Below are 115343 nucleotides of genomic sequence, written 5' to 3' on the forward strand. Positions count from 1 at the left end.
GCGTGGTGTCCGCCGACCGCGCCGCGTACGCCGTCATCACATCGCGCACCATCGGCGCCATCGACCAGCCGTCGCCGGAGATGTGGTGGACCACCAGGGCGAGAACGTGCTCCGTCGGGGACATGCGGAAGATCCGCACCCGCACCGGAACCTGCGTGGTGACGTCGAATCCGGTGGTCACCAGGCCGGCGATCAGCGCGGGCAGCGCGGCCTCGTCCGTCGCGTCGACGGACAGTTCGCCCCCCACCCGGTCGATGGGCAGGATCACCTGGTGCGGACCGTCCGCGGAGTCCGGGTAGACCGTCCGCAGCGACTCGTGCCTGCGGACGACGTCGGCGACCGCGTGCTGCAGCGCGTCGACGTCCAGCGCGCCCGACAGCCGGACCGCCACGGGAATGTTGTGCACCGCCGAGTTCGGGTCGAACCTGTTGAGGAACCACATCCGGTGTTGCGCCGACGACAGCGGAATCCGTTCGGGACGCACGGCCGGCGTCAGCGCCGGGCGGGCGGGCGCGGTCGCGTCGATCGAATCCAGCAGTGCCGCAAGGGCGGCGACCGTGGGCGCCTCGAACAGGGTTCGAATCTCCACGCGGCGCCCGAGTCGTTCGGACAGCCGGGCGATCACCCGGGTGGCGACGAGGGAGTTGCCGCCGAGGTCGAAGAAGTTCGCGGCGGTACCGACCTGTTCGACGCCGAGCACGTCGGCGAACACGGCGGCCACCGATTTCTCCGTGGGTGTCGCGGGGGCTCGGTACTCGACTGTCGCCGAAACGAAGTCGGGCGCAGGAAGGGCCTTGCGGTCGAGTTTGCCGTTCGAGGTCAGGGGCAATTGCGCGAGCACCACGAGGGCGGCGGGCACCATGTAGCTCGGCACCACGGCGCCGACCTCGGCCAGAACCGCGGCGGAGTCGACGGTGGCGCCGTCCTCGGGGACCACGTACGCGACCAGGGCGGTCCCGGTGTGCGGGTGCTGGTGGGCGACGACGACGGCCTGCCCCACCCCTGTGCTCGACATCAGTGCGGACTCGATCTCGCCGAGTTCGATGCGGAACCCGCGGACCTTCACCTGGAAGTCGGAGCGCTCGAGGTACTCGAGGATCCCCCTCGCGTCCCGGACGCGCCAGCGCACCACGTCACCGGTGCGGTAGAGCCGTGAACCGGGTGCGCCGAACGGGTTGGCCACGAAGCGCTCGGCGGTCAGATCGGCGCGGGCGACGTAACCGCGGGCCAGCTGGTCGCCGGCCAGGTACAGCTCACCCGCCACCCCGACGGGGACCGGGTTCAGGCGGGCATCCAGCACGAACACATGTGTGTTCCACTCGGGTCCGCCGATGGGAACGGTGTCGACGTCGGTGGCGGTGTGTGTCCAGGCGGTCACGGACACGGCGGCCTCGGTGGGCCCGTACAGGTTGTGCAGCGCGACGGTCCCGAACCGGCGGCGGAAGCGGACCGCGGTGTCGACGGGCAACACCTCGCCGATGCACAGCACCCGCCGCAGGGCCGGCTGCTGCCCCGCACCCGGGGTCGCCAGGAAGGCCTCCAGCAGGGACGGCACGAAATGTGCTGTCGTGACGCGCTGCTGACGCATCAGGTCCGCCAGGTAGTCCGGATCGCGGTGACCGTCCGGGCGGGCGATGACGAGTCGGGCGCCCGAGATCAGCGGCCAGAACAGTTCCCACACCGACAGGTCGAACGTGACGGGGGTCTTCTGCACGACGGCGTCGGTGGTGTCGAGCGGGTATTCGTGCTGTTTCCAGCGGAGTTGGTTCGCGATGGCGGCGTGCGTCACGGCGACACCCTTGGGTCGGCCGGTGGACCCGGACGTGAAGATCAGGTACGCCGTGTTCTCCGGCCGCAGCGGGGCGAGGCGATGCGCATCGGTCACCGGTTCGGGTGGTGAGGCGGTGAGGTCGAGGGTGTCGATCTCGATGACCGGGACGTTCTCGGCGGCGAACCCGTCCGCGGACGTGGTGAGGATGCACACCGGGCGGGCGGTCTCGAGCACGTAGGCGAGCCGGTCGGCCGGATGGGTGAGATCGATCGGCAGGTACGCGCCGCCGGCCCGCAGCACCGCGTACATCCCGACCAGCAGTTCGATCGACCGGTTCATCGCCAGTCCCACCACGGATTCCGGCCCCACTCCGCGATCGATCAGCCGGTGGGCGAGGGCGTCGACACGGCGGTCGAACTCTGCGTACGTCAGTTCGGTGCCCTCGAAGAACACGGCGGCCTCATCGGGTGTGCGCGCCGCCTGGGCGGAGAACAGTTCGGCGAGCGTCGTCGGCGGCAGATCGACGCCGGTGTCGTTGAATTCGGCGAGGACCGAGCGCCGTTCGGGGCCGTCGAGCAGATCGATGGCCCCGACGGCCACGTCCGGATCCTGTACGACCGACGCGAGGACGCGGGTGAAACGTTCCGCGAATGCCCGCACGGTCGATTCGTCGAAGAGGTCGGTGGCGTAGGTGAACTGGGCCTCGATCACGTCCGGGGATCCGTCGGCGTCGTGCTTCTCCGACAGTGTCAGGTGCAGATCGAAGTTGGAGATCGTGTTCGGCACGTCGAGTCCCTCGACGTGCAGCCCGGGAAGTTCGAGTGTGGTGGTGGCGAGGTTCTGGAACGAGAACGCGACCTGGAACAGCGGGTGGTGCGCGCGGGACCGGGCCGGGTTCAGCACGTCGACGAGGCGTTCGAACGGAATGTCGGAGTGCGCGAACGCACTCAGATCGGCAGATCGTGCGTCGGCGAGGCTGTCCGCAAACGAACTCGCGAGGTCCACGTGGGTGCGCAGTACCAGGGTGTTCACGAACATGCCGACGAGTTCGTCGAGGGATTCCTCACCGCGGCCGGCGATGGGTGCGCCGACGGTGATATCGGACTCGTTGCTCAGTCGGGCGAGCAGTACCGCGAGCGCGGTGTGCATCACCATGAACAGGGAGGTGTTCCGGCGGCGTGCGAACGCCAGCAGGGCGCGGTGGGTGCCGGCGTCGATGGTGAACGGCACGTGCGCGCCCCGGTGCGACGCGACCGCGGGGCGGGGACGGTCGGTCGGCAGGGACAGCCGGTCCGGCAGACCCTCCAGCGTGCGGGTCCAGTAGGCGATCTGAGCGGCGGCGACCGATTCGGGATCGGCCTCGTCGCCGAGGAGTTCCCGCTGCCACAGGCTGTAGTCGGCGTACTGCACCGGCAGCGGGGTCCAGCGGGGAACGTGTCCCTCGACGCGGGCGGTGTAGGCGAGCATGACGTCGCGGGCCAGTGGGGCGAGCGACCAGCCGTCACCAGAGATGTGGTGGGCGACCATCACGAGCACGTAGTCCTCGGGTCCGACGCGGTACATCCGCGCCCGCAGGGGCACATCCGCGGTCACGTCGAAGCCCGTCGTCACGAGTGCGAGCACCCGCTCGAGGACGTCGTCGGGGTGCGCCGCCACCGGTGTCAGGTCGGGCACCGCGTCCCCGGCGGGCACGATCACCTGGTGCGGGCCGTCGGCGGAGTCGGGATAGACGGTGCGCAGTGCCTCGTGCCGCCCGACGAGATCGGCGATCGCGATCTGCATGGCACGCAGGTCCACCTCGCCCGACAGCCGGAGCGCGACCGGCAGGTTGTAGGCGGGCGATGCGGTGTCGAACTGGTTGATGAACCACATCCGCTGCTGGGCGAGCGACAGCGGAATGTGTTCGGGCCGAGGCCTGGCCGTCAGCGCGGGGCGCCGCACACCGTGGGTGGTGGTCTCGGTGATGCGTGCCGCGAGCGCGGCGACGGTCGGCGACTCGAACACTTCACGGACACCGACGTGGACGTCGAGTGCCGCGTTGATCCGCGACACCACCTGCGTGGCGAGCAGCGAGTTGCCGCCGAGGTCGAAGAAGCTGTCGTGGATGCCGATCTCCGGCAACGCGAGGATGTCCGCGAAGATGCCGGCGACGATCACCTCCATCGGATTCCGCGGCGCCTCGAATGTCGTGGCCGCGGCGGCGAAGATCGGCTCGGGGAGCGCAGCCCGGTCGAGCTTGCCCGCCGGGGTGAGCGGCAGGGCGTCGAGGAGGGTGACGGAGGCCGGAACCATGTAGGCGGGCAGGGCGCGCCCGACGAAATTCGCGACCTCGACCCGGTCCACGTCCTCACCGGTGAACGGCAGCACGTACGCGACGAGGGAGGTCTCCCCGTTGGGGTGTTCGTACCCGATCGTGGTGGCGTACTCGATCTGCGGGTGTGCGGTGAGCGCGGCGTCGATCTCGCCGAGTTCGATCCGGAATCCGCGGATCTTCACCTGGTGGTCGGTGCGGCCGACGAAATCGAGGACGCGGTTCTCCCGCCACCGGACGAGATCGCCGGTGCGGTACATCAGGTCGCCGGGCGCGCCGTACGGGTCCGCGACGAACCGTTCGGCGGTCAGTCCCGGCCGTCCGAGGTAGCCGCGGGCGAGGCTCGGGCCTCCGACGTACAGTTCGCCCGGCACACCCACCGGCACGGGACGCAGCCGGCCGTCCAGCACGAGTGCCCGCACTCCACGGCTCGGGCCGCCGATGGTGACCGGTTCCCCGGCGCGGAGGGGTTCGGTGATGGACGACATGATCGTCGCCTCGCTGGGACCGTACGCGTTGACCATGCGACGCCCGGGCGCCCAGCGGGCGACCAGTTCCGGCGGGCACACGTCACCGGCGACCACGACGACGGCGAGGTCGTCGAGCCCGTGATGGTCCACCGACGCCAGCGCCGCCGGAGTGGAGAACGCATGGGTGACGTGCTCGGTAGCGAGCAGTTCGGCGAGTTCCGATCCGCCGTAGATCGTGGGCGGGGCGATGACCATCGTGGCTCCCGCGCCGAGTGCCATCAGCATCTCGAACACCGAGGCGTCGAAGCTCGGGGACGCGAAATGCAGTGTCCGCGAACGGGAGGTGACCCCGAGGAGCTCACGCTCGTCGGTCACCAGGTTCATCAGACCGCGATGTGTGACCGCGACCCCCTTGGGCCGGCCGGTGGACCCCGACGTGTAGATGACGTACGCCACCTGGTCGGACAGGATCGGCCGCATGCGGTCGCGGTTGGTGAGCGGCAACCGGGATTCGTGGGTGCAGCGCACCTCGAGTGCCGGGTCGTCGAGGAGCATCCACCGGATCCAGTCCGGGAGGAGATCCTGTTTCGCGGACACGGTGATCCCGACCATCGCCCCGGAGTCCTGCACCATGTGCAGAATGCGGTCCGCGGGATAGCCGGGGTCGACGGGCACGAAGGCTGCACCGGTCTTGGCCACCGCCCACACGGCCACCACGGATTCGAAGGACCGCGGCAACGCCAGCGCGACCCGGGTTTCGGGTCCCACGCCCCTGTCGACGAGCAACCGGGCCAGTTGATTCGACCGTTCGTCGAGGTCCCGGTACGTGAGGCTCTCCCCCTCGAAGACGACGGCGGCTCCGTCGGGTGCCGCGGCGACGGCGTCGGCGAGGATCTCGGGCAGCATCTGCACCGGTCGCGCGTCGGCGCCGCGAACCGAGGTGAGCGCCGCATATTCCTCGTCGCCGAGGACCGGGATGTCACCGATCGGCCGCTGCGGGTCGGCGACGACCGCCTCGAAGATCCGCCGCAGCCGGGTCGCGTACCCGGCGGCGGTGCTCTCGTCGAAAATATCTGTCGCGTAAACCAGTTCGGCGTCGATGCCGGCAGCCTCGGACACGTCGTCGAGGCGCTCGGTGAGCGTGAAGTGCAGGTCGAACTTCGCGATGCTCGCGTCGAGGGTGAGCGGTTCCACCGACAGCCCGTCCAGTTCGAGCCGGTCGGCAGAGACCGCCTGCACGCCGAGCGCCACCTGGAACAGCGGGTGGTGCGAGGTGGAGCGGACCGGGCTCAATACCTCCACCAGTCGCTCGAACGGCAGGTCCGCCTGGGCGAACGCCTCGAGGTCGACGTCCCGGGCCTGTTCGAGCAGCGACACGAACGACGCCCCCGGGTCCAGCGTCGTGCGCAACACGAGGGTGTTGACGAACATGCCGATGATGTCGTCGAGTTCCACCCGGCCGCGGCCGGCGATCGCCGTGCCGACGGTGATGTCGGAGCTGGTGCTGAGCCGGCCCAGCAGGACGCTGAGCGCGGCGTGGGCGACCATGAAGATGCTGGCGCCGTGCGCGCGTGCCAGTTCGGTCAGGGCCCGGTGCGTGTCGGCATCCAGGGTGAAACGCGTTGCCGCACCCCGATGCGACGGAACGGCCGGCCTGCCCCGGTCGCCCGGCAGGTACAGCTGGTCCGGGACACCGGCGAGTGTCCGGGTCCAATACTCGAGCTGGGCGGCGGCGAGGCTGTCCGGGTCGGACTCGGCACCGAGCACCTCCCGCTGCCACAGCGCGTAGTCGGCGTACTGCACCGGCAGCGGCGCCCAGGTGGGCGCCTGGCCTGCCGCGCGGCTCGCGTACGCGATCATCACGTCCCGGATCAGCGGTTCCATGGACACGCCGTCGGCGGAGATGTGATGGACGACGAGAGCGAGCACATGCTCGGTGTCGCCGAGCGAGTACACCTTCACCCGCAGCGGCACGGCCTGGGAGACGTCGAAGCCGGTCAGCAGGAACTGCTCGAGATCCGCGCGCAGCCCGGTCTCGTTCACGCGGACCGGTGCGACGTCGAGGGTGAACTCCCCTGGTTCGAGGATCACCTGGTGGGGTCCACCCCGGGAATCAGGAAAGACGGTCCGCAGCGATTCGTGCCGGCTGATCAGATCGTCGATCGCCGCGGCCAGCGCCGCAGTATCCAGCGGTCCGGTGAGCCGGACCGCGGCGGGCAGGTTGTATGCGGGCGAGGACGTCTCGAACTGGTTGAGGAACCACATCCGCTGCTGCGCGAGTGACAGCGGGATCCGGTCGGGGCGGACCGCCGCCGTCAGGGGTGCGATCGCCGTGGACGGACCGTGCCCGTCGAGTCGCCGGGCCAGGGCCGCGACGGTGGGCGCGTCGAACACGTCGCGGATGGCGACGCGTGTCTCCGTCGCGACCCCGATGCGGGTGCTGAGTTTGGTGGCGGACAGGGAGTTCCCGCCGAGTTCGAAGAAGTTGTCGTCGACACCGACCCGGGGGACGCCGAGGAGTTCGGCGAAGATTCCGGCGACGATGCGCTCCGACTCGGTGCGCGGCGCCGTGTACTCCGCCTTCACGGTGAACACCGGTGCTGGCAACGCCTTCTGGTCGATCTTGCCGTTCGGTGTCAGCGGCAGTTTCGCCAGCGTGATCAGCAGCGACGGAATCATGTAGGAGGGCAGGCTGCCCGCGGCTTCGGCGAGAACGGCGTCCCGGTCCAGTGTGATTCCGCGGCGCGGCACGACGTACCCGACGAGGTGGTCGCCGGTGTGCGGGTCCGCATGCGGGACGACGATCGCCTGGTCCACGTCTTCGTGCCGAAGCAGTGCCGACACGATTTCGCCGAGTTCGATGCGGAATCCGCGGATCTTCACCTGGAAGTCGGTGCGCCCGAGGTATTCGAGCCGGCCGTCCGCGTTCCACCGGACGAGGTCGCCGGTGCGGTACAGCCGGGCGCCCGACGTGGAGAAGGGGTCGGCGACGAAACGTTCGGCGGTGAGGTCGGGGCGACCCAGGTATCCGCGGGCGAGCTGGAGTCCACCGAGGTACAGCTCTCCCGCGACACCGACCGGTACCGGACGCAGGCGGCCGTCGAGGACGAGGGCGCTGGTGTTCCAGACGGGCAGGCCGATCGGGACGGTGTCGGAGTTGTCGGACCGCGCCGCGAAGAAGGTGGTGGTCACCGCCGCCTCGGTGGGTCCGTACGTGTTGTCGATCTCCGCGGGATGGGACGCCCGGAAGTCGTCGATCGTCTCCGGCGACACGGCTTCGCCGCCGACCAGCACGTGCCGCAGCGCCGGCAGATCGTCGAGTCCGGGTCCGGACGTCAGGGCCGCCAGCATCGCCGGAACGAAGTGCACGACGGTGACGCCGTGTGCGCGGAGGACGCCCGAGAGGTACTCGGGGTCGCGGTGCCCGTCGGGTTCGGCGACGACGAGCCGAGCGCCGGAGACGAGCGGCGCGAGGCATTCCCACACCGACACGTCGAACGTCACCGGGGTCTTGAACAGCATCGTGTCGGCGGTGCCGAGCGTGTACTGCGCACGCAGCCACTCGAGCTGCGCCCCGATCGCCGTGTGGGTGACGGCGACCCCCTTGGGTCGTCCCGTGGAACCGGACGTGAAGAGGACGTACGCCGCGTTGTCCGGGCGCAGCGGTGCGATCCGTTCTTCGGCGCGGATCGGCTCCCCGCCGAACTCTGCCGGGTCCGGGTCTGCGGGCACGACCGCCCGCACCCCGTAGCGTGTCGTCACGGTCTGTGGGAGCAGGTCGCTGCTCGTGAGCACCAGGGATGCGCCGGACTGTTCGACGATGTCGCTGTTGCGTTGTTCGGGTTGACCGGGATCGAGTGGGGTGTAGGCGCCGCCAGCCCTCACCACGGCGTGGACGGCGACGAGCAGGTCCAGCGACCGCGGGATCTCCACCGCCACGACGACGTCGGGGCCGACACCGTCGCCGATGAGCCTGCGCGCGAGACGGTTCGCCCGGGCATCGAACTCGGCGTACGTCAGCGCCTCGTCGCGCCAGAGAACCGCGGGGGCGTCCGGTGTCGTCCGTGCCTGTTCGTCGAGGAGACCGGCGAGGGTGGGCTGTCCCGTGTCCCGTGTCGCGCCGTGTGACAGGGCGAGCAGACGCAGCCGGGCATCGTCGCCGAGCAGGTCGAGGTCGCCGACCGTGGTTCGCGGATCGCGGGTCAGTCCGGTCAGGACCCGGAGGAAGGACTCGCCGATCCGCAGTGCGGTGTCCTCGTCGAAGAGGTCCTTGGCGTAGCCGAGTTCGAGATCGAGACCGGTCGGGTTCCCCTCCTCGTCGTGGCGTTCACCGAGTACGAAGTTGAGGTCGAACTTGGCGATCGGCGACTCGATCTCGAGTGCGGACACCTCCAGTCCCGGCAGTTCGAGTGTCGGGGTCTGCAGGTTCTGCAGTGCGAGCGCCACCTGGAACAGCGGGTGGAACGCGGTGGAGCGGGTCGGGTTGATCGCGTCGACCAGCTGCTCGAACGGTACGTCGACGTGGGAGAACGCCTCGAGGTCGACGCGCCGGACCTGCTCGAGCAGTTCGGTTCCTGTCGATTCCGGTTGCACGTCGGTGCGCAGCACCAGGGTGTTGACGAACATGCCGACGAGTCCGTCGAGGGACTGCTCCCCGCGACCTGCGACGGATGTTCCGATGGCGACGTCCCCGCCGGCCCCGATCCGCGACAGGAGCGCGGCGAGTGCGGTGTGGACGACCATGAACAGGCTGGCGTGGTGGGTGCGCGCTACGTCCAGCAGACGCAGGTGGCTGTCGCCACCCAGGGCCAGCCGCACCGTGCCGCCACGGTTCGACGGAGCGGGCGGACGGGGGCGGTCGGTGGGTAGTTCGACCTGATCCGGCAGGCCCGCGAGTGTTCGCTTCCAGTAGGCGATCTGGCCGGCGGCCAGCGACTGCGGATGGTTCTCGTCGCCCAGTAGTTCCCGCTGCCACACGGCGTAGTCCGCGTACTGCACCGGCAACGCGTTCCAGGCCGGGGCGGCACAGGCGGTCCGGGCCGCATAGGACGTCATGACATCGGAGGCGAGGGGGATGAACGACCAGCCGTCCGCCGAGATGTGGTGGACGACGAACAGCAGGATGTGCTCCGAGCGGCTCTCGCGGAACAGATGGACCCGCAACGGGAGGTCGGTGGTGACGTCGAACCCGGCGGAGGCGTGCCGCAGGATCGCACCGGTGAGGTCTTCACCGGACAGACGTGACGGCGTCAGATCGAGGGGGATCGACTCCACCGGGACGATCACCTGATGCGCGCCGTTCTCGGTCGCCGGGTAGACGGTCCGCAGCGCCTCGTGCCGCTCGAGGACGTCGCCGAGCGCCGCACGCAGGGTCGCGACATCGATCCTGCCGGACATGCGCAGCGCGAGCGGGATATTGTATGCGGCCGACGACGTGTCGAACTGGTTGAGGAACCACATGCGCTGCTGTGCCGGCGACAGCGGGATCGTCGCGGGACGCTCACCGGCGACGAGGGCAGGCCGCTCGACCGTCGTCTCGGACAGCGCGGCGATCGCGAGTTCGCGCACGGTGGGGTTGTCGAACAGGGTGCGAACGGAAATGCGTGTACCCAGCGCCGCACCGACCCGGGAGACGACCTGGGTGGCGGACAGCGAGTTGCCGCCGAGGTCGAAGAAGTTGTCGTCCAGCCCGACCGACGGCTCCCCCACAACGTCGGCGAAGACGGCGGCGATCGCCTGCTCGGCCGGGGTCTGCGGCGCCGCGAACTCACTGCGGCGCGCGAAGACGGGTGTCGGGAGGGCGTTGCGGTCCAGTTTGCCCGCCGGGGTCAGCGGCAACGAATCCAACACCATGATCGACGACGGCACCATGTACCCCGGCAACCGCTCCCCCACGAACCCCGCGAGTGCACCGGTGTCGACCTCCACACCCGGCGCCGGCAACACATACGAGACCAGGCGACTGCTCCCACCCCCGTCGTCATAGCCGACCGTGTGGGCGAACTCCACCACCGGATGCGCCACCAACGCGGCATCGATCTCACCCAATTCGATCCGGAACCCCCGGATCTTGACCTGAAAATCACTGCGGCCCAGAAACTCCAGAACCGGAGACCCGTCCGGGGCGGTCACCCAGCGGACCACGTCACCCGTGCGGTACATCCGCCCACCCGCACCGAACGGACACGCCACGAACCGCCCCGCCGTCAACCCGGCCCGACGCACATACCCCCGAGCCAAGCTCGACCCGAGGACGTAGAGTTCGCCGCGCACCCCGGCCGGGACCGGACGCAACCGGTGGTCGAGGACCACCAGGTCGACACCCACAGTCGGTGACCCGATACTCACCGCCCGCCCGGGCACCAACGGTCCGGTCGCCGACGACATGATCGTCGTCTCACTCGGACCATACGCATTGACCATCACCCGACCCGGCGCCCACCGCGCCACCAACTCCGGCGGACACACATCACCCGCCACCACCACCGTCTTCAAACGGTCCAGACCGCGGTGATCCAACGACGCCAACACCGCCGGCGTGCAAAACGCATGCGACACCTCATGTTCGGCAACAAACTCCGCCAACTCCGAACCACCGAAAATACTGGTCGGCGCCACCACCAGCGTCGCCCCCGCACACACCGCCATCACCAACTCGAACACCGACGCATCGAAACTCGGCGACGCGAAATGCAACACCCGCGAACCCGACGACACCACCAGACGGTCCCGCTCATCCGCAGCCAGATTCACCACACCCCGATGCGTGACCGCCACACCCTTCGGCCGACCCGTCGACCCCGAGGTGTAAATCACATACGCCGGATGATCCACCGACAACACACCCGCGCGGTCGGCGTCGGTGACCGCATCCGCCGGATAGGAGGCAACGGCAGACACAAACTCCGAGTCGTCGAGCACGATCCACTGGGTCGCGTCGGGCAGACCCTCCCGCAACGCGGCGGTCGTGATCCCGATCGGCGCACCACAATCCTCCAGCATGAACGCGATCCGCTCGAACGGATAACCCGGATCCACCGGAACGAACGCCGCCCCCGCCTTCGCGACCGCCCAGGTTGCGGCGACGGACTCCCGGGAGCGGGGCAACGCCAACGCCACAGAAACCTCCGGGCCGACCTGCATGGCGGCGAGCAGTCGCGCCAGGCGGTTCGATTCTGCGTCCAATTCCCGGTACGTGAGCGTGCTGGTTTCGCCCGCGGACGCACCGACCGCTGTCGGGGCAACGAGCGCGTCACCGTCCGGGTTGCTGCGCACGGCACCCGCGAGCAGATCCGGCACGGTGACGGGTGCGAGTCCGGGCCTGCCCGTTGCCGGGACGAGAGCTGCCCGTTCGGTGTCATGGAGTAGGTCGAGATCACCGACGGCGGTGCCCGGGTCGGAGATCACGGCCTCGAGAATCCGCTGCAGTCGCCACGCGAGGTCACGGACGGTGGACTCGTCGAACAGGTCGGTGGCGTAGATGAATTCGGCACGGATCCCGGACGGTGCACCGGTGTCGTCGAGATTCTCGCCCAACGTCAACTGGAGGTCGATCTTGGCGACCCCCGGATCCACGTCCTCGACGCCGATCCGCAATCCCGGCAGTTCGTACGCGTCCGCCTGTACCGGGTTCATCGACAGCGCAACCTGGTAGATCGGATGATGCGCCGGGGTGCGCGTCGGGGCGAGCACGTCGACCAGCCGCTCGAACGGGACGTCCGCGTGGGCGAACGCCGCGAGGTCGGTGTCGCGCACCGTGTGGAGCAACTCGGCGAAGCTGTCTTCGCTGCGAACGGCGGTGCGCAGGACGAGGGTGTTGACGAACATGCCGACCAGGTCGTCGAGAGCGCGTTCGCCGCGTCCGGCGATCGGCGTGCCGATCGCGACGTCGTCGGTGGCCGACAGACGTCCCAGGAGCAGCGCGAACGCGGCGTGGGCCACCATGAACGTGGTGGCCCCGTGTTCCCGGGCCAGTCGCTGGATGCCGCGGTGGGTTTCGGGATCGATGCCGAAGCCCACCGATCGCCCGGCGTACGTCGGCTGAGCCGGACGCGGCCGGTCGAAGGGCAGGCGCAGTGCGTCGGGCACGCCTGCGAGTGTGTGCGTCCAGTATCCGAGTTGGGTGAACGTGACGGATTCGGCGTCGTCCTCGCTGCCGAGCACCTCACGCTGCCACACGCTGTAGTCGGCGTACTGAACCTCGAGCGGCGCCCATTGCGGGGCATGACCGTCGGCGCGGGCCGCGTAGGCAACCATGACGTCGCGGCCGAGGGGTCCGAACGACCAGCCGTCGGCCGCGATGTGGTGCAGCGAGATCGCCAGGACGTGCTCGGTGGGCGACGTGCGGAACAGCGTGGCCCGTATGGGTGTCTCCGCGGTGACGTCGAATCCGCGGGACGCGAACGCCAGCATTCGGCCGAGGAGGTCGGTTTCGGTGACGTCGACCGGCTGCAGTGTCACAGAGACGTCGGAGGCGGGCAGCACGATCTGCTCGGGGCCGTCCCCGACGTCCGGGAACACCGTGCGCAGCGATTCGTGGCGTTCGACGACGTCGTCGAACGCCACCGCCAATGCTGCGGTGTCGATCGCGCCGGACAGCCGCACCGCGAACGGCAGGTTGTAGGCCGGGGAGTCGGCGTCGAACTGGTTGAGGAACCACATGCGCTGCTGCGCGAGCGACAGCGGGATGCGGGCGGGCCGGGTCACTGCAGTCAGGCCCGGGCGCACCGCACTCGTGGTGGAGTCTATGCGCAACGCCAGTGCGGCCACGGTAGGCGCATCGAACACGTCACGAACCGACAGCCGGGTTCCGGTCGCCTCGGTGATGCGCGCCGTCACCCGGGTGACGGACAGCGAGTTGCCGCCGAGGTCGAAGAAACTGTCGTGCACACCGATCCGGCCGGCGTCGAGGACGTCGGCGAACACGTCCGCGACCGTCTGCTCCACCTCGTTGCGGGGTGCCACGTATTCGGTTGCATTCGAGCCGAATTCGGGATCCGGGAGGGCCTTGCGGTCCAGTTTCCCGCTCGTGTTCAGCGGGAACTCTTCGAGCAGCACCACGGCCGACGGCAGCATGTACGAGGGCAATGCTCCGGACATGAATGCACGCAATGCCGCGGCGTCGACAGCGCGACCGGACACGGAAACCACATACGCCACGAGATGATCACCCGTCGCAGCATCCGAGTAGACGAGGACCGCAGCACCGGTCACCTCCGGATGCGACCGCAACACCGCCTCGATCTCCCCCAACTCGATCCGCTGACCACGGAACTTCACCTGGAAATCGGTACGCCCGATGTACTCGAGCACACCGTCCCTCCGACGCCGCACCAGATCACCCGTCCGGTACATCCGCGCCCCGGTATCACCGAACGGATTCGCCACGAACCGGTCCGACGTGAGATCGACGCGGCCGAGATACCCCCGCGCCAACTGGATGCCACCGAGGTAGAGCTCCCCCGGCACCCCCGCCGGAACAGGGTGGAGCCGGGAGTCGAGCACGTACGCGTGAGTGTTCCACTCCGGCACACCGATCGGCACAGTCGTGTCGTCGACGTCCGACGTCTCCCAGTACGTCACCGACACCGCGGCCTCCGTCGGCCCGTACAGATTGTGCAGCCCGGCAGACGACAGGGCCCGGAACCGACTTGCGGTTTCGGGGGAAAGCGCCTCACCGATCACGAACACATGCCGCAGACTCGAACACGAGCCGGAAGGCACCGACGCTACGAACACATCCAACATCGACGGCACGAAATCGGTGACCGTCACCCCCTGCTCGTCGATCGTGTGCGCGAGATACACCGGGTCCCGGTGCCCGTCCGGACTCGCCAACACCATCGCCGCACCGACCTGCAACGGCCAGAAGAACCCCCACACCGACACGTCGAACGTCGTCGCCGTCTTCTGCAACACCACATCCCGCGCGGTGAGCGGGTACTCCGACTGCATCCACACCAACTGGTTCACGATGCCCGCGTGCGGCACCGCCACACCCTTCGGCTTACCCGTCGACCCCGACGTGTAGATGACGTAGGCGGTGTTGTCCGCGCGCAGGGGATGCGCCCGATCGGCATCGGTGATCGGATGCGACCCGAATTCCGACAGGTCCAGCGCGTCGACCTCGATCACCGGGAACATGGCGGGAAGATCGCCGCGATCGGCGGACGTGCTCAGCACACACACCGGCTGCGCCGAGTCGAGCACGTACCCGATGCGATCGACCGGATGATCCGGATCGACCGGCACATACGCACCCCCGGCCTTCACCACCGCATACATCCCCACCACCAGGTCGAGCGAACGCCGCATCGCCAGCGCGACCCGTGATTCGGGCCCCACACCGCACGACACGAGATACCGGGCGAGCCGATTCGCCCGCTCGTCCAGCTCGGCGTAGGTCAGGGAAACGCTGTCGAAGACCAGGGCCGTCGCGCCGGGTGTGCGCGCCACCTGCGTATCGAACAGGTCCGGCAGGGTGGCGACGGGAACGTCGTGGTCGGTCGAGTTCCAGTGCGCCAGTGCGGCGCTCTCGCCGGCGTCCAGCAATTCGATGTCGCCGACACGCGTGCCCGAATCCGTGGTGACGGCATCGAGGATCGCGGTGAATCGGGCGGCGATGGCGGCAGCCGTGGCCTCGTCGAACAGGTCCGAGGCGTAGGTCAGTTGCGCGGTGATCCCGTCGGGATCGCCGTCGGCGTCGAACCGCTCGACGAGGGTGAGGTGCAGATCGAATTTCGCGACGTCGATGTCGGTGTCGAGTCCGCGCAGTGTGAGTCCGTCGAGTTCGAGTGTGGTCTGCTCGAGGTTCTGGAAGGTGAGCATCACCTGGAACAACGGGTGGCGGGCAGCGTGCCGGGTGGGGCTGAGGACCTCCACCAGCCGTTCGAACGGGACGTCGGCGTGGGAGAACGCCGCGAGATCCACGTCCCGGACATGGTCGAGCAGGTCGGTGAACGCCGAACCCGGATCGACGGGGGTCCGCAGGGTCACCGTATTGACGAACATGCCGATCAGATCGTCGAGTTCGCGTTCGCCGCGGCCCGCGACGGGGGTGCCGATGGTGACGTCCGAGGAGCCGCTGAGACGGCCGAGCAGGACGGCGAGCGCGGTGTGCACGGCCATGAACAGCGTCGCCCTCCGGGACTGTGCGAGCGCAGCCAACGCGCGGTGCGTCGACGCGTCGACGGCGAAGTCGACGTGCCGACCGCGGTACGACTGCTCCGCGGGCCGCGGCCGGTCCGTCGGGAGATCCAGCTCCTCGGGAACACCCGCGAGGGTGTTCGCCCAGAAGTCGAGTTGCCGGGCCGCGACCGAGTCGGGGTCGGATTCCTCGCCGAGCAGGTCACGTTGCCAGAGGGCGTAATCGGCGTACTGCACGGGAAGCGCCGTCCAGGTGGGGCACTCTCCCCGTGTGCGGGCCGCGTACGCGATCATCACGTCGCGCACCATCGGTTCCATCGACCAGCCGTCGCCGGAGATGTGGTGCACCACCAGTGCCAGCACGTGGTCGTCGGCGCCCACCGCGATCAGCGTGACGCGGACGGGCAGGTCGGTGGTGACGTCGAAACCGGTGGTGAAGAATCGTCCGAGGACGGTCTCCAGGTCGTCCTCACCGACGGCGGCGACAGGCAGATTCACTGGTGCGTCGGCGGTGTCGCGCACGACCTGGTGCGGACCGGTCGCCGAATCCGGGAACACCGTGCGCAGCGTTTCGTGGCGTTCGATCAGGTCTGCGATGGCCGCCTCGAGTGCCGCCCGGTCGAGTGCCCCGGTGAACCGCACCGCGAACGGCAGGTTGTAGGCCGGAGACGACGGGTCGAACTGGTTGAGGAACCACATGCGCTGCTGGGCCGGCGACAACGGAACCTGTTCCGGCCGCTCGCGCCGCGTCAGTGCCGGTCGAGTGTCCGCACTGTCCGACTGCGACAGTCGGGCCGCGAGCTCTGCGACGGTCGGCGACTCGAACAGGTCCCGCACCGCGAGCGGCACGTCGAGTTCGCTGCGGATCCGGGACACCAGCTGGGTGGCGATCAGTGAGTTGCCGCCGAGGTCGAAGAAACTGTCGTGGACGCTCACCCGGTCGAGTCCGAGCACCGTGCCGAACACCGCGGCGACGGAGTGCTCGACGCTCGTGGACGGTGCGATGTATTCACCTGCAGCCGAGGAGAACTCCGGCGCGGGGAGGGCCTTGCGGTCCAGTTTCCCGCTCGTGTTCAGCGGGAACTCTTCGAGCAGCACCACGGCCGACGGCAGCATGTACGAGGGCAATGCTCCGGACATGAATGCACGCAATGCCGCGGCGTCGACAGCGCGACCGGACACGGAAACCACATACGCCACGAGATGATCACCCGTCGCAGCATCCGAGTAGACGAGGACCGCAGCACCGGTCACCTCCGGATGCGACCGCAACACCGCCTCGATCTCCCCCAACTCGATCCGCTGACCACGGAACTTCACCTGGAAATCGGTACGCCCGATGTACTCGAGCACACCGTCCCTCCGACGCCGCACCAGATCACCCGTCCGGTACATCCGCGCCCCGGTATCACCGAACGGATTCGCCACGAACCGGTCCGACGTGAGATCGACGCGGCCGAGATACCCCCGCGCCAACTGGATGCCACCGAGGTAGAGCTCCCCCGGCACCCCCGCCGGAACAGGGTGGAGCCGGGAGTCGAGCACGTACGCGTGAGTGTTCCACTCCGGCACACCGATCGGCACAGTCGTGTCGTCGACGTCCGACGTCTCCCAGTACGTCACCGACACCGCGGCCTCCGTCGGCCCGTACAGATTGTGCAGCCCGGCAGACGACAGGGCCCGGAACCGACTTGCGGTTTCGGGGGAAAGCGCCTCACCGATCACGAACACATGCCGCAGACTCGAACACGAGCCGGAAGGCACCGACGCTACGAACACATCCAACATCGACGGCACGAAATCGGTGACCGTCACCCCCTGCTCGTCGATCGTGTGCGCGAGATACACCGGGTCCCGGTGCCCGTCCGGACTCGCCAACACCATCGCCGCACCGACCTGCAACGGCCAGAAGAACCCCCACACCGACACGTCGAACGTCGTCGCCGTCTTCTGCAACACCACATCCCGCGCGGTGAGCGGGTACTCCGACTGCATCCACACCAACTGGTTCACGATGCCCGCGTGCGGCACCGCCACACCCTTCGGCTTACCCGTCGACCCCGACGTGTAGATGACGTAGGCGGTATTGGACGGGCGCAACGGAGCGACCCGGTCGGCATCGGTGATCGGATGCGACCCGAATTCCGACAGGTCCAGCGCGTCGACCTCGATCACCGGGAACATGGCGGGAAGATCGCCGCGATCGGCGGACGTGCTCAGCACACACACCGGCTGCGCCGAGTCGAGCACGTACCCGATGCGATCGACCGGATGATCCGGATCGACCGGCACATACGCACCCCCGGCCTTCACCACCGCATACATCCCCACCACCAGGTCGAGCGAACGCCGCATCGCCAGCGCGACCCGTGATTCGGGCCCCACACCGCACGACACGAGATACCGGGCGAGCCGATTCGCCCGCTCGTCCAGCTCGGCGTAGGTCAGGGAAACGCTGTCGAAGACCAGGGCCGTCGCGCCGGGTGTGCGCGCCACCTGCGTATCGAACAGGTCCGGCAGGGTGGCGACGGGAACCTCGTGATCCGTGGCGTTCCACCCGGCCAGTTCCCGGAGGCGCGCAGTCGGGTCGGCGATCGCGATGTCGCCGACCGGCGTCTGCGGTGCATCAGTGACCGCCTCGAGGATCCGGACGAACTGTGCACCGAACGAGCGAATCGTGCTCTCGTCGAACAGTTCGGTGGCGTAATTGAATTCGGCGGCGATGGGGCCGGGCCTGCCGTCGGCGCCGTAGGTGTCGGTGAGGACGAGTTGCAGGTCGAACGCGGCGACGTCGGGGAGGACCGGTTCGCTCGACACCGACAGGCCGGGGAGTTCGAGGTGTGCGGGCGCGTGGTTCTGGAAGAACAGCGCGACCTGGAACAGCGGGTGGTGGGCTGCCGTGCGGGTGGGGTTCAGGTGCTCCACGAGGCGTTCGAACGGCACATCCACGTGGGCGAACGCGGTGAGGTCCGCGTCTCGGACCTGCTGCAGCAGTGCGGCGAACGACGACGCCGGGTCCACCTGCGCGCGGAGCACGAGGGTGTTGACGAACATGCCGACCAGGTCGTCGAGGTCGCGGTCGCCGCGGCCGGCGACGGGTGTGCCGATCGCGATGTCGGTGGTCGCGCTGAGCCGGCCGAGCAGCACCGACAGGGCGGAGTGCACGACCATGAACAGGGTGGCGTTCTGTGTGCGGGCGAGGGTCAGCAGGCGTTGGTGCAGTTCCGCGGAGACCTCCCACGACAGGGTCGCGCCGTGTTTCGACGCGACGGCGGGTCGGGGTCGGTCTGTGGGCAGGTCGATGCTGTCCGGCAGCCCGGCCAGCGCGGTTCCCCAGTAGGAGAGTTGGCGGGCGGCCCGTGAGTTCGGGTCGTCCTCCTCGCCGAGGAGTTCTCGCTGCCAGAGTGTGTAGTCGGCGTACTGCACCGGCAGCGGCGTCCACTGTAGGTCGTGGCCGCCGCTGTGCGCGGCGTACGCGAGCATCAGGTCGCGGGACAGCGGCGCGAACGACCATCCGTCGGCGGCGATGTGGTGCACCACCAGGGTCAGCACGTGTTCGTCGTCCCGAACGCGCAGCAGTTGTGCGCGCACGGGAATCTCGGTGCTGACGTCGAAGCCGGTGAGGGCGAACGTCCGGATCGAGTTGTCGAGGTCGGCCTCCCGGGCCTCGACGACGGTGAGGCCGAGGTCGACGTCGTTGGCGTCGAGGATGCGCTGCCAGGGTCCCGTGTCTGAGCCGGGGAAGACGGTGCGCAGCGATTCGTGCCGGTTCAGCACGTCACGGAGCGCGCGATTCAGTGCCGTGACGTCGAGGTCACCCGAGAACCGCACGGCGAGAGGCAGGTTGTAGACGGGGCTCGAGGTATCGAACTGGTTGAGGAACCACACCCGCTGCTGGGCGGGCGACAACGGCACCCGCTCCGGCCGCAGCTGCGGGGCCAGTGCGGGACTCGAGGGGTTCGTGTCTCGGTCGACGCCCTCGTACCGTTGCGCGAGCGCGCCGACGGTCGGCGCATCGAAGACGTCGCGCAGCGACACCGGGACGCCGTGCGCCGCGCGCAGTCGCGACACGAGTCGGGTGGCGACGAGCGAGTTGCCGCCGAGGTCGAAGAAGTGGTCGTGGACGCCGGCCCGCTCGACCCCCAGGATCTCGGTGAACACACCGGCCACGATCATCTCGGCGGGCGTCCGCGGTGCCACGTAGTCGGTGGTAGCCGCGTCGAGATTCGGCGCGGGCAGGGCCTTGCGGTCGAGTTTGCCGTTCACCGACAGCGGCAGTGTGTCGAGGTGCACGACGTGCACCGGGATCATGTACGAGGGGAGAACCCGGGCAAGGTGGTCGCGGAGATCGGTCGCCGCGACGTCCACGGCCCCCACCGTGTAGGCGACGAGGGCCTCTTCGCCGTGGTCGTCGCGGTGCACCACCACAACCGCCTGCGACACATCTGGATGGGTCTCGAGCGCGGTCTCGATCTCCCCCAACTCGATCCGCTGACCGCGCAACTTCACCTGGAAATCCGTCCGCCCCAGATACTCCAGCGCACCGTCGGTGCGGCGACGCACCAGATCACCCGTGCGGTACATCCGCCCACCCGCCACATACGGATTCGCCACGAACCGGTCCGCCGACAGATCCGGACGATTCAGATACCCCCGCGCCAGCTGATCCCCCGCCAGATACAACTCCCCCGCCACCCCGTTCGGCACCGGATGCAACCGCGAATCGAGCACATGCAACTGGGTGTTCCACACCGCACGCCCGATCGGCACCGTGTGCGTGTCCGCCGCACCGGTCTCCCAATACGTGACGTCGACCGCGGCCTCCGTCGGACCGTACAAATTGTGCAGATCCGCACCACTGACCGCCCGGAACCGCGACACCTGCTCCGGCGTCAACGCCTCCCCCGAACAGAACACCAACCGCAACGAATCACACTGCGCCGCAGCAGGTTCGACAGTAAACACCGACAACATCGACGGCACGAAGTGCATCGTGGTGATGCGGTGTCGACGGATGAGGGTGGCGAGGTAGTCGGGGTCGCGGTGTCCGTCCGGTGCGGCGATCACCAGCGTGGCACCGACCTGCAGCGGCCAGAACAGCTCCCACACCGACACGTCGAACGTCACCGGAGTCTTCTGCATCACCGCGTCGTCCGAAGTCAGCCGGTATTCGTGCTGCATCCACAACAGGCGGTTCACGATCGCACCGTGGGTGACGGCGACACCCTTCGGCCGGCCCGTCGACCCAGACGTGAAGATCACGTACGCCGTGTTGTCGGCGGTGAGCGTGGTGGAGATCGGTGCCGAGTCCTCGTCGGGGAGGTCGAGGGTGTCGACGTTCATCACCGGTGCCGCGGTGCTGAAGGTGGTGTCGTCGGCGCGCGTCAGCACGCACACCGGCTGGGCGGTGTCGAGCACGTATGCGGTGCGCTCGGCGGGGTGATCGGGATCGATCGGCAGGTATGCGGCTCCTGCCTTCACGATCGCGTAGATGGCGACGAGCAGATCGAGTGATCGGCGCATCCCGACCGCGACGACGGACTCCGGTCCCACTCCGATTCCGATCAGGTAGCGGGCGAGGCGGTCGGTGTGCTTGTCGAATTCGGCGTAGGTCAGCCACCGGTCCTCGAATACCAGCGCCACGGCGTCGGGAGTGGCGGCGGCCTGAGCCGCGAACAACGACACCAGGGTATCCGCCGGCACGGGGTGGTGCGTTGCGTTGGCCGCCGCGAGGACGGACCGCTCGTCCGCGTCGAGCAGGTCGATGTCGCCGACCGAGACCGGCGGGTTGTCGACGACCGCGTCGAGGAGCCGGCCGAACCGTTCACCGATCGACACGGCAGTGTCCTCGTCGAACAGGTCTGTCGCGTAGGACAGTTGCACGGCCAGCCCGGCGGGGGCGCCGGCGGAGTCGAACTGCTCGACGACGGTGAGTTGTAGGTCGAACTTCGCCCCGTGGACGTCGATCTCGGTTGCCTCGACCTCGAGTCCGTCGAGTTCCACCCGGGTGTTCGCGGTGTTCTGGAAGGTGAGCATCACCTGGAAGAGCGGGTGGTGGGCCGACGACCGGGCGGGGCTGAGCACCTCCACGAGGCGCTCGAAGGGGACGTCGCCGTGCTGGAACGCGGCGAGGTCGGCGTCGCGGGTGCGGGCGAGTACGTCACCGAAGGTGTCGCCGGGGTCGACGGTCGTGCGGAGCACGAGGGTGTTGACGAACATGCCGACGAGGTGGTCGAGCGCTTCCTCGCCGCGTCCCGCGACCGGTGTGCCGATCACAATGTCCGATCCGGCGCCGAGACGGCGGAGCAGCACCGCCAGCGCGGTGTGCGTCACCATGAACGGCGTCGTGCCGGTGCTCTGTGCGAGATCGACGAGACGCCCGTGCACGTCGGCCGGGATCGTGAACTCGACACGCCCGCCCCGGTGGGACATCTCGGCGGGCCGTGTCCGGTCGGTGGGCAGCTCGATCAGTGGCGGCACACCGGTGAGCGCTGCCTGCCAGTGGGCGATCTGCCTGGCGGACAGGCTGTTCGGGTCGTCTTCCGAACCCAGTAGGTCCCGCTGCCAGAGGCTGTAGTCGGCGTACTGCACCGGGAGCGGTGCCCAGGTAGGTGCGTGACCGGCTGCCCGCGCCGCGTACGCGACCATCACGTCGGCGGCCAGCGGCGTCATCGACCAGCCGTCGGCGGCGATGTGATGAACCACGAGGACGAGAACGTGCCGGTGGGGTGCCTCACGGAACAGCCCGGCGCGCAGCGGTCTGTCGATGGTGAGGTCGAATCCGGCACCGCCGAGTGCCGTCACCGCGGCGGTGAGCGAATCCGCGTCGACGTCGATCGGATCGTCGCCTGCCAGCACACTCACGGCGGGCATGATCAGCTGGTGGGGTCCGTCAGGGGTGTCGGGGAAGACGGTGCGCAGCGCTTCGTGACGTTCCTGGACGTCGTCGAGCGCCGCTCGCAGGGCATTGCGGTCGAGTGGGCCGGTGAGCCTCAACGCGATCGGCAGGTTGTAGGCGGGCGATGCCGTGTCGAACTGGTTGAGGAACCACATGCGTTGCTGCGCGACGGACAGCGGCACGCGGTCGGGTCGTTGCCGCGCTTCGAGCACCGGCCGCGGGTCGGGTTGCGGGTTCGTGTTCGCCGCGGCGACGGCTAGCTGCGACACCGACGGCGACTGGAACAGGTCCCGGACCCCGATCCGCACACTGAGGGCGGCGTTCACGCGGGACACGACCTGGGTGGCCATCAGCGAGTTGCCGCCGAGTTCGAAGAAGCTTGTGTCGACGCTCAGTTCGGGCAGGCCGAGGACGTCACGGAAGATCCCGAGGAGGACCTCCTCGGTGACCGTTTTCGGGCGCACGATGTCGGCCGAGCGTGCGGCGAATACCGGTGCGGGCAGGGCGTTGCGGTCCAGTTTGCCCGCCGGGGTCAGCGGCAACGAATCCAACACCATGATCGACGACGGCACCATGTACCCCGGCAACCGCTCCCCCACGAACCCCGCGAGTGCACCGGTGTCGACCTCCACACCCGGCGCCGGCAACACATACGAGACCAGGCGACTGCTCCCACCCCCGTCGTCATAGCCGACCGTGTGGGCGAACTCCACCACCGGATGCGCCACCAACGCGGCATCGATCTCACCCAATTCGATCCGGAACCCCCGGATCTTGACCTGAAAATCACTGCGGCCCAGAAACTCCAGAACCGGAGACCCGTCCGGGGCGGTCACCCAGCGGACCACGTCACCCGTGCGGTACATCCGCCCACCCGCACCGAACGGACACGCCACGAACCGCCCCGCCGTCAACCCGGCCCGACGCACATACCCCCGAGCCAAGCTCGACCCGAGGACGTAGAGTTCGCCGCGCACCCCGGCCGGGACCGGACGCAACCGGTGGTCGAGGACCACCAGGTCGACACCCACAGTCGGTGACCCGATACTCACCGCCCGCCCGGGCACCAACGGTCCGGTCGCCGACGACATGATCGTCGTCTCACTCGGACCATACGCATTGACCATCACCCGACCCGGCGCCCACCGCGCCACCAACTCCGGCGGACACACATCACCCGCCACCACCACCGTCTTCAAACGGTCCAGACCGCGGTGATCCAACGACGCCAACACCGCCGGCGTGCAAAACGCATGCGACACCTCATGTTCGGCAACAAACTCCGCCAACTCCGAACCACCGAAAATACTGGTCGGCGCCACCACCAGCGTCGCCCCCGCACACACCGCCATCACCAACTCGAACACCGACGCATCGAAACTCGGCGACGCGAAATGCAACACCCGCGAACCCGACGACACCACCAGACGGTCCCGCTCATCCGCAGCCAGATTCACCACACCCCGATGCGTGACCGCCACACCCTTCGGCCGACCCGTCGACCCCGAGGTGTAAATCACATACGCCGGATGATCCACCGACAACACACCCGCGCGGTCGGCGTCGGTGACCGCATCCGCCGGATAGGAGGCAACGGCAGACACAAACTCCGAGTCGTCGAGCACGATCCACTGGGTCGCGTCGGGCAGACCCTCCCGCAACGCGGCGGTCGTGATCCCGATCGGCGCACCACAATCCTCCAGCATGAACGCGATCCGCTCGAACGGATAACCCGGATCCACCGGAACGAACGCCGCCCCCGCCTTCGCGACCGCCCACACACTGGACACGGACTCGACCGACCGCGGCAGCGCCAACGCCACCATGACCTCCGGGCCGACCTGGAGGTCGATCAGTAGCCGCGCCAGCCGGTTCGACGTCTCGTCCAGGGCGCGGTAGCTCAGCGCGGCGGCGGACGTCCCGTGCCCGGGTGCGACGAGGGCATCGCCGTCCGGGTTGCTGAGGACGGCGCCGGCGAGTAGATCCGGCAGCGTGACGGGTGCGAATCCGGCGCGCCCGGTGGCCGGCAGCAGGCTGCGGCGTTCGTCCTCGTCGAGGATGTCGAGGTCGCCGATCCGTCGTGGTCCGTCGGTGTCGGAGATGAGGAACGCGCCGAGGAACCGGCTGAAGCGAGCGTGATGCGCGGCGAGGGTGTCTTCGGAGTACAGGTCGGGGTTGGCCTCGAGGTCCAGGTTGAGGCTGGTGCCGGCGACCCCGTGATAGACGTTGACCGCGAGGTCGGTGATCGGTCCGGTGGACAGCAGTTCGAGCCTGCCGACGATGCTGCCGAGGGTGATCTCGCTGTGGAACAGCATGACGTTGATCAGTGGGCCGTAGAAACCCTGATGATCGATGGCCGCGTCGCGACGGATGTCGATGTGCGGGTACCGCTGATGCCGGAGCGCCGCGGTGACCTCCAGCCGGACCGCCGCCACCAGATCCGTGTTCGTCATGTCCGGGCGCACGTGCAGGCGCAACGGGACGACGTTGGACACCATGCCGCCCGAGCGGCGGAGCAGCGCGGTGGTGCGGGCGGTGACGGGCAGGCTGACCGCGACCTCCTCGCGTCCGGTCATCCGGGAAAGGTACGCGGCGAAGGCGGCGATGACCTCGAACGCGGTCGACGACTCGTGGCGGTCCGTCGCAGCCTCGAGGTGGTCGACGAGGGCGTCGGGGATCTGGCCGCCCGTCGTGCGGCTCCGGGCCCGCGCGGGGGCGCTCCGGTCGACGAGGCTGTGCGGTTCGCCGATGGTGGACACCCGCTCGGACCAGTACTCCCGGTCGGCCCGGTAGCGCGCCGACGTCCGGTAGTCCTCGTCGACCCGGGCGACGTCGGTGAGTTCGGCAGCCTTGGACGGCCCGGCGGCGCGCCCCTCGACGGCTGCGGTGTAGAGCTCCGCGGTCCGGTTGACGAGCGTCACCGATCCCATGCCGTCGAGCGCGACGTGGTGGACCCTGCTGTACCAGTAGTGGCGATCCGGCCCGATGCGCAGAAGCGCCGAGGTCGTGAGCCGATCGCGACACACGTCGAGCGGGGCGGTGTACTCCTGCCGCATCCACTCCTTGGCCGCGGCCCGCGGATCGGGCTCGTGCTGCAGGTCGACGAACCGGACCGATGCTTCCAGGGTCGGATCGACCAGCTGGTAGGGAACCCCGTCGACCTCGACGAGTCGGAGGAATGCGGAGCCGAGCTCGCGGCCCGCGGTGATCATCGACTCCGACAGCAGCGGTACGTCGAGGGCACCCACGAGTTCGACGCACTGCGCGATGTTGACGGGTACGTCGGGATCGAGTTGCTGGGCGAACCACATGCCCTGCTGAGCGGCGGAGAGCGGAAATGCACCGTCCGGAAGGCGACCCTCGGTGGTCACGTCACCACTCGGCACAGCTTCGACCACCTTGTTCGTCCTCTTTCCCGCTCCGGCGGTGGGACGAACCCACCGGCCACCGAAGAAACTCATAGTGACCTGCGAACCTGGGAATTTACCGAACATTACCCGGGAGTACGCTTCAGGTTCCTATCGGACGTACGGTTCAGACCGTTTCAGGGCGTCTCACAATGTGGACACTGCGCGGGTTTACCCACGTGGATCCTGTTTCCGGACATAGATATAGCACTGCCCCACTCCTTCCGGGAAGGAGCGGGGCAGCGGTCGGTGCCGAGCCTTAGCCAGCTGTCACACCCTTGATCTTGGCGATTCGATTCCGCAGCCCCCACTGTGTGACCTTGAGGAGCGCCTCGCGGACGATCCCGCCGCTCATCTTGGATTCGCCAATCTCTCGTTCCGTGAACGTGATGGGAACTTCGCGGACGTCGAAGCCCTCCTGAATGGCCCGCCACGCCAGGTCCACCTGGAAGCAGTAGCCATGCGACTCCACCGCAGCGAGGTCGAGCTTCTCGAGCACCTCACGGCGGTACGCCCGGTATCCGCCCGTGATGTCCTTGATCTTCACGCCCAGGGCGAGCCGCGAGTAGATGTTCCCGCCGCGCGAGAGCCACTCGCGGTGCTTCGGCCAGTTGACCACCGTGCCGCCCGGCACGTACCTCGAACCGAGCACGAGGTCGGCGCCGGCGTCCACCTGGCCGAGGAGGCGATGCAACTGCTCGGGCGCGTGGCTGCCGTCCGCGTCCATTTCGACGAGGACGGTGTAGTCCCGGTCCAGGCCCCAGTGGAATCCGGCGATGTAGGCGGCTCCGAGACCGTTCTTCTCGGTGCGGTGCATCACGTGTATGCGGCCGGCGTCGTCGTTCGACGCGAGGGCGTCCGCGATGTCTCCGGTGCCGTCGGGGCTGCCGTCGTCGACAACCAGAACATGCGTCCGCGGCAGCGCCGCATGCAGGCGCCCCACGATCAGGCCGAGATTCTCCCGCTCGTTATACGTCGGAATGATCACCAGAGTCCGTGCGCTCGGTGCCCCGCTCTGCCCGGAATCGGTCTCCGATGCCATGAGGATCCTCCCTGCCGGCAACTGCCGGCGCCTTCTCGGTATTGCGTTGAATCAGTGGGCGAACTGTGCGTCGTCGTTGCACCACGGCGAACGCGACGGCAGCGACGGCGCCGACACAGAGGAGAACCTCCGGAATCGGGCCGAGCCGACTTGCCAGCGTAATACCGGTGCGGAGCGGCACCTGCGACACCAGGGCGGCGGGTACGAAAAGTGGGGTTTCCGCCGCCGTGGACCCGTCGGGGCCGATGATCGCGCTCACACCGCTGGTCGCGGCGACGACGACGGCGCGACCGTGCTCTACGGCCCGCACCTGTGACATGGCGAGCTGCTGGTAGGTCATCTCGGTGTCGCCGAACGTGGCGTTGTTGGTGGGGACGGCGAGCAGTTCGGCGCCGCTGCGCACCGACTGCTCGAACGCCCGGTCGAACGCCACCTCGTAGCAGGTCGCGACCCCGACGGCGATTCCGTCCGCGTGGACGACCCCGTCCCCGTCCCCGGGAACGAAGTTGCCCGCCCGGTCGGCATACGAGGAGAAGTGCCGGAAGAACCCGCGGTACGGCAGGTACTCGCCGAACGGCTGGATGATCTTCTTGTCGTGCTGCTCCTGCGGTCCCGCATCGCCGTCCCACACGATCACCGAGTTGGTGGTGGTGCGGTCGGAATTCACGAGCACCGCGCCCACCAGAATCGGCGCACCGATCGCCTCGGACGCCCGGGAGATGTCGGCGGCGGCGTCGGCGTTGCGCAGGGGATCGATGTCGGACGCGTTCTCCGGCCAGACGACGAGGTCGGGTTGCGGCGCCGCGCCCGACGCGACGTCGTCTGCGAGTTCGAGGGTGCGGTTCACGTGATTGTCGAGGACCCGCTTGCGTTGGTCGTTGAAGTCGAGTCCTAGTTTGGGGACGCTGCCCTGGATCGCGGCGACGGTGATCGTCGGGTCTCCCGAGTCCATGCCCGGCAGCGTCGGCCCCAGCGCGAGCGACACGACCGTCGCGGCGAGGGCGGCGACCAGACCGCCTGCGAGCGGCCGCGTCCAGTTCGTGGCGCCGCTCGCCCGGGCTCGCACCGTCACGGCGACGGATGCCAGTCCGGCGCCGGTCAGCGCGACGGCGAAGCTGAGCAACGGGGCACCGCCAATGCTCGCGAGCGGTAGGAACCAGCCCTCCGACTGGCCGAACGCCAACCGCCCCCAGGGGAAGCCACCGAACGGCACGCTGGCGCGCAGCCACTCCGTGAGCGACCAGCACGCCGCGATCCACAGCGGGGCCCAGCGCAGCCGGGAGACGAGCACGGCGAGCACCCCGAACAATCCGATGTACACCGACTCGACCGCGGCGAGGGCAAGCCATGGGAGGGCGCCGACGAACACCCCGATCCACGGGAGCAGCGGCACAAGGAAGCCGAGTCCCGCGAGGTAGCCGTAGCCGAAGCCCGCGCGCAATCTCGGTGCCGCACCCCCCGCACCGGTGAGGATCAGCGTCAGCAGGGCGATGCCGATGGGTGCGAGGAACCAGAGGGGACGGGGCGGAAAGCCGGCGAACACGAGGAATCCCGCGGCCACCGACAGGACGGAACGTACCAGCACGCCGCGCTTTCCGGTGGTCCAGCGAGACGCGGTGCTACCGCTCATGGACGACGCTCCCCCGGTGCACCGAACGCAGCAGCACGGGTGTGGGCGCGTCGTCCTCGAGCCGCGGCAGGGCCGGGACCCGGGACCGGGGATCGGTCGACCACCGCTGCACGGAGTCCTTGGGCGCGCTGACCACGAGTTCACCGGCATCCCACACGGCGTACGACGCGGGCGCTCCGGGGTCGAGCGTCCCGGCGAGACCGTCCCGGACCCCGCCGGCCCGCCACGCGCCGCGCGTGGCAGCCGAGAACGCCGCGCGGGGGGAGATCCCGCTGCCGGGCGTGCGGTGGTGGACGGCCGCGCGCAGCATCGCCCACGGGTCGACCGGGGTGACGGGTGCGTCGGAGCTCAGTGCCAGCGACACCCCGGCGGAGGCGGCGGCGGCGAACGGGTTGAGGGTGAGGGCACGCTCGGTTCCGAGGCGCTGCGCGTACAGGCCGTCGGTCCCACCCCACAGGGCGTCGAACGCGGGCTGGACGCTGGCGATCACACCCCACTGCGCGAGCCGCGCCGCGTCGTCACCGGTCAACATCTCGGCGTGTTCGAGTCGGTGCCCGGCCTTCGCGACCGCGGGACCGCCCAGTTCGTCGGCGACGACGGCGAACGCGTCGACCGCGGCCCGGACGGCGGCGTCGCCGATGACGTGGAATCCGGCCTGGATTCCGGCGATGGTGCAGGCGCGCACGTGTGCGGCGATCTCGTCGACTCCCAGGTAGCTCTTGCCGGTGCCGCCGTCCAGATCGGCATAGGGTTCGCTGAGCCACGCCGTGTGGGAGCCGAGGGATCCGTCGATGAACAGGTCGCCGCCCAGCGCGTGGGCGCCGGTGATGTTCAACAGCTTTCTGGCCTCCTCGGCGTCGGCGACCGCCTCACCCCAGTAGCCGCGGACCTCGACACCGTGCGGGGTGGCGAGGAGTTCACGGAAATCGTCGAGTCCGGCGATGTCGGGGCCCCCGCACTCGTGCACTGCGACGATGCCGCGGAAGGCGATGGCGTCGAGGGCCGCGATGCGGGCGGCGGAACGCTGCTCGGCCGTCAGCAGTGAGCGCGCGACGGTGCGGGCGGCGTGGTGCGCCTCGAATGTCAGCGGCCCCTCCGGCGAGAAGCCGGCGGTGTCGCTCAGATCCGGGACCGACCGGCGCAGGGCCGTCGAGCAGACTGCCGAATGGACGTCGATCCGAGACAGATACACCGTGCGTCCGGGCGCGGCCTCGTCGAGTTGCGCCGTGGTGGGACCGGCGCCGTCCGGCCACGCCGATTCGTCCCAGCCGTGTCCCCAGATGACCGCGTCGCCGTGGGTGCGGGCGAAGGAGGCGAGCCGGTCCAGGCATTCGCGAAGCGATCCGACACCGACCAGGTCGAGCCCGACGATGTTCAGGCCGAGCGCTGTGACATGCACGTGGGTGTCGACGAAAGCCGGGGTGACGAACGCGCCGCCGAGGTCGACCACCTCGGCGCCGGGGTGCAGCGCACGGGCCGCGCGGTCGTCGCCGACCCACGACACGACGCCGTCGGTCACTGCCATCGACGTGGCGTCTGGAGCAAAGGAACTGTAGATTCGGCCGCCGACCAGCAGTTGTGTAGTCACAGGCAATCAGTCTGCCTGTTAGGGCAGAACGCGGGGATCACGGGTCGGGGTTCGGGGCTCCTCGTCGATCACTACGCCCTCGAAGACCTCGTCGACCACCTCCCCTTCGATGACCTCGCCGCCTCCCCGCCGGGGTGCCCGCGCGAACGCCTCCGCCCCGGCCGCGACGGTGGCGGCACGCCTGCCTGCCAGCAGCACCACGACGGGCCGAAGTGCCCATCGGGTGGGGGGAACGAGGAAGAGCAGCCCGAGCACCGAGGTGACCAGGCCGGGGACGAACATCAGCGCGGAGCCCAACGCGACGAGTGCACCGTCCGCGACCGCCGCACCAGGAGAGCCGTCGCCGCTCGCCGCCCGGCGCAGGCCGTCCATCACACGACGCCACTGCGACCGCATCAGCAGCAGTCCGATCAGCGTTCCACCGAGCAGGAGGAGAACCGTCCACAGCACGCCGATCGCGTTACCGACCAGGACGAGCGCGGCGATCTCCACCACTACGTACAACAGGAACAGTGCGGCGTACATGACGCCCCCTTTCGGACGGCCGGGTCATCGAGGGTCTGGGTCAACCGTCTGATCGTTCAACGTTCGACGGCGCCGATTTTCTCCCGGCCGTTGATATCGAAGCGCTCACAATGCTAAACCTCAAGTTGACATTGAGAGTCTGCGCATGATGCAGTTCACTGCGATGGAGGTCTTCCGACCCCGCGCACAACGAGGAGCCGATATGACGCGTTCCACCGTCTTCCGCCGAGCCGCAATCGTTCTCGCGTCCGCAGCCGCCTTCGGCATGCTGTCTTCGGGACCGGCATCGGCAGCACCGGTCGCCGACTTCGCGAAGGGTGCCGCCGAACTGCAGGCGCTGGCCACCGAGGTCTCCCCCGCCGCGACGGCCGCCGTGGACGCTCTTCTCGGCGCCAGCGTGTTCATCCCGAAGGATGTGCTCGAGGTCGGACTCACCACACCGCAGGACTTCATGTACCCGTCCCCCACACTCGGGTGCGGCGTCGCCGACAAGCCCGCGACGGTCACGCTGGCGAGCGCTCAGGGCGGACCGAACCTGTTCCCCCAGATCACCGCGAACCAACTCCGATTCCAGGCCATCCCCGCCTACGTCGCGATCCCGCAGTCGTCCGACCTCAGCGTCGCCTGGATCAACCTCACGACGTTCCAGGGCGGGATCGTCAAGCTCGACGACAAGCTGCCGATCATCAATACCCCGCTGCTGTCGAAGATCGTCGACACCGGCAAGGGAACCGTCCTCGCGACGATGTTCGGGACGGTCGGCTACGCCGACTCCGTCACGTGCACCGTGGTCCCGACCGTCGGCACCTTCACCGTCTAGCGGCAGTACGCTTCCCCACCCGCCGGCCTACGAGCCGGGTCGCACCAGGCCCGTCTCGTAGGCCAGCACCACTGCCTGGACCCGGTCGCGGACGTTCAACTTGGTCAGAATCCGGCCCACGTGCGATTTGATGGTCGACTCCGAGAGGAAGAGCTGACCGGCGATCTCCGTGTTCGACAACCCGGTGGCGACCAGCTGCAGCACTTCCCGTTCACGCTCGGTCAGCACGTCGAGGACCTCCGGGTCACGAAGCGGACCGGGACCGTCGTCGAGGAACCTCGCCAGCAACCGGCGGGTCACCTTCGGCGACACCACTGCGTCCCCCGCGGCCACACTGCGGATCGCCGACACCAGGTCTTCCGACGGGGTGTCCTTGAGCAGGAAGCCGCTGGCCCCGGCCCGCAACGCACCCATGGCGTGCTCGTCGAGGTCGAAGGTGGTCATCACCAGCACGCGACTCGCGACCCCCGACTCCAGGATCTGGGCGGTCGCGCTGACCCCGTCCACCACCGGCATACGGACGTCCATCAACACCACATCGGGTTCGAGTTTGCGGACCGCGGCGACGGCCGCCGCTCCGTCGCTCGCCTCACCGACGACAGTGATGTCGTCCTGAGCGTCGAGCACCATGTTGAGGCCCATCCGCATCAGTTCCTGGTCGTCGACGAGTAGCACGGTGATCGGCACAGCGCCAACCTAACACCGCAGTCCCGGTGGGCGCCCGACCCGCACACCGGCCCGCGGGACACGGCGGTCACGAGTAGATAACCAAACCAAGACCGGCAGAAGCGCTGGCATAGGCTCGAAGTCTGCCTATGATCGAATCGGCGGCCAGTCGGAGTGCCCACAGATCGGGGTGTCCAGATGCGAATCGCGGATGTGTTGCGGAACAAGGGTCCGGCCGTGGTGACGGTCGATCCGGAGATGCCGGTCAGCACACTGATCGGCGAACTCGCCAGGCACAATGTGGGCGCCCTGGTGGTAACGGAGAACGACGCCGTCGTCGGGATCGTCACCGAACGCGACGTCGTGCGCCGCATCCACGAGCGCGGCCCCGACATCCTGAATGCCCGGGTCGTGGACATCATGACGACATCGGTGTTCACCTGTCTCCCGACCGACACCGTGGACAGTCTCGCCGAAACCATGACCGAACGCCGGATCCGGCACCTGCCGGTGATCGTGGACGGGCAGCTGGTCGGCATCGTCAGCATCGGCGACGTGGTGAAGAGCCGGATCGGCGAGCTGCAGACCGAACGCGACCAGCTCGAGTCGTACATCGACCACGGCTGAGCGAGAACCTGATGGCCCTGTTCGTCGTGGAGTACACGTACAGCCCCGAGACGTCGTCCCTGCGCGACGATCATCGGACGCAGCATCGTGGATGGCTGACCGAACTCGTCCGCCGCAAGGTCATGCGTTCGACCGGCCCCCTCACCGACGGCCACGGTGCGCTGTTCATCGTCGAGGCCGAGGACGAGGACGCCGTCGCACGCCTGTTCAGGCAGGATCCGTTCGTACAGGAAAATCTGGTCGAGAGGGTGCAGATCCGCGGATGGACGCCCGCGATGGGCGAATTCAGCGAGTAGGACGCACGTCACACCCAGCCGAACCGGGGTCGGCTCCGAATCCCTCTAGCGGATCGTTCTGCGCTCGCCGCGACGATCGGCTGTACGAGTCGTCGTCGGGGCGAAGAATTGAGGGAAGTACGCATGTCCGGGTTCCCCCTCACACCGACCGACAGCCTCGGCCACGACGCGTTCACCTCGCTGGTCGTCTCTCTGCCGCGCCCCGTCTGCGTGTACGACGACCGACGGCGACTGGTGTTGACGAACCCGGCCCTGGCCGACCTCGTCGGCTACCGATTGGACGAATTCGATCGTGTGGACCTCGCCGGTTTGATGCACCCGTCGGACGCGCCGCGGTAGTTCGGCCTCGTCCGGGGGTGTCCTCGATACCGGCGCCGCCCAAGCGGGCTATGCCCGCGTCCGGCACAGGAACGGGAACTACTGGCTGTGGGCGCACGAGGTCGCCTCCACGTTCACCTCCGCGGACGCCCGCTTCGTCGTGCTCGTGTGGCAGGACAGGACCGACGAGATCTGGGACAACCCCCGCTTACTCGACACGGCGGAAGTCGCTTCGCTCGACATCGTCCGTTCGCGGGCAGTCATCGAACAGGCCAAGGGTGCGCGGATGCTCGTCTACTCCGTCTCCACCGACGCCGCCTTCGACCTCCTGACGTGGCGGTCACAGCAGACGAACACGAAGATCCGCGTCATCGCGGAGCAACTCGTTCTCGCATTCGGCGACGAAATCCACACGCCCACTTCGTTTCGCGACCGTTTCGACGCTCTGCTGCTCACCGCTCACGAGCGGCGCCGCCGATAAAAAAGCCCCGGGGCGGTCCCGCGACCTGGGGGCTCAACCCGCGGAACCTGGGCCGGCGGTGCCACCGGTGACGCTTCCGGCCCTGGGGCGTCGATTTCCCGTCTTCTCGAATGACTAAACAGTCGACAGGCACCTGCGAGTTCGCGCGGGAGGACATTTCCGGGAACCGGTGACCGTGTCGCCGCCGAGTTCGGTGGCTGCGAGCAGCGGTCCCGGCTCCACTCTCTAGGATGTCGCGGTGTCCACAGGATTGCTGAACGAACCGCTCGTGCGGTCTGCCCCACCACCGGTACCGAGCCCGTTTCGGGCGCCGGCGATCCTCGCCGCGTCCGGCGCGGTGGTGGCGGCCGTGTTGTTCTGGATCGTCTCCGGCAGCCTGACGGACGACGCCTACATCAGTTTGTCGGCCGCCAGGAACCTCGCCGTCCACGGGGAGTGGGCGATCGTCCACGGACTGACCGCGAACACGTCGACGTCCCCGCTCAACGTGCTCGTGCTCGGGGCATTGACGTTCCTGACCCGATTGTGGGGCCCGGGCGATCCCCTGTTCGCGCTCGGAATGCTCAACGTCGCGGTCACCGCCCTGTTGGGCTGGGTGCTGGCGCGGACGTGCCGGCGCCTCGCCCTCGGGACCGTCTGGGCGGTGCTCGCCGGTGCGCTGGTGGTGTTCAACCCGTTCGTGTTGTCCGCGGTCGGACTCGAGGTGCTGCTGATCCCGGCGGCCGTCGCGGTGATGGTGTGGTTCGCGCTCGAAGGCAGGGCCGCCTGGTTCGGCGCGGCCGCGGGCATGGCGTCGCTGGTACGTCTGGACCTGCTCGTCTTCGTCGTGGTCATCGCCGCCCTGTCACCGGCGATTCGCACGCAACTGCGCCGCGCCCTCGCCGGCTTCGCCGCGATCGCCGGGCCGTGGTACCTGTTCAGCTGGATCGTCCTCGGTTCGGCTGTGCCCGACACCTTCCTGATCAAGCAGGGCCAGGCCTCCGATGTGGGCGGCTACAACTACCTCACCGGCCCGATCATGTACTTCGAGTCCAACCCGTGGCGGACCGTGGCGGCATTCGGTCCCGCGGCCCTCGCACTCGTTCTGATTCTCGTCGCGCTCGCCTCGTACGCCAGGCCGGGGAGGCGACCGGTGCCTGTGCCGCTGCTCGCGCTCGGACTGTCCGGTGCTCTCTACTACGCCGCCTACGTCGTGCTCGACACCGTGCCGTACCACTGGTATTACGTGGCGCCCGCGACCACGCTGGCGATGTTCGCCGTCCTCGCCGCCGGCATCCACTGGAGCGCCGCGCGCGACGCCACGGACCGCGCCGTCGCCGGCACACTGGCCTGCCTGCTCGCCGTGCTGGGCGCCGGCGCCGTGTACTACGACGTCGAGAGCGGTCTCCCGTGGGACGCACCCCCCATCTTCGGCAACTGGGCGAGCGCGCAGGACTACGAGCGGGTCGGCAGGGCGGTCGGGACCCTCGTCGGGGAGGCACCGGTGCGATCCCCCGGCGAGATCGGGACCCTCGCGTACTTCTGTGAATGCGTCATCGTCGACGAATTCTCCGACCGCGGACTGGTGGTCGAGGACCGGTTGGTGCCCCGTCTCGCGGAGGCCGCCGAACCGGCGCGCACATTGCTGCGCGCGAACTACGCCTTCTTCGACTACCGGCTCGCACCCGTGAACCCCGCATTCGACCTCCGCTACCAGGAAGGCCGTGGTCCCGGCGGCCCGATGTCCTGGGACGTGTTCTCCGCCGCCCGCGGAGCCGGCCACTTCATCCTGGTGCCGCTCGCCGGCGGCTGACGTCGTCGCCCAGTCTGCCCTCGAAGACGTCGTAGCCGGGGGTGAGGACGTGATCCGGGTCGAACTTCTTTTTTAGCCTCACCGAGTCGGTGAAACGCCGACCCGACATCCGGCGCACACCCGGAGTTGCCGTGGATCGTCGGCGGCGGGTGGTCGATGGAGGCGTTCGACGGGGGCACACCCACCGCGCAACTCCTCGGCACCGTCGTGCGGGATCGGCCGGTGTTTCTGCCCAACCGCGACCATCACGGAGCATGGGCCAACACGAGAGCTCTGGACCTCGCGGGCATCACTCGAGACACCCCCGATCCCGTCGGCGGACGTATCGAACGCGACGCCGACGGCGCGCCGACCGGCATGCTCCAGGAGTCTGCGATGGAGCTGGTCGGCTGCCACACCCCGCAGCACACCCCCGACGACCGGCTGAAGGCGCTGCTCCACGCCCAGCGGCACCTGCATTCGCTCGGCATCACCGCGTGGCAGGACGCGCTACTCGGCGACACCTCCGGGATCTCCGATGTCTCCGATGCCTACCTGACCGCGGCCGGTGACGGCTCCCTCACCGCGCGGGTTGCGGGCGCCTGTGGTGGGATCGCGATCGGCGCGCCGAGCAGGTCCCCGACCTGCTCCGGCGACGGTCCCTTCTCCGCGTCGGGAGGATGCGGGCCGACACCGTGAAGATCATGCTCGATGGTGTCGCCGAATCCCGCACCGCGGCCATGATCTCCCCGTATCTGGATGGATGCGGCTGCGCGACAGCCCATTCCGGGACCAGCTTCGTCGACCCGGACGAGCTGCGCGGCTACGTCACCGAACTCGACGCCCTCGGATTTCAGGTGCACTTCCACGCGCTCGACGACCGGGCCGTGCGGGATGCGCTCGACGCGGTCGACGCCGCTCGGACGACGAACGGATTCCGCGACACCCGGCCGCACCTCGCCCACCTGCAGGTCGTGGACCCGGGCGATATCCCCCGTTTCCGCGCGCTCGGCGTCACGGCCAACATGCAACCGCTGTGGGCAGCCCATGAGCCGCAGATGGACGAACTCACCATCCCCTTCCTCGGGGACGAACGCTCCCACCGGCAGTACCCCTTCGGTTCCCTGCTGCGCTCGGGCGCAACGCTGGCAGCCGGCAGCGACTGGCCGGTCAGCAGCGCCGACCCGATCCACGGCATCCATGTCGCGGTCAATCGCGTGCTGCCGGGCCGGGACGGGCAGGGACGCCCGGTGTTCCTCCCGGAGCAGCGAATCGACCTCACGGCCGCACTCACCGCGTACACCGCCGGGTCCGCGTACGTGAACCACCTCGACGACACGGGGAGCATCGAGGTGGGCAGGCTCGCCGACCTGGTGGTCCTCGACCGGGATCCGTTCACCGGAACCGCCGACGCGATCGGCGAGACCCGGGCCGTCCTGACCTATGTGGGCGGTGATCGCGTCTACACGGCACCGGACGCCTGAGGACCAGCGGGAGGCAGCCCTGGTCGTCGGCGCGGATGCCGGTCGGCGGACCGTCGTGGCGCCGATCGGCATCCGCGGCCACACTGGAGGTGTCCCGCCGAAGTCAGGAGACAGTGATGGGCGACAACAGGCCGTTCGGGTTCGATCCCGACGATCTCGACCGCGTGATCCGTGAGGCCGGCGAGGAATTGCAGGGCGTCAAGGACCGGATCGTCAGGTTCCTGGACCAGGCAGATTCTCAGATTCCGTGGACGGGCGTGTTCGCGGACTTCGCCCGGTCGCCGCGCGGCGCGTCGAAGCCGGAAACGACGGGTGAGACCGGTGACGGTGTGTGGGCGATCTACACGCTCGACGGCGAGGGCGTCGCACGCGTCGAGCAGGTGTATGCCACCGAACTCGATGCGCTCCGCGCGCACAAGCACAACACGGATCCTCACCGGTCGGTGCGGTTCCTTCCCTACGGCGTCACCGTCAGCGTCCTCGACCAGCCGGAGGAAGCGACACCACCGGAGACGGAGTAGCCGGGGCCGCTCAGTCCTCGAGCTCGAGCGGCAACTCCGCGGTGACCCGCCAACTGCCGTCGGTCTGCCGTCCCGCCTCGAGGGTGCCGTGCAGCACGGCGACCCGCTCCCGCATCCCCAGCAGCCCGTTGCCCGATCCGAGCGAGAACTGCCCGGACGAGTTGCCGTTGTCGGTGATTTCGACGAGCACGTCCGTCTCGCGGCGCCGCACCCGCACCTTCGCGCGCGGACGTTCTCCGGCATGCCGCAGCACGTTCGTCAGCGATTCCTGGACCAGCCGGTGGACGCCGAGACTGACCGCCGGGCTGATGTCGTCCAACTCCCCCGTCAGCTCGAGCTCCACGGGCAGTCCGGCGCTGCGCATCATGTCGACCACCCGGGCGAGACCGGCCGTGCCGTGCTGGGGCATGTCGTCGGTCGCCGGTTCGGTGCGCAGCAGCGAGACGGTGCGCCGCAGTTCCGCCAGAGCCTCCCGCCCGGTGCCGGCGATGTTGGTGAGTGCCTGCTTCGCGATGTCGGGGTTGCTCTTCAAGGCGTAGGACGCGCCGTCGGCCTGAACGATCATCACGCTCACCGCGTGCGCGACGACGTCGTGCAATTCCCGGGCGATCCGGGTCCGCTCGGCCGCCACCGCGTCCTCGGCGCGACGATCCCGGTCGTAGTCGGCGACGACGAGGCGCGCGGCGACCTCTTCGTCGTAGGCCCGGCGGGCGCCGAGGAACTCCGCCGTGATCCAGGAGAGTGCGAAGACGAGGACCGAGAACAGTCCGGCCGCAAGCAGTTCCTGTTCCAGTAACCAGATCGACAGGGCCGAATCCACTGCGAGGCCCACCGCGTACATGGCGGCGGTCCGGCGGTCGACGTAGGCGACGAGCGTGTACAGGGCGACGGCGAGCGCCAGCAGACCGGGATGCTCGGCGTCGAGGTCTCCGATCGAGTAACTGACGAACGTGATCGTGATCGACATCACCAGAACGGCACCGGCCGCCGCCCGCGGATACTTGCGACGCCACGCGATAGGCAGGCACAGCAGGAAACCCATGACCAGCTGCACCCACGGCGAGCGGTCTCCCGACGCGGTGAACACGAACACCTCGAGGGCGAACAGGATCGCCGCCAACATCGAGTCCGCAACTGTCGGCTTTCCTCGCAGCCACAGACTGAACCTCCGCATGTGCACAGCCTAAGTACCTCGGGGTGGGTGTGGTTGAGTCTGCACCATGAATGTGGGTGACTGGGCGCTTCTTCTCACCGCTGCGACGGCAGCCGGGTGGGTGGATGCCGTCGTCGGCGGCGGCGGACTGATCCTCATTCCCGCACTGTTTCTCGTGGCACCGCAGCTGACGCCGCAGGCGGCGCTGGCCACCAACAAGCTCACCGCGTTCACCGGCACATCCGCCGCCGTCGTCACGTTCGCGCGCCGCATCCCCATGAATTGGCGGCTGCTGGTTCCCGCCGGCCTGCTCGCGGCGGTGGCGTCCGCGCTCGGCGCGGCAACGGTGTCGCGCATCGACAAGGACGTCTTCATCCCGCTCATCATGGCGGTGCTCGTCGGCGTCGCCGTGTTCGTGACGATCCGTCCGCAGCTCGGCACCACGCTGGCGAAGGATCCGCCGACACGGCGGAAGGTAATCGCGGTCGTCCTGCTGTCCGCCGGTCTCCTCGGGTTCTACGACGGACTGTTCGGGCCGGGCACCGGCACATTCCTCATCATCAGTTTCGCCACGTTCCTGGGCACGGAATTCGTTCGCAGTGCCGCGATGGCGAAGGTGATCAATCTCGGATCGAATCTCGGTGCGCTGGTGTTCTTCGCCGCCGCCGGCCACGTGCTGTGGGCGCTCGGCCTGGGCATGGCGGTCTGCAACGTGATCGGCGCGATCACCGGTTCGCGGATGGCGCTGAGCAAGGGCGCCGGATTCGTCCGGATCACCCTGCTGATCGTGGTGATCGCGATGGTGATCCGGTTGGGTTGGCAGCAATTCGGCTGAGCGACCGACTACGGTGGTCCAGGTGACGGCTCCACGACAGGTTGATCCGGAATTCCTTGCCCTCCCCCTGCGTTCGCTGGCGGACGCGGCACTCGCCGCCGCCCGTGCGGCGGGGGCGTCGCACGCCGACCTGCGGGTGCATCGGCTCACCAGCCAGTCGCTGCGGTTGCGCGACGGCGAAGTGCAGTCGGCGGTGGACACCACCGAACTCGGCTTCGCGGTGCGGGTCGTCGTCGACGGCACCTGGGGTTTCGCCTCGCATGCCGAGCTGACCCCGGCGACCGCCGCCGCGACCGCGGAACAGGCCGTCGCCGTCGCCCGGGCGTTGCGTGGACTGAACCGGGAGCACGTCGAACTCGCCGCCGAACCGGTGCACGCGGACGTCCGCTGGGTGTCCGATTACGACGTCGATCCGTTCGAAGTTCCCGCCTCGGACAAGATCTCGTTGCTCGGCGAATACTCCCGCAGGCTCCTCGCCTCCGACGGCGTCGACCACGTCACCGCCGGATGCCTGCAGGTGAAGGAGCAGACGTTTTACGCCGATCTCGCCGGCTCGTCCATCGTGCAGCAGCGGGTGCGGCTGCATCCGCAACTCGAAGCCACCACCGTCGACCAGTCGGCCGGTGTGTTCGAGACGATGCGTACCCTCGCTCCCCCCGTCGGCCGCGGATGGGAGTACGTCGCCGGCGACGGGGTGTGGAACTGGACCGACGAACTCGCCCGGATCCCGGACCTGCTGGCCGAGAAGGTGAAGGCCCCCACCGTGGTGCCCGGTGTCACCGACCTGGTGATCGACCCGACCAACCTGTGGCTGACCATCCACGAATCCATCGGGCACGCCACCGAGTACGACCGCGCCATCGGTTACGAGGCCGCGTATGCCGGCACGTCGTTCGCCACCCCCGACAAGCTCGGCACCCTGCGCTACGGGACGCCGATCATGCACGTCACCGCCGACCGCACCGAGCGGCACGGTCTCGCCACGGTCGGTTACGACGACGAAGGCGTCGAAACCCAGTCCTGGGACCTGGTCGCCGACGGGATTCTCGTCGGCTACCAACTCGACCGGGCGTTCGCGCCCCGTCTCGGGCTGGAGCGTTCCAACGGCTGCTCGTACGCCGACTCGCCCCACCACGTCCCCATCCAGCGGATGGCCAATGTGTCGTTGCAACCCGATCCCGGCGCCGATCGCAGCACCGACGACCTGATCTCCGGTGTGGAGGACGGCATCTACGTGGTCGGCGACAAATCCTGGTCGATCGACATGCAACGCTACAACTTCCAGTTCACCGGTCAGCGGTTCTACCGCATCCGCGGCGGGAAACTCGACGGACAACTCCGCGACGTCGCGTACCAGGCGACGACCACGGACTTCTGGGGTTCGATGGACGCCGTCGGCGGCCGCTCCACCTGGCAGCTCGGCGGCGCCTTCAACTGCGGCAAGGCGCAGCCCGGTCAGGTCGCGGCCGTCAGCCACGGCTGCCCGTCGGCACTCTTCCGCGGCGTCAACGTACTGAACACTCGGACGGAAGGCGGCCGATGATCGCACCGCAGCAACTCGTCGAGCAGGTCCTCGCCCGGGCCACCGTGGACGAAACCATCGTGATCGTCACCGATGCCAGCGAGGCGTCCCTGCGGTGGGCGGGCAACTCGATGACCACCAACGGAGTGTCGACGTCGCGCAGCTGGACCGTCATCTCGATCGTCCGGGTCGGCGAGGACGCGAAGGTCGGCATCGTCACGTCCGCGTCCGTCGACGCCGCCGACATCGACGGCGTGGTCCGCTCGGCCGAAATCGCCGCCCGCACAGCCACACCCGCGTCCGACGCGATGCCGTTGCTCACCGGCACCGACACCGACGAGCGGTGGGACGACTCGGCGGAGCGCACCGAGATCGGCGCGTTCGAACAACTCGCCCAGGATCTGAGCATGGGCTTCGACGGCAGCGACCAGCTCTACGGTTTCGCCCATCACCAGCTGCACACGACCTGGCTGGGCACGTCGACCGGGATCCGGCGCCGGTTCGCCCAGCCGACCGGGTCGGTCGAGATCAACGGCAAACGCGGCGACGCCAGCGCCTGGGTGGGCACCAGCACCAAGGACTTCACGGATGTGGCCAGCGTGAAGTTGCTCCAGGACCTGTCGACACGCCTCGACTGGGCCCGCAACCGGGTGGAGTTGCCCGCGGGCCGTTACGAGACAATCCTGCCGCCGTCCGCAGTCGCGGACCTAATGATCTATCTCATGTGGACCATGGAAGGCCGAGCCGCGGAGGAAGGGCACTCCGCCCTGTCTGCGCCCGGCGGCACCCGCATCGGGGAGAAGCTGAGTGCACTTCCCCTCACCCTCTATTCCGATCCGGCCGCGCTCGGCGTGGAATACACACCGTTCGTCGTCACCGGGTCGTCGTCCGAATCCGTGTCCGTCTTCGACAACGGGATGGACGCGGGCCGGGTCGACTGGATCCGTGACGGCACCGTCAACGCGCTCGCGTACCCGCGGGCGGCGGCGAAGGAATTCGGCGCCGACGTGACCGTGCCCGGCGACAACCTGATCCTCGACGCCGGCGGCTCGGTATCGCTCGACCAGATGGTGGCCGAGACCGAACGGGGGCTGCTGCTGACCACCCTCTGGTACATCCGGGAGGTCGACCCCGCCACCCTGCTGCTCACGGGACTGACGCGGGACGGTGTCTACCTCGTCGAGAACGGGAAGGTCACGGGCGCCGTGAACAACTTCCGGTTCAACGAGAGCCCCCTCGACCTGCTACGGAGGGTCACCCAGGGCGGAGCCACCGAGCGGACGCTGCCCCGGGAATGGAAGGACTGGTTCACCCGAACCGCGATGCCGCCGTTGCGTGTCCCCGACTTCCACATGTCGTCGGTCAGCAAGGCGCTCTGAGTCGCGGATCCTATGCGGACGCTTGTCTAGGTGACAGCCCGTACTGTTTCCGTTATAAATGCTGCAGACATCGCGCATATGAGATTGCTCACTCCAAAGCCGTTTCGCCGCGCATGTCATATTCAGGTCTCCAGAGAACGGGGCCGAAACTCACCGTAGCGCCGCGTGGCCGGCGCATGCGCCGAGTACGTCCCTTGCCCGTCTGACCAGGAGGTTTCATGCACTCCGATACCACCACCCGCGAACTGCTCCACGACCACACCAAGGTCACGAGACGATTCGCTCTCGCCGACGTGGCACTGACGATGTTCGTCTGCCTCGTCTGCGCCACCGGAATCGGCATCATCACCGGTTCAGTTCTCGCCGCCGCGACAGGAGGACTGATCGTCGTCCTCGCCACGGCCCTGATGGTGGCAGCGGTATGACCGCGCCGAGACATCAGCGAAGCACCACAATTTAGGAGATCACAGTGTCGAACGACGTACTCGAGGCCGCACCGCCCGCACATCCGATTCCGCACCGTCACCCCGACGGACGCGAGGTTCTCGCCACCGCGAAGGGCATCCTCATCGCCACCCGCGGTTACGGCGACGCCGAGGCGTTCGAGGAGTTACTCGACGTCTCCCGGCATCACCACGTCAGCGTGATGCGGGCTGCGAAGTCGTTGGTGGAGTTGGCGACTCGGCGACAGCCGTGCCCCTCCGTGACGACGCCCGCACCGTCGTACGCCCTCGAGTTCAAGGAATGGACGACACTGCTGGCGCGGTGACACCGTTCCTGTCCGCCCGGGTGAGACGCTGGTAGCCCCGGTGCGTGAGCCATTCGAGTGGCCCCCGATCGAACCGCCGCAACCACAGGCGTGACACGACGATCAGCGTCGCCGAGACGGCACCGAACAACACGATGGTCGCCGGAACGACGGTGGCGCCGTTCAACCGGGCCGCGAGGCCGAATCCCCAGCCGTAGCAGACGATCGAGCACAGGATGTTCTGCAGCACATAGCAACTGAGCGCAGTGCGGCCGACTCCCGAGAGCGCCCGACCGGCCGGGCCGGGTTCGCGTCCGCCCGCGTAGCGGTGCGCGATCGCGGCGAGTAGCCCCAACGCCACCACCGGAGCGGTCCCGTACCTGCCGAGGATCAGGCCTGCGTCTCCGCCGAACAATCCAAGCGCGAAGTCCAGCGGAAGTGCGATTGCCAGGCCCGCGACCATCAGGCGCCGACGCAAGTCGCCGCGGTCCGGGTCGAGGACGCGCGCACCGTAGAGGTGTGCGCCGACGAGAAACAGGGCGATCGACAGCGGCAGGATGAAGAGCACCTCGAGCCGGAACAGCAACACGTGGTCGGCGCGGAAGACGACGAGATCCCAGAAGCTGCCGTCCGCATAGGGGTTCGGTGACAGCGGCTGGGGCTCCCGCGCGGGCGCCGAGGACAACGCCGCGACGACGAGGCCCAGCATCGCCGCGTGGACGGTCACCGCACACGCCATCCAGACGCGTTGCGCGCGAATGCCGGTGGTCAGGATGAAGGCGACGATCAATCCGGTGAAGGCGTATCCGGACAGGACGTCGAACTCGGTGAACAGCAGAAAATGCAGTGCTCCGTCGAGCATCAGCAGCCCCGCGCGCCACGGGTATCCGCCCGGCCACCTCCGGCCCTGTCGCTGCGCAGAACGCTGCTGGATGAGCAGTCCGACGCCGAACATGATGGTGAGCAGGCCGAGGAACTTGCCCTGCGCGAACTGCTGCAGCACAGCCTGCACCGGGGCCCAGCCGCCGGTGGCTCGTCCGGTGCCATCGATGTACCCCACCAGCCCCTCGACGTTGGTGAAGATCCAGATGTTGGTGGCGAGAGTGCCCAGGATGGCCGCACCGCGCATGACGTCGAGTGCGGCATAGCGGTGGGAACTCGACAGTTGCGACGTCATACCATCCGCCTCTCCAGTACTTGTTAGTACGATCGTGCCAACAAGGCATCATGCTAGCACGGCCGTGTTAACATGGCGGGGTGCCGAAGCTCATCGACCACGACCGAAGGCAGCAGGAGATCGCCGAGGCCGTGTGGCGGGTGATCCAACGCGAGGGCATCGGCGCCGTGTCCGTACGCGATGTGGCCGCCGAGGCCGGAATCTCGAGCGGATCGCTCCGACACGTGTTCGCCAGCAAGGCCGAACTCCTCGCCTATTCGATGCGGCTCGTCGCAACGCGTGTCCGCGAACGAGCACAGGCCCACGCGTCGATCACCGACCCGTGGCAGCGCGCCCTCGCGGTGCTGGACGAAGTCCTCCCGCTCGACGACCGCCGACGCTGCGAAATGGAGGTGAACCTCGCTCTCGTCGCGGAAAGCCCCGCCCATCCACTACTGAAAGACATCGCCCTCGATGCTCAACGGCAACTCCGCGGTGCCTGCGCCGCGATCCTGACCGGCCTCGCTCAGCGGGGCCTGATCGCGCCCGACATCGACGTCGACACCGAGGCGATGCGCCTGCACGCACTCGTCGACGGCGCGGCGATGCACGTCCTGCTCGGGGACACCGATACCCCGGAAACCGCTCAGCGGATGATCGCCGAGCACCTTCGCGCACTTGCCTGACCGGCGCGCTGCCGATCAACCGACCACGCGCCAGCACTGGACAGGTTCCACATCACGGCCGCCCACGCCGAGCGGAGACCTGATTACCGGTCCTCGGCCGTGACGGCGAGTCCGATGGTTCCGGTCTTTCCTCGGCGCAGGAGGCTGCCTTTCATCGTGAGCCAGCCGAGGATGCCGTACTTGCGGGCGATCACGTCCCTCGTGTGATCGGTGCCGGCGGCGTCGAGGATGACCGCGCGGGCGGGAACCTGGGGGCCTTTCGGCTTGCCGCGCGCATCGCACGCGGCCACCGTCACCTCCGGGTTGCGGCGGATGCGTTTGACCTTGTAGGAGTCGGTGACCGTCCACATCAGCAGGCGGTCACCGTCGGCGGCGGCCCACAGCGGTGTCGCCACCGCTGTGCCGTCTTTCCGAAACGTGGTGAGCAGGACGTACTTCGCGGACGACACCCGGTCGAATTCTGTGGTCACCGGCCCCATGCTAGACCGAACCGCGGAGCCGGACGGTTGCTCAGTCTCCTTCGAGTTCGCCTTCGGTCTCGAGGTACACCTGCCGCAGGCCGTCGAGGGTCTGCTGCTCGGGGTGCTCCCACATGTTCCGCTCGGCCGCCTCGAGCAGGCGTTCGGCGATGCCGTGCAGGGCCCAGGGGTTGGACTGTTCCATGAACTTGCGGTTCTGCTCGTCCAGCACGTACGACTCGGCGAGCTTCTCGTACATCCAGTCGGCGACGACGTTGGTGGTGGCGTCGTATCCGAACAGGTAGTCGACGGTTGCCGCCATCTCGAACGCACCCTTGTATCCGTGACGTCGCATCGCCTCGAGCCACCGCGGGTTCACGACGCGGGCGCGGAACACCCGGGACGTCTCCTCCGACAGGGTTCGGGTGCGCACCGACTCGGGCCGGGTGCTGTCGCCGATGTATGCCTCGGGCGACTTTCCGGTGAGAGCCCGCACGGTGGCGACCATGCCGCCGTGGTACTGGAAGTAGTCGTCGGCGTCGGCGATGTCGTGTTCGCGGGTGTCGGTGTTCTTGGCCGCCACGGTGATTCGACGGTATGCGGTCCGCATGTCGTCGGCGGCGGGGGCGCCGTCGAGTCCGCGGCCGTACGCGAAACCACCCCACGTGGTGTACACGTCGGCGAGGTCGGCGTCGCCGCGCCAGCTCTTGGAGTCGATCAGCTGCAGCAGCCCGGCCCCGTAGGTGCCCGGCTTCGACCCGAAGATGCGGGTGGTCGCGCGGCGTTCGTCGCCGTGCTCGGCGAGATCCGCCTGCGCATGTGCGCGCACGAAGTTGCTCTCCGCCGGTTCGTCCAACGCGGCGACGAGCCGGACGGCGTCGTCGAGCAGTGCCAGGACGTGCGGGAACGCGTCACGGAAGAAACCACTGATCCGGACCGTGACATCGATACGCGGCCGGCCGAGTTCCTCGAGGTCGATCACCTCGAGGTTCACCACGCGGCGACTCGCCTCGTCCCACACCGGGCGCACACCGAGGAGCGCGAAGACCTCGGCGATGTCGTCTCCGGAGGTGCGCATCGCGGACGTGCCCCACACGGACAGACCCACCGAGCGCGGCCACTCTCCGTGATCGGACTTGTAGCGGTCCAGCAACGATTCGGCCATCGCCTGGCCGGTCTCCCAGGCGAGCCGGGACGGCACGGCCTTCGGGTCGACGGAGTAGAAGTTGCGGCCCGTCGGGAGCACGTTGATCAGCCCGCGCAGCGGCGAACCGCTCGGCCCGGGGGCGATGAATCCGCCGTCGAGCGCGTGCAGCACCTGAGCGATCTCGTTGTCGGTCTCGCGAAGGCGGGGCACCACCTCGGTGGCGGCGAAGCGCAGGATCTTCGCGACGGTGGCGTCGCCGGTGAGGGTGTCGGCGGCGTCCGGTTTCCAGTCGGCGTCGTGCATGCCCTGCACCAGTGCGTGCGCCTCCTGCTCGATGTCGTCGACGCGGGTACGGGATTCGTCGCCGTCCTCGCTGAGGCCGAGCGCCTCGCGGAGTCCGGGGACGTTCTGCTCGCCGCCCCACATCTGCCGGGCGCGGAGCATCGCGAGCACCAGTTCGACCTCCGCGTCGTCGCGGGGTGCGGCACCGAGGATGTGGAGGCCGTCACGGATCTGGACGTCCTTGATCTCGCACAGCCAGCCGTCGACGTGCAGCAGCATGTCGTCGAACACGTCCTCGTCGGGACGTTCCTCGAGTCCGAGGTCGTGGTCCATCTTGGCGGCGCGCATCAGCGTCCAGATCTGCTGACGAATGGCCGGCAGCTTGGACGGGTCGAGCGCGGAGATGTTCGAGTGCTCGTCGAGTAGCTGCTCGAGCCGCGAGATGTCGCCGTAGCTCTCGGCGCGGGCCATCGGCGGGATCAGGTGATCGACGAGAGTCGCGTGGGCACGGCGCTTGGCCTGCGTGCCCTCCCCCGGATCGTTGACCAGGAACGGGTAGATCAGCGGCAGGTCGCCGAGTGCGGCGTCGGTGCCGCACGACGCGGACATGCCGAGTGTCTTGCCGGGCAGCCATTCGAGGTTGCCGTGCTTGCCGAGATGGACGACGGCGTCGGCGCCGAAACCGCCGGCGGCGGCGTCCGCGGCGATCCACCGGTAGGCGGCGAGGTAGTGGTGGCTCGGCGGTAGATGCGGGTCGTGGTAGATCGCGACCGGCTTCTCCCCGAATCCGCGCGGCGGCTGCACCATCAGCACGAGGTTCCCGAACTGCATTGCGGCGATGACGATTTCACCGGCGGGATCCTGTGAGCGGTCGACGTACAGTTCGCCCGGCGCCGGCCCCCAGTGCTCCTCGACGCCCTCGCGCAGTTCGGCGGGCAGCGCCGAGAACCACTCGCGGTAGCGGGCCGCGGAGATCCGGATCGGGTTGCCCGCGAGCTGCTCCGCGGTCAGCCAGTCCGGATCCTGGCCGCCGGCGGCGATGAGGGCGTGGATCAGCGCGTCGCCGTCCTGGGCGGCGAGACCCGGCACGGAATCCGGTCCGTCCGCCGGGCCGAGGTCGTATCCGGCGGCCCGCATCTCGGTGAGCAACCGGATCGCGCTGGCCGGCGTGTCGAGACCGACGGCGTTGCCGATGCGGGCGTGCTTCGTCGGGTACGCCGACAGCATCAGAGCGATCCGGCGGTCGGACGCGGGGATGTGCCGGAGCCGGGCGTGCCGGACGGCGATGCCCGCCACCCGGGAGGCGCGCTCGGCGTCGGGAACGTAGGTGGAGAGACCGTCCGCGTCGATCTCCTTGAACGAGAACGGCACCGTGATCAGCCGGCCGTCGAACTCGGGGACCGCGACCTGGGTGGCGACGTCGAGCGGCGACAATCCGTCGTCGTTGGACTCCCACGATTCACGGCTGCTGGTCAGGCACAGTCCCTGCAGGATCGGCACGTCCAGCGCGGCCAGCGCGGCGACGTCCCACGCCTCGTCGTCGCCACCGGCCGAGACGCCGGCCGGCTTGGTGCCGCCGGCGGCGAGCACGGTGACCACCATCGCGTCCGCCCGGCGCAGCGTGTTCAGCAACTCCGGTTCGGCGGTGCGCAGCGACGCGCAGAAGATCGGCAGCGGGGTGCCGCCCGCCGCGACGACGGCGTCGCACAGCGCCTCGATGTAGCGGGTGTTCCCGGCCAGGTGCTGCGCGCGGTAGTAGAGAACGGCGATCGTGGGGCGGTCCGGGTTCCCGTCGGGAGCGAACGGCGCGACACCCCAGCTCGGCAGGTGGACCGGCGCCTCGAAACCGTGACCGGTCAGCAGCACGGTGTCCGACAGGAAGTGGTGCAGTTGGGCGAGGTTGTCGGCGCCGCCCTCGGCGAGATAGTTGTGTGCCTCCGCCGACACACCGGCAGTGACCGTCGAGCACTCCATCAGCTCGGCGTCCGGGGCGTGCTCGCCGCCGAGGACCACCACCGGCAGTCCGCTGGCGAGGACCGCGTCGAGGCCCTCCTCCCACGCCCGCCGGCCACCGAGGATGCGCACCACCACCAGGTCGGCGCCGTCGAGCAGTCCCGGCAGATCCTCCTCGACCAGCAGCCGTGCCGGGTTGGCCCAGCGGTAGTCCGCCCCGCTGGCGCGTGCGCTGAGCAGGTCGGTGTCGGAGGTGGAGAGCAGCAGGATCACGTGTGGAGCCTTCCTGGGGGTGTCGCGCCCCGTGGCGGTGGTTCTGTGCGGAACCGTAGGTCGGAGGACGGCAGGTGAGGGTCTGGCTCGCCCACCGGTTTCGGCGGGCTCACAGTGGCGCGACCGCACCGGATTTTCACCGGCTTCCTCTCCTGCTGTCGCAAGTGCTGGTGATGCTACCCGGGGCCGGACGTAACCTGGGACCATGGTCGACTCCCGTTCCCGCCCCGACGCATGCCCCGGCGCGCTGCAGGTCCACCGGGCCGCCGACGGTGCCCTCGCCCGGGTGCGCCTCCCCGGAGGTGTGCTGACCTCCACCCAGCTGCAGACCCTCGCGGAATCGGCCCGCGACCTCGGAAACGGCGAGATCGAACTGACCTCCCGCGGCAACGCGCAACTGCGGGCGGTCCGCGATCCGCAGGAGTTCGCCCGCCGCCTCGCCGACGCGGGCCTCCTGCCGTCGGAGACCCACGAGCGGGTCCGCAACATCCTCGTCTCGCCGCTGACCGGCCGGATCGGTGGTGTCGCGGACCTGCGGGATCTGGTCGACGAACTCGACCGGACGTTGTGCGCGGACGCCGCGCTGGCGGACCTGCCCGGCCGCACGCTGTTCACCCTCGACGACGGACGCGGCGACGTGTCGGCGCTCGGCGGCGATTTCGGCGTCCATGCGGTGAGCGAGACGGAGGTCGCCCTGGTCCTCGCCGGTCGCGACAGCGGTGCCCGGATCGCGGCGACGGAATCGGTGGCGGTGCTCCTGAACGCCGCCCGCGTCTTCCTGGAGCTGCGCGATCAGCACTGGCGGCTGTCCGAGATCGCCGACGGGGTCGAACGGGTCCTGTCGGCGTTGACGCTCGCACCGACCGCCGACCCGGTGAGCGGGTTCGACGACCATCGGCCGCCGATCGGGTGGCTCGACCAACCGGACGGCAACGTGACCCTCGGCGGCGGCCTCGCGTTCGGGATCCTCGATGCCCGGCTGGCCGAGTTCCTCGCCGCGGTCGAGAAGCCGGTGATCGTCACGCCGTGGAAATCGGTGTTGCTGTGCGATCTCGACGAGTGGTCGGCCGAGCAGGTGGTCCGGGTCCTCGCCCCGATGGGCCTGATCTTCGACGAGAACTCGCCGTGGCTGAACGTCAGCGCCTGCACCGGGCAACCCGGCTGCGAGAAGGCGCTCGCCGACGTGCGATCCGACGCGCGGGACGCCGTCGCGAGCGGCGAACTCCCGGTGGAGGGCCGGCAGCACTGGTCGGGCTGCGAGCGGTGCTGCGGGCGGCCCAAGGGTGAGGTCGCCGACGTCGTCGCCACGGAGACGGGTTACCGGGTGGAGGAGCCGTGACCGCGGTGCCTCTATCGTGAGCGGATGATCGAGTACATCCGAGACGGCGCGGAGATCTACCGCCAGTCCTTCGCCACGATCCGCGCCGAGGCGGATCTCAGTGCCTTTCCCGAGGACGTCTCGCAGGCCGTGGTCCGCATGATCCACGCAAGCGGTCAGGTCGACCTCGTGGACGACGTCGCGTTCACCCCCGGTGTCGTGAAGGCCGCCCGCGCGGCGCTGGCGGGCGGCGCCCCGATCCTGTGCGACGCGCAGATGGTCGCTGCCGGCGTGACCCGGAAGCGTCTCCCTGCGGACAACGAGGTCCTCTGCACGCTGCGCGACCCCCGGGTCCCGGTGCTGGCGGAGCAGATCGGGAACACCCGCTCGGCGGCCGCACTCGAATTGTGGGGCAGCAAACTCGACGGTGCCGTCGTCGCGATCGGCAACGCCCCGACCGCGTTGTTCTACCTGCTGGACATGATCGAATCCGGGGCACCCCGGCCTGCCGCGATCGTGGGCGGTCCGGTCGGCTTCATCGGTGCGGCCGAGTCGAAGGAAGCGTTGATCGAACACCCGCGCGGACTGGACTATCTGGTGGTCCGCGGCCGCCGGGGTGGCAGCGCCATCACAGCTGCGGCGCTGAATGCGATTGCGAGCGAGGTCGAATGAGCTCCGACGAGCGGGTGACCGGCAAACTGTGGGGCGTCGGCATCGGACCGGGCGACCCGGAACTGGTGACGGTGAAGGCCGCGCGGGTCATCGCCGAGGCCGATGTGGTGGCGTTCCACAGCGCCCGGCACGGCAAGAGCATCTCCCGCGCGGTCGCGGCGCCGTACCTGCGTGAGGGACAGATCGAGGAGCACCTCGTCTACCCCGTCACCACCGAGACCGTCGACCACCCGGGCGGTTACCAGGGGGCGATGGACGAGTTCTACGAGGAGGCGTCGCAGCGACTCGCCGCCCACCTCGACGCCGGCCGGTCGGTCGCGCTCCTCGCGGCGGGCGACCCGCTGTTCTACAGCTCCTACATGCACATGCACAAGAGGTTGGCGCAGCGCTTCGAGGCGGAGGTCATTCCCGGGGTCACGTCGATCAGCGCCGCCTCCGCCGCGCTGGCGATGCCGCTCGTCGAGGGCGAGGAAATCCTGACCGTCCTGCCGGGAACGCTGCCGCCCGGCGAGCTGACGCGGCGCCTACGGGAGACCGACGCCGCCGCGATCCTGAAGCTCGGACGGACCTACCCGGCCGTTCGGCAGGCGTTGAAGGACTCCGGCCGCATCGACGAGACGTGGTACGTCGAGCGGGCCAGCACGACCCGGCAGAAGATCGACGCCGCCGACGACGTCTCGGACAGCGACGTCCCCTACTTCTCGATCGCCATCGTGCCCAGCCCGTCGAACGCGCGCCGCGACGACGCGGCACCGCAGGGCGAACTCGTCGTCGTCGGGCTCGGTCCCGGCGATCAGGCCTGGACGACACCGGAAGTGCAGCACGAACTGTCGCTCGCCACCGATCTCGTCGGCTACGGCCCCTACATCGACCGGGTCCCCGAACGTCCCGGCCAGCGCCGTCACTCCAGCGACAACCGCGTCGAGGCCGAACGTGCCGCGATGGCGCTCGACCTGGCCAAGAACGGGGCCCGCGTCGCCGTCGTGTCGTCCGGTGACCCGGGTGTGTTCGCGATGGCCGCCGCGGTGCTGGAAGTCGCGGCCGAGGAGCAGTGGCGCGGCGTCCCCGTGCGCGTCCTGCCCGGCATGACCGCCGCGAACGCCGTCGCGAGCCGGGTCGGCGCACCCCTCGGTCACGACTACGCCGTCCTGTCGCTGTCGGACCGGCTCAAGCCGTGGGACGTGGTGGCGCAGCGCATCTCCGCGGTCGCGAGCGCCGACATGGCCTTCGCCGTCTACAACCCCGCGTCGAAGTCACGCACCTGGCAGGTCGCCGCGATGCGCGATCTGGTTCTCGAGCACCGCTCCCCCGACACCCCGGTGATCATCGGCCGCGACGTGGCCGGCGCGCAGGAGTCGGTGCGGGTCGTGCGGCTCGCGGACCTCGACCCGGCCGAGATCGACATGCGGTGCCTGCTCATCGTGGGCTCCTCCATGACGACCGTCGTCGAGAGCGAACACGGAACGAGGGTGTTCACGCCCCGGCGTTATCCGGGCTGAGTACCTCAGTCGACGCGGCCGGAGCGGAGTTCGGTCACCGCGATCCGGGCGGCGTGCCCGATCGCGGCATCGACCACAGGAAGCACGGGATCGGTTCGGGCGGCGCGGGTGAAGACGGCGACCGCGACGGGAGTCTCGCCGGGAAACGTCACGACGGCCACCTCGTTGCGGATGGCGCCGATTGTCCCGGTCTTCCCGGCGACGTCCACCTCGGAATACGGGAACCCGGACCGGATGCGGTGCTGCCAGATCTGCGCGGACATCACGTGCCGGACGAACTCGCCCTGCGGCCCGGGCACCGCCCTACCGGTCCAGATCGCGTCGAGAAGCGAGGTCATCTCCCGCGGAGTCGTCGCGCTCGCATACGACGGGTCGTAGGCGGACACGGTCCACGCCTCGTCGTTGTCGGCCAGTGCCGCGAATGCTTCGGCAGTGGTGTGCGCGTGGGCGTCGATCACCAGGCTGCGGTGCGCATCCGCTGTGCCGCCGATGATGCGCGTGCTCGTCATGCCCAACTCGGACAGCGCCCGCTCGACGCTCTCCAGTCCCACCTGCCCGAGAACGAGGTCGGCGGCAGCGTTGTCGGACACGGTCATCATCGACAGCGCCAGATCCCGCCAGCTCAGCACCACGGGATCGCGGAACGTCGACACCCCCGTCGGCCCCGGAGTGCAGTCGGCCGGATTGATCCGGACGGTCGCGGTCGGCGACAACTCCCCGGATTCGAAAGCACGGCACAGGGCTACGAGTAGCGGAAGTTTGTAGACCGACGCCAGAACCACGAGGTCGTCCGCGCCGACCGCGATGTCACCCCCATCGCCGATCGGGGTCCCGACGCGGCGCGCGTGCAGCCATCCGGTACAACCGGCGTCGGCGAAGACGTCACGGAGCCGCTTCTCCGCCGACGCGGTCATCGATCGGCCCTCAGCAGCACCCGGTCGAGGGCGGCAGCGGACGGTGCGACGTCGGCCCCGGAGCGCCAGACGATGCGCAGGCGCAGCGCGAGATCGTCACGCAGCAGATCGACCCAGGCCACTCCCGGCATGACCGTCGGTGCCGTCGCCGTCACCCCGAAATGACCGCCTGCGGCCACGTGCGTGAGAATCTCTCGCGGACCCGGTGCGACCACGATGTCCGGGTCCGCACCCCGGGCCCGCCACAGGTCGACGAACAGGTCATGGGCAGGCGGATTGTCCGACCGTGGACCGGTGGCGAGGGCCAGTCCGCGCAGCATCCGGACCTGCGCCTTCTTCGCGACCGCCGCCGGATGGTCGTCCGGCACCACCACCCACCGTCGAAGCTTCAGCACCGGCCCGCTGTCGACGCCGGTGAGCAGAGCGGGATGTTCGACCACGGCGACGTCGAGACTGCCCGTGCGGACGGCGTCCACCAGTTCGGTGCTGGACGCCGTGGTCGTCACCACCCGGGTGGGCCGGGCCTCGTCCGCGTCGCGAAGAGCACGGACACACCGCACCACCACACAGTCGGCCACCGAGTGCGGGACACCCCACCGCACCACCGCATCGCGACCGCCGGCGATGCGGTGCGCCTCGTCCTCGAATCGGGCCGCGTCGGCAACGAGAAGCCGCGCACGCGGGAGCAATTGGCGTCCGGCATCGGTGAGCCCGACTCCTCGGGCACTGCGCTGGACCAGCTCCGCGCCGAGTCGCTGTTCGAGCCGCCGCACTCCCTGTGACAGCGGCGGTTGCGTCATTCCGAGCCGGGATGCGGCGTTGCCGAAATGTCCCTCTTCCGCAACGGCGACAAAGAAACTCAGGTGGCGGAGCAGATCCATGGCGACCATTGAACCAGTTCCGACCGCCCCCGTCGGGTGACGCCACCGATTCCCGGGCACAAAACATTGCCCTGAACTGCGGCGATAGCGCACCCGACTAGCGACCACGCCGCTGTCGTCTTTGCGCTATGAGTGTCCGCATCCGACATTGGATCCATGCCCACAAACCGAAATCATCCGAAGCCCCGGCGCACCGGTCGTCGCGGTGCCGTCACTCTCGCGCTGGCTCTGCCCCTGCTGCTCGGGGCGTGCACGGCCACCGCGGAACAAGCCCAGCCCACCACGTCGGTGGTTGCGGCGCCGGATCGGCGGCCCCTCGACGCGACGATCGACGCCCTGGAGGCGCAGCACTCCACGCGGATCGGAGTGACGGCAGTCAATCCCGCGACCGGCGAGGTCTACAGCCACCGAGGCGACGAACGGTTCGCGATGTGCTCGACGTTCAAGGCCTACGCGTCCGCCGCGGTCCTGCAAATGACCGAGGACGGGTCCACGTCACTCGACAAGACCGTCGAGATCGAACCCGGCGACCTCGTCGAGAACTCGCCGGTCACCGCCGCTGCGGCCGGCACCCCGATGACCTTGGCGCAGATCGCCGAAGCAGCGCTGACGCAGAGCGACAACACTGCCGGGAACTACCTGCTCCGGGAGATCGGCGGTCCGCAGGCGGTCACCGACCTCGCCCGAGAGGTCGGAGACGGGAGCACACGGCTGGACCGGTGGGAGACCGAACTCAACACCGCATTCCGCGACGACCCCCGGGACACGACGACACCGAACGGCCTCGCGCAGGGTTTCCGTGCGCTGCTCCTGGGAGACGCCCTCGACACGGCCAGCCGTGACCAGCTCCTCGAGTGGATGCGGGCGAGCAAGACGTCGGACAAGAGAATGCGCGCCGGGCTGCCGACCGGATGGACTGCCACCGACAAGACCGGTGGCGGCGGCTTCGGCACCGCCAACGATGCCGGTGTCGCGTGGAGTCCGGACGGCGCGCCCATCGTCCTCGCCATCCTCACCGACAGCCTCACGAATCAGGAAGACGCGCAGGGAAACAACCAGGCGATCGCCGACACCACCGCGGCCGTCCTCGAGGACCTGACTGCGCCGTGAACCATCTGAGCACGGGGCGGGAACGAGCGGGCGACGGCAGTCTCGCCCGCTCGTCCCGAACCTCGCTCTCGACTGCGCAGGTGACGCACCAGCTGGTACGTCGACGGACGGAGCCAGCTGTCGCTAGCTCACGACGTCGTGACCGCGCATCGCCCGTCGCAGAGGCCTTCCCGTCGTGGCGACGCGCCGCCCGGCCACCGTCAACATCGGGCGCGGAATTCCGATGCCCATCACCGGCACGCCCGTCACATACCCTTCCCGGTAAAGATAATTCGACGCATCGGCCACCTCGTCCCGAGTCAGGGGTGAGGGCGCCCAGCCGACCGTCTCACCGATGGCATCCGCGTCCAGAATCGGACTTCGGTACCCTTCCGTCGCCTTCGCGAGAAGCCAACGCAGAACAGCGTCACGAACCGCCCATTGACGATCGGTAGCTGCATTCACATTTCAGTCCTCCGGTAGATGCCGTTGATGCCTGCATGCACCATAGCCACCGCCCAGGAATAAGCAAGTTCGTGAGCGTTCCTGCGGTTCTTGGGATCTCACGGATGATCGCTTCCGACACGGCACCCCGTTCGAGCCGGATGCCGAAGTGGACTTATCCACTTTCCTGGGTATGGTCAGGGTCTGTTCGTGGTTGCCACTCGAAGATGGAGCGACAATGGCTGACAAATCCGCCGTCAAGAGTTCGAAACAGTCCGCACGCGCACTCAGGGAGCGCCGGGCAGAGAAGCGGGCGAAGGCCCAGGAGTCGACGAAGATCATCCGAAAGAGGAAGGGCTGAAGCCGCATTGAATATTCACGACGTGCTCAGCTGGCGATGAAGAGCACCACCGTCCCAATAGTCGGTGCTGGTAATGATGCGGTTGCCTTTCACTCCAGGTGAACACTCTGCCCTTTCGGCTCGTACGGGCCCAGGCGGCCATTCAAGTGACCGGACAGTGCGTAGGTCACCGCCGCACGGTTGCCACCGATGAGCGTGTCATCGAGGCTCCATTGCGCATCGGGAATTGCTGCGAAGAGCCCGGCGAGACCGGCGGCGATCTTCTCCGGTGTGCGATGGTCCGGTCGGAAAGATGCTGGCCGCTACCAACCGATCACCGATGAGGGTGGCGCACCTTCACTTCATGGTCACCGCGGATGGCCTGCGGACCCTCGTCACGCACATCTTCGTCGCGGGCGATCCGCAACTCGAACGCGGGGACAGCGTGTTCGGCGTGAAGGACTCGCTGATCAAGGACTTCGTGGAGCAAACCCCAGGGACACCCACCCCCGATGGGCGCCACATCGGCGACCGGAACTGGGCTCGATGCGAGTTTGACATAGTCCTTGCACCAGAACGGATTTGATTCACGCTGCCCTGGCTCCATACCTACATCCGAAGGACGACGAGGCCGGCCCGGCCCGTCCGGCACACAGAACGTACACCACCCTTGACTCGGACACCTACCATCCGAGTAAACTAGGACACTATAAATCCAAGTCAGGAGACGGGCATGAAGATCGTCATTTTCGGAACCGGACTCATCGGGAGTCAGGTCGCATCGACGCTGAGCGAGTCCGGGCACGACGTCGCGGCCCTCGGTCGCGGCGACGGTATCGACACCACCACCGGCAAGGGAGTCGCGGAGGCTATGGAGGGCGCCGACGTCGTCGTGGACCTCACCAACTCGCCGTCGTGGGAAGACGACGACGTCCTGGCCTTTTTCCGCGAATCGACGAAGCACATGCTCGCCGCCGAAGAGGCGGCAGGCGTGGGGCACCATGTCGTCCTGTCCATCGTCGGCGCCGATCGACTCCCCGACTCCGGATACATGCGTGCCAAAGTCGCCCAGGAGGATCTGGTCAAGTCCGGCCCCATCCCTTACTCGATCGTGCGATCGACGCAGTTTTTCGAGTTCATCGCCGGCATCGCTGCGGCAGGCACAGTCGGCGAGACGGTGCATGCGACCCCGGCACATCTTCAGCCGATTGCTTCGAAAGACGTCGTCACCCGGGTAGCAGAGGTCGCCGTCGGTGCCCCGCTGGGCGGCACAGTCGAAATTGCGGGACCTGAACCGCTCGGCATCGATGCACTCGTTCGACGGCTGTTCGCCTCGACCGGCGACCAGCGGACCGTGACGTCCGATCCCGACGCCGGCTATTTCGGTGCCAAACTCGATGACGCTGCGATCACTCCGACACCCGGCGCCAATGCCTGGATCGCACCGACCACTCTGGACGAGTGGTTGCGCGAACTCGCCTGAAACGATGACGCAATACCACCCGCACCACTGACACAGGGGCGTGGATAGAGTCGTGGCCATGAAGCTTTCCGGTGGTGTGGAGTGGGCACTTCACTGCTGCGTGGTTCTCAGCCAGGCCGAAAGCCCGGTACCCACGGCCCGGCTGGCCGAACTGCACGGTGTCTCGAAGACATACCTCGCCAAGCACCTGCAGTCGCTCGCACGGGCTGGCCTCGTCCACCCCACCGAGGGCCGCGACGGCGGATACGTCCTGACCCGCGCACCCGAGGCCATCACCGTCCTCGACGTCGTCCAGGCCGTCGACGGAACCGAGCCCGCCTTTCGATGCACCGAGATCCGCCGGCAAGGAGTGCTCGCCGCCCCTCCAGAGCAGTGCCGCTCTGCTTGCGGCATCGCGAAAGTCATGGCCGGCGCCGAACAGGCTTGGCGCGCATCACTATCGGGCGTGACGATCGCTGACCTCGGCGCGACGATAGACCTCGCCGGCCTCAAACACATCTTGGCGACGCCCACGACCTGAGGTCACCCGTGGCAGACGGAACGCGAGATTCCTGACTTCCCAACCGTGAACCGCCCTACGATCGATGGATGGAGACCGGAACCGACGAGACCAAGACCTGTTCGTTCTGCCGCGGTCCGATCGGATACGAAATCAAGGACGCTCATGCCGGCTTCGCGTCGCTGCCCCCGGGCAAGCGGTATCGCGTCTTCCACTGCATGAATCGATGCCCACGATCGGCGCCCGACGGCCTCGAATGCGGACACCGCCACGAGTACCTCTGACCCGTTCGTCAATGCCGTCCGGAAGGTTCAACCCAGCGAGTTCATGCGCCGCCTAGCCGCGTGAGAGTCCGGGCTGCGTCTGGATCTGTCCGGGGCCGCCCTTGAATCCGCCGGCCTTGCCCACGGTCCATTCACCGTCCGCGCCGCACACCAGGGCACCGTTGCGATCACCGGGCTTGCCGTACGTCACTGTCTCGTTTCCGTTCGAGTCCGTGTTCACGATCGGACACTGCCCACCGGTGGGACCGTTCGGGCCGATCGGCTCGGCATGAGCGACGGACGCCGCCCCGAAGGCACTCAGGACGGGAAGGGCAGCAAAAGCGATGGCAGCAATGGTGCGTCGGGCGTTGATCATTCAGTGTCTCCAGAGTGTCGGGGAAGTGTTTCGGTGACAGGTACAACTCTGCCCACTCCGGCTCCCGAACTGAAGCAACCCTCGGGGGGGCTTCGCGGCACCCCTGGGAGTGGAAGCACCCCACCCTGACGGAAATCGATAGCGACATACCGACTGGCGGGATCCGTTCAGAGCCGATTCGGTCCCGACCCCTTTACGGCGAGTTGGTCTTCGGGATTGAGCAGATAGCACGCCTTCATCGACAGGCAACCACACCCGATGCATCCGGTGAGCTCGTGTTCGAGGCGCTCGATTCGCTTGCGCTGATCCTCGAGCTGCACCCGCCACAGCTTCGACACGCGCTGCCAGTCGCGGATCGACGGCATCCGGTCTGCCGGGAGCGTCTCGAACACAGTTCCCACGTCGGCCAGTGGGATCCCGAGCCGTTTGGCCACCACGATCAGCGAGATCCGCCGGAGCATGTGCCGTTCGTACCGGCGTTGATTCCCGGACGTCCGCGTCGACGCGATCAGTCCGAGCTGCTCGTAGTAGTGCAGCGCCGAGACGGCGACACCGGTCCGACGGGACACCTCCCCCACCGACAGCAGATCCTTCGGATCCAAAGACACCACACCAGCCCCTTGACCTCGAGTCCACTCGAGATTTTAGCGTGGAGTGCATGACAACGACCGCCCCGTCACCGGCCAGCTGGTCCGCACTGCTCGGACCCCGCTACCGCTCCACGTCCGCAGTCCTCGCCGGCGGCGTGGGACTGCACGCCGTCAACATCTTTCTGACGACGAGCCTGCTGCCCACCGCCATCGGCGAGCTCGGTCGCGAATCGCTGTACGCGTGGAGCGCGACCGTCTTCATGGTGGCGTCCGTGATCTCGTCGATGACCGTCAGCCGGCTGCTCGCGCATCGCGGGGCGCTCGGTGCGTATCTGTTCGCTCTGGCTCCGTTCTTCGTCGGCACGATGATCTGCGCCGTCAGCCCGTCTATGGAGGTGCTCCTCGTCGGACGAGCCGTCCAGGGGCTCGGTGGGGGCTTGCTCGCCGGGCTGAGCTATGCGGTACTGCGCGAGGCGCTACCGGAATATCTGTGGGCCCGCGCGACCGCGCTGGTCTCGGCGATGTGGGGCGTCGGAACTCTGGCGGGACCGGCGATCGGTGGGCTGTTCGCGCAACTCGGCCAGTGGCGTCTCGCGTTCGTCGCGCTGGCAGTGGTTGCCGCCGCCATCGCCGTGATCGCTCCCCACGCGTTGGCGCGCACCGAGCGTGTGCGTGGCGGAGAACCCGTGCCTGCCACGTCACTCGTACTGCTCACCCTCGCGACGATCGCGATCAGCGTAGCGGGCATCCTCGGCAACCGGACCCACATGCTGGCCCTGATCGCGGTCGGGGCCGCGTTCATCGTTCTCTTCCTGGCCTGGGAGCGGCGATCACCGCGCCGAGTGCTGCCGCAGTCGACGTACACCCGGGCGTCGTCGCTGAAGTGGATCTACCTCACCATCGCGGTGCTCGCGTCCGGCACCGTGTCGGAGGCCTTCACACCCCTGTTCGGTCAACGGCTCGCCGGACTGGTGCCGTTCGCCGCAGGCTTCCTCGGCGCCATGATGTCGGTGGGATGGTCGGCGACCATGATCTTCAGCTCCGACCTCTCCCGCCCGCGTGCGCAGACGGCGGCGAAGATCGCCGGACCACTGGTTCTCGCCGCCGGCCTCGTCCTCACAGCGGCCCTCTGGCGTGACGACGCCGGGCTGGGAGTGGTGATTCTGTGGGCGGGCGCCCTGGCCGCCGCCGGTGCCGGGATCGGCCTCGCCTTCCCGCACCTGATGGTCGCCGCGATGCGGAGCACCGACGACGAGCAGGAGGGGGCCAAGGCCGCGGCGGGGCTCAACACGGTCGAGTTGATCGCCATGGCCGTCGGGTCCGCGGTCGCCGGGGTGCTGGTCAACCTCGGTGCGCCCTCGGCCCTCGCCTCGGCACGAGTGCTCTTCCTCGGCCTCGGCGTCATCGCGGCAGCCGGCGTGTTCACCGCGTACCGCGCGACCCGGCAGGCCGAGCACGAGGACGCCCGACCGTCCTAGGCCCGAGATGCGAAGTGGTCTGCGCGACGGAGAATGTCGTGGGCGCGGGCGAGCTGTGGCAGATGCCCGCCGTGAGTGACGCGGCTTCCGTCCACACCCAGACGCTCGATCGTCGTTTCCGCCCACGAGATGTCGTCCGCATCGGGTGCCAACGCGGTATTGATCACCGGCACCTGGTCGGACGCGAGGGTCAGTTTTCCGGTCATCCCCATTTCGCGGGCCAGTCGCGTGTCGTCCCGCACGACCTCGGCGTCGCGAGACAGCGTCGGCCCGTCGATCGGGGCTCCGATCCGGGCAGCCCGGCTGGCATTGACGAGCCGGGATCGGGCGTACGCCAACGCCATCGGGGTTCGCCCGGCACCCGTGTCGCGGCAGTAGTCGCCGATCCCGAACGCGAGTCGACAGACGGGAGCGGTGCGAGCAATGTCGTCGACTGCCACGATCGCGGCCGCGGACTCGACGAGAGCGACCACCGGAACACCCGAAATCTTTTCAGCGGTGTCCCGCACCTGTTCGGGTGCTTCCGTTTTCGACAGCATCAGCCCGCGCAGGCCGGGCAGGCCGCGGAGCGCGTCGAGGTCGCGCTGCCAGTGCGGGGTGGTCGCGTCGTTGATCCGCACCCAACCTGCATTTCGGGCGAGCCACTCAGCGGTGCAGGCCCGCCCCTCGTCTTTCGCCGCGAACGGCAAACCGTCCTCGAGGTCGATGATCAGCGAGTCGGCGCCAGACGCAGCCGCAGCCGCGAGGACCTCGCCCCCGACCGCAGGGACCAGAAGCCAACTCCGCGCCATTGCGACGTCGACCTCGCTGCGCTGGGTTGTCTCGACACTCATTCTGCTCTTCCCTCGGCCATACCGAGGAGTCTGCGCGCGGCCGGGAGGCGACGCACTCGACGAAGCGGAGTGCGCCGACGGTGCCCGGTCACCGCTTCGTCAGGTGCGCCTCGATCCCGGCAGTTCACCTCAGAAGTCGAAGCCCCAGGAGGCCGGGTTGAAGACGACGCGGTACCAGACATTGGTCGGTTCATCGAACGTGCATGGCACTATCACGACTCCCGACGTCTGCTCGAGCGCCGCAGCCTTCCCGCAGAAGTATTCCGCACCTTCACCGGACGTCTCGGCACGATACATGGGGCCGATGTGCCAGGGTTCGGCACTCGCGGTTCCGGCCCCCACGGTGGCTCCGAGAACGAGAGGTGCGGACAGTATCCCGACCAATGCTGCGGTACGCCTAGCGGACTTCTTCTGCACGAGATCTCCTTCGTAGGCGACGGCACGACCGTTCTGTGTGGTTAGTTCGCACAAGAACCGTCGGACGTTACCGGGGAGCCGACGCCCGCTCCTCGAACACCTGAGCCGACCCGTTCTGCTCGGCAAGTTCACGGGCGCTGTTCAGCGCTTCCTGGGCCGCCGCCTTCACCGCTGCCTTCACCGCGGCGGAATCGTCGACGGTCGCAGGCGCTTCGACAACATCCGGCGTCTCGACAACATCCGGCGTCTCGACAACATCCGGCGTCTCGACAACATCCGGCGTCTCGACAACATCCGGCGTCTCGACAACATCCGGCGTCTCGACAACATCCGGCGTCTCGACAACATCCGGCGTCTCGACGAGGTCAGGAGTCTCGACAGGGTCAGGAGTTTCGATGGCCGGTGCCGGCGCCGGTGCAGGTGTGGTGTGGGGTACCTCGACGGGCGCTGTGCCGCCTTTTTTCAGGTACTGGCCGCACACGGGCCACGCGCCGGGGCCCTGGGTTTTCAGGACGTTCTCGGCGACGCGGATCTGCTCGGCCTGACTGGCTTCCGAGGCCATGCCCGTTCCACCGTTGGCTTTCCAGGTTTCCGGTGTGAACTGCAGTCCGCCGTAGAACCCGTTTCCGGTGTCGGTGGTCCAGTCGCCGCCGCTTTCGCACTCGGCGACTTCTTCCCAGTCGTGCGGGGCCCCTCCGGCGGTTCCGGCGCCCAGCCCGAGCAGAACGGTGACGGCCACGCCGATCAGGGCGATCCAGCCGAGGGTGTGCTTCTCCATGTTGCGAGTGGTCATGCTGGCTCAATCCTCTCCGCGCGTGCGGACGCGGCGTGCCGGCGACAACGCCTCGGTTGTCGGTCCGGCATCCCTTTCGGTGCCTCGTCCCGCGCCTCGAAGGTGTCGGGATTACGAACCCGCGTCGGCAGATCTGCAGCGGCGGGCCCCCGAACGTGGCCTCCTCCCGAAATTCACACGGCATGAACAAGGTACGGATGTTCGACTATTGAGAAACGCGAGTGAAAATTGTGCTGTTCTGAGGTTTCGATACCGTTTCGACGTCATGTCGTGACAAATCCGTGACGCGCCAGAGGGGCTCGTGAATGCCAAAGCGGCTCATCCATTCCCGCTCGGCGGCGTGGTCTCGATTTCGACACGGCGCCGGCGCGGCGCACCCTCCGCAGCCCGTCGTCGTGGCAGCACCCTGCCCGGACGGCCGATCCGAATGAGATGAACAGCCCTCGAACGCAGGGCATCTCGGAATCAGTACCCGATACTGCAACAGGTCAGGGAAGCAAACCCTGTCTCCGGGCTTCCACGACAGCTTCCTGCCTGCTGCGCTCCTCCAACTTGCCCATTAGATTGCGCATGTACGACCTGACGGTCTCGACGCTCAGCGACGGCCGGTCGGCGATTCGCGGGGTCTCGACGTGTCGTTCACCGGCACTCTCATATTCGGCATACCCACCTCGGAGGGTAGCGGTGCCGGCGTGATGTTCCATAACGTCATCTTGGGCGTGCATCGCCCGTCAGAGCACCTTCACCACATCTCGGAGGTTCCAGTGTCCGGACCGACCCTCTCGCCCGCGAACCACACACCGCTCAGTCCGCTGCGCTTCCTGGAGCGCTCGGCGACGGTGTTCCCGGATCGGGTCGCCGTCATTCACGGCGACCGCCGCTACAGCTATCGCGATTTCGGCGACGAAGTCGAAAGACTCGCCCGGGTCCTGCGGAGCCGGATCGAGCCCGGCGACCGCGTTGCGTTCCTGTGCCCGAACACCCCCGAGATGCTGTTCGCCCACTTCGCGGTGCCCCTCGCAGGTGGCATCTTCATCGCGCTGAACTGGCGGCTGGCGGGCCGTGAACTGGAGTACATCCTCGAGCACTCCGGGACGAGCCTGCTGTTCGTCGACTCCGAACTCGTGGGATCCGTCGCGACCGCCCGCGACGCCGTCCCGAGTCTGCGCGAGGTGGTCGAGATTCCCGACTCCACGATCGCGCGGCCGGTGGTCCCGGAGGGGATCGCGACCGGGATGTACGCCGACTTCCTCGCGGCCGCAGACGACGTGGACGACATCCCGTTGCACTGGGGTGTCGATAACGAACAGCAGGTGATCGCGATCAATTACACGTCCGGGACCACCGGGAAACCGAAGGGCGTGATGTACACGCACCGCGGCGCGTATCTCAATGCCCTGGGCGAGACGTTCCACAACGGCTTCACCGGGTCCACCAAATACCTGTGGACGCTGCCGATGTTCCACTGCAACGGATGGTGCACCCCGTGGGCGGTCACGCAGGCCGCCGGCACGCACATTTGCCTGCGCGCGGTGCGCGCCGATGCGATCTGGGACGCCATCGAGACCCTCGGTGTCACTCACCTGTGCGGCGCTCCCGCCGTGTGCTCCACAATTGCCGAAGCGCCCCAGGCACATCCGGTCGACGCACTGCGAATCACCACCGCCGCGGCGCCGCCGTCACCGACGGTGATCGGCCAGTTGGAGGCGATCGGCGTCACCGTCGTCCACGTGTACGGGCTGACCGAGGTGTACGGGCCGTATACGATCTGCGAGTACCAGGAGTCGTGGAGCGAGCGCACCCCCGAGGAACGCGCGTCCCTGCTGTCCCGGCAGGGCGTGGGCATGGTGCAGGCGGAAACCGCCCGCGTCGTCGACGCGCAGATGAACGACGTCCCCGCCGACGGCGAGACCATGGGCGAGATCGTGCTGCGCGGCAACAACGTCATGCTCGGCTACTACCGCAACCCGGAGGCCACTGAGGAAGCCTTCGCGGGCGGCTGGTTCCACACGGGCGATCTCGGCGTCCTGCACCCGGACGGCTACATCCAGCTCAAGGACCGCGCGAAGGACATCGTCATCTCCGGCGGCGAGAACATCTCGACCATCGAGGTGGAGCAGGCATTGATAACGCACCCCGCCGTACTCGACGTCGCGGTCATCGGTGTCCCACATCCCAAGTGGGGCGAGCGGCCCAAGGCATTCGTCATTGTGAGGAAGGGGGCGACGGTCACGGCTGAGGAACTCGTCGAGCACACCCGTGGGCGTATCGCGAAGTTCAAGGTGCCCGATGAGATCGTCTTTCCCCTCGAACTCCCCCGCACCCCGACCGGGAAGGTCCTCAAGTTCGAACTTCGAAACTCGAATTGACTGTCTCGCAGGAGCGCGTGAGCGCGGAATCGGAGAACAAAACCTTCCGTCGTTGCGATCGGACGACGGCGCACCCTGTTGATCGAGGACGACACGGACCTTCTCTTCGAGGGCGTCGTCGTGCCCCCGCACGGGTGGATCGACCACGTTCGAGCCCTCGCCGCGGTCGCCGTGATCGCCGGGTCGGGCATCACCTCTACGCCCGTCTGGGAACGGCAACTCCCCCGGTTGGCCCGCGAGAGCGAATTGCTCGGTTCCGTGGCCACGGTCACCCTCACGAACCCCTTCGGCAGGGAAGATTTCAACGCCTTTGCCTTCGAGGTGATCTCGGCATTGCGGCCGGCACTGCCTCCCGCGGCGCTGCACGATGCGGGCTTCGCGCTCGAGGACGACCGGCCCCACCGCGCGGTCATTGAGGTCGTGGCAAGTGCGGCGTGACACCAGGTGGTCGTCCCCGCACGAATCTTCGATATGGTCCACCGCCGCGCCACAGACCACACATCGTTCGGGTGGAGGGACTCCCGAACACTGAAACGGCTCCTGCGAAAGGTTCGCACCGACGAACGCGCACCGGCCGCCGAACTCTGAAAGTCCGGCCCGTTACGTTGGAAGATGCTTCTCCGCTGCCACGTCACCTCCGTGCTGAATAATGCATCCGACCCCCGGGCCGGCGGGGCTGAGCCGCTCGGAGACTTGTGGGCACCGCGTTGGGGTTCGTGCACGTGCCTGACGGCCGGTGCGTCGTTGTGCAAAACTCGGAAGGGTACGTACGAACGTGCTGCGCCGGACCACGGTGATGCGGAGGCGTCATGTCGCGATCGGTTCCCGGAGGTGCTTCGGAAGACGCGGAGCACACGGCGTACGCGCGTGTGCGTGCCGGCCAGGTCAATGCGGTTCAGGCCGCACTCGAGGATCACATGGGACGCCTGGATTGGTCGAGAGATCAGATCGAGCGCTACCGCACCGAGCGGCTGCGGGCCCTCCTCGCGCACGCACGCGAGCGGTCGCCATTTCATGCCCGGAGACTTCGCGGTCTCGATCCGTCCTCGGCCTCGGCCGCCGACCTGGCGTCGCTGCCGATGATGACGAAGCGGGACGCCCAGGACGAATGGGATGCGGTCGTCACGGTTCGCGACCTCGACCGCGAACGCGCCGAACGGATTCTGTCCGAGCAGCAATGGTTTTCGTACACGTCGGGCGACGAGCAGATCTTCAGCTCGGGTGGGTCGAGTGGTGTCCGCGGCGTCTACGTCTGGGATTGGCAGTTCTACGTTTCGGCGGCGTGCCTTGCCTGGCGGGTACAGGCGCGCGAGGAACGGCGGGCGTCGTCGGTGCGGTCTCCCGCACGGCTGGCCGTGCTGGCGGCCGGTGTCCCCCCGCATGCGAGCACCCCTCTGTTCGACGTGCCGACCGCACCGGGGATGGAGACCGTCGTGATCCCGGTGGGCGCACCGTTCGACGAGGTCGTCGCCGCGGTGGCCGCTGCCAGGCCCACGCATCTGGTGGGCTATGCGACGGTGATCGGACGACTTGCCCGAGCGGCAGTGGCGGGTGACCTGAAGATCAGTCCCGTGCGGGTGAGCACGAACTCCGAACCCCTGCTGATTGAGGACCGGCAGGCCGTCCGCGACGCCTGGTCGGTGCCGATCCACAACCTCTGGGGGTCGACCGAGATCGGCGTGCAGGCCGTGGGTTGCGGATACGGCGAGGGCCTGCACGTGTGCGAGGACGAGGTTGTGCTCGAGCGTGTCGATGACAGTGGTGCTCCGGTCGCAGCCGATGCGCCCGCCGCGCGAACGCTGGCCACGGGTCTGGCCAACCGCACGTTTCCCTTCATCCGGTACGACCTCGGAGACCAGGTCACGTTGCTGCCCGATCGGTGCGCGTGCGGAAGCGCGTTCGCGCGCGTCGCCGACATCGGTGGGCGGCGCGACGACGATTTCCGGTACGGAACGACGATCGTGCCGGCGAGCACTTTTCGTTACGTCCTCGGCGCAGATCCGCGTATTTCGGAGTATCAGGTCAGACAGACGGTCGACGGAGCGGAGATCTTCGCGGTCGGCGACCCGGACGTCGCCGCGCTGGCGCCGGCTGTCGCCGCGGCGTTGGGCCGGCAAGGTGTGGCCGATCCGCAGGTCCGGATCGCGGTCGTCGACCATCTGCAGCGTCATCAGGCGAGCGGGAAATTGCAGCGGTTCATCGCACTGCGATAGACCCGAGGTGCACCGCGGTACCCACTCGGGCGGTCGAGTCGGCCAGGGGTCGACAATCTGCACCCAAGGGTGTCTGTCTTCACGGCCACTCCCGTTCGAGGATGGTCGTACACGGTCACCCAGTCGAGGAGCAATGATGACGGACACTGATTGCGGGGCGGTCGCCGAAAACGCTGGGGGCGCATCACCTGCCGCCACAGATTTGAGTCGCGTTCACGCCGAGATCGCCCGCCTCGATGCGGAGATCCTGGATGCGGTCAATCGCCGTCTCGCTCTCGCACAGCTCGCGGCCCGAACCCGGGTCGAGTCCGGTGCACCGATGGTCGCGCTCGGCGGCGAGACGGACGTGATCCGCCGGTATCAGGACGAGTTGGGTCCCCGCGGCTCGCTTCTGGCGCTGGAATTGCTCCGGCTGGCGCGGCCACCCTTCTCTTCGACGTACCGAACTCGGTAGCCCACCCACTTTCACCTCGGTCGATACCGAGCACGAGAGCAGTGCCCAGCAGTCGTCGTGACGCTGGGCACTGTTCGCCTGTCCAGCACAATCCGGGTGCGCCAGATCGGCCGCGACACCGAAGGCGCCCCCAACCGATGTCACCATCCCGGATCCTCCGACGGCGGATGCGACCGCGGCTGTCGAACTGAAGGCGGCATTCGAACAGATCCGCGACGCCCAGCGGCGAGGCCGACTTCAGTGCGTTCGGTGCCGCCCTCGACCACCAGCAGGCGGTCGATGCCTCTCCCACCCCGTCCGACTGCACCGTGCGCCCACCGCGAAGCAAGGCCTACTTCCGTCGCCATGCGGTCCTTGGATTTCCTCACCGCATTCGGTCACCAGCCGAGCCGCTGGGGGTGCATCGTGAAGACCATGCGTGATTTCCGATTCTCGTTCAACATCTTCGGCTTCGAGTCCCGCGACGCCCTTCTCGACCGATGCCGACTCGGCGAGAGCGCCGGCTACGACACCGTGTTCGCCGCGGACCATCTCGGCGCCCCGGCCCCGTTTCCGCTGCTGGTGGCCGTCGCCGATGCCACCCGCTTGCGTGTCGGAACCCTGGTGCTCAACGCACCGTTCTGGAATGCCGCCCTCCTCGCCCGCGAGATCGCGACGACGGACGTCCTCACCGACGGAAGGCTCGACATCGGACTCGGTGCCGGACACATGAAGTGGGAGTTCGACGCAGCTGGTATCGAATGGAAAGCCCTCGGCGGACGGGTCGAACAGTTGTCGGAGATGGTCGACGGCCTGCGCACCTTCTTCACAGCGGATCTCGACGAGTTACCCGAGGGCCGCACCCTGCCACGACCGTTACAGCGGCGCGGATTCGGCGGCTCGGGCCCACCACTGATCATCGGCGGCACCGGCGACCGGGTGCTGCGGGTCGCGGCGGCCCACGCCGACATCGTCGGCGTCGCGGGGGCATTTCACATTCCGGGCCGACCCCCGGGCACCTTCCGCCTCGCTACCGCGAACGAGACCGCCGAGCGAATTCGGTTCGTGCGGACACACGCCGGCGCGAGAGCTGAAGACATCGAGTGGCATCTACTGGTCCAGACGGTCGTCGAGACGGATGACCGCCGGGCCGCGGCTAGCGAGATCGCGGACCGGCTCGGTGGGACGATGTCAGTCGACGACGTCCTCGGCACCCCGTTTGTCCTCGTGGGGACCGTGGAGGAGATGGCCGAGCAGCTCCGACGCCATCGGGAGCGCTACGGTTTCTCGTACATCACCGTCCACGAACCGTATCTGGAGATGTTCGCGCCCGTGATCCGTCAACTCCGCGAACAGAGCTGACGGACAACGACTCACTGGGTGTTGATGTATTCGTGAATGGCCTGCTGCGCCCGGGGGTTGCCCTGCCCGATACCGACGATCGCGCCGGTGATCGCCCCGATCGGCGTGCCGACGATGCAACCGGCGAGACTGCCGGGGAACATCGAGACACACCCGACGCCGAGACCGATGAGCGCGCCGATCGCCGTCCCGGCCGCTCCCCCGTTGGCCCAGCCGACGCCGAGCTCGTTGAGCATGTTCTCGAGGGCCTTCTGCTTGTCGACCTCGTGCCTGCCGGGGATCGCCAGGGCCGGCGTTCCCGTGTTCGGTAGGACCGGGTCGGCGTGGGCCGTACCCGCCCCGAGTGTCACCGTCGCTGCGACGAGGACCGACGCTGCCGATTTCTTGATCAAGTTCATCGCGATCCCACCCTGCTGAAGAAGGAAAAACCGGTTCCGACTGTAACCTGCGGCTGCATCATCGGTGGCGAAACCGCGGCATCGGAAGACTACCCCGGCGATTGTCCGCCGGCAGGGCTGAAATGTTCGGCTCGAGGTCTCGGTAAAGATGTGTGTGCCGTCGTGGTGCCGCCCGTGGCGCACAGCACCTCGCCGAGCAAGGGTTCAGGGCAGCGATTCGGGCAGCCCGAACGGCTCGAAGTGTTCCGGCCCGAGGAACGAGGTGAGGTCCGCGATCTTGGTGCCGCGCAGGGTCAGCACGGTGATCGACCAGGGCAGGTGGGTGCCGGCGTCTTCGTCCCAGAGGTAGAAGGCGACGGCGGGCTGACCGTTCGCACCGACCGGGAGGTGACGCCACGAACCGCACCCCGTGAGCGGGACCCGGACCGCGAAATCGGTGACCGCGTCGAGACCGCGGTACCAGTGCGCCATCGGTGGCATCGACCAGGTGACATCCTCCGTCAGCAAGGCAACCAGGGCGTCGGCATCACCGCGTTCCAAAGCACTGGAGTACCCGGCGACGATGGCACGCAGACGCGTATCGTCGATCTCTCGCAAAGTGTGCGCCTGCGTGACCGGCGGTATCTTTTCGGCGACGATCGCCCGTGCCCGCTGCAGCGCGCTGTTCACCGACGCCGTCGACGTATTCATGGTGTCGGCGATCTCGGCGGCGGAGAAACCCAGGACTTCGAAGAGAAGCAGGGCCGCCCGCTGATTCCCCGGCAGATGTTGCAGTGCCGCAACGAATGCCAATTCGACAGCCTCGCGTTGCTCGTAGTGTACGGCCGGCCCCGCCGATTCGGCGGTCGGACCCGCGTCAGCGTAGGGCCCCAGCCAGGCCACGTCCGTGAGCGGGATGTCACCGATGACGGCACGATCACTGGACGGGCCCAGGTCGACGGGCAGGGCCCGCCTACCGCGCGATTCGACGGTGTCCAGGCACGTGCGTGTCGCGACGGTGTAGAGCCAGGAGCGCAGCGCGCTGCGACCTTCGAACCGAGCAAAACCGCGCCACGCCCGCAACAAAGCGTCCTGCAGAGCGTCGTCGGCGTCGTGACTGGATCCGAGCATGCGGTAACAATGCGCGTGCAGTTCTCGGCGCAACGGTCCGACGAGGCGGGTGAACGCGGCATCGTCTCCATGGCGCGCCCTGTCCAGGTCGGCATCCTCGGCGTCTGCCGCGCCGGGTGTTCGTGCGGACATGTCGGTCACAAGGGACGATTCTGCCCGACCGCCGGCGGCCGCACCGGCGACCGGCGAGACCTGCCAGCGCTAGACGGGCCCTCGCGGTCGATCTCGGGCATCGGACCGTGGCACAGCGCACCGCATCACCTGGTGGTGGTCGCAGCTGGTGTGGGCGCCAGCGACATCCCGGCGTAGACCTCGTCGAGAACCGTGGGGAGCATAGCGTTCGCCGTGGTCTTGCCCTCGGGTGACAGGGTCAGGTTCGTCCAGATCACCAGCGTGACGTCGTTGTCCGGGTCGTAGCCGATGAACGAGTTGAAACCCGGCAGCTCACCGCCGTGGTAGTACATCGAGGCGTTCGGCCCGAAACGCTGATAGCTGATGCCGTACCCGTATTGCTGCCCGTCGGGTGTGCTCGGATCCTCGGGTTGCAGGCTGTGGAGCCATTGCTGCTGGTACTCGGGATTCAGGACAGTGCCCGACACCAGGGCCCGGATCCACGTGGCCAGGTCGTCCGCGGTGGAGATGGCGCCACCGGCAGCGGTGGCGTAGGAGGAATTCTGGTTGGTGTAATCGAGGGGTTGGAGCGTTCCCGCGCGTGCGGCGGCCTGCATGTCGGCGGGATACTCCTCGTCGACCATCGCGTAGGACGATTCGCCGTACATGTAGCCGTGCGAATAGCGATCCGGGATGGTCGCGGCGTCGTCGGCGGCGGGAAGCGAAGTTTGCTGCAACCCGAGGGGCCCGAACAATCGATCCCGGAATTGCTCGGCCAATGGGCGCGCGCCGACCTTCTCCGCGATCAGACCCAGCAATGCGTAGTTCGTATTGCTGTACTCGTAGGAGGTGCCCGGCGGGAATTCCGGCGGGTGCCGAAACGCGATATCCAAGACCTCTTGCGGCGTCCAGGCCTTCGCCGGGTCGGTATCCAGAGTGGCCGCGAATTCGGATGAGTTCGTGTAGTTGTACAGCCCACTGCGCAACGTCAACAGCTCTGCGACGGTGATGTTCTCGCCGTTGGGCACATCCGAAACGTAGGTGGACACCGGGTCGCTGAACTCGAGCTTCCCGTCCTGGGCGAGGAGCACGGTCAGCGCCGCAGTCATGGTCTTGGTGTTCGACGCGATCCGGAAATGGGTTTGTTCGTCAGGCGGCGTCTGCGCGCCCAGTTCGGCCGTACCGACCACGGCGCCAAAGGTCCCCTGTGGGGTGCGGAGCTGCACCACCGCGCCGGGCACGAGTAGCTCCTCGGCCGCCGCGTTCACGGCGGCCTGGAATGCAGCCGGATCGATGGGTTTCAGCGCCGAGCCCTCCGGTGCGGCCGCGCTCGTCGCGGCGGGCACTGCACCATTCGACGCCTGCGAGGTCGTCGGCTCGGAACTGGTCGAGCAGCCCGCGATCGCAACGGCAACGCCCACCGCGAGCACAGCGGCGCGGGTGGCATTCGGTGTGCGGCACCGACGCCCTCCGGCCGTCCGGCTCGGCACGTTCTCCGCCGGGAAATTCCTCATCGCCGGCATCACCGCCTCTGCGGCAGAGTTCGATACCGCGCCGATGAGCGGTACCAGCTGGGCAGATCTCCTTGTGCATCCTAACCCCGATGCCCGCCCGCTCCTTCGACTTCACCGGAACAATCTCCCGCGGAAAAACATACTTCTCCACCTTCACGGTGGGCCCCGAGGAGACAGAATGCAGAACCGCACTGATACCCGCCTCTTCCGACCCGCTCACCGTCACCCGCAACAACCCGCTCAGACGAACGCAGCGTCGGCGAGCGGTAGATCCGCCGCACCTGTAGCGCCCACTGAAATCCGCTCCCGTTTCAAGAATGGTCGCGAGGGTAATTGCGGTGTATGGGCGCACGAGTGAGGACAAGCGGCCGGAGCACACCGGCCAGGCCTGACCGTGGAGGCACTTCCTCTCACAGCAAGACCGCGGACAACGACAAGGCGAGGGCCACCGCCACGGCGGCGACAAGTCGATCTCACCAGACTTCGATGAAGTCGACGCCGCCCGCCGGCGCAGCCTCGGGTCGGCTGCCACGAAGACGACCGTTGCCCCCCAGGCGCCCGGCAGCCGAAAAATCACCCTCCACGTCACGCGACAGCGTGCCCGGGAGAAGCAAACCCGCACCCCGAGCGGACCGCCCCGACGCTACGAAGCCGACGGCCCGGAAGCGTTCCCGAGACACAGGGTCCCACGTGACGGCGCGCCCTCGGCCCACCACGCCGGCTCGTCGGCGCAGGCCTGACCCGCTCTCGCAGGAGACCGAACGCGGACTGTTGTCGCGGTCGGTCGAGGCGGTCATCGCGTGGCTGAAAGACCACGTTCACCGGCTCATGGACGCGATGCGAGAACGCGGCGAGACGGTGACGCAGAACATTCGGCAGAAGTTCCGGGAATGGATGGACACGCTCGTCGACACGATCTCGCAGAGCGACGCGGGGATCGACGCCGTAATCGCAGGCATTCGGGCCGCGCTGACCGGCAAGAATCCTGTGTGGGCCGCGATCAAAGCGCTCGTGTCCGGGTTGAGCGGCAAGGCCAAGGTCGCCCTCGTTCTCGTCCTTGTCCTCGGGTCCCTGCTCGCGCCGGTACTGCTCGTGGTCCTCCTGCTGGTGCTCATTGTCGCGGCACTGGTGGCGGCGGTGCGCGCCGCCGCCACGTGAACGCCCAGAATTTTCTCCGTGAACAGTGTTGCCGCTGCGGCACTTTCGATTTTCGGCGCCAATCCGCCATCTAGAGACAGTCCGCATGGATGCGTGGCCGCCGAAAGCTGCCCGAACCGAATTTTTTGCTGGTGGTTGAGTGTCCCGCAGCTGGGGTAGTCGACAAGCGGCGCCCCTTACCGCGCACGGTTTTGCGAGACATTTCCGAGGACGGTTCTGCGACACATTGCCGAAGTGGGCGAGCGGCGCGCCGGTGACTACTCGGTAAAGGGGTTCGACGATGAAAACCAAAGGTCAGGTGGCATTGGCCGTCGGCGCGGGATACATGCTCGGCCGTACACACCGAATGAAGATGGCACTGATGCTCGCGGCCGCGGGTGCGACCGGACGCTTCCCCGGCGGGCCACGAGATTTACTGGAACGCGGTACGAAGATGCTCGCGAGCTCCCCCGAGTTCGCCAAGATCAGCGACTCGGTGCGTGAAGAGCTGGTCAGCGCGGCGAAGGCCGCAGCGGTCACCGCCGCAAGCCAACGTATCAACTCGCTCAACAGCCGCCTCCTGTCGAGCGGCGGAGAAGTCGTCGGCGACGTTGGCGACACCGTGGACGACACCGCGAGTGGTGTCGGCAATTCCGTAGGCAAGCTCAGCAGGCTCGGAAAACTCGGTCGCAAGCGACGCGGCCGGTCCGAGGACGAGGAGTACGACGAAGCCGAAGTCGAGGAAGAGCCGGACGAACAGTACGCCGACGAGGAAGACGAGTACGAGGAACCCGACGAGGAAGAGGCCGCCGACGAGGAATCCGCGCCCCCACGCAAGCGCCCCGCCGCGCGTCGACGGACTTCCAGCAACGGCAGCTCCCGGCCGACCAGCAGATCGCGGAGCGCGAAGTCCGACGAGGATGACGAAGAGGCCCCTACCAGGGGCCGCAAGACACGGGCGAAAGCCACGACTAATTCTGCGCCCGTCCGGCGCGGCGGACGGTGAGCACGATGACGAACGCCGCGAAGAAATTGCGAGAAACCGCGCCGGGTGAAGGCAACGGATCGTCCAGCGTGCTGCAGGAAGCAATGCAGAAGCTGGTCGGCACGGTGGCCGACAAGGCACTCTCGACCGTCTCCGACAAGGTGCAGAACGCATCCGGGAGGCTCACCGACTACGCCGAGGGCGGCGGCGGAAGCCTGCTGTCCGCGGTCACCGGCAAAGAGCAGCAGGGTGACGGCAACGGGGACGAGAAGGGCGACGGCAAGTCACTGTTCTCCGGGCTGACCGACAAGGTGAAAGAGACGGCGTCGGATGTGAAGGACGCGGTCACCGGTGGTGGCGGTGGCGGTAAGGGCAAGAAGCTCAAGTTGACCAATATCGTCGAAACGATCGATGTCGGAGTCCCGGTTCAGCTGGCCTACAACCAATGGACCCAATTCGCCGACTTTCCGTCGTTTATGAAGAAGGTCGAACGGGTCGAACAGGAATCGGACGAAAAGCTCGAATGGAAGGCACAGATCTTCCTGTCGCACCGAACCTGGGAAGCGACGATCCTCGAGCAGGTTCCCGACGAGCGGATCGTGTGGCGCTCGAAGGGCGCCAAGGGGTTCATCGACGGGGCGGTGACGTTCCACGAGGTGACTCCCGATCTCACCCGCATCGTTCTGATCCTCGAGTATCACCCGAAGGGGTTATTCGAGAAGACGGGGAACCTGTGGCGTGCACAGGGGCGACGAGCACGGCTGGAATTGAAGCACTTTGCACGCCATGTCATGACACAGGCCGTTCTCCATCCCGACGAAGTCGAGGGCTGGCGCGGGGAGATCCGGGACGGGGAGGTAGTCGAGCAGGAGGAGGACGAGACGCAGCCGGAGGAATCGGAGGATCTCGAGGAAGAGGAAACGGACGAGAGCGAGGGTGAAGAGCCCGAAGGCGAGGAGCCTGAGAGCGACGAGGCTGAAGGCGACGAGGCTGAGGAAACCACCGAAGACGACACCGAGGAAACCGACGAGGACGCCGGCGAACAAACGGACGAGGACGAGGACGAGGAAGCACCGCCGCCGCGGCGCCGTGGTCGCCCGCGCAAGACCGCGGCTGCCGCTGAGGATCAGGCCCCGAAACGGCGAGGTCGCCCGCGCAAGACTGCCGCGAAGACGGCGGGCTCGCGACAAGGAGCACGGCGATGACGGCGATACAACCGGCGGGGGGAGGTGGCGGCGGAGTCAGCGGCGGTCCCAGCTCGAGTAGCCTCGCCGACGTCATCGACACCATCCTCGACAAGGGTCTCGTCATCGACGCCTACGTGCGTGTCTCGCTGGTCGGCATCGAACTGCTGACGATCGACGCACGCGTCGTGGTCGCCAGTGTCGACACCTACCTGCGGTTCGCGGAGGCCGTGAACCGGCTCGAAATCGGCAGTGGCGAGCCGAAGGGCCTGACGGATCTCGTCGGGGACGTCACCGAGGGTGGTGCCAAGTCGAAAACCAAGGGCGCACTCGAGTCCGCGGGCGAGAAACTCGGCGACATCCTCGGCGGAGGTCAGGAAGAACCTGAGCGCGAACGGGTTTCGCGCAAGTCCACTCGAGGGGACAAGTGATGTCTACGTCAAACCAGAGCACCGACGAGCCGCGCACCAGCGGTGTCTACGTGTACGGAATCGTGCCTGCCGATGTGGAAGCCGAAGAAGACGCGGTCGGCGTATGTGACGGACCGGTCAGCACCGTCAAGCACGGCGACATCGCAGCGCTCGTGAGCGAAATTTCAGTGGACAGACCGCTCGGTAAGCCCGAGGACCTCCGAACCCATGCGCACGTGCTGGACGGCACGTCTCGGGTGGCACCGGTGCTCCCACTTCGTTTCGGGGCGGTCATGACCGATGAGGACGCCGTCGCGGAGGAGTTACTCGCGGCACACGCCGAGGAGTTCGCCGCCGCGCTGGAGGAACTCGAAGGCCGAGCACAATACGTCGTGAAGGGGCGATACGTCGAGGAGGCGATCCTCCGAGAAATAATCGAAGAGAACGAACAGGCGAGCAAGCTGCTCGGCACGATCCGAGATCAGCCCGAGGAGACCACCCGCGACGCCCGGATGGCCCTCGGCGAGATCGTGAGCAACGCCATCGAGGCCAAGCGCGACGAAGACACCCGGAAGGTGGTCGAGGCACTCGACTCGCTGTCCGATTCGGTCAACGTCCGGGAACCGACGCACGAGGAGGAGGCCGCGCAAGTAGCCGTCCTCGTCGAGGTCGCCCGGCAGGAAGAACTCGAGAAGGCGGTGGGAGAACTGGCCGAGCAGTGGGACGGCCGGGTCGACATGCGCCTGCTCGGACCGCTCGCCGCCTACGACTTCGTGGTGACGCAGAAGCCGGAGGGCTGACCGATGGGTCTGCTGTCGTTCATCGCCACCCTGCCACTCGCCCCCGTTCGCGGGGTGATCTCGCTGGCCGAGTTGATACAGCAACAGGTCGAGGAGGAACTCCACAATCCCGCGAGTGCGCGCCGCGCGCTCGAGGAGCTGGAGGACGCCCGTGCGGCAGGCGAGATCTCCGCCGAGGAGGAAGAGCAGGCACAGCAGGCCATCCTCGATCGAATGACCGGAACAGCACATCCCACCGGTCCGGAAAAGGAGTGACGGGCGATGGCAGAAGAGGAGCCACCACCGTTGCCGGCACCCGAGATCGCCGAGATCGCGACGCGTGACATTGCGCAGTTGACCGGCAAGAAACCACTGGGTGCGACCTCGGTCATGCCGACCGACGACGGCTGGACGGTGGAGGTGGAGGTAGTCGAGGACCGGCGAATACCGTCGTCGACGGACATGCTCGCGATGTACGAGGTGGTGTTGGATCTGGATGGAGAGCTCCTGTCCTACCGCAGAACCCGCCGCTACGTCCGCGGTGTCGGTGACAGCGGGAGCGCGCAGTCATGACCATCGCCGGCGGCGGCGCGAGCAACCTTCCGCAGAGTTCGGGCGGCGGAATGGGCGGTGGGCACCAGTCGACGAACCTCGGCGAGATCCTCGAGCGGGTACTCGACAAGGGGCTCGTGATCGCCGGAGACATCCAGGTCAACCTGCTCGACATCGAACTGCTGACCATCAAGGTGCGACTGGTGATCGCCTCGCTGGAAACCGCGAAGGAGGTGGGCATCGATTGGTGGGAGCACGACCCCTGGCTGACCGGCAGGAACAGCGACGTCGAACTCGAGAACCGGAAGCTGCGGGAGCGGATCGCCGAACTCGAGTCCGACAGGTCTGTTCGCCCTGCTGTCGAGGCCGCCGAAACGGTCGAGGTGGAGGCGAAACGTCAGGAGCAAGACGATGACCGCGGATGACGGTGTCTGGCTCTACAGCATCACCACCGACAACATCGGCGACGCACAACTCGCCGGGGTCACCGGCGTGGCCGGCGAACCGGTCCGCGCGGTGGCGTCGGCGGGTCTGGTCGCGGTGGTGGGGACGGTGAGTCTGAGCGAATTCGGGCAGGACCCGCTGCAGCGCAACCTCGAGGATCTCGACTGGCTCGCGGCAACCGCGAGAGCACACGACGCTGTGGTGGCTGCCGTACTGCGCCACGGTCCCACCGTTCCATTGCGGTTGGCGACCCTCTACCTCGACGACGATCGCGTTCGCCTCCTCCTCGACGAACGACAGGAGGAGTTCAGCACAACGCTGTGTCGGGTGACCGGACGAAGCGAATGGGGTGTCAAAGCGTACGGAGACGCGAAGGCTTTGGCGCAGAACGTGAAAGAGGAGCCTTCCGCGACGGGTACTGCGGGAAAGGGGACCGCGTATCTCCTGCGTCGTCGTGCGGAGTTGAGCGCACAGCAAGACGTGGAACGCAGGGCAGCCGGCCACGCGGACGAGATTCACTCCGCGCTCCTGGGCCATGCCGTCGACGGGCTTCGACGGCAAGTCACCGATCCGGTGCTGACCGGCAAACGGGCCTGGATGATCTTCAACGGCACCTACCTCGTGGACAACGCACGGGTCGACGACTTCGCTGCGCTCGTGTCGGCACTCGACACCGAACACCCGGGCATCACACTGGATCTGACCGGACCGTGGCCGCCGTACTCCTTCGCCGGGATCGACGGGTGAGCCCATGAGCGAGATGGTCCCCGCGGACGACACTCGCCGCATCGCGCTCGTCGACCTGCTCGATCGGGTGCTCGGCGGTGGTGTCGTCATCACCGGTGAGATCACCCTGTCGCTCGCCGACGTCGACATGGTCCGGATCTCGCTGCGCACACTCATCGCATCGGTCAGCGCACTCGTCCCCGACCCGGCCGGGCCGGACCCCGCCGATGACTGAGTCCGAGCCCGTCGATTCGGATGCACCGACCGACATCGGTCGCCGGGTTCTTCCGCAGCGAATCGACGCCGACCCCGAATCCGTCGAGAAGGGCCTGGTCACGCTGGTCCTGACGATCGTCGAACTACTACGACAGTTGATGGAACGGCAGGCGATACGCCGAGTCGAACACGGCGATCTCAGCGACGAGCAGATCGAACGCATCGGCACGACACTCATGCTCCTCGAGGAGCGGATGGCCGAGTTGCGTGAGCATTTCGATCTCACGCCCGAGGACCTGAACATCGACCTCGGACCGCTGGGGCCGCTGCTGTCGAACGAATAGTCCGGACTCACCGAGGTTCGATCAATGTTTGAAGGCGTTCTTGATCTTCTTGCCCGCGTCCTTGAACTTGTCTCCCATCTGCTTGGTGTTGCCCTTGGCCTGTTCCTTGCTCCCCTCCGCCTCGAGGTGGGCGTTCCCAGTGGCCCTGCCGACAGCCTTCTTGGTGGCGCCTTCGGCGGTTTCGACCTTGTGCCGGATCTTCTTTCCCATGTTCATGACGACGTCCTGCTCTCTGCGATCCCTTCTGATTTGCCGAGATCACCACCTTCAGTCAACTCGCACCCGGGGTCGCTGTCGAGAAGCGTGGGCGCGGCGTCACCGTCGCAGCAACAGCGCACTGTCCCCGAACTCGTGCCAGAGGTAGCCGTGTGCCAGCGCCTCGTCGTAGGCGCGACGGACGGCCGCCTCCCCCACCACCGATTCGAGCAGCATCAGGTGCGACGCCCCCGGCGCGTGCCAGCCCGTGATCAGGCCGTCCACCACCCGTGTCGGCCTCGCCGCGCTCAGTACCAGGTCCGTCCAGCCGGCGCCCGCCAGCGACATGCCGTCCGAAGCGGCTTGGGTCTCGAGGGCCCTCGTCACGGTGGTGCCGACTGCGATGACGCGACCTCCGGCGGCGCGCCGGTCGTTGACCAGGCGCGCCGTCTGCTCCGGCACCTCGTACCGCTCCGGGATCGGTGGCTCCCCTTGCTCCGGCGACGAGACACCCGTGTGCAGCAGGATCGGCGCCACCACCACGCCCGACGTCACCAGATCGGTAACCATCGGATGGGTGAACGGCCGGGCGGCGCTGGCCATCTCGGCGCTTCCACCGGTGCGTCCGAAGATCGTCTGGTACGACGACAGGGGCCAGCGTTCGTGGACGTACGCGTAGGTGATCGGACGGCCCGAGGTGGCGAGCAGTTCCGCGGCTACGTCCGCGACGCCGTCGATCGAGGCCCGCCACAGCCTGGTCGAACCGAGGGGCCACGGTTCCACGAGCGTCGCAACAACGCCGCGCGGCAGAATGATCCGTGTTCCCGCCGCGACCGCGTCGAGGGCCACGGAGACCGGTCCCGGCGCTCGCACCTCGACCACCCAGTCCCCATCCTCGAGGTCGGTGGAGAAGTGCACGACCACGGGTCCCAACGTGCCGACGGTCCCGTCCACCGCCGCGGCCAACGTCGACGACGCGTTCACCACCACCACGTCGCCCGGCTGCAGGAAGCGCGGCAGCTCGTGAAATCTGGTGTGTTCCACCCTGCCCCGATCGGATACCAGCAGCCGCACCGAATCGCGCGGCAACCCCCGGCTCTCCGGTGGACCACTCGCCTCCAACCGCTGAGGCAGCACGAACCGGAACTCGGCCGCGGAGGCGACCCGTGCGCGCGTCACGACGACACCACCGTGTTCGCTGCGACCGCGAGGTCCGCCGCACGGTACCGGCCGCTGGGTGGGCTCGTGTCGAGCAAATGCAGCAACGCTGGTACCACGGTCTCGGGATCGGGCCGATCCGAGATGTCCTCGCCGGGGAACGCCGCCTGATGCATCTCGGTGCGCATGTCGCCGGGATCGAAGGCGTAGACCGCCAGGCCGGGCTCCTCGACCGCCAGCACCGCGGTCGCGTGGTCGAGCGCCGCCTTCGCCGCCCCGTAACCGCCCCAGCCCGCATACGCCTCGACCGCGGCATCCGACGAAATGTTGATCACGGTCCCGCCCGCATTCCGCACATGCGCGATCAGCGCGGCGATCAAGGCCAGCGGTGCGAGCACATCGGTCGCGAAGACCTGCGCCAATGCGTCCTCCGGATACCGGGTGAGGGTGGGCATCGGGCTGGGTCCGAGCGCGCTGGCGTTGTTGAGCAACAGGTCCAGTCGCCCCCGCGCCGCGATCTCGACGGCGATGCGCTCGCGCTGCCGCGGATCGGTCACGTCACCGGGGAGTGCGGTGATGGTGTGTGCCCGCGCGGCAACCCGATCGAGCGGTTCGACCCGCCTCCCGGTGACGATCACCTCCCAGCCGCGCTCCGCGAGCGTGAGTGCGCTCGCCCGTCCCAGCCCTGCCGATCCTCCTGTGATCAGCGCCGTCCTGGTGCCGTTCATCGCAGACTCCTTGCCTCCAGTGACATCTGCGACCCATCGTGAAACCTAAAGTCCACTTCATGTCAAGGACGGTGGTTGGAGCGTGCCGCCCGGCCGATTCACGCGGTGCACACCCGGGGTGGGATTTCAGGGTGGAGCGAACGATAATTGGGGTCCTACTGTGAGACGAATGCGTCGCGGGAGACGGCCCGCCGGAACCGGGCGAGCTGAATCCGGGGCGCCAACCGAATCGAGGGTGAATCGCATGAACACATTCGCAATGCGCTCGGCGCTCGCGGCGGCCGCCGCACTCGCCATCTTCGCCGCACCCGGTGTCGCGGCCGCGGCACCGAATCTGCACGGGGATCCGAACACTCCGGGAACACAGGTTCAGGTCGAGAGCGAGCCGGGCGACTCGAACAGCTACACCTGCGGGGCAGTCGGCGTCGCGGGAGCCGGAGTCGGGTCGAATTCCTCCGGTGGCGCCGGTCAGGTCAACGGCGCGTACTTCGGTCCCGGCCCCGTCCAGGGCGGCTGCGTAGGTAGCGACGGGTCGGTCTACTTCCCGACCGGCAACGCCGAATGACGGCACACACGAACGAAATGCCGACCGTTCACCGGGCCGAACCGCCCGCCGACTAGATCCGCTCGATGGTCGCGAACCAGGCCGGTGCGCCGTCGTCGTGGAATCTCGTCTCGATCCGGTCCGGCTCGATGGCGGCGACCGTCCATCCATCGCTGGGGTCGAACGCCGCTCTCAGCTCGTCCCGGCGGACGGGGTGCGGGCCGGTATCGGGACCATCGTCGCTGAAGCACAACACATACACGGTTCCGCCGTGTTCGGTCACCGACGCCAGACTCGCCACGTAGCGTGGTCGCTCGGCGGCGTCGAACGTGTGGAACAGTCCGCTGTCCAGCACGGTGTCGAACCGGCGCCCCGTACTGTCCAACTGGAACGCGTCGGCCACCGCGAATTCGACCTCGATCCGACGGTCATCGGCCTTCTCACGGGCGATCGCCAGTGCCGTCTCCGCCACATCGACGCCCAGAACCTGCAATCCCAGCGAGGCGACGTGAAGAGCGTTCTCGCCGGTCCCGCATCCCGCATCGAGCACCGCTCCGGCGAATCCACCTTCGGATGCCACCCGCACGATCGCCGGCTGCGGCCGGCCGACATCCCACGGCGCAGGCCCCTCGTGGTATGACGCATCCCAGGGGCGTCCCGTCATCCGTTCGTGACTGGTTGGCTGCCGACCGCTGAACGGATCGTCGGCGTGGGGTCCTGATCGCTCCGGCAATGTCGTCGCCTCCCTGCAACTCATCGTGCCACCTCATCGTGGCATGGCACTGCGCGGTTCTCGACCCCCGACACCGCGACTTCCTGCTGTACAGGCACCGGGTAGTGAGTTCCCGCTCCGCCTCACGTGTCGCCCGGACCGCCGCCGACTTCCCCGGAGTACCGGTGTTCTCGAGCCTCGGCGGGCTCAACGACTCCGGCGTCGATGCCGTCACGATCACCACCCCACCGCAGACGCGGCGCGAACTCGTACTCGAGGCGATCGGGCGCGGTGTGCACGTGGTCGCGGACAACCCCTTCGCGCCGGATGTCGAGACGGCCCGCGAGTTGGTAGCAGCCGCCGAAGACGCCGGCGTGCTGCTCAGCGTCTATCACAACCGTCGATACACGCCGACATCCGCACACTGAGGTCAGTGTCTGGCGTATCGAATCCCATTTCGACCTGGACGGTGCCGACACGCTCGAAGCCGGCACGACCGGCGGGCTACTGCGCGACATCGGCGCACACGTCGTCGACCAGATGCTGTGGTTGCTCGGTCCGGCAGAGAGGGTCGACGCCCACCTCGATTATGTCGACCGGCCGGAGGGGCGCACCGATGCCGGCTTCGTCGTCAATATCGCTCACCGCAGCGGTGTCTACTCGAGCGTCTCCCCGAGCAAGGTCAACCTCGAGGGACGGCTGCGGGCGTTCGGCAGCTTGGGCGCCTATGTGGCGGACGGTACGGACGTGCAGGCACAGACTCTGTTCGCGGGGACGCGGCCCGTCGACGATCCCGCCGGGTGGGGTTACGAAGGACGGGAACGGTGGGGCGTCCTCCACACCGCAGAGGGCGCGGAAACGCACCCGTCGCAACGGGGTGCGGATCAGGACTACTACACGGAATTCGCGACCGCCGTTGCCGGCAAAGGCGAGCAACCGGTGCCTGCCCGCACCGCGCTCGGCACCATCGCGGCGTTGGAGGCGGCGGGGATCGGCGGCACGGTCGTCGTGCGGTCCGCCGACTGACCGGTAGCGACCGCGGCGGCGCTTGCCACGGTTCGGGGCTCAGGACGAGGAATCGAGAAATTCGGCGACAGCCCTGTTGAACGAATGTGGTCGTTCCATGTTCGTCGCGTGGCCTGCGCGCGCGACGACGGTCGATGCTCCGTTCGGTGCGAGTGCTGCGGCCGCTGCGGCGTGTGCTGACGGCCAAAACTCGCTGTCGGAACCGGCAACGAAGAGCACGGGAAGATCGCTCGCACGGATCGTCCAACGCCAGTCGCGTTTCGCATGATCGTTCAACAGGGCGAGTTCCGGTGGCGACAGGGTTCGGTCGACGCGGCCCATCGCGGCAAGCAGGCGGACCAACCGCATGCCGCGTTTCCAGATCGGGGTGCCGTGGCCGGTCGCGGGAATCCCGTCCGCAAAGAATGTGTCGACCTTCTCCTGGTCGTAGCCGTAGAACCCGTACGCCCACTCCGGTGCATTGAGCATCCGCGGAGTCTGATCGACCACAACCGCGGCGCGAAGCCGCCCCGTGCCGTACGTGTCGACGTACGACCAGATCGTGCTTCCGCCCATCGAGCCTCCGATCATTGCTGCACCCTGCAGGTCGAGTTGCTCAATGAGGGCGTGCACGAGTCCGGCGCGTGTCTGCATCGTCGTGCCGGGCAGCATGGCGGGAGCCGTTCCGTGGCCCGGCAGATCCACCGCGATGACGCGGTGACCTGACTGGATCAGCGACGGGATCTGATACCGCCACGACGTGGCGGGGACTGTGAAACCCGCCAGCAAAACCACGCTCGACGAGGATCGGCCGTCACCATGCACGGTGTAGTCGATTCGAGCCCCGCCAGATTCGATGGAAGGCACTGCTTCTCCTGTCCCCCACTGGTCCCGGCCGACGCGTCACGGCGCCCGCCTGCGGTCACTGCGACGGTAGTACGGACTCGGGAATTCATCCATGGAGAGCATCTCCACTACGGGAGGGATTCACTGTGGAAACGAAATTCCTGGACCGTCGGGTGTAACGTTCCGGGCCTTCGCCGACACCATTCGAGTAGCTGTGGACGTTGGGCCCACGCATTCGAACAGGACACTACGAAATGCACACCTCACTTCCCCACTCAGAGACGTCGCACGCGGCGAATACTTCGGGCGCAGTGACCCGTCTCCCTCGAATCCGCCTGCGAAACCGGTTCGCCACGGCCGCTGTCGCCTCCGCGCTCGCCGTCATCCCTCTCGGAGCCACCACCGCCGTCGCGACAGCAGCCGACCATCCCGCCACGACAGTCGCCGCACCCGCCATCCCCGGCGACCGCGGTGACCACGGTGACGGCCCCCGCCACGACCGACAACGCGACCAACGGCAAGAACGCAGGGACCAGAGCATGACGCTCGACGAACTCCTCGTCGGACGGAACAGCAGCCAGATCTACCAGATGTGACGACGCGTGACCGAGGACGACGCCAGTTTTCGTCGTCCTCGGTCCCGCGCGCCTTTCTCGTATCAGCGTCGGGTGGATTCCGCTCGTCGCTCGTAGCGCGAGCGAGCCAGGGTGTGCGCCCCGCGCAGCAACTCTCGAGTGACTTCGCCGGAGCGAGAGCCAGGCTCGGTGACCGCCAGCCAGCCCAAAGGGCCGTAGACGGGATGCGCGATGACGGTGTCGGGCACGCCGGCGTCGGCGACGCCCTGTTCTCGCAGTGCGTGGCCGGTTGCCTCGATGAATGCCTCCTTCCCGGCGTGGATGTTCACCCGGAACGCGCCCGCGCGGTCCAGACCCGAGCTTTCGTCGCCGGGGTAGTTCTTGATGACGATCGTGGCGAAGGGCTGGGTCCTGTCGGGAACGATTCGATCCGGTGAGTAGTAGAAGAAGGTGTCACCCCAGCTGATCTCCGGCGAACCGTCGCCGGGGGCAGGCCTGAGCGTCAGAACGTCGCCGAGGCCTTCGACGAAGTCGATGATGTCGTCCATGGTCATAGCTTCCAGCGTTTCATTAAAGTGCTTGTGGAGACCTCGAGGAGCAAACGTTGGAGAAATACGGTGCCAAGTCTCCAATCGCGTCATTTGCGGACAGTCGATGTCGCCCGGCGTGCCGGGTGCTCCGTGCAGCACGTGCGCAACCTCGAACGCGATGGGGTGCTGCCTCCCGCAACCCGCACGGCAACCGGATACCGCATCTACACCGACGCGCATGTGCAGGCCGCGCTCGCCTATCGCGAACTCGCCATCGGCGCCGGCCCGGTCGAAGCCAAACGGATCATGCGCAGCGTGCACACGTGCCCGGCCGCGACAACGGTCGCTCTCCTCGATGCGGCACACGCCCGACTCCACGCGGAACGAACCGAACTGGCCCTGGCGAAGCAGGCCGCCGATGTGATCTCGACCGAACCGATCGACGACGTGCAGGCCTCGGACTGGATGAGCGTGAGCGAACTCGCCGTCGCCCTCGGCATCCGCCCCTCCACGTTGCGGCACTGGGACACAGAGGGACTCGTCGTCCCGGACCGGGACACATTCACCGGAGCGCGCCGGTACTCCCCAACCCAGGTCCGCGGCGCTCGCGTCGTGCATCAGCTGCGAAAGGCCGATTATCGCATCGCACCTCTCCGCGGGGTCTTGGCACAACTCGGGCACACTTCCGGATCGGGTGACATCGGCGCCGTGCTGGCTGCCCGCGACCAGGCCACCACAGCACGCTCCCGAGCCTTGCTCGATGCAACCGCTGCCCTCACCGTGCTCCTCTCGCTCCAGGAAGGGGTGGTCAGTGCGCGCGCGAAAACACCGCCACGAGAAAGTCGGAATCCCCGGTGAACGGGCGCAGATCCCACGTCGACAGCAGCAGATCTGCCGTGAGGCCGTTGGCCTGAGCGTCCGCGAGGAATTGCGAGAACTCGTAGCCCCGGTCTGCACCGAACCCCACAACCACGCGACCGGTCGGGGCGAGATGGGAGGCGAATCCCGCCAGCACCGACTCGCGGGTCGACGGCGCAAGAAAAGTCATCACGTTGCCGGCACAGACGATCACGTCGAAATCGGCTGTTATGCCGTCGGCCGGCAGATCCAACTCCGCGAGGTCACCGACCAGCCACGTCGGACCGGGGTGATCCTCCTTCGCCACGTCGATGAGCACAGGATCCACATCGACACCCACCACGACATGACCGGCATCGTGCAAATAGCCGCCGAGGCGGCCCAGTCCGCACCCCGCGTCGAGTACCCGACCGCCACGGCCGAGCATTGCATCGACCAGGCGCGCCTCTCCCACGATGTCCTTGCCCTGCGCCTCCATCGCCCGGAACCGCTCGACGTACCACGTCGAGTGCCCGGGGTCGGCGGCTGTGATCTCCTCCCACTGGCTGGGGATGCGCTCCTTGGGTGTACGTGCACTCATTACCGATTCCTCCTCGATGCGGCCCGCCCGGCGAGCCACTGCCACCGTATGCGACCCAACCTTCGCACCCCACGCGCAGCCCGACGGTGTTACGCCACCGGACAGTCTCGATCAGCGAGATTCCGGGCCGACGCGGCCGGCCCTCCGAGGAAGATCGAGCCATGCCCGAGCCCGCTCCCGACCGCGTCCGGATCACCGACCGCCTGCACGTCGTGGCCGTCCTGCTCGACACGAAGGACTGGCCGGGGTTCGCGGCGACGCTCACCGAAGATGTCGTGGCCTACGGGCGGACCGGGCGGGCCGACGTGGTCGCCTGCGTCCGTTCCCACCTCGACGTCTGCGGCGCCACCCAGCACCTGCTCGGCAACATCCGCGTCGACGTCGACGGTGACGCGGCGCGTACTCGGTCGTATTTCCGGGCGTTTCACGTCGGCCTCGGCGACCGTGCCGGCGCGACGTACGAGTGCCTCGGTGAGTACCGCGACGAGTGGCGACGCGGACCGTCGGGTTGGTCGCTGGCCGGGCGGGTGATCGACGTCGGCGCCGAAATCGGCGACCGCGGTGTCATCGCGCCTCTGAGCTGAACTCGCCGAATTCCGCCCGGCTCAGCTGTGCTCCCCGCACACCGCGGATGCCGGATCCGGCGCACAGATCTGCTGCCACGTGTAGAAGCCGGAGTTGACCACGACCTGGAGGTTGTCCTTCGTGATGTTCTGCACGGGCAGGAACACCGTCGGCACGGCCATGTACTGGTTGTCGATCGTGCCGTTGATCATCTCCTCCGGAATGCCTTCGTCGTGGAGGATCGATGTGGTCAGCTGCGCGGCGACCTTCGCCTGGTCGGACAGATTCTTGAAGATCGTGTTGTCGAGAGTTCCCTGCGCGATCAGTTGCAGCGCAGCGAGATTGGCGTCCTGTCCCCCGGTGACCGGGATCCGTCCGGCGAGCCCGCGGCCGGCCAGTGCCGCGACGATTCCGCCTCCCAGGTCGTCGTTCATGGTGACGAACAGCGCGATGTCGTTGTTCTCGCGGGTCAGGCATTCCTCCGCGAATGCCTGACCTTCGGCCGGGTCCCAGTCGTCGATCGCGGTCTCGCAGACCACGCGGATCTTGCCACTGTCGGCGAGTGGCTGCAGATACTCGTCCTGACCGAGCCGAAATTGACGGGTTCCGTATTCACCGAGGTTTCCCTCCACCCGGGCGATCTTCACACCGTCGCCGGGCATCGCGGCGATCAGATCCGCGGCGCGGCTCCCCTGCCGTCGGCCGACCTCGAGTGGATCGAAGATCACCTGAACGTCTGCCGGTCCACCGACCGCGTCATGGTCGTAGAGCACCACCGGAACGTTCGCCTCGGCGGCGGCAGTCAAGGCGCCACCCGAAAATCTCGCGTCCGCGGAGATCAGCACGAGCACGGACGCGCCCTCCGCGATCGCCGACTCGACCTGGCTCTGCTGACGGGCAGGATCACCCTCGGCGTTGCGGACCGTCACCGTCGCCTCCGGCGCGAACAGCTCCAGGAAGTCGGTGAACAAGGGTTCGTCTCGCTCCACGAATCGGGTGGTCGTCGTGTTCGGCAAGAAAAAGAAGACCTTCTCCGTTTCGTCGTCGGCCCGCGGCGCAGGGGCCGCGCAGGCCCCGAGCGCCATCGCTGCGACCGCAGCCGCGACGCAGAACGCGCGCACCCTTGTCTTCATGAGCTTGTCTTCATGAGCTTGTCTTCATGACCCGCGGATCTCCAGTCCGATCGTGCCCAGTCTGGAGGTACCCGCGGGTGAGGCCGGCTACTCGCGCACGTCGATGCTTTCGGTGTTTTCCGACCGTGATCGGCGCACACTGTGTGCAGGGATGAGGAGGAGAAGGTGTTCCACCAGGACCGCGGCGTCGTATCCAGCGGAGATCGTGACACTTCGCCGGCCGAGCATCTCCTGAACGAATCCCTGCTCGTCGAACCCGAGGTCCGGCGGCGCCCCTGGCGCGAATTCCTTGCGTCCACACCCGGACGCCTCTCCCTCCTCGCCGTCGTCCTCGTCGCGGTCGCGCTGACGGCCGGCCTCGTGACGTCCGCCGTGGTGGCCGCGCGGCAGCAGCGCATGGAAACCCTTCGCGCCCACACCGAACCGCTCGCGGACGCCGCGCAGAACCTGTTCAGTTCGTTGTCGATCGCCGACGCGGCAGCGACGTCGTCATTCATCGCGGGTGCCATCGAGCCGCTGGCGGTGCGTGACCGGTACAACCAGGCGATCGGCGACGCCTCGAACGCACTCGTCACCGCGTCGTACGGCGTCACCTCCGGCGACGTCGAATCGCTGCGACTGCTCACCGAGATGTCGCGTCACGTCGCCGTGTACACGGACCTGGTGGCGACCGCACGGTCCAACGACTCCGCGGGAAATCCGGTCGGGGTGGCATATCTCGGAACCGCATCGGCTCTCATGCAGGACACCATCCTGCCTTTGGCCGAACGCCTGTACAACGACCAGGCCCGCGCCGTCGCCGACACGCAGTCCCACACTGCCAGGTTGCCCGCCACCGCCATAGTGGTCGCGTCGGCCGGGGTCGTCGTCCTCGCCGTCGCGCACACGTACGTGGCGCATCGAAGCCACCGCCGGGTCAATCCCGGACTGGCGTGTGCGACCGTCCTGCTGGCTGCTCTCGTCGTATGGATCGTGGTCGCCGGGCTGTTGTCGACGTCGGCCAGCGAACGCGCACGGATCGACGGCGCGGAGCCCCTCGCGGCGGTCACGAAGGCGAGGATCCTCGCCCAGCAGGCCCGCGCCGACGAGACGCTCGGACTGCTTCGTCCGGGTTTCGATCCGGCCGGGAGCGACTACACCCGGCACACGGACGCACTCGCCGAAATTTTGAATTCGGACGCGTCGCGGAACACCGTCGTCGCACCGACGATCAGCGGGGCGTCCGCCGCGTTCGACGGATGGCGGGGCGCGCACCGGGACCTGCAGCAGAAGCTCGCAGACGGCGACTACCAGGGCGCGGCGGACGTTGCGGTCGGTCCAGGATCGACGGCATCGACGGCCCAGTTCCGGGCCCTCGACGAAGCGCTCGAAGACGCCATCACGGCTCTGCGCACCGAGGAACTCGACGCGATGCGGGAGTCGTACCGCACGATGGCGGCGCTCGCCGTAGGTGGCATCGTGCTCGCCGTTTCCGCAGCGCTCGCCGTCGTCGCGGGGATCGAGCCCAGAGTGAGTGAGTACCACTGATGGTGCGACGACACCCGGAACGGCGACCGCGCTCCGCTCGGCTGCTCGGCAGCCTCGTGCTCGGAGCTGTCCTGATTGCCGGTTGCGGCGCGCCCGATGCACCCACCCCGAGGTTCTCCGGGGACTTCACGGAGTTCCCCCTGTCGGCCGGCGCCCAGCTCATCGCACCGTCCGAGGCCCCGACGCCGGCCACGGAGCCGTCGGCATGTGCAGCACAGGCCAGTCTCCGTCCGGGGCCTCCGAGCCTCGGTGGCACTCTCGGCGATATCCGTGCCCGCGGCACGGTGGTCGTCGCGGTCGACCAGAACACCAACCTGTTCAGCTTCCGCGACCCGACTACCGGCACCCTCACCGGATTCGGTGTCGACCTCGCGCGGGAGGTTGCACGTGATCTACTCGGCGATCCCACCAGGGTCGAGTTCCGGCCGCTCGGAACCGATGACGGCGCCGAGATGTTCGCCCGCCGCGACGCGGACATGGTCGTGCGTCCGGTTGCCCTCCCCTGTGAGGGTTCCCAGGACTTGGCGCTCTCCACGGTGTATCTCGAGGCATCCCGCCGGCTCGTGGTGCGGGACGGGTCGGGTATCTCCGGTCCTGCCGACCTTGCCCGGCGACGGGTCTGCACGCACCACGACGCGGCGTCGGTGTCGGCGCTGTCGCGTATGGCCCCCAAAGCCACGATCCTTGCGGTACCCGACTGGGACGACTGCCTCATGGCCATCCAGCAGCGACAGGTCGACGCGGTCGCAGGGGCTGCCGTCCTCGCCGGTCTCGTCGCCCAGGATCCGAATCTGGAAATCGTCGGTCCCGAAACCGATTCCGCCCGATACGCCATCGGCCTCGCTCCCGGAAACGACGACCTCGTCCGGTTCGTCAACGGCACACTCGAACGGCTGCGCACAGACGGAACCTGGACTGCTCTCTACGATCGGTGGCTGTCGTCGCTCGGCCCGGCACCCGGACCACCGTCCCCGCAGTACCGGGACTGACCGGCCCCTCCGACGGCGGCGCCTCCTCTGTCGCCCCGAGTTCCACCACGTCCCGGTTCAGCTCGGATCGTCGTCAGCGACGGTCTTGGGCAGGCCGGTCCCCATCGGGTCGAGCAGGGCGGTCGTGCGGGAACCCCACCGCTCGTGCGCGGATTGACGGGTCATCCCGGCGGCCTTCCCGATGGTCGCCCACGTCGCTCCCTGAAAGCGCAGGCCGAGAACGGTTTCGACGCCGTCCAGCCCGGCGGCGAGCTGGATGCGAAGACTCAGCAGATGCCAGGCCAGGGTCCGCTTTTCGGGAATGTCCGTACCCTGCTCGGCGTCCCACTCAGCCGTACCGGGCAGCGGTCCGGTGCCGATGATTTCGTCAGCGTGACGGCTCGCTTCGGCGGCCGCCGCCGTTATCACCGCGCGAGCAGCGGCGTTGATATCCGCGCTGACGGCGCGTTCGACAAGTTCCATGACAACCTCCCATTTCTGTCAGGCATAGCCTGACAGAGGCGGAACGCGGCGTCAAGGATTACCTGACAGATGTGAGGCATGCGACCCGAAGGTTCGCCACTTCACCTGAACCCTGTCGATCCCTCACCGAGCTGCGCTGCGAGATGAGTGATGTCGGTGGCCGAAATGTCCCAGCTGCCTGTTGGCGCGAGATCGTCGGTCTGGTGCGGTCCGTGCTCGACGGGCCGGAGAATGAACGCAGTGGCCAGTCCCGCAGCGTGCGCGGCTTCGAGGTCGTCGTTGTGGGCGGCGGCGAGCATGACCTCGCCCGGATGAAGACCGAGAAACTGCGCCGTTTGCAGGTAAGCCTGGGGATCAGGTTTATATTTTCGGTTGATGTCGGAGCCGATGATCACGTCCCACGGGATTCCGGCGTTCTTGGCCATGTCGAGCAGAAGTGAGGTATTGCCGTTCGAGAGCGGGCCGATGATGTACTCGGCCTTGAGTGCCGTGAGACCTGGCACGCTGTCGGGCCAGGGGGTGAGCACATGCCAGGCGCGCGCGAGCTCGTCGAGCTCTCCGGCATCGTGATCCGAGGGGTCGATGCCCGATTCGCGGAGCGCGAAGTCGAGGTTCTCGCGGTGCAAGATATCGAGAGTCACGAACTCGCGGGTGCCGGAAAGGATGGCATCCATAGAGGGCTGGTAACGGGCACGCCACCGGTCGGCGAACGCAACTGCGTCCACCTCGAGCTGATGGCGCGCCGCGTAGTCCGCGACAGCGGCGGCGATACCGGAGCGCCAGTCGACAACGGTGCCAAAGGTATCGAACAACACAGCGCGAACATTGCGTCCCGTCGACGGGGACCGGAACTGCACACGAGCCATGGGCGTCCTTTCGACTCGAACGTACGACGTGGCATGAGAATAGTGCCGTCATGCAACGCCGTCGGCGAATCGAACGGACCGCCCGTGGGCGAGCGTCTGCTTCAGTACCGGGAGTAGTGCTGTCCACTCACCTGTTCACCGGCGCAGATGCACTTACGATCGAGGCTTCGCGCCGAGGTCACGGCACAGAACCGAATCCCCAGCGCATCGTGGGAATCCGTGCTGTGTGGGCATGCCGTGCACGACGCCGCCGATTCCACCGCCGACACGGGGCTCGGTGACTCGGACACGAGTAAATTCGACACATCAGTCGGGTTCGACGCCATGGCGGCGCTCCAGTTCTCGGCCCTTGGACTGCGGGCCGGTGTGGGCGCCGAGGACGACATGGCATGACCGCGCATATTCGAATAACCCTCGACACCCACCACGCTACTCCCCCTACCGCCCACCACCCTCCGATCACGGGTGATTGCCGAGTCGTCAGGGAGCGTACGGCGCTGCGGGCGGCGTGACGACCTGAGCGGCCTACGTGAGACCTGCACCGAATCCGATGAGCAGTGCGGTGCCAGCGGTGTGCGTTCGACCGGTCCGTAGGAGTGTCTCCGTGGCCGGAGGGACGGAACGGAACTCTGTTGTAGCTCTTCTGCATTCGCTGGCGTGTCAGCCACAGGACTTCTCCGCTGTTGCACCCGAAACATACATCGGTGTCATCCGCCGGGTGCGACGGCAGACCCGGCCGGTTAGAAATCGCACACTTCCGCCCAGCGCCGGCGGGACCGACAATAGGGAGCGTGAGTTCTCGACGTTCCGCCGCAGAGTGGGCGCGGAGTCAGGTCCATGCGGTGTGTGACGATCCTGCAGCCCGACTCGAGCTGATCGCCCGTACCTATCACGGTCCGATCGGCAACGCACCCCGGCACTTACCGTTCCGCCGGGCGGCTTTGTCGTTCATGCGCTGGCAGATCGGCCGCGGCGTGCTGGCGCCGCTCGGTGCGATGCCGCCCGGCAGTCCGTGGTGGCGAGCGGTCAACGAGCGGCTGATGCGCGACGGCTGCGAGGCTGTCGCCCGGAGCGGCGGAATGGGCGGGACTCCGTCCTCGCACACCGTCGATCTGTGGATGCTGTTCGTTGGCGATCCGACCGCACGCACGTGGTACCGGGCCCACAATGCGAGCATCGCCTCCGCCTACCTGGACCACCGCGACCTTGCCTGCACGGAGAGCCGTCCGGAGCGCTTCTTCCTCAACGTCGTACTGCTCCGTGTTCTCTATGCCCATGCCCTGGTCGCGGCGCCGCGTCTGGCGCTCGGGCGGCTCGCGCCGGCCGGCCCACTTCTCGGAGATCCCCGTCTCTCGATGACCGGGATCTTCCTGTCGCTCTCTCGGGTCCTCCCCGACCGATATCCCCTCGGGGACGACGTCGCGGCGTATGTCGCCGCTGAGCACAACGTCGGTGAGATGCTGGACTACGGCCTGATCGGGCCGCGGCTGCAGCAACTGTACGAATGGTCAGCCGACGAACTCGACGAGCCGGGGCTACTCGACTGCATTTGCGACGGCAGTCCTACTTATGCCTGGTCCTACTCTGATCGCGAGGTATGGCATCCGGCGAGCCCGGCCGTCACGATTCGCGCGGTTCGGCGGATATTGCCGGCGAACTAGGGGTCGACCTCGCTGTCCGTACCTCACCCGGCCGGATTCGGACGGCGCTCTGCAGCAGCGGTGGATACACGGGGCGATTTCCCGTCCACCGTGGCGCCGGCGAACTGGAGCATCGCCCGCTGCTCGCCGTGCATCGGCGCCGGATAATTCAGTGTCGGCGCCGAGACTTCGTCGAGCGTGCGGAGGTGTTCGGGGCTGAGGGTCACCTCCAGGCCGGTGATGTTGTCCGTGAGGTGCTCGACGCGCCTGGCGCAGAGGATTGGCACGACGGTCCCGGATCGGGCACGCAGCCAGGCCAGCGCAACGGCTGCCGAAGTGGTCGCAAGGTCGTCGGCGATTGCGGCGACGGCGTCGATGACCACGAACTCGGCGTGGGTCGGACCGCCGACGAAGGCGGTGCGGGCGGAGTCGGTGACCTCTGTGCCGCGGCAATACTTGCCGGACAGGAAACCGTTCTTCAGTGGGCTCCACGGGAGTGCATCAGCGATTCACCGGCACTTTCGAGGAGTCACGGCCATGAACCCCTTGCAGTTTCACCAACGAATTCGATTGCAACACGCCCGCTCGATGCTGGTCGCCCACCCCGGTGACGTCGCGGGCGTCGGGCAACGTGTCGGCTACGACAGCCCCTCACAGTTCAATCGCGAATACCGCCGCCTGTTCGGCGCCTCCCCCGGCAAAGACGCTTACGGCATACGCACGAACACCGCACTGTCGCACGCCGGCCCCCTGCCCTGACGGTTTCCGGGTCCTCTCGAAGGGGTAAGCGTCGCGGGAAGCGCCTCTCACTGATTCGACGAACTTATCAGTCCGGCTTGCCGATTCGACAGAAGACGAAGAAGGGTACGAGAATGGCCGACCAGTACGTCCGGCAGGATCCCACTACGCAGTACCCCGCCCCCGATCGCGAACACCAACCGGAGTTACCGCACCCGGGACTGACCTCCGACATGGTGACCGCCCCGGATCACGGCGAGAAGTCCTATCGGGGAAGCGGCCGCCTCGACGGTCGCCACGCCCTGATCACCGGCGCGGATTCGGGCATCGGACGGGCGGTGGCGATCGCGTTTGCTCGCGAGGGTGCCGACGTCGTGGTCAGTTGCCTGGAGGCCGAGGAGTCGGACGCACGGGAGACTGTGCGAATGGTGGAAGAGGCCGGACGACGAGGCGTCGTCGCGACCGGTGACATCACGTCGGAGGACCACTGTCAGGCGCTCGTGGATCTGACGGTCCGTGAACTCGGCGATCTCGACATACTCGTCAACAACGCGGCCTTTCAGATGGTGCAGACGGGTGGTATCGCCGACATCACCACCGAGCAGTTCGACCGTGTCCTGCGCACGAACCTCTACGCGCTGTTCTGGTTGTGCAAGAAGTCCGTCGCGGTCATGGAACCTGGATCGACGATCGTGAACACCTCGTCGATCCAGGGGATGAATCCGTCTCCCGGGCTTCTCGACTACGCCACCACGAAGGCAGGGATCATCGATTTCACCAAGGGTTTGGCGGCCGATGTGGCGAAGCGGGGAATCCGGGTCAATGCCGTTGCACCGGGGCCCATCTGGACGCCGCTGATCCCCGCGACAATGCCCGCCGACGGTTATCGGCAGTTCGGGGACGACGTGCCTCTGGGCAGGCCCGGCCAGCCGGCCGAACTGGCACCCGCGTACGTATTCCTCGCATCGAACGAATCCAGCTACGTCACCGGAGAAGTGCTCGGCGTCACCGGCGGGACGCCCTTCACCTGAGCACCGCGTGGGTGACGGAGGCCCTGCGAGGTCACTCCTTTTCGCGGGCGGCGACGATGGCGTCGAGGTTGGCGGCGATGTTCTCCTCGGCGCGAGCTTTGTCGACACCCAGTCCGGTGAGCACTCCGACCCCGTCCTCGACCTCGAGCAGGGCCAGCAGGATGTGCTCGGTTCCGATGTAGTTGTGCCCTAAACGTAGTGCCTCACGGAACGTCAGTTCGAGCGCCTTGCGTGACTGGGCATCGAAGGGAATGAGCGCGGGCACCTCCTCCACGGCGGGGGGCAGCGTCGCGGTCGCGGCGTGCCGGACCGAATCCAGTGTCACGCCCTGCGCGGAGATCGCTCGGGCGCCGAGCCCTTCCGGATCGGCCAGGAGTCCGAGGATGAGATGCTGGGGCAGGATCTCGGCGGTCCGTGCCGCCCTGGCCTCGTTCTGCGCGACCACCACCACCTCTCGTGCGCGCGGAGTGAACCGGCTGAATCCCTGATTCGGGTCGAGGTCGGAGGCCTGCCCGGGATCCTTGGGGACGAATCGCTTCTGCGCGGCCTGCTTCGTGACGCCCATGCTCTTGCCGATTTCGGTCCACGATGCCCCCGAGCGGCGGGCCTGGTCGACGAAGTGGCCGATGAGATGGTCGGCCAGTTCACCGAGGTGCTCCGCGGCGAGGACCGCGTCGGTGAGTTGCGCGAGCGGGGCTTCGGCGTGCACCTTCTTGATCGCGTCGATGAGCTCGTCGAGTCGGATGGGTGGGGTCGTACGATCTGAAGTCTCCATGCGTCAACTCTAGGTTGACGGACCATGAGCGTCAACCCCAGGTTGTCGCTTTCGACCTCCGCGAGCTGCGCACCACCCACGATCCGATCTGCTAGTTTTTATAACTAGCAGATCTAGGGATAGGGGTTCTATGCATATCGAGAAAGATCTGGTGGCGGCTTCGGCCACTCCCCTCGTGCTCGGAATTCTCGCGGAAGGCGAGTCCTACGGGTATGCCATCTTGAAACGAGTGAACGACTTGTCCGGCGGACGGATTCAGTGGACCGACGGAATGTTGTACCCACTTCTGCATCGCCTGGAAAGGTTGGAATACGTGTCGGCATCGTGGGGAGCCTCCGACAGCGGGCGAAGGCGTAAGCACTACACGATCACCGCTGCGGGCCGGGAGATGCTCGCGGAACGACGCGCCCAATGGGACGTCGTCGCGGACGCTCTGAGCCAGGTGTGGCGCTCCGTCCAACTGCCCCCAGCCTCCGCCGAAGGATGGTCGTGATGGATACCGACAAGGAGCTCGAATCGCAGATCGGCCAGTGGCGGGGTTACGTCGAGCGCCGTCACGCGATATCCGCCGCCGACACCGACGAGATGGAAGACCATCTACGCGATCAAATTTCGGATCTGTCCGCCGCCGGACTGCAGACCGACGAGGCATTCCTGGTCGCGGTCAAACGCATGGGCAACGTCGACGACATCTCCCGCGAGTTCGCGCGCGAGCACTCCGATCGGCTGTGGAAGCAACTCGTTCTGATGCCGGCCGCGTCGGATGGCGACGGCACTCGCCCCACACGTGAGCTGTTCGTCGTTCTCGGCCTCGCCGTCGGCGCGGCACTGTCGGTCAAGGCAGGCGTGGCGACACTCGGCGAGCAGGACCTCGCACGCAACCTCAGTCTGTTCGTTCTTCCGTTCCTCGCCGGATACTTCGCCTGGAAGCGACAGGTCACGCCCCGGCTCGCCGCGGTACTGCTGGTGCCGTTCGCCCTGGCGGCGGTTCTGTTGAACGTCTTCCCGTTCGCGTCGAACGGCGCCACCGAGGTGATCGCGGCGATCCACGCACCGATCGCGCTGTGGTTCGCCGTCGGCCTTGCGTATGTCGGGGGTCAGTGGCGATCGGATCGGCGGCGAATGGACTTCATCCGATTCACCGGCGAATGGGTCGTCTACCTGACCCTCCTCGCCCTCGGCGGCGGCGTCCTCATCGGCCTGACGATCGGTGCGTTCGACGCGCTCGGCCTGAGTGTCGAGTGGTTCATCGAGGACTGGGTGCTGCCGTTCGGGACGGCCGGCGCGGTCATCGTCGCAGCATGGCTCGTGGAGGCGAAACAGAATGTAGTCGAGAACATCGCCCCAGTCCTCACCCGCGTGTTCACCCCACTGACCACGCTCATGCTGCTCGTGTTGCTCACGGCATTCGCTACGACCGGCAGCGTCGTCGACGTCGACCGAAACCTGTTGATCCTGATGGATCTCATTCTCGTCGTCGTCCTGGGATTGCTGTTGTACGCGATTTCCGCCCGTGACCCCTACCTGCCACCCGACCTGTTCGACCGCCTCCAACTCGTCCTCGTCGTCAGTGCCCTCGCGGTCGACCTGCTGATGCTGTTCGCCATGCTCACTCGAATCGCGGAATTCGGCTTCACCCCGAACAAGGTGGCGGCACTCGGAATGAACCTGGTCCTCCTCGTCAACCTGACCTGGTCGGCTCATCTCATCCTCGGGTTCCTGCGCGGCCGCCGCGGTTTCAGCTCCACCGAACGCTGGCAGACCCGTTACCTTCCCGTCTTCGGTGTGTGGGCGGCGTTGATGGTCGGCGTTCTCCCACCGGTTTTCGACTTCGTGTGACCACGGAGCTGATCGAGATTGTTTTCCTCGCAAAGGGAATTCACGGCATACGGCCCGTCTTACTGGGCCATGATCGCGCTGTTCGTCGTGGGGTCCGCGATTCTGGTCTGGCGCGGACGCTGCCAGACCGAATCGCAGGCCCGACGCCTCGGCCGCGTCCTTGCGGTGCTGACTGCCGCGATCTACGGCGCGACACTGGTCTATTTCTCGCTTCCGCCCACCATCGGCGGCTCGGTACCGCTGCGCCTGACCGATCTCGCGACCGTCGCGGCGGCCTGTGCGCTGTGGTCCCGGGCGCAGTGGGCCTACGCGCTCACGTACTACTGGGGACTCGTGCTGAGCACCCAGGCGTTGATCTCGCCTGTTCTGACCGGTCCGGACTTCCCCCACTACCAGTTTCTCGCGTTCTGGGCGATTCACCTGCTCGTGGTCTGGGCGGCCATCTATCTGACGTGGGGCCGAAGGATGCGACCCCGATGGCGCAGCTACCGGTTCACGGTCCTGGTCACGGTCGTCTGGGCGGCGGCTACCTTCACATTCAACCGTGTCGCCGGAACCAACTACGGATTCCTCAACAGAAAACCCGCCACCGCGACCCTTCTGGACGTTCTGGGTCCGTGGCCGGTGTACCTACTGAGCGCGACGACACTGATTCTCGTCGTGTGGGCCCTGATGACGTGGCCGTGGGAGCGGGCACGACGACACGCCGAGGAAGGCCCCCTGCCGTCCTGACGTTGTTCCGGCGTCTTTGGTGTAACGCATTATCTTCCGAACGACGCTGCCGCTGCGTAACATCAGATCCATCTCGCTGGAATCCCGATGGAGGCCGACGTGGGTGGACTTGGTATCGATCTCGGAACTGCCAACACTGTCGTCGGAACTCCCGACGACGGCATCGTACTGAACGAGCCGTCCTTCATGCTCGTTCGAACGAAGGATCCGCACCGTGCTCTTGCAATCGGCACGGAGGCGCGAAGTCTCGTCGGCCGCACGCCTATCGGAATCACGCCGGTTCGACCGTTGCGTGACGGGGTGATCGTGGACCTGGAGTCGGCGCGGGCATTCGTCACGGCCGTCATCAAACGGGTCTCCTCTGCAAGGCGATACGGGCTGCGGCCCAAGGGAGTCATCTCGGTCCCCGCGGGTGCCACCCCGCTCGAGCGTCGGGCCCTGCTCGAGGTCGGCCACGAGGCCGGTTTGCGGAAGGTGGGGTTAATACCGGAGCCGGTGGCGGGTGCGCTCGGTTGCGGAATCAACCCCATGGAACCACGCGCACACCTCGTCGTCGATATCGGCGGCGGCACTTCGGAAATCACCGCCATCTGTTTCGGTGGCATTCTCTCCCACCGCAGTTGCCGACTCGCGGGGGACGAACTGACCAACGCGCTGTACCAGTACTTGCGGTCGGAGCACAAGATCGTGGTCGGCGAACTCACCGCCGAGCGGGCGAAGCTGGGCGCACCGGAGACCGACGAAGGGCAGTCACTCGTCGTGGAGGGTCGCGACGCCGTTACCGGACGGGCGCGATTCGTCACACTCGAGACCGAGGAGATCGTGGATGCGTTGCGTCCGACCACAACCGGAATCGTGCAGACACTGACCGAGTGTCTCGAGGACCTTCCTCCCCAGGCGATCGGTGACGTGATGTCGGAAGGGCTACTCGTCATCGGCGGCGGGGCGATGCTACGTGGCCTGTCGCAGCTGCTCGAGGAGGCCTTCGGGTTCCCGGTGAAGACGGCCGAACGCCCGCTCACCTGCGTCGCCGAAGGCGCCACGGCGTGTCTGGTTCATCCTGAGGTGGTTGCCGCGTACAGCAGCTGATCACCGATTCGGCGCCGGGACGGGTGGTCGCGGAAAGTAGTGTTCGAGAAGTTTCTTGACCACGGGGCCCGCCGTCGCCGACCCGAAGCCACCGCCGCGGATCAGCACCGACACCTGGATCTGGGGGGCGTCGAAAGGCGCGACCGCGGAGAACCAGGCGTTGAGTCCTTCGCCGGGCGCCGACGGGTCCTCCGCCGTGCCGGTCTTCGCGCCGGCCGGTACCGGGAGGTCCGCGAGTTGCCCGGCGGTCCCGGCCGACGCGGACGCTCGCATGCCTGCCCGGACAGGACCGAGTAGGTCTGCGAACGGTAGGCGCTGCGGTTCCGCTGTCGGGATGGGGGTCAGTTCCGACCCGTACGCCGCAGCGAGCTGGGGCGTCACCATCGCACCTGTGGCGATGCCCGACGTCCAGCGCGCCACCTGAATCGGGGTCGCGCTGACGGTGCCCTGCCCGATACCCATCAACAGGGTCGACCCGGGATACCAGGTGGCCCCGATGCTTCCGACGTTCTCCGGGGTGCCGAGGAATCCCTCGGCCTCGCCGGGCAGGTCGATCCCGGAACGTCGGCCGACGCCCAGTTGCCCCGCGACGTCCGCCATCTTCTCCGGGCCCAGGAGTTCACCGAGCTTGTAGAAGTAGACGTTGTCGGACCACTGGATCGCCTGGAGCAGATTGTGCGGGCCCATCGGTTGCCAGTTCCGGAAGGTGTGGCCGCCGTAGGTGTAGGCCGCGCCCGTGTCGACCACCGTGTCCGGCGACAGCACCGGGTATTGGGTATTCGCCGCCGCGACGACGATCTTGAAGGTGGAGCCGGGCGGGACCGCGGTCTGGGTGGCGTTGTTGACCAACGGGCTCGGCCCCGGGGTCTGACTCTGCGCCGCGAGGGCGACGAGGTCGGCCGGAGGTCCGTAGACGTTGTTGTCGGCGCCCGGGACGCTGGCGAGGGCCAGTACGGCTCCGGTCCGCGCGTCCATCACGACGGCGGCACCGAGGTCGCCCTTGCTGGTTCGCATCGCCTCCACGAGTGCGTCGGTCGCCAGGTTCTGCACCCCGATGTCGAGGTGCAGGCGCAGATCATGGCCCCGCACCGGGTCCACGCGTTCGCCGGTCGCTACCGGATGCCCGGACGGATCGACGTACACGCACTGTTTGCCGTCGCTGCCGCGGAGCAGAGCGTCGTACTGCTTCTCGAGTCCCGCCTTGCCGACCCGGGACCCGAGCGCGAGATGCGGCCAGCGTTCCATGTCGTCTGCGTCGGCGACTCCGACATGCCCGAGGACGGAGGCGAGCACGGCACCGTACGGATACTGTCTGCGGCCGGACGGCACCACGAGCACACCGGGAAGTCGCGCATCCACGATGCGGCGAGCCTGGTCGGGCGCGACTCTGCCTACCGCCACCTGAGACTCCCCCTCGCCACCGGCCTCGATCAGGTCCGCCAACTCGTCGGGAGACGTGGCGAGCAGAGCGGCCAACCGGCTGCGGGTGTCGTCGTCGTTCTCCTCGAACATCCGAGCGACCACCGCCACGGCGTACTCGGCGACATTGACCGCGAGCGGAATTCCGTTGCGGTCGAGGATCAGTCCGCGCTCTGCGGGCAGGCGGATGCACCGCATCATCTGCTGGTCGCTCATCGCCCGGAATTCCGCACCCCGGTCGTGTTGCAACTGCCAGGCGAACACCGACATCGCGACGAGTGCCGCGGTCATCGTCAGGGTGCCCGCCGACATTCCGCGCGGGCGGCGTCGCCGTCGGGGATCCGGGGTCCACAGCGGTCGCGCGACGCCGTCTCGGCGCACCGCGAGCACCAGTCCGATGGCGACGAAACCGACGATGGCGGCGGTGCCCCCGTAGCTGAAGAGGGGAATCGGCATGCCGGTATGAGGCAGAAGCGACAGACTCTGACCGATCGACACCAGCGCGTGGATGCCGAACAACGCGCCGATTCCGGCCGCGACGAGTGCGGCCTCGCGAGTGCGCGCCGTGCGCGCGGAGAGTGCCGCCCGCCACACGATGACCGAAGTTGCCACCACGACAGCCAAGCCGGCGGTCAAACCCCACCCGTACACCAGGCTGGCGAACGCGAGATCGTGCTCCGATTCGGGAAGATACTCGGCCCGCACCGCGTACATCGGGTCGCGCGCCAGCCCCCACAGGCCACCGCTGCCGATCGCGATGTTCGCTTGCAACTCGGCCCATCCCGCGCCGGCGGGGTCGGCGTTGCTCGACAAGAACACGTGGACCCGTTCGAGCTGGTAGGGGCGGAGGAAGAGCACGGCCAGCGGAAGCGACGCGAGACCCAGCACGAACAGCGGAACCAGAGGCAGCAGCGGGACGCGGGCGAGGATGAGCATGAATCCCGCCGTCGCAACGAGGACGACGGCAGTCGACAGGTCGGGTTGGAGTGCGACGAGTCCAATGGGTACGCCCCCGATCGCCAAGGTCGCGACGAATCGTGCCGGCGTGAACCCACCGGCGAGCATGCTCGCGGGCACGAGAACCAGGGCGAGCTTGGCCAGTTCGGACGGCTGGACGGTGAATACGCCGAAGTCCAGCCAGCGTTGAGCACCCTTGGTCGCGACCCCCGCAAGCGGCACGACCGCCAGCAACACGGTGGCCACGGTGAACACTGCCCAGCCGAAGGCGCGGAGATCACTCATCCGCAGGCGGGACACCACATACATGATGCCGAGACCGGCAACGGCGAAGAGCGTGTGGCGAACAGCGTCTGCTGTCTTCCCTGTCGAGAGCAAATTCAGAAGGCCGAGCACGACGAGAACGATCGCCGCACCGACGATCCACGGGTCGGATTCGTGCTTGTCATCGTGCTTGTCATCATGCTTGTCGTCGTGCATCCCACCCCTCCCCCGGCGCTCAGCAGCGAGCGTTTTCGGCGGGCACCAGCAGCGGCTCGGACGCGGCCGTCGCCGGGGCGCTGGTGACGGCCCCGACGGCGAGCGCGGCGCCCGGCGGCAGATCGGTCCGGACGATGCCGTACACCTGCTGCGACCCGGGCTGAACGGGCAGCGACACGTCACTCCCCGTCCGCACCTCGCCGGAACAGCGGTCGTACACGTTCACCCGCCAGGTCACGGCGCCGACAGCTGCCGCCGGATCCAGGTGAACGTCGACCCGGATCGCGCACGCTTGCCCGGGGCGACACTCACCGTTGGCGCGCGTGGCCGTGACGAGCGTGATCGGGCCCGCGCTCCCGGGGGCACCGACGTCGACGGACGACGGCGCCCGGCCGACATCGATCGTCGCCGGCGCGGCCTGATCAGCCGGGGGTTCCGGTGGAGGCGGCGACACGGGCCGAATCTGATTCTGCTCCGCGGGATTCACGGGATTCAGGACGGCGTCCCACCCCCGGCGCAGCTCGGACCACACCCGTGGAGCCATCAACGCCGCAGCGACGAGTATCAGGATCGCGATCAGACCGAGCGCTCCCTGCCGCCGCGACGGTCGTCTCCTTTTGCGATGCCACGGATTCCGGACCGGCGGGAACCAGCCTGACGGTGCGAGGGTGGATCCCTCCGCAACGTACGGCCAGTCCTGTACTTCCGTCCGCTCCCACACGACTCGGCTGTCAGTACGCGGCCGTCCCATCGTCGCTGCGACGAGCCCGGCGATTTGGCAGCGCTTCCTGCTCTCCTGTGCCGGGTCGACGTCGGGTGCGATCGCCTGACGAACCCGTTGCCCCAACACATCCAGATCTGTTGTTTCGGCGAGCGATTCGTGCAACCGGTCGGCCAATGCCGAACCGCGACAGTTCGTCGCGATACGTCGGACGAGCTCGGCCACCGCCTCGCTCATGTCGTGCCGTGACGCACTTCCCGTGCACCCGATCGTGAGCTGTCCACTTTCGGACACCGTTACGTCCCGGAGGTGGAGTGGGTAGGGCCCTTCGCTGCGCGCCGGTTCGAGCTGATCGAGCGCATCCGCGACGAGTAGCGCAGCCTGGGCTGGTGTCAGGGCCGCCACCGCAAGAAGTCGTCCGAGTGGGACACCGCGGACACGTTCGTCGTAATCGATGTGTTCGGGCGGGTCGGGGCGGGCATCGGCGGGCTCGGTTCTCCTCGCAAGGAGCCCTGTCACTGCTTCGATCATCGTGCACCCCGACGCTATGCCTCCCGCACGGTTGGGACGACACCGGAGCGGGCGGCGGCGGACCTTGAGTTGGGCTTACTCGCTGCCGAAATCCTTTACGCCTGTGTCATTCCATTTAACTCCGGGCCGTGCTCCGGCGTCCGAGAAATCGCCCCGACCGCTTCGACACAATTGTGTGTCGTCGATCAGACAGCTGGTTCGCCACGGTGCCGGTCAGCTCACGCTCGGCGGTACCCCGAGCCTGCATCACGACCGCACCCCAGTCCCGCCACATCGGGCACGGTGGAGAATCCCGGTGGTCCAGGAACCGGATCACCTCGTCGTCGAACGCAGCCGATGTCGGCAGCGACGAGTGTGCGGCGCGGACCGGGCAGCCATTGCGTTCGACGTCCAGCCGCCAGCCGTGCGGCATCAGTGGAAGATCGGCAGCCGAGGTGATACTCAGAACACGCACCTCCCCGGGCAGCGGCTCGCCGAGAATGGCCTGTGCACTGCCCGCGGTGCCGAGCAGTTGCCGCGCCGCGGGCGTATCGGGGTCGAAGGGGAAGAAGACGATGTCGGTCGCGGGCGCCGCCCACCGCAACAGGTCGCCGAACACCCTGCCCCGTCGGTCGACGTCCGGCGACGGAAAGCCGAGCGGTGTTTCCGGAAAGACACCCACCAGCACCAGCCCGTCGACCCGCGCCCGACCCGTGGCAACCGCTTCCCACGCGATCCAGGCGGCATGGGAATGTGCGGCAACGATCAACGGCCGCTGCAGGTTAGCGGTCTGTTCGGCAAACAACGCGACCTGTTCCTCGACGGGGCGCTGGGTGTCGGCAGGTTCGTACGGGGCCCCCGATCTGATCGGACACGTCGAGTCGCGCTGAGGCTGTCCGTCGCCGGGGCCGGCGTAGGAGAAGTAATAGACCTGATCGCATTCGTAACCCAGCCGGTGCACGTCCGCCCGGTGGATGCTCCCCTGCCCCGAACGCGAATTGATTCCGGACATGATGAACAGCGAACCGGCCTGTCGTGACGCGGGTTCCGGATCGTCATAGCGTCGTGTCTGAACGAAGACCACCGACGCCACCGTCGACGCGACGAGGACGGCGACGAGTGCGGTAACGGGCCGGGTGAGTGGCGCACGGTCCATCGCCCACACTGTCAGCCCTGTCGCCGCAGCCGAGATCGGCACGAGCAGCACAGTGAGGGCCGGGCTCCGGTCGGCCAGAGCGCCCAGCGAGAGAACCGCCGCACAGTACGGCACCATCACCTCGATCCGCAGGCCGCGACGCCACGCCCGCGCCATCGCACCGCGTAGGGTGACCCCGCCCTGCCACGGGACCGGGCCGAGTATCAGGACCAGCAGCCCGACCAGCGCCACCGCCGGCCAGAACGCCCGCGAGTACAGCGTCGCGTAGGCGGTTGCGTCACCGAGCGTCGCCAAGAGGACGGGACCGAACGCCACCGCATAGAACACTGCGGCGAAGCGGAGGCGTCGGGCATCGAGTCCACCGAGAAGCCAGGCCATCAGGATGACCCGCACGGCCGACACCACGGCCAGCAATATCAGGAACTGGGGCCACGAGGCGGTACGTACCAGCAGAAGTCGCAGGTCCGCGAACTGATCCAGCGGCGGCAGCGCAACCAGGTGCAGCAGTCCCGGCCAGACGGGAATAATCCCGCTCGCCGCGAGCACGACGACGAGCACCGCGACGGCGGCCAACGGCAACCACCGCGTCCCCTTCGTCGAGGTCATATCTTTCGCTGTACTCGCTGTTCGCGGTCCGGCACAACCCATGCGGCGACCACGCAGGACACGCTGTCAGGTCCGCGGCCTGGACAGGGCGAGCGCTCGACGGCCTCGCGAATGCGAGTGGGACCAGCGCCCGGATGTACAGGTGCTCGTCGGTCATTGCAGCCCTCGCTGCGTCGATGCGACCCGGATGTCCTCCCGCCCCTTTCCCCGGCGGTTGGGCAGGCTGGGGTGGCGGCTCGGCTGACCGCTCGACTCCTGAACATGCTTCGGTTCCGGGGCTTCATCCACTCCCCGAACTGAATCTTCACTAGCCTTCACGTTCTCAAACAGAATTATCTGCAGTTCTCTTGGCACTGAATTGGCGAATATTCATACTTGGTTCCGCGATCAAGTGATGCACCTCACATTCACCGATCGCCGCGACGCCCGTCGCGCACAACCCACACCCACAGGCTCAGGAGCTTTACCCGTGAAAATCGGTATCCCCCGCGAAATCAAGAACCACGAATACCGGGTGGCCATCACCCCCGCCGGTGTCCACGAACTCACCGAACGCGGCCACGAGGTGATCATCGAATCCGAAGCCGGCATCGGCTCCTCCTTCGCGGATGAGGACTTCAAAGCCGCAGGCGCCCACATCCTCCAGGCCGCCGACCAGGTATGGGACACCGCCGACCTGCTCCTGAAGGTCAAAGAACCCATCGCCGAGGAATACACCCGCCTGCGCCAGGACCAAGTGCTCTTCACCTACCTGCACCTCGCCGCCTCCAAGGACTGCACCGACGCCCTGCTCGCGTCCAAGACCACCGCCATCGCCTACGAAACCGTCATCGGCGCCGACGGCTCCCTCCCCCTGCTCGCCCCGATGAGCGAGGTCGCCGGACGACTCGCCCCACAGGCCGGCGCCTACCACCTCATGCGCCAGGGCGGCGGCCGCGGCGTCCTGATGGGCGGCGTCCCCGGCGTGCGCCCGGCCAAGGTCGTCGTCATCGGCGCCGGCGTCTCCGGCCGCAACGCCATCGCCATCGCCCACGGCATGCACGCCGACGTCACCGTCCTCGACCTGTCCATCGCCCGCCTCCGCGAGATCGACGCCCTCTACCACGGCCAGGTCAAGACCATCACCTCCAACAGCCTCGAACTCGAACAGGCCGTCGAGGGCGCCGACCTGGTCATCGGCGCCGTCCTCGTCCCCGGCGCCAAGGCCCCCACCCTCGTCTCCAACAACCTCGTCTCGCGGATGAAGCCCGGCTCGGTCCTCGTCGACATCGCCATCGACCAGGGCGGCTGCTTCGCCGACTCACGTCCCACCACCCACGCCGAACCCACCTACCAGGTCCACGACTCCGTCTTCTACTGCGTCGCCAACATGCCCGGCGCCGTCCCCCGCACCTCCACCTACGCCCTCACCAACGCCACCCTCCCCTACGTCGCCGCCCTCGCCGACAAGGGCTGGAAAGCGGCCACCGCGACCGTCCCCGGACTCGCCGACGGCCTGTCCACCCACGACGGACAGCTGCTGTCCGCCGAAGTCGCTGCCGCCCACGGCTACACCGCTCACACGCCGGCCGCCTAGCCCTCCGCCGGGGTGTGCGGACGCGCCGCACCCCTGTACGGCCACAACATCATCGGCCGCACGCGACGACACCACCGGAATCGATCCGGGCGATGACCCGCGCCGCCTCGGGCCGCCCCCGCGATGTCGACGTCGATGCCGGGGTCCGGTCGCGGCCGCGATCACCGAAGGAGTGCACATGACAATTCCCGACCACCAGCACCTGACGAACACGAGTACGCGCCCGAGTCAACTCGCGACTCCCGAGTCGGAGGGCTACGCCCGAGGGTTGAGTTCGCGGACGATTCAAATGATCGCGATCGGCGGGACGATCGGCACCGGCCTGTTCTACGGATCGGGCGGCGCGATCGCACAGGCGGGTCCCGCGTTGATCCTGTCCTACGTCGCCGCGGGCCTGGCGATTTTCGTGGTCATGCGGGCACTGGGCGAGTTGCTGACCTACCGACCGGTCTCCGGCAGTTTCGCCGAGTACGCCCACGAGTTCCTCGGCCGGTTCGCCGGGTTCGCCACCGGCTGGACCTATTGGGCGGTGTGGGTGAGCACCTGCATGGCCGAGATCACCGTCGCCGGCAAGTACATCGAATACTGGTTCGACATCCAGCCGTGGATCACCGCCCTGGTCGTGCTGACCGTGCTGTTCGGTGCGAACTTGATCTCGGTGCGGCTGTTCGGGGAGGCCGAGTTCTGGTTCTCCGCAATCAAGATCACCGCGATCGTCGGCATGATCCTGATCGGGATCGGGGTGCTGACCATCGGATTCGGTCACGCCGCCCACCCGTCCGTGACCAACCTGTGGGCCGACGGCGGGGTCTTCCCGCACGGTTTCGGCCAGTCCCTGATGACCCTGCAGATCGTGCTGTTCGCCTACGTCGGCGTCGAACTCGTCGGGGTGACCGCCGGGGAGGCGCGTGACCCCAAGAAGACGCTGCGCAAGGCGATCAACACCCTTCCGGTCCGCATCGGCCTGTTCTACATCGGTGCGCTGCTGGTGATCATGTCCGTCGCCAGTTGGCGCAACTTCCAGTCAGGGAAGAGCCCGTTCGTCGAAGTCTTCGAGCAGATCGGAATCCCGGCAGCGGCGGGCATCATCAATTTCGTGCTGCTCACCGCCGCACTGTCCTCGTGCAACTCGGGGATCTACTCCACCGGCCGGATGCTGCGCAGCCTGTCGCTGCGCGGGGAGGCACCCGCCAGGGTTGGCACCCTCAGCTCCCGCGCGGTGCCGTTCACCGGAATCTGCCTCTCCGCGGGTGTCATGGTCCTCGGCGTCGTCGTCAACGCCGTCTCCCCCGACAGGGCCTTCACCTACATCACCTCGGTGTCCACCGTCGGCATCATCTTCGTCTGGGCCGTCATCCTGGTCTGCCACCTGATCTACCGGTCCCGCGTCACCGACGGCACCCTGCCGGCCAGCGACTACCGCCTACCCGGCGCACCGGTCACCACCCCCCTCGCCCTCGGGTTCCTCGGACTGGTCGTGGTCCTGCTGTTCTTCACCGACAGCGCACCGCGCTGGCGGTCGGCGCCGTCTGGGCGGGGTTGGTCTGCGCCGGCTACGCCGCCCTGACCCGACTGGCACCAGCAGGACGCGGCGGCTCCAGCAGCCAGCATGCCGCCGAACAGGGCACCCGATCCGGGGGCACGCAATGATCCCGGCCCGGCAGGCGGTAGCCCGGCGTGCCCGCCCCGCAGGCGGAAGCCGTCATCGACCTCGACGCGATCGCCCACAACAACCGGATCCTGCGCGAACACGCCGGTAACGCCGGTCTGATGGCCGTCGTCAAGGCCGACGGATACAACCACGGTGGCGCAGCCGTCGCCGCGGCAGCGCTGGCCGCCGGAGCCCGCGAGATCGGTGTCACCACCATTGCGGAGGCGCTGCAGCTGCGCCGGGCCGGCATTGCGGCGCCAATCCTGTGCTGGCTGAACAACCCCGAGGTCGACTACCGAAGCGCCATCGAGGCGAACATCGAGATCGGGGTCCCCTCCACCATGCATCTGCTCGCCATGGCCGCGGCCGCCTCCGCGACAGGGAAACCCGCGACGATCGCGATCAAGGTAGACACCGGACTCAACCGCAACGGCGCCTCACCCGGGGAATACCCTTTCTGCTCGACGAACTCATCCGGTTCACCCGCGAGGGCACGGTCCGCCTGCACACGATCTTCTCCCATTTCGCCCACGCCGATGAGCCCGGCAACCCGGTCCTCGTCACCCAACGCCAGCGATTCCTCGACGCGATTGCGACGGCGCAGGCGCGCGGACTCGAACCGGAAGTCGTGCACCTGGCGAACTCGGCGGCCACCCTCACCCGACCAGACCTGCATTTCGATCTGGTCCGACCGGGAATCGCCGTCTACGGGGTGACACCGATCCCCGAACTGGGGACCTTCGGGCTGATCCCGGCGATGACGGTCCGGACGCGGGTCGCGTTGGTCAAGGAGGTCGCGGCCGGCGAGGGAGTGTCCTACGGGGACGGCTGGATCGCCCCGCGCGACACCGTCGTTGCCCTGCTGCCGGCCGGCTACGCCGACGGAATCCCGCGCGCTCTCGGCGGGAAGTTCGACGTGCTGCTCGGTGGCGTCCGACGGCCGGGAATCGGCCGGGTGTGCATGGACCATGTGGTCGTGGACCTCGGCCCGGACGGCGGCGGCGTCCGGGAAGGCGACCACGCCGTGTTCTTCGGCAACGTCCGACGCGGCGAACCCGTCGCACAGGACTGGGCCGACCCACTCGGCACCATTCACTACGAGGTGGTCACCGGACTGCGAGGGCGGATCGAGAAGCGATACATCGGCGGTGGCTGAGGCCGGCCACCAGTTGCTGGTTCGGCAGTGTGATCAGGCGTCCAAGTCCACGAGGGCGCTCGACTACCTCTCGGAAGGGCCTCGGGGTGAGGGCGCCGATCGGTGAGCGTGGCTTCCGCGCTGACGCGGACGCGTTCGATGACGGTCAGCTCGGGCAGGACCACCGGATGCCGAAGTTCCTGGGTTCCTCGACGGCGACGAGAAAGTGCAGGTAGGGGCGGACGTGGTCGGATTCGGTGCAGATGGCGGTGTTCACAGGTTGCCTTTCCGGGCGGCTTGGGGTGGTCGGAGGGGACGCAGGACGTCATGCCGGACAATGAGATTCAAGTATTCTCCGCCGCACCGAGACCGCCTGGAGATCCTCCGTCCCGCCCGTCGTTTCCGACCGAGCGCCCTGTGCGCGCGGTTCGTCGGAATTGTGACCGCATCCCGGGGGATGATCACCTCATGGAACGTGCGGAGGCCGGAAGCCACGGGACGCTGATGACGTTCGACCAGTTCGCGGATATCTTCCGGGACGTCGCCAGCCTCGGCGTCGTCAGAGACGATTTTCACCGGTTCGACGACGTCGTCACCGCGAAACTCTACGACCTGATCCTCGTCGCACAGGAGAGTGCGGCAGCCCAGCACCGGCACGTCGTCGAACCCACCGACCTGCCGATCACGCGAGGGTTACAGGAGAACATCGGATTGTTCCGCGAGCTCGGCCCCAGCCTTCGGGTAGACCCCATCGTCGAGCGACTGTCCGACTACCCGCCCCTCGACGGCATCCTCGCAACCGAAACTCGATCGGGGCTCCCCGACATCACCGGCGGACTCAGCGTCGCCCTCGCGCGCACGTTCCGCACCGTCTACCCCGAGTTGAGAACCGTGCGGGCACGAACCACGCACTGGTCGGTGATCAGTACCCTCGTCGACCTCTATCTCTGACCTTCCCAACCACGGCAGGCCACTGTCTCTTCATGCATTCGGAACACACCCAGGGGTGCAGAAATCCACCCCTGGATGGATGACCGACCACCCCTTCAGGGGGCGTTGCCGGCCCCCCGTTCCGGCGAAGACTGGTGTTCGTCCACAAGGGACGCGGAAATACACACACCACACTCAGGAGCAACGCAATGAACTCGACGAAGACACGCATCGCCGCCGCAGCCGCAACGGGCGCCGCCCTCGGACTGGGAATGTTCATGGCCCAGAGCGCGACTGCCGTCGCCGCACCCGCGCAGTCGACGTTCCCGCAAGTCGTCTCCCCCGAGTCCGGACTCTCCCCCTACAAGGTCGACGTCAGGGACCGTATCGGCTGCGCAAACGCATGGCCGATGGTTTCCTGCGACGCCCCCGACGAGGACGTGCCCCCGCAGGTGACCCTCGTCGAGCCCGGCACCACCCTGGTCGAGCCCGGCGGCACATCCCTCTACGGACCCGCCGCCGCTTCCGTGAACTCCCAGCAGGCCGCCACCATCCACCAGGTCAACTACCCCCTCGAGCCCGACGACGGAGTGATCTCCCACTCGCTCGATCCCGACATGCCCTGGATCTGACATACGTTCGAGGCCGACTCACTCTCGGTCTCCAGCACAGTCTCGCGGCCGCCGGTGCCATTCGCGCCGGCGGCCGAGACGTGTGCGATGACGCGCGCCTTCCGCATCTCGGAGTATTTAGAGAGACGAACCATCGATGACATCCGAATCCATGAGGTGGAGGATGAAACAGACCGGTCTCGCTCTGATCGTGGAACGGGTCTCGTTGTGACGGGTCGTTTCAAGCGAATCGACTTCTCCGCAGTTCCCGAGTGAACGTGAGGCGGCCGAGATGACGGCAGAAAACGTGATGGGCGCACAGAGCGCCGATCAAGAATGTGAAGACTGCGGCTACAAACCGGAGCTGAAGCGAACTCTGGGCTCCTTTCAGGTGTTCGCTGTCTCGTTCGCATTCATCTCGGTGGCGGTCGGGATCTTCGGCACCTACGACGACGTACTGCGAGACGCCGGGCCGGTGGGGATCTGGCTCTGGGTCATCGTGGCGTTGGGGCAGACCCTCGTTGCGCTGGTGATCGCCCAGTTCGCGGCCCGCATCCCACTCAGCGGCTCCTCCTACCAATGGGCCTCACGGCTGGCCAACCCGAAAGTCGGCTGGTTGTTCGGTTGGCTGACCTTCTGTTACCTGGCGCTCGGCGTGGTGACGGTCGACAATGCAATGGCAAGCAGCGCCCTCATGCCACTGTTCGGCATGCAGCCGGACGAGGGCACGGCGCGCATGATCACGCTCGTCGTGGTCCTTGTTCAGGCGGTGCTCGTCGTGTTCTCCACGCGCCTCGTCGGCTTGATCACGTCGGGCGCGGTGGGGCTCGAACTGGTGATCGTGGTGGTGCTGGCGATCGGGCTCTTCGTCGCTGTGGCGATCTCGGGCGAGGGCTCGGTCGGCAACCTCACCTCGCGCGGTATCACCGAGGGCGCCCCCAACTATTTCGCTGTCGGCGGCGGGTTGATGGCTGCGATGATCATGGGGCTCGCCACACTCGTCGGCTTCGACTCCGCGGCGAATATGGCTGAGGAGGCCAAGGATCCGTTTCGCAGCGTCCCGCGCGCGATCGTGGGATCGGTCGTGGCGGCGGCGGTGCTGGGACTGGTGTTCCTGATCGCGCTCACGATCGCGATCAACGATATCCCCCGGGTGAGCGACAGCGACACGCCGGTGGCGGCGATCCTGCGCGATCAGCTGGGCCCGGTGATGGAGAGGTCGCTGCTGGTCGCGATCGCGTTCGCATTCTTCGGCGCCGGGATGGTGACCCTGGCCACCTGCTCGCGGATGGTGTTCGCGATGTCGCGCGACGCACGTTTCCCTGCTCACCGGCTGATGCGTCGGGTCAATCCGCGCACGCAGACACCCATTCCGGCGACCATCCTGATCGTCGTCGTGGGGGTCGTCCTCATGGCCGTGCTGCCGGGTGGCGCCCTGCTGGAGTTGCTCACGGTAGGGACGGTCATCTCGGCAGTTCTCTACGGCGCGATAATCGTCCTCTATCTGGCGGTGCGGAGACGACTGGATCGGAAGGCGGGTGCGTTCGATCTCGGGCGCTTCGAGTTGCCGGTCGCGATCAGCGCGCTGGTGTGGTCGGCTGTCGTGTTGTTCGTGATCGTCTCGCCCTCGACTGCTTTGACCTCGATCCTCATTGCGGTCGGCTTGCTCGTCGCAGGCGGGTTGTACTTCGGCTACCTGTTGATATTCAAACGCGAGGTACTGGACACCGAGCCAGGAGACGCCGATGTCTTCTCACACTGACCGAGAGGTCAAGCCCCTGACTGCCGCGACCACCATGCTCACCGGTGACGTGGTGCGTGCGGGCGACTCCGGTTACGAGGCGGCGCGGGTCGGCTGGAACCGCTTGTATTCCCGCTACCCCGAAGCCATCGTGTTCTGCTGCGACACACAGGACGTGGTCAACGCGGTCCGCTGGGCACGCACGGAGGGCATCGCCCTGCGTGTCCGCAGCGGTCGCCACAGCCTCGAGGGCTGGTCGTCGATCGACGGCGGGCTGGTCGTGGACGTCAGTCGGATGAAGAGCATCGTGATCGACGAAACGGCGCGCACTGCGACGGTCGGGACGGGGCTGACGCAGAAGGAGACGGTCGCGGCGCTCGGGCAACGCGGCTTCGTCGTTCCGACCGGCTCGGAGGGCGGCGTCGGTCTCGGTGGGGTAATTCTCGGGGGTGGCTTCGGGCTACTGACCCGAAGCATGGGTTTGGCCTGCGACAACCTACTCGCAGCGGAGGTCGTGGTAGCCGACGGCTCGCGCTCGGCGAAGGTCGTGAAGGCGACCGAGCACAGTAACTCCGACCTGCTGTGGGCGTGCCGTGGTGGAGGCGGCGGCAACTTCGGGATTGCGACGTCCTACACGTTGAGGCTGCACGAGCTCTCGAACGTCACATTCCTGGTCGCGAGGTGGACCGGTCACGGCGAGCTGGGCGCCTTACTTCGCGCGTGGCAGCGCGACGCGCCGGTCGCCGACGAGCGGCTGACCAGCGCGCTCGAGGTGGATTCGACCGCGGTCGAGCTGTCTGCGCTGCTGTACGGCGGTTCATGGCGAGAACTCGAGGACCAACTGCGCCCGCTGCTGACGATCGGCGACCCCGACGTGACTGTGACGGAGGACGCCTGGCCGACCGTGTACGGCGACGTCGACAGGGGCCCGGATGACGTCGCCCTCTGGAAGTTCTACTCGCAGTTCGTCACCCAGCCGTTCCCCGACGAGGCGATCGATCTGATCGTCCACTACATGGGCAACACGCCCAGCCCGCCGAGCAATTTCTTCTGCACGAGCTTCGGCGGGGCCGTCCGGCATGCGCCGCCCGGCGGAACCGCGTTCCCTCACCGCGACGCACTGTTCTACTGCGAGCCGGGTGCCGCCTGGAACGACCCCGCCCTGAACTCGACGGCACTGGGCTGGGCGGCCGAC

General features: G+C 67.7%; 94 protein-coding genes, 7 pseudogenes and 1 riboswitch (2 of these 102 cut by a window edge). Of the genes and pseudogenes, 62 read left to right on the top strand and 39 right to left on the bottom strand.

The features are described from left to right. The 5 genes from FND50_RS19440 to FND50_RS19460 all read right to left on the bottom strand — a co-directional run. Positions 1–25993, bottom strand: the 5' portion of a protein-coding gene (locus FND50_RS19440) for a non-ribosomal peptide synthase/polyketide synthase (RefSeq protein ID WP_260850515.1). The gene continues 3551 nt to the left of window position 1, outside the view; 25993 of the gene's 29544 nt are visible here — the first part of the coding sequence; it begins with the start codon at positions 25991–25993; the stop codon falls past the left edge of the window. 268 nt (positions 25994–26261) lie between these two features. Further along, positions 26262–27044, bottom strand: coding sequence for a polyprenol monophosphomannose synthase (locus FND50_RS19445; RefSeq protein WP_144286768.1), 783 nt, complete (start codon positions 27042–27044; stop codon positions 26262–26264). Next, positions 26971–28674, bottom strand: a complete 1704-nt coding sequence (gene lnt / locus FND50_RS19450) for an apolipoprotein N-acyltransferase (RefSeq protein WP_144286769.1) — start codon at positions 28672–28674, stop codon at positions 26971–26973. Before lnt ends, FND50_RS19445 begins: the two co-directional genes overlap by 74 nt. Beyond that, a complete protein-coding gene (locus FND50_RS19455) occupies positions 28664–30268 on the bottom strand; it encodes an amidohydrolase (protein ID WP_144286770.1) in 1605 nt (534 codons plus the stop codon). The genes lnt and FND50_RS19455 overlap by 11 nt, the downstream gene beginning before the upstream one ends. Positions 30269–30280: 12 nt before the next feature. After that, positions 30281–30787 (bottom strand): FxsA family protein, encoded by a 507-nt coding sequence (locus tag FND50_RS19460; protein WP_005575303.1) that lies wholly within the window; start codon positions 30785–30787, stop codon positions 30281–30283. Positions 30788–30989: 202 nt separating this feature from the next. Between FND50_RS19460 and FND50_RS19465 the strand changes: the two genes are divergently transcribed. Beyond that, positions 30990–31607, top strand: a complete 618-nt coding sequence (locus tag FND50_RS19465) for a hypothetical protein (RefSeq protein WP_005260678.1) — start codon at positions 30990–30992, stop codon at positions 31605–31607. A 27-nt stretch (positions 31608–31634) separates the two neighbouring features. Here the strand turns inward: FND50_RS19465 and FND50_RS19470 are convergent, their stop codons facing one another. Continuing rightward, positions 31635–32294, bottom strand: a complete 660-nt coding sequence (locus FND50_RS19470; protein WP_005260679.1) for a response regulator transcription factor — start codon at positions 32292–32294, stop codon at positions 31635–31637. A gap of 177 nt (positions 32295–32471) precedes the next feature. On the opposite strand from FND50_RS19470, the gene FND50_RS19475 reads away from it, so the two are divergent. The 7 genes and pseudogenes from FND50_RS19475 to FND50_RS19500 all read left to right on the top strand — a co-directional run bounded on the left by FND50_RS19475 (position 32472) and on the right by FND50_RS19500 (position 37771). Further along, the gene (locus tag FND50_RS19475) at positions 32472–32900 is read left to right on the top strand and encodes a CBS domain-containing protein (RefSeq protein ID WP_005246355.1); all 429 of its coding nucleotides are present in this window, start codon (positions 32472–32474) and stop codon (positions 32898–32900) included. Between the two features lie 11 nt (positions 32901–32911). Next, positions 32912–33196: a YciI family protein gene (locus FND50_RS19480; protein ID WP_144286771.1), complete on the top strand. Its 285-nt coding sequence runs from the start codon at positions 32912–32914 to the stop codon at positions 33194–33196. A 123-nt stretch (positions 33197–33319) separates the two neighbouring features. Further along, positions 33320–33995 (top strand): annotated as a pseudogene (locus FND50_RS19485) (PAS and ANTAR domain-containing protein). 238 nt (positions 33996–34233) lie between these two features. Further along, the gene (locus FND50_RS19490; RefSeq protein ID WP_144286772.1) at positions 34234–35787 is read left to right on the top strand and encodes a hypothetical protein; all 1554 of its coding nucleotides are present in this window, start codon (positions 34234–34236) and stop codon (positions 35785–35787) included. Positions 35788–35913: 126 nt separating this feature from the next. After that, positions 35914–36465 (top strand): amidohydrolase family protein, encoded by a 552-nt coding sequence (locus FND50_RS36860; protein ID WP_260850517.1) that lies wholly within the window; start codon positions 35914–35916, stop codon positions 36463–36465. Further along, positions 36447–37250 carry an amidohydrolase gene (locus FND50_RS36865; protein WP_260850518.1) on the top strand — a complete coding sequence of 268 codons (804 nt, stop codon included), beginning with the start codon at positions 36447–36449 and terminating at the stop codon, positions 37248–37250. The genes FND50_RS36860 and FND50_RS36865 overlap by 19 nt, the downstream gene beginning before the upstream one ends. 116 nt (positions 37251–37366) lie before the next feature. Further along, positions 37367–37771, top strand: a complete 405-nt coding sequence (locus tag FND50_RS19500; RefSeq protein WP_037205128.1) for a hypothetical protein — start codon at positions 37367–37369, stop codon at positions 37769–37771. 10 nt (positions 37772–37781) lie between these two features. Here the strand turns inward: FND50_RS19500 and FND50_RS19505 are convergent, their stop codons facing one another. Continuing rightward, a complete protein-coding gene (locus tag FND50_RS19505; RefSeq protein WP_144286773.1) occupies positions 37782–38945 on the bottom strand; it encodes a sensor histidine kinase in 1164 nt (387 codons plus the stop codon). 46 nt (positions 38946–38991) lie between these two features. On the opposite strand from FND50_RS19505, the gene FND50_RS19510 reads away from it, so the two are divergent. The 5 genes from FND50_RS19510 (at position 38992) to FND50_RS19530 (ending at position 43429) form a co-directional block, all read left to right on the top strand. Continuing rightward, a complete protein-coding gene (locus tag FND50_RS19510) occupies positions 38992–39759 on the top strand; it encodes a TSUP family transporter (RefSeq protein WP_005573638.1) in 768 nt (255 codons plus the stop codon). 22 nt (positions 39760–39781) lie between these two features. Continuing rightward, positions 39782–41302, top strand: coding sequence for a TldD/PmbA family protein (locus FND50_RS19515; RefSeq protein WP_144286774.1), 1521 nt, complete (start codon positions 39782–39784; stop codon positions 41300–41302). Beyond that, on the top strand, positions 41299–42660 hold the full coding sequence (locus FND50_RS19520; RefSeq protein ID WP_144286775.1) for a metallopeptidase TldD-related protein: 1362 nt from the start codon (positions 41299–41301) through the stop codon (positions 42658–42660). The genes FND50_RS19515 and FND50_RS19520 overlap by 4 nt, the downstream gene beginning before the upstream one ends. 218 nt (positions 42661–42878) lie before the next feature. After that, entirely contained in the window at positions 42879–43085 is a 207-nt protein-coding gene (locus FND50_RS19525; RefSeq protein WP_144286776.1) for a hypothetical protein, read from the top strand. Between the two features lie 38 nt (positions 43086–43123). After that, positions 43124–43429, top strand: a complete 306-nt coding sequence (locus FND50_RS19530; RefSeq protein WP_397494201.1) for an ANTAR domain-containing protein — start codon at positions 43124–43126, stop codon at positions 43427–43429. On the opposite strand, the gene FND50_RS19535 is transcribed toward FND50_RS19530, so the two are convergent. Beyond that, positions 43398–44585: a DUF418 domain-containing protein gene (locus FND50_RS19535; protein ID WP_144286777.1), complete on the bottom strand. Its 1188-nt coding sequence runs from the start codon at positions 44583–44585 to the stop codon at positions 43398–43400. The genes FND50_RS19530 and FND50_RS19535 overlap by 32 nt on opposite strands. Before the next feature lie 80 nt (positions 44586–44665). Here FND50_RS19535 and FND50_RS19540 point away from each other — a divergent pair, with 80 nt between their 5' ends. After that, positions 44666–45250, top strand: a complete 585-nt coding sequence (locus FND50_RS19540; protein WP_005573628.1) for a TetR/AcrR family transcriptional regulator — start codon at positions 44666–44668, stop codon at positions 45248–45250. 83 nt (positions 45251–45333) lie between these two features. On the opposite strand, the gene FND50_RS19545 is transcribed toward FND50_RS19540, so the two are convergent. Beyond that, on the bottom strand, positions 45334–45729 hold the full coding sequence (locus tag FND50_RS19545; protein ID WP_144286778.1) for a PPOX class F420-dependent oxidoreductase: 396 nt from the start codon (positions 45727–45729) through the stop codon (positions 45334–45336). Between the two features lie 31 nt (positions 45730–45760). After that, positions 45761–49363, bottom strand: a complete 3603-nt coding sequence (gene cobN / locus FND50_RS19550) for a cobaltochelatase subunit CobN (RefSeq protein ID WP_144286779.1) — start codon at positions 49361–49363, stop codon at positions 45761–45763. A gap of 55 nt (positions 49364–49418) precedes the next feature. Further along, positions 49419–49562: riboswitch (cobalamin riboswitch) on the bottom strand. A gap of 6 nt (positions 49563–49568) precedes the next feature. On the opposite strand from cobN, the gene cobG reads away from it, so the two are divergent. Genes cobG through FND50_RS19565 form a run of 3 tightly spaced genes read left to right on the top strand, consistent with a single transcriptional unit; the run spans position 49569 to position 52852 of the window. Next, positions 49569–50702, top strand: a complete 1134-nt coding sequence (gene cobG / locus FND50_RS19555) for a precorrin-3B synthase (protein WP_144286780.1) — start codon at positions 49569–49571, stop codon at positions 50700–50702. A 24-nt stretch (positions 50703–50726) separates the two neighbouring features. Continuing rightward, the gene (locus tag FND50_RS19560) at positions 50727–51353 is read left to right on the top strand and encodes a precorrin-8X methylmutase (protein ID WP_144286781.1); all 627 of its coding nucleotides are present in this window, start codon (positions 50727–50729) and stop codon (positions 51351–51353) included. Beyond that, positions 51350–52852: a precorrin-2 C(20)-methyltransferase gene (locus FND50_RS19565; RefSeq protein WP_144286782.1), complete on the top strand. Its 1503-nt coding sequence runs from the start codon at positions 51350–51352 to the stop codon at positions 52850–52852. Before FND50_RS19560 ends, FND50_RS19565 begins: the two co-directional genes overlap by 4 nt. 5 nt (positions 52853–52857) lie before the next feature. On the opposite strand, the gene FND50_RS19570 is transcribed toward FND50_RS19565, so the two are convergent. Beyond that, complete coding sequence (locus FND50_RS19570) at positions 52858–53766, bottom strand: serine hydrolase (RefSeq protein ID WP_144286783.1); 909 nt, start codon at positions 53764–53766, stop codon at positions 52858–52860. Further along, complete coding sequence (locus FND50_RS19575; RefSeq protein ID WP_144286784.1) at positions 53763–54656, bottom strand: LysR family transcriptional regulator; 894 nt, start codon at positions 54654–54656, stop codon at positions 53763–53765. Before FND50_RS19575 ends, FND50_RS19570 begins: the two co-directional genes overlap by 4 nt. A gap of 147 nt (positions 54657–54803) precedes the next feature. On the opposite strand from FND50_RS19575, the gene bla reads away from it, so the two are divergent. Continuing rightward, positions 54804–55757 (top strand): class A beta-lactamase, encoded by a 954-nt coding sequence (bla, locus tag FND50_RS19580; RefSeq protein WP_144286785.1) that lies wholly within the window; start codon positions 54804–54806, stop codon positions 55755–55757. Between the two features lie 123 nt (positions 55758–55880). Here the strand turns inward: bla and FND50_RS19585 are convergent, their stop codons facing one another. After that, positions 55881–56201 carry a hypothetical protein gene (locus tag FND50_RS19585; protein ID WP_007295631.1) on the bottom strand — a complete coding sequence of 107 codons (321 nt, stop codon included), beginning with the start codon at positions 56199–56201 and terminating at the stop codon, positions 55881–55883. Between the two features lie 217 nt (positions 56202–56418). On the opposite strand from FND50_RS19585, the gene FND50_RS36870 reads away from it, so the two are divergent. Further along, positions 56419–56541 carry a hypothetical protein gene (locus FND50_RS36870; protein WP_005260704.1) on the top strand — a complete coding sequence of 41 codons (123 nt, stop codon included), beginning with the start codon at positions 56419–56421 and terminating at the stop codon, positions 56539–56541. Between the two features lie 89 nt (positions 56542–56630). On the opposite strand, the gene FND50_RS36875 is transcribed toward FND50_RS36870, so the two are convergent. Next, positions 56631–56801 carry a hypothetical protein gene (locus FND50_RS36875; RefSeq protein WP_313905326.1) on the bottom strand — a complete coding sequence of 57 codons (171 nt, stop codon included), beginning with the start codon at positions 56799–56801 and terminating at the stop codon, positions 56631–56633. Positions 56802–56815: 14 nt separating this feature from the next. On the opposite strand from FND50_RS36875, the pseudogene npcC reads away from it, so the two are divergent. From npcC to FND50_RS19610, 4 genes and pseudogenes are all read left to right on the top strand, one after another. Further along, positions 56816–57106: pseudogene (gene npcC / locus FND50_RS19595) on the top strand (hydroxyquinol 1,2-dioxygenase); the annotation flags it as partial. A 147-nt stretch (positions 57107–57253) separates the two neighbouring features. Then, entirely contained in the window at positions 57254–58003 is a 750-nt protein-coding gene (locus tag FND50_RS19600; protein ID WP_144286786.1) for an SDR family oxidoreductase, read from the top strand. A 58-nt stretch (positions 58004–58061) separates the two neighbouring features. Beyond that, positions 58062–58523 carry an Rrf2 family transcriptional regulator gene (locus FND50_RS19605; protein WP_039950286.1) on the top strand — a complete coding sequence of 154 codons (462 nt, stop codon included), beginning with the start codon at positions 58062–58064 and terminating at the stop codon, positions 58521–58523. A gap of 68 nt (positions 58524–58591) precedes the next feature. Then, a complete protein-coding gene (locus FND50_RS19610) occupies positions 58592–58786 on the top strand; it encodes a hypothetical protein (protein ID WP_005246414.1) in 195 nt (64 codons plus the stop codon). Positions 58787–58838: 52 nt separating this feature from the next. Here FND50_RS19610 and FND50_RS19615 read toward each other — a convergent pair whose 3' ends face one another. Both FND50_RS19615 and soxR read right to left on the bottom strand, forming a co-directional pair. Then, positions 58839–59141, bottom strand: coding sequence for a hypothetical protein (locus FND50_RS19615; protein ID WP_144286787.1), 303 nt, complete (start codon positions 59139–59141; stop codon positions 58839–58841). Positions 59142–59308: 167 nt separating this feature from the next. After that, the gene (soxR, locus tag FND50_RS19620; RefSeq protein ID WP_144289111.1) at positions 59309–59749 is read right to left on the bottom strand and encodes a redox-sensitive transcriptional activator SoxR; all 441 of its coding nucleotides are present in this window, start codon (positions 59747–59749) and stop codon (positions 59309–59311) included. 50 nt (positions 59750–59799) lie between these two features. Between soxR and FND50_RS19625 the strand changes: the two genes are divergently transcribed. After that, positions 59800–61209, top strand: coding sequence for an MFS transporter (locus tag FND50_RS19625; protein ID WP_144286788.1), 1410 nt, complete (start codon positions 59800–59802; stop codon positions 61207–61209). Here the strand turns inward: FND50_RS19625 and FND50_RS19630 are convergent. The 4 genes and pseudogenes from FND50_RS19630 to FND50_RS19645 all read right to left on the bottom strand — a co-directional run. Further along, a complete protein-coding gene (locus tag FND50_RS19630) occupies positions 61206–62042 on the bottom strand; it encodes a CoA ester lyase (RefSeq protein WP_144286789.1) in 837 nt (278 codons plus the stop codon). The genes FND50_RS19625 and FND50_RS19630 overlap by 4 nt on opposite strands. Positions 62043–62171: 129 nt before the next feature. Further along, complete coding sequence (locus tag FND50_RS19635; RefSeq protein WP_144286790.1) at positions 62172–62459, bottom strand: hypothetical protein; 288 nt, start codon at positions 62457–62459, stop codon at positions 62172–62174. Positions 62460–62526: 67 nt separating this feature from the next. After that, the gene (locus tag FND50_RS19640) at positions 62527–63252 is read right to left on the bottom strand and encodes a transglycosylase family protein (RefSeq protein WP_144286791.1); all 726 of its coding nucleotides are present in this window, start codon (positions 63250–63252) and stop codon (positions 62527–62529) included. 488 nt (positions 63253–63740) lie between these two features. After that, positions 63741–63869: pseudogene (locus tag FND50_RS19645) on the bottom strand (LuxR C-terminal-related transcriptional regulator); the annotation flags it as partial. A 147-nt stretch (positions 63870–64016) separates the two neighbouring features. Here FND50_RS19645 and FND50_RS19650 point away from each other — a divergent pair. From FND50_RS19650 to FND50_RS19670, 5 genes are all read left to right on the top strand, one after another. After that, positions 64017–65621 carry an AMP-binding protein gene (locus FND50_RS19650; RefSeq protein WP_144286792.1) on the top strand — a complete coding sequence of 535 codons (1605 nt, stop codon included), beginning with the start codon at positions 64017–64019 and terminating at the stop codon, positions 65619–65621. 78 nt (positions 65622–65699) lie between these two features. Next, on the top strand, positions 65700–66059 hold the full coding sequence (locus tag FND50_RS19655) for a hypothetical protein (protein ID WP_260850525.1): 360 nt from the start codon (positions 65700–65702) through the stop codon (positions 66057–66059). 371 nt (positions 66060–66430) lie between these two features. Next, positions 66431–67834, top strand: coding sequence for a phenylacetate--CoA ligase family protein (locus tag FND50_RS19660; RefSeq protein ID WP_144286793.1), 1404 nt, complete (start codon positions 66431–66433; stop codon positions 67832–67834). A gap of 136 nt (positions 67835–67970) precedes the next feature. Continuing rightward, positions 67971–68288, top strand: coding sequence for a chorismate mutase (locus tag FND50_RS19665; RefSeq protein WP_037203437.1), 318 nt, complete (start codon positions 67971–67973; stop codon positions 68286–68288). Positions 68289–68702: 414 nt separating this feature from the next. After that, complete coding sequence (locus tag FND50_RS19670) at positions 68703–69629, top strand: LLM class F420-dependent oxidoreductase (protein ID WP_186301337.1); 927 nt, start codon at positions 68703–68705, stop codon at positions 69627–69629. Positions 69630–69640: 11 nt separating this feature from the next. On the opposite strand, the gene FND50_RS19675 is transcribed toward FND50_RS19670, so the two are convergent. The 3 genes from FND50_RS19675 to FND50_RS19685 form a co-directional block, all read right to left on the bottom strand. After that, complete coding sequence (locus tag FND50_RS19675) at positions 69641–70027, bottom strand: hypothetical protein (protein ID WP_144286795.1); 387 nt, start codon at positions 70025–70027, stop codon at positions 69641–69643. Positions 70028–70231: 204 nt separating this feature from the next. After that, on the bottom strand, positions 70232–71278 hold the full coding sequence (locus tag FND50_RS19680; protein WP_144286796.1) for a sigma-70 family RNA polymerase sigma factor: 1047 nt from the start codon (positions 71276–71278) through the stop codon (positions 70232–70234). A gap of 116 nt (positions 71279–71394) precedes the next feature. Continuing rightward, positions 71395–72594, bottom strand: a complete 1200-nt coding sequence (locus FND50_RS19685) for a serine hydrolase (protein ID WP_144286797.1) — start codon at positions 72592–72594, stop codon at positions 71395–71397. An 858-nt stretch (positions 72595–73452) separates the two neighbouring features. Here FND50_RS19685 and FND50_RS19695 point away from each other — a divergent pair. The 11 genes from FND50_RS19695 (at position 73453) to FND50_RS19745 (ending at position 79539) form a co-directional block, all read left to right on the top strand. Beyond that, positions 73453–73920: a hypothetical protein gene (locus FND50_RS19695; RefSeq protein WP_260850526.1), complete on the top strand. Its 468-nt coding sequence runs from the start codon at positions 73453–73455 to the stop codon at positions 73918–73920. A gap of 280 nt (positions 73921–74200) precedes the next feature. Beyond that, positions 74201–74905, top strand: coding sequence for a hypothetical protein (locus FND50_RS19700; protein ID WP_144286798.1), 705 nt, complete (start codon positions 74201–74203; stop codon positions 74903–74905). 5 nt (positions 74906–74910) lie between these two features. Next, on the top strand, positions 74911–76089 hold the full coding sequence (locus FND50_RS19705; RefSeq protein ID WP_144286799.1) for an SRPBCC family protein: 1179 nt from the start codon (positions 74911–74913) through the stop codon (positions 76087–76089). After that, positions 76086–76499: a gas vesicle protein GvpJ gene (gene gvpJ, locus FND50_RS19710; protein ID WP_005246459.1), complete on the top strand. Its 414-nt coding sequence runs from the start codon at positions 76086–76088 to the stop codon at positions 76497–76499. The genes FND50_RS19705 and gvpJ overlap by 4 nt, the downstream gene beginning before the upstream one ends. Further along, positions 76499–77278, top strand: a complete 780-nt coding sequence (locus FND50_RS19715) for a GvpL/GvpF family gas vesicle protein (protein ID WP_005564556.1) — start codon at positions 76499–76501, stop codon at positions 77276–77278. Before gvpJ ends, FND50_RS19715 begins: the two co-directional genes overlap by 1 nt. A 3-nt stretch (positions 77279–77281) precedes the next feature. After that, positions 77282–77533 carry a gas vesicle protein GvpG gene (locus FND50_RS19720; protein WP_005564558.1) on the top strand — a complete coding sequence of 84 codons (252 nt, stop codon included), beginning with the start codon at positions 77282–77284 and terminating at the stop codon, positions 77531–77533. A 6-nt stretch (positions 77534–77539) separates the two neighbouring features. Then, positions 77540–77830, top strand: a complete 291-nt coding sequence (locus tag FND50_RS19725) for a gas vesicle protein (protein ID WP_037206337.1) — start codon at positions 77540–77542, stop codon at positions 77828–77830. Further along, positions 77827–78234: a gas vesicle protein gene (locus FND50_RS19730; RefSeq protein WP_005262632.1), complete on the top strand. Its 408-nt coding sequence runs from the start codon at positions 77827–77829 to the stop codon at positions 78232–78234. Before FND50_RS19725 ends, FND50_RS19730 begins: the two co-directional genes overlap by 4 nt. Beyond that, entirely contained in the window at positions 78221–79000 is a 780-nt protein-coding gene (locus FND50_RS19735) for a GvpL/GvpF family gas vesicle protein (RefSeq protein WP_144286800.1), read from the top strand. Before FND50_RS19730 ends, FND50_RS19735 begins: the two co-directional genes overlap by 14 nt. 4 nt (positions 79001–79004) lie before the next feature. Further along, on the top strand, positions 79005–79214 hold the full coding sequence (locus tag FND50_RS19740; RefSeq protein ID WP_005262634.1) for a gas vesicle protein: 210 nt from the start codon (positions 79005–79007) through the stop codon (positions 79212–79214). Next, positions 79207–79539, top strand: coding sequence for a gas vesicle protein K (locus tag FND50_RS19745; RefSeq protein WP_005262635.1), 333 nt, complete (start codon positions 79207–79209; stop codon positions 79537–79539). The genes FND50_RS19740 and FND50_RS19745 overlap by 8 nt, the downstream gene beginning before the upstream one ends. Before the next feature lie 21 nt (positions 79540–79560). Here FND50_RS19745 and FND50_RS19750 read toward each other — a convergent pair whose 3' ends face one another. The 3 genes from FND50_RS19750 to FND50_RS19760 all read right to left on the bottom strand — a co-directional run bounded on the left by FND50_RS19750 (position 79561) and on the right by FND50_RS19760 (position 81620). Beyond that, positions 79561–79755, bottom strand: coding sequence for a CsbD family protein (locus FND50_RS19750; RefSeq protein ID WP_005262636.1), 195 nt, complete (start codon positions 79753–79755; stop codon positions 79561–79563). A gap of 99 nt (positions 79756–79854) precedes the next feature. Then, the gene (locus tag FND50_RS19755; protein ID WP_144286801.1) at positions 79855–80913 is read right to left on the bottom strand and encodes an S-adenosylmethionine:tRNA ribosyltransferase-isomerase; all 1059 of its coding nucleotides are present in this window, start codon (positions 80911–80913) and stop codon (positions 79855–79857) included. Continuing rightward, positions 80910–81620, bottom strand: a complete 711-nt coding sequence (locus FND50_RS19760) for an SDR family oxidoreductase (protein WP_144286802.1) — start codon at positions 81618–81620, stop codon at positions 80910–80912. The genes FND50_RS19755 and FND50_RS19760 overlap by 4 nt, the downstream gene beginning before the upstream one ends. 244 nt (positions 81621–81864) lie before the next feature. Between FND50_RS19760 and FND50_RS19765 the strand changes: the two genes are divergently transcribed. Continuing rightward, positions 81865–82185 (top strand): hypothetical protein, encoded by a 321-nt coding sequence (locus FND50_RS19765; protein WP_144286803.1) that lies wholly within the window; start codon positions 81865–81867, stop codon positions 82183–82185. 52 nt (positions 82186–82237) lie between these two features. On the opposite strand, the gene FND50_RS19770 is transcribed toward FND50_RS19765, so the two are convergent. Beyond that, a complete protein-coding gene (locus FND50_RS19770; RefSeq protein WP_144286804.1) occupies positions 82238–82828 on the bottom strand; it encodes a class I SAM-dependent methyltransferase in 591 nt (196 codons plus the stop codon). 152 nt (positions 82829–82980) lie between these two features. Between FND50_RS19770 and FND50_RS37600 the strand changes: the two are divergent. Continuing rightward, a pseudogene (locus FND50_RS37600) lies at positions 82981–83902 on the top strand (Gfo/Idh/MocA family oxidoreductase). A gap of 39 nt (positions 83903–83941) precedes the next feature. Here the strand turns inward: FND50_RS37600 and FND50_RS19780 are convergent. Beyond that, a complete protein-coding gene (locus FND50_RS19780) occupies positions 83942–84748 on the bottom strand; it encodes an alpha/beta fold hydrolase (protein ID WP_144286805.1) in 807 nt (268 codons plus the stop codon). 290 nt (positions 84749–85038) lie between these two features. Here FND50_RS19780 and FND50_RS19785 point away from each other — a divergent pair, with 290 nt between their 5' ends. Then, on the top strand, positions 85039–85323 hold the full coding sequence (locus FND50_RS19785; protein ID WP_260850530.1) for a hypothetical protein: 285 nt from the start codon (positions 85039–85041) through the stop codon (positions 85321–85323). A gap of 62 nt (positions 85324–85385) precedes the next feature. On the opposite strand, the gene FND50_RS19790 is transcribed toward FND50_RS19785, so the two are convergent. After that, complete coding sequence (locus tag FND50_RS19790; RefSeq protein WP_144286807.1) at positions 85386–85856, bottom strand: DUF6194 family protein; 471 nt, start codon at positions 85854–85856, stop codon at positions 85386–85388. Between the two features lie 87 nt (positions 85857–85943). Between FND50_RS19790 and FND50_RS19795 the strand changes: the two genes are divergently transcribed. Further along, positions 85944–86690 carry a MerR family transcriptional regulator gene (locus FND50_RS19795; protein WP_260850531.1) on the top strand — a complete coding sequence of 249 codons (747 nt, stop codon included), beginning with the start codon at positions 85944–85946 and terminating at the stop codon, positions 86688–86690. Here the strand turns inward: FND50_RS19795 and FND50_RS19800 are convergent. After that, entirely contained in the window at positions 86641–87270 is a 630-nt protein-coding gene (locus tag FND50_RS19800) for a bifunctional 2-polyprenyl-6-hydroxyphenol methylase/3-demethylubiquinol 3-O-methyltransferase UbiG (protein WP_144286809.1), read from the bottom strand. The genes FND50_RS19795 and FND50_RS19800 overlap by 50 nt on opposite strands. Before the next feature lie 161 nt (positions 87271–87431). Between FND50_RS19800 and FND50_RS19805 the strand changes: the two genes are divergently transcribed. Next, on the top strand, positions 87432–87854 hold the full coding sequence (locus FND50_RS19805) for a nuclear transport factor 2 family protein (RefSeq protein ID WP_144286810.1): 423 nt from the start codon (positions 87432–87434) through the stop codon (positions 87852–87854). Between the two features lie 21 nt (positions 87855–87875). Here FND50_RS19805 and FND50_RS19810 read toward each other — a convergent pair whose 3' ends face one another. Next, positions 87876–88967: a substrate-binding domain-containing protein gene (locus tag FND50_RS19810; RefSeq protein ID WP_144286811.1), complete on the bottom strand. Its 1092-nt coding sequence runs from the start codon at positions 88965–88967 to the stop codon at positions 87876–87878. Between the two features lie 165 nt (positions 88968–89132). Here FND50_RS19810 and FND50_RS19815 point away from each other — a divergent pair, with 165 nt between their 5' ends. Together FND50_RS19815 and FND50_RS19820 are read left to right on the top strand one after the other, a co-directional pair. Further along, entirely contained in the window at positions 89133–90494 is a 1362-nt protein-coding gene (locus FND50_RS19815; RefSeq protein WP_144286812.1) for a hypothetical protein, read from the top strand. Then, a complete protein-coding gene (locus FND50_RS19820) occupies positions 90494–91483 on the top strand; it encodes a glutamate ABC transporter substrate-binding protein (RefSeq protein ID WP_144286813.1) in 990 nt (329 codons plus the stop codon). The genes FND50_RS19815 and FND50_RS19820 overlap by 1 nt, the downstream gene beginning before the upstream one ends. A 57-nt stretch (positions 91484–91540) precedes the next feature. Here FND50_RS19820 and FND50_RS19825 read toward each other — a convergent pair whose 3' ends face one another. From FND50_RS19825 to FND50_RS36890, 3 genes are all read right to left on the bottom strand, one after another. Next, complete coding sequence (locus FND50_RS19825; RefSeq protein ID WP_144286814.1) at positions 91541–91945, bottom strand: hypothetical protein; 405 nt, start codon at positions 91943–91945, stop codon at positions 91541–91543. 101 nt (positions 91946–92046) lie between these two features. Then, positions 92047–92811 carry a haloacid dehalogenase type II gene (locus tag FND50_RS19830; protein WP_005564579.1) on the bottom strand — a complete coding sequence of 255 codons (765 nt, stop codon included), beginning with the start codon at positions 92809–92811 and terminating at the stop codon, positions 92047–92049. 101 nt (positions 92812–92912) lie between these two features. Next, positions 92913–93080 carry an RGCVC family protein gene (locus FND50_RS36890; RefSeq protein WP_260851052.1) on the bottom strand — a complete coding sequence of 56 codons (168 nt, stop codon included), beginning with the start codon at positions 93078–93080 and terminating at the stop codon, positions 92913–92915. Between FND50_RS36890 and FND50_RS36895 the strand changes: the two genes are divergently transcribed. Next, positions 93007–93204, top strand: a complete 198-nt coding sequence (locus tag FND50_RS36895; RefSeq protein WP_260851053.1) for a hypothetical protein — start codon at positions 93007–93009, stop codon at positions 93202–93204. The genes FND50_RS36890 and FND50_RS36895 overlap by 74 nt on opposite strands. A 398-nt stretch (positions 93205–93602) precedes the next feature. Further along, the gene (locus FND50_RS19840; RefSeq protein WP_144286816.1) at positions 93603–94472 is read left to right on the top strand and encodes a hypothetical protein; all 870 of its coding nucleotides are present in this window, start codon (positions 93603–93605) and stop codon (positions 94470–94472) included. A 37-nt stretch (positions 94473–94509) separates the two neighbouring features. On the opposite strand, the pseudogene FND50_RS19845 reads toward FND50_RS19840, so the two are convergent. Further along, positions 94510–94948 (bottom strand): annotated as a pseudogene (locus tag FND50_RS19845) (aldo/keto reductase); the annotation flags it as partial. A 40-nt stretch (positions 94949–94988) separates the two neighbouring features. Here FND50_RS19845 and FND50_RS19850 point away from each other — a divergent pair. Both FND50_RS19850 and FND50_RS19855 read left to right on the top strand, forming a co-directional pair. Next, the gene (locus tag FND50_RS19850; protein ID WP_260850533.1) at positions 94989–95210 is read left to right on the top strand and encodes a helix-turn-helix domain-containing protein; all 222 of its coding nucleotides are present in this window, start codon (positions 94989–94991) and stop codon (positions 95208–95210) included. A 113-nt stretch (positions 95211–95323) separates the two neighbouring features. Further along, positions 95324–96220 carry an SDR family oxidoreductase gene (locus FND50_RS19855; protein WP_144286818.1) on the top strand — a complete coding sequence of 299 codons (897 nt, stop codon included), beginning with the start codon at positions 95324–95326 and terminating at the stop codon, positions 96218–96220. A 31-nt stretch (positions 96221–96251) separates the two neighbouring features. Here the strand turns inward: FND50_RS19855 and FND50_RS19860 are convergent, their stop codons facing one another. Continuing rightward, positions 96252–96995, bottom strand: coding sequence for a Clp protease N-terminal domain-containing protein (locus FND50_RS19860; RefSeq protein WP_144286819.1), 744 nt, complete (start codon positions 96993–96995; stop codon positions 96252–96254). A gap of 130 nt (positions 96996–97125) precedes the next feature. Here FND50_RS19860 and FND50_RS19865 point away from each other — a divergent pair, with 130 nt between their 5' ends. From FND50_RS19865 to FND50_RS19880, 4 genes are all read left to right on the top strand, one after another. After that, complete coding sequence (locus FND50_RS19865; RefSeq protein ID WP_005246523.1) at positions 97126–97488, top strand: PadR family transcriptional regulator; 363 nt, start codon at positions 97126–97128, stop codon at positions 97486–97488. After that, positions 97488–98834 (top strand): permease prefix domain 1-containing protein, encoded by a 1347-nt coding sequence (locus FND50_RS19870; protein WP_133983899.1) that lies wholly within the window; start codon positions 97488–97490, stop codon positions 98832–98834. Before FND50_RS19865 ends, FND50_RS19870 begins: the two co-directional genes overlap by 1 nt. Before the next feature lie 18 nt (positions 98835–98852). Further along, positions 98853–99566 (top strand): TIGR02206 family membrane protein, encoded by a 714-nt coding sequence (locus FND50_RS19875; RefSeq protein WP_144286820.1) that lies wholly within the window; start codon positions 98853–98855, stop codon positions 99564–99566. Positions 99567–99665: 99 nt separating this feature from the next. Beyond that, positions 99666–100655 carry a rod shape-determining protein gene (locus FND50_RS19880; protein WP_144286821.1) on the top strand — a complete coding sequence of 330 codons (990 nt, stop codon included), beginning with the start codon at positions 99666–99668 and terminating at the stop codon, positions 100653–100655. Here the strand turns inward: FND50_RS19880 and FND50_RS19885 are convergent, their stop codons facing one another. The 3 genes from FND50_RS19885 to FND50_RS19895 all read right to left on the bottom strand — a co-directional run bounded on the left by FND50_RS19885 (position 100656) and on the right by FND50_RS19895 (position 106504). After that, the gene (locus tag FND50_RS19885; protein ID WP_144286822.1) at positions 100656–103511 is read right to left on the bottom strand and encodes an FtsW/RodA/SpoVE family cell cycle protein; all 2856 of its coding nucleotides are present in this window, start codon (positions 103509–103511) and stop codon (positions 100656–100658) included. Positions 103512–103530: 19 nt separating this feature from the next. Beyond that, positions 103531–104763 (bottom strand): hypothetical protein, encoded by a 1233-nt coding sequence (locus tag FND50_RS19890; RefSeq protein WP_144286823.1) that lies wholly within the window; start codon positions 104761–104763, stop codon positions 103531–103533. A gap of 115 nt (positions 104764–104878) precedes the next feature. Further along, positions 104879–106504 carry a hypothetical protein gene (locus tag FND50_RS19895; protein WP_260850537.1) on the bottom strand — a complete coding sequence of 542 codons (1626 nt, stop codon included), beginning with the start codon at positions 106502–106504 and terminating at the stop codon, positions 104879–104881. A 469-nt stretch (positions 106505–106973) separates the two neighbouring features. Here FND50_RS19895 and ald point away from each other — a divergent pair, with 469 nt between their 5' ends. The 7 genes and pseudogenes from ald to FND50_RS19930 form a co-directional block, all read left to right on the top strand. Next, on the top strand, positions 106974–108080 hold the full coding sequence (gene ald, locus FND50_RS19900; protein WP_144286824.1) for an alanine dehydrogenase: 1107 nt from the start codon (positions 106974–106976) through the stop codon (positions 108078–108080). A gap of 178 nt (positions 108081–108258) precedes the next feature. Further along, positions 108259–109730, top strand: a pseudogene (locus FND50_RS19905) (amino acid permease). Positions 109731–109757: 27 nt separating this feature from the next. Then, positions 109758–110887 (top strand): annotated as a pseudogene (gene alr / locus FND50_RS19910) (alanine racemase). Positions 110888–111334: 447 nt separating this feature from the next. Further along, positions 111335–111817, top strand: coding sequence for a DUF1931 family protein (locus FND50_RS19915; protein WP_005253205.1), 483 nt, complete (start codon positions 111335–111337; stop codon positions 111815–111817). 188 nt (positions 111818–112005) lie between these two features. Continuing rightward, positions 112006–112428 carry a hypothetical protein gene (locus FND50_RS19920; RefSeq protein WP_005253204.1) on the top strand — a complete coding sequence of 141 codons (423 nt, stop codon included), beginning with the start codon at positions 112006–112008 and terminating at the stop codon, positions 112426–112428. A gap of 271 nt (positions 112429–112699) precedes the next feature. After that, the gene (locus FND50_RS19925) at positions 112700–114169 is read left to right on the top strand and encodes an APC family permease (RefSeq protein WP_144286825.1); all 1470 of its coding nucleotides are present in this window, start codon (positions 112700–112702) and stop codon (positions 114167–114169) included. Next, a protein-coding gene (locus tag FND50_RS19930) for an FAD-binding oxidoreductase (RefSeq protein WP_260850539.1) crosses the window boundary here: on the top strand, positions 114153–115343 show its 5' portion. The gene runs 249 nt beyond the window's last position; 1191 of the gene's 1440 nt are visible here — the first part of the coding sequence; the start codon lies at positions 114153–114155; its stop codon lies off the right edge, out of view. The genes FND50_RS19925 and FND50_RS19930 overlap by 17 nt, the downstream gene beginning before the upstream one ends.

Origin of the sequence: Rhodococcus sp. WB9 (assembly GCF_007558985.1) — a bacterium.
Taxonomy (GTDB): Bacteria; Actinomycetota; Actinomycetes; order Mycobacteriales; family Mycobacteriaceae; genus Rhodococcus_F; species Rhodococcus_F opacus.

Bases quoted from the DNA above. Each gene is read 5' to 3' on its own strand.
- FND50_RS19890 (WP_144286823.1), bottom strand. From the start codon at position 104,763: ATGATCGAAGCAGTGACAGGGCTCCTTGCGAGGAGAACCGAGCCCGCC.
- FND50_RS19895 (WP_260850537.1), bottom strand. From the start codon at position 106,504: ATGACCTCGACGAAGGGGACGCGGTGGTTGCCGTTGGCCGCCGTCGCG.
- FND50_RS19740 (WP_005262634.1), top strand. From the start codon at position 79,005: ATGAGCGAGATGGTCCCCGCGGACGACACTCGCCGCATCGCGCTCGTC.
- FND50_RS19805 (WP_144286810.1), top strand. From the start codon at position 87,432: ATGCCCGAGCCCGCTCCCGACCGCGTCCGGATCACCGACCGCCTGCAC.
- FND50_RS19545 (WP_144286778.1), bottom strand. From the start codon at position 45,729: ATGGGGCCGGTGACCACAGAATTCGACCGGGTGTCGTCCGCGAAGTAC.
- FND50_RS19700 (WP_144286798.1), top strand. From the start codon at position 74,201: ATGAAAACCAAAGGTCAGGTGGCATTGGCCGTCGGCGCGGGATACATG.
- cobG (WP_144286780.1), top strand. From the start codon at position 49,569: ATGGTCGACTCCCGTTCCCGCCCCGACGCATGCCCCGGCGCGCTGCAG.
- FND50_RS19535 (WP_144286777.1), bottom strand. From the start codon at position 44,585: ATGACGTCGCAACTGTCGAGTTCCCACCGCTATGCCGCACTCGACGTC.
- FND50_RS19790 (WP_144286807.1), bottom strand. From the start codon at position 85,856: ATGACCATGGACGACATCATCGACTTCGTCGAAGGCCTCGGCGACGTT.
- FND50_RS19640 (WP_144286791.1), bottom strand. From the start codon at position 63,252: ATGACCACTCGCAACATGGAGAAGCACACCCTCGGCTGGATCGCCCTG.
- FND50_RS19480 (WP_144286771.1), top strand. From the start codon at position 32,912: ATGGCCCTGTTCGTCGTGGAGTACACGTACAGCCCCGAGACGTCGTCC.
- FND50_RS19560 (WP_144286781.1), top strand. From the start codon at position 50,727: ATGATCGAGTACATCCGAGACGGCGCGGAGATCTACCGCCAGTCCTTC.
- FND50_RS19520 (WP_144286775.1), top strand. From the start codon at position 41,299: ATGATCGCACCGCAGCAACTCGTCGAGCAGGTCCTCGCCCGGGCCACC.
- FND50_RS19475 (WP_005246355.1), top strand. From the start codon at position 32,472: ATGCGAATCGCGGATGTGTTGCGGAACAAGGGTCCGGCCGTGGTGACG.
- FND50_RS19870 (WP_133983899.1), top strand. From the start codon at position 97,488: ATGGATACCGACAAGGAGCTCGAATCGCAGATCGGCCAGTGGCGGGGT.
- lnt (WP_144286769.1), bottom strand. From the start codon at position 28,674: ATGAGCGGTAGCACCGCGTCTCGCTGGACCACCGGAAAGCGCGGCGTG.
- bla (WP_144286785.1), top strand. From the start codon at position 54,804: ATGCCCACAAACCGAAATCATCCGAAGCCCCGGCGCACCGGTCGTCGC.
- FND50_RS19920 (WP_005253204.1), top strand. From the start codon at position 112,006: ATGAACTCGACGAAGACACGCATCGCCGCCGCAGCCGCAACGGGCGCC.
- FND50_RS19525 (WP_144286776.1), top strand. From the start codon at position 42,879: ATGCACTCCGATACCACCACCCGCGAACTGCTCCACGACCACACCAAG.
- FND50_RS19800 (WP_144286809.1), bottom strand. From the start codon at position 87,270: ATGAGTGCACGTACACCCAAGGAGCGCATCCCCAGCCAGTGGGAGGAG.
- FND50_RS19705 (WP_144286799.1), top strand. From the start codon at position 74,911: ATGACGAACGCCGCGAAGAAATTGCGAGAAACCGCGCCGGGTGAAGGC.
- FND50_RS19505 (WP_144286773.1), bottom strand. From the start codon at position 38,945: ATGCGGAGGTTCAGTCTGTGGCTGCGAGGAAAGCCGACAGTTGCGGAC.
- FND50_RS19825 (WP_144286814.1), bottom strand. From the start codon at position 91,945: ATGGAACTTGTCGAACGCGCCGTCAGCGCGGATATCAACGCCGCTGCT.
- FND50_RS19885 (WP_144286822.1), bottom strand. From the start codon at position 103,511: ATGCACGACGACAAGCATGATGACAAGCACGATGACAAGCACGAATCC.
- FND50_RS19500 (WP_037205128.1), top strand. From the start codon at position 37,367: ATGGGCGACAACAGGCCGTTCGGGTTCGATCCCGACGATCTCGACCGC.
- FND50_RS19850 (WP_260850533.1), top strand. From the start codon at position 94,989: ATGAACCCCTTGCAGTTTCACCAACGAATTCGATTGCAACACGCCCGC.
- FND50_RS19830 (WP_005564579.1), bottom strand. From the start codon at position 92,811: ATGGCTCGTGTGCAGTTCCGGTCCCCGTCGACGGGACGCAATGTTCGC.
- FND50_RS19855 (WP_144286818.1), top strand. From the start codon at position 95,324: ATGGCCGACCAGTACGTCCGGCAGGATCCCACTACGCAGTACCCCGCC.
- FND50_RS19600 (WP_144286786.1), top strand. From the start codon at position 57,254: ATGAAGATCGTCATTTTCGGAACCGGACTCATCGGGAGTCAGGTCGCA.
- FND50_RS19765 (WP_144286803.1), top strand. From the start codon at position 81,865: ATGAACACATTCGCAATGCGCTCGGCGCTCGCGGCGGCCGCCGCACTC.
- FND50_RS19725 (WP_037206337.1), top strand. From the start codon at position 77,540: ATGGCAGAAGAGGAGCCACCACCGTTGCCGGCACCCGAGATCGCCGAG.
- FND50_RS19460 (WP_005575303.1), bottom strand. From the start codon at position 30,787: ATGTACGCCGCACTGTTCCTGTTGTACGTAGTGGTGGAGATCGCCGCG.
- FND50_RS19610 (WP_005246414.1), top strand. From the start codon at position 58,592: ATGGAGACCGGAACCGACGAGACCAAGACCTGTTCGTTCTGCCGCGGT.
- FND50_RS19510 (WP_005573638.1), top strand. From the start codon at position 38,992: ATGAATGTGGGTGACTGGGCGCTTCTTCTCACCGCTGCGACGGCAGCC.
- FND50_RS36865 (WP_260850518.1), top strand. From the start codon at position 36,447: ATGCGGGCCGACACCGTGAAGATCATGCTCGATGGTGTCGCCGAATCC.
- FND50_RS19865 (WP_005246523.1), top strand. From the start codon at position 97,126: ATGCATATCGAGAAAGATCTGGTGGCGGCTTCGGCCACTCCCCTCGTG.
- FND50_RS19735 (WP_144286800.1), top strand. From the start codon at position 78,221: ATGACCGCGGATGACGGTGTCTGGCTCTACAGCATCACCACCGACAAC.
- FND50_RS19615 (WP_144286787.1), bottom strand. From the start codon at position 59,141: ATGATCAACGCCCGACGCACCATTGCTGCCATCGCTTTTGCTGCCCTT.
- FND50_RS19630 (WP_144286789.1), bottom strand. From the start codon at position 62,042: ATGAGTGTCGAGACAACCCAGCGCAGCGAGGTCGACGTCGCAATGGCG.
- FND50_RS19570 (WP_144286783.1), bottom strand. From the start codon at position 53,766: ATGACCGCGTCGGCGGAGAAGCGGCTCCGTGACGTCTTCGCCGACGCC.
- FND50_RS19715 (WP_005564556.1), top strand. From the start codon at position 76,499: ATGTCTACGTCAAACCAGAGCACCGACGAGCCGCGCACCAGCGGTGTC.
- FND50_RS19750 (WP_005262636.1), bottom strand. From the start codon at position 79,755: ATGAACATGGGAAAGAAGATCCGGCACAAGGTCGAAACCGCCGAAGGC.
- FND50_RS19770 (WP_144286804.1), bottom strand. From the start codon at position 82,828: ATGACGGGACGCCCCTGGGATGCGTCATACCACGAGGGGCCTGCGCCG.
- FND50_RS19810 (WP_144286811.1), bottom strand. From the start codon at position 88,967: ATGAAGACAAGGGTGCGCGCGTTCTGCGTCGCGGCTGCGGTCGCAGCG.
- FND50_RS19760 (WP_144286802.1), bottom strand. From the start codon at position 81,620: ATGAACGGCACCAGGACGGCGCTGATCACAGGAGGATCGGCAGGGCTG.
- FND50_RS19575 (WP_144286784.1), bottom strand. From the start codon at position 54,656: ATGGTCGCCATGGATCTGCTCCGCCACCTGAGTTTCTTTGTCGCCGTT.
- FND50_RS19730 (WP_005262632.1), top strand. From the start codon at position 77,827: ATGACCATCGCCGGCGGCGGCGCGAGCAACCTTCCGCAGAGTTCGGGC.
- FND50_RS19915 (WP_005253205.1), top strand. From the start codon at position 111,335: ATGGAACGTGCGGAGGCCGGAAGCCACGGGACGCTGATGACGTTCGAC.
- FND50_RS19605 (WP_039950286.1), top strand. From the start codon at position 58,062: ATGAAGCTTTCCGGTGGTGTGGAGTGGGCACTTCACTGCTGCGTGGTT.
- FND50_RS19465 (WP_005260678.1), top strand. From the start codon at position 30,990: ATGACGCGTTCCACCGTCTTCCGCCGAGCCGCAATCGTTCTCGCGTCC.
- FND50_RS19625 (WP_144286788.1), top strand. From the start codon at position 59,800: ATGACAACGACCGCCCCGTCACCGGCCAGCTGGTCCGCACTGCTCGGA.
- FND50_RS19745 (WP_005262635.1), top strand. From the start codon at position 79,207: ATGACTGAGTCCGAGCCCGTCGATTCGGATGCACCGACCGACATCGGT.
- FND50_RS19720 (WP_005564558.1), top strand. From the start codon at position 77,282: ATGGGTCTGCTGTCGTTCATCGCCACCCTGCCACTCGCCCCCGTTCGC.
- FND50_RS19860 (WP_144286819.1), bottom strand. From the start codon at position 96,995: ATGGAGACTTCAGATCGTACGACCCCACCCATCCGACTCGACGAGCTC.
- FND50_RS19565 (WP_144286782.1), top strand. From the start codon at position 51,350: ATGAGCTCCGACGAGCGGGTGACCGGCAAACTGTGGGGCGTCGGCATC.
- FND50_RS19670 (WP_186301337.1), top strand. From the start codon at position 68,703: ATGCGTGATTTCCGATTCTCGTTCAACATCTTCGGCTTCGAGTCCCGC.
- FND50_RS19820 (WP_144286813.1), top strand. From the start codon at position 90,494: ATGGTGCGACGACACCCGGAACGGCGACCGCGCTCCGCTCGGCTGCTC.
- FND50_RS19925 (WP_144286825.1), top strand. From the start codon at position 112,700: ATGACGGCAGAAAACGTGATGGGCGCACAGAGCGCCGATCAAGAATGT.
- FND50_RS19660 (WP_144286793.1), top strand. From the start codon at position 66,431: ATGTCGCGATCGGTTCCCGGAGGTGCTTCGGAAGACGCGGAGCACACG.
- FND50_RS19665 (WP_037203437.1), top strand. From the start codon at position 67,971: ATGACGGACACTGATTGCGGGGCGGTCGCCGAAAACGCTGGGGGCGCA.
- FND50_RS19445 (WP_144286768.1), bottom strand. From the start codon at position 27,044: ATGGCATCGGAGACCGATTCCGGGCAGAGCGGGGCACCGAGCGCACGG.
- gvpJ (WP_005246459.1), top strand. From the start codon at position 76,086: ATGACGGCGATACAACCGGCGGGGGGAGGTGGCGGCGGAGTCAGCGGC.
- FND50_RS36870 (WP_005260704.1), top strand. From the start codon at position 56,419: ATGGCTGACAAATCCGCCGTCAAGAGTTCGAAACAGTCCGCACGCGCA.
- FND50_RS19675 (WP_144286795.1), bottom strand. From the start codon at position 70,027: ATGAACTTGATCAAGAAATCGGCAGCGTCGGTCCTCGTCGCAGCGACG.